This is a genomic window from Streptomyces sp. NPDC054770, from assembly GCF_053611985.1.
On record NZ_JBSHBL010000007.1, the window covers coordinates 1 to 113,129 of the forward strand.

At 70.3% G+C, this 113,129-nt stretch carries 106 protein-coding genes, 1 pseudogene and 1 riboswitch (1 of these 108 running past the window's edge); of the genes and pseudogenes, 36 read left to right on the forward strand and 71 right to left on the reverse strand.

Annotation, left to right across the window (positions count from 1 at the left end; all coding sequences use genetic code 11):
• Positions 1–54 precede the first annotated feature (54 nt).
• Entirely contained in the window at positions 55–339 is a 285-nt protein-coding gene (locus tag ACWGKQ_RS08970) for a GlsB/YeaQ/YmgE family stress response membrane protein (RefSeq protein WP_453291208.1), read from the reverse strand.
• Between the two features lie 181 nt (positions 340–520).
• On the opposite strand from ACWGKQ_RS08970, the gene ACWGKQ_RS08975 reads away from it, so the two are divergent.
• A complete protein-coding gene (locus ACWGKQ_RS08975; protein WP_453291209.1) occupies positions 521–1,786 on the forward strand; it encodes an APC family permease in 1,266 nt (421 codons plus the stop codon).
• A 79-nt stretch (positions 1,787–1,865) separates the two neighbouring features.
• On the opposite strand, the gene ACWGKQ_RS08980 is transcribed toward ACWGKQ_RS08975, so the two are convergent.
• Both ACWGKQ_RS08980 and ACWGKQ_RS08985 read right to left on the reverse strand, forming a co-directional pair.
• On the reverse strand, positions 1,866–2,435 hold the full coding sequence (locus ACWGKQ_RS08980) for an SMI1/KNR4 family protein (protein WP_453291210.1): 570 nt from the start codon (positions 2,433–2,435) through the stop codon (positions 1,866–1,868).
• 141 nt (positions 2,436–2,576) lie between these two features.
• Positions 2,577–2,710, reverse strand: a pseudogene (locus ACWGKQ_RS08985) (YccF domain-containing protein); the annotation flags it as partial.
• Between the two features lie 118 nt (positions 2,711–2,828).
• Here ACWGKQ_RS08985 and ACWGKQ_RS08990 point away from each other — a divergent pair.
• Positions 2,829–3,230 (forward strand): YccF domain-containing protein, encoded by a 402-nt coding sequence (locus ACWGKQ_RS08990; protein ID WP_453291211.1) that lies wholly within the window; start codon positions 2,829–2,831, stop codon positions 3,228–3,230.
• A 144-nt stretch (positions 3,231–3,374) separates the two neighbouring features.
• A complete protein-coding gene (locus tag ACWGKQ_RS08995) occupies positions 3,375–3,776 on the forward strand; it encodes a hypothetical protein (protein WP_453291212.1) in 402 nt (133 codons plus the stop codon).
• Positions 3,777–3,861: 85 nt separating this feature from the next.
• Here the strand turns inward: ACWGKQ_RS08995 and htpX are convergent, their stop codons facing one another.
• From htpX to ACWGKQ_RS09050, 11 genes are all read right to left on the reverse strand, one after another.
• Entirely contained in the window at positions 3,862–4,725 is an 864-nt protein-coding gene (gene htpX / locus ACWGKQ_RS09000; RefSeq protein ID WP_089099496.1) for a zinc metalloprotease HtpX, read from the reverse strand.
• Positions 4,726–4,987: 262 nt separating this feature from the next.
• On the reverse strand, positions 4,988–6,511 hold the full coding sequence (locus tag ACWGKQ_RS09005; RefSeq protein WP_453291213.1) for an NADH-quinone oxidoreductase subunit N: 1,524 nt from the start codon (positions 6,509–6,511) through the stop codon (positions 4,988–4,990).
• Positions 6,508–8,082, reverse strand: a complete 1,575-nt coding sequence (locus ACWGKQ_RS09010; RefSeq protein WP_453291214.1) for an NADH-quinone oxidoreductase subunit M — start codon at positions 8,080–8,082, stop codon at positions 6,508–6,510. Before ACWGKQ_RS09010 ends, ACWGKQ_RS09005 begins: the two co-directional genes overlap by 4 nt.
• Positions 8,083–8,088: 6 nt before the next feature.
• Positions 8,089–10,083, reverse strand: coding sequence for an NADH-quinone oxidoreductase subunit 5 family protein (locus tag ACWGKQ_RS09015; protein WP_453291215.1), 1,995 nt, complete (start codon positions 10,081–10,083; stop codon positions 8,089–8,091).
• Entirely contained in the window at positions 10,080–10,457 is a 378-nt protein-coding gene (gene nuoK / locus ACWGKQ_RS09020; RefSeq protein WP_453291216.1) for an NADH-quinone oxidoreductase subunit NuoK, read from the reverse strand. The genes ACWGKQ_RS09015 and nuoK (ACWGKQ_RS09020) overlap by 4 nt, the downstream gene beginning before the upstream one ends.
• Entirely contained in the window at positions 10,457–11,134 is a 678-nt protein-coding gene (locus ACWGKQ_RS09025) for an NADH-quinone oxidoreductase subunit J family protein (RefSeq protein ID WP_453291217.1), read from the reverse strand. The genes nuoK (ACWGKQ_RS09020) and ACWGKQ_RS09025 overlap by 1 nt, the downstream gene beginning before the upstream one ends.
• The gene (locus ACWGKQ_RS09030) at positions 11,131–11,712 is read right to left on the reverse strand and encodes a NuoI/complex I 23 kDa subunit family protein (RefSeq protein WP_453291218.1); all 582 of its coding nucleotides are present in this window, start codon (positions 11,710–11,712) and stop codon (positions 11,131–11,133) included. The genes ACWGKQ_RS09025 and ACWGKQ_RS09030 overlap by 4 nt, the downstream gene beginning before the upstream one ends.
• 2 nt (positions 11,713–11,714) lie before the next feature.
• Positions 11,715–12,683, reverse strand: a complete 969-nt coding sequence (locus ACWGKQ_RS09035) for a complex I subunit 1/NuoH family protein (protein ID WP_453291219.1) — start codon at positions 12,681–12,683, stop codon at positions 11,715–11,717.
• Positions 12,680–13,927, reverse strand: coding sequence for an NADH-quinone oxidoreductase subunit C (locus tag ACWGKQ_RS09040; RefSeq protein ID WP_453291220.1), 1,248 nt, complete (start codon positions 13,925–13,927; stop codon positions 12,680–12,682). Before ACWGKQ_RS09040 ends, ACWGKQ_RS09035 begins: the two co-directional genes overlap by 4 nt.
• Positions 13,924–14,532 (reverse strand): NADH-quinone oxidoreductase subunit B, encoded by a 609-nt coding sequence (locus ACWGKQ_RS09045; RefSeq protein WP_453291221.1) that lies wholly within the window; start codon positions 14,530–14,532, stop codon positions 13,924–13,926. The genes ACWGKQ_RS09040 and ACWGKQ_RS09045 overlap by 4 nt, the downstream gene beginning before the upstream one ends.
• The gene (locus ACWGKQ_RS09050; protein WP_453291222.1) at positions 14,523–14,933 is read right to left on the reverse strand and encodes an NADH-quinone oxidoreductase subunit A; all 411 of its coding nucleotides are present in this window, start codon (positions 14,931–14,933) and stop codon (positions 14,523–14,525) included. Before ACWGKQ_RS09050 ends, ACWGKQ_RS09045 begins: the two co-directional genes overlap by 10 nt.
• A 248-nt stretch (positions 14,934–15,181) precedes the next feature.
• On the opposite strand from ACWGKQ_RS09050, the gene ACWGKQ_RS09055 reads away from it, so the two are divergent.
• The 5 genes from ACWGKQ_RS09055 to ACWGKQ_RS09075 all read left to right on the forward strand — a co-directional run bounded on the left by ACWGKQ_RS09055 (position 15,182) and on the right by ACWGKQ_RS09075 (position 22,053).
• Positions 15,182–16,372, forward strand: coding sequence for a sensor histidine kinase (locus ACWGKQ_RS09055; protein WP_453291223.1), 1,191 nt, complete (start codon positions 15,182–15,184; stop codon positions 16,370–16,372).
• A 148-nt stretch (positions 16,373–16,520) separates the two neighbouring features.
• Positions 16,521–17,882: a sensor histidine kinase gene (locus tag ACWGKQ_RS09060; RefSeq protein ID WP_453291224.1), complete on the forward strand. Its 1,362-nt coding sequence runs from the start codon at positions 16,521–16,523 to the stop codon at positions 17,880–17,882.
• A 266-nt stretch (positions 17,883–18,148) separates the two neighbouring features.
• Positions 18,149–18,856, forward strand: a complete 708-nt coding sequence (locus ACWGKQ_RS09065; RefSeq protein WP_453291225.1) for a LuxR C-terminal-related transcriptional regulator — start codon at positions 18,149–18,151, stop codon at positions 18,854–18,856.
• Between the two features lie 202 nt (positions 18,857–19,058).
• Entirely contained in the window at positions 19,059–20,987 is a 1,929-nt protein-coding gene (locus ACWGKQ_RS09070; RefSeq protein WP_453291226.1) for a 2-oxoacid:acceptor oxidoreductase subunit alpha, read from the forward strand.
• Positions 20,988–20,991: 4 nt separating this feature from the next.
• Positions 20,992–22,053 carry a 2-oxoacid:ferredoxin oxidoreductase subunit beta gene (locus ACWGKQ_RS09075; RefSeq protein WP_453291388.1) on the forward strand — a complete coding sequence of 354 codons (1,062 nt, stop codon included), beginning with the start codon at positions 20,992–20,994 and terminating at the stop codon, positions 22,051–22,053.
• Positions 22,054–22,137: 84 nt separating this feature from the next.
• Here ACWGKQ_RS09075 and ACWGKQ_RS09080 read toward each other — a convergent pair whose 3' ends face one another.
• Positions 22,138–22,539 carry a winged helix-turn-helix transcriptional regulator gene (locus ACWGKQ_RS09080; protein WP_453291227.1) on the reverse strand — a complete coding sequence of 134 codons (402 nt, stop codon included), beginning with the start codon at positions 22,537–22,539 and terminating at the stop codon, positions 22,138–22,140.
• Between the two features lie 92 nt (positions 22,540–22,631).
• Here ACWGKQ_RS09080 and ACWGKQ_RS09085 point away from each other — a divergent pair, with 92 nt between their 5' ends.
• The 3 genes from ACWGKQ_RS09085 (at position 22,632) to ACWGKQ_RS09095 (ending at position 25,103) form a co-directional block, all read left to right on the forward strand.
• Complete coding sequence (locus ACWGKQ_RS09085) at positions 22,632–23,483, forward strand: SDR family oxidoreductase (RefSeq protein ID WP_453291228.1); 852 nt, start codon at positions 22,632–22,634, stop codon at positions 23,481–23,483.
• A gap of 158 nt (positions 23,484–23,641) precedes the next feature.
• On the forward strand, positions 23,642–24,607 hold the full coding sequence (gene rarD, locus ACWGKQ_RS09090) for an EamA family transporter RarD (protein ID WP_453291229.1): 966 nt from the start codon (positions 23,642–23,644) through the stop codon (positions 24,605–24,607).
• A gap of 31 nt (positions 24,608–24,638) precedes the next feature.
• Positions 24,639–25,103 carry a VOC family protein gene (locus ACWGKQ_RS09095; RefSeq protein WP_453291230.1) on the forward strand — a complete coding sequence of 155 codons (465 nt, stop codon included), beginning with the start codon at positions 24,639–24,641 and terminating at the stop codon, positions 25,101–25,103.
• A gap of 25 nt (positions 25,104–25,128) precedes the next feature.
• On the opposite strand, the gene ACWGKQ_RS09100 is transcribed toward ACWGKQ_RS09095, so the two are convergent.
• The 6 genes from ACWGKQ_RS09100 to ACWGKQ_RS09125 all read right to left on the reverse strand — a co-directional run bounded on the left by ACWGKQ_RS09100 (position 25,129) and on the right by ACWGKQ_RS09125 (position 32,092).
• Positions 25,129–26,280, reverse strand: a complete 1,152-nt coding sequence (locus tag ACWGKQ_RS09100) for a tetratricopeptide repeat protein (protein WP_453291231.1) — start codon at positions 26,278–26,280, stop codon at positions 25,129–25,131.
• A 125-nt stretch (positions 26,281–26,405) separates the two neighbouring features.
• Complete coding sequence (locus ACWGKQ_RS09105) at positions 26,406–27,293, reverse strand: ABC transporter permease (RefSeq protein ID WP_453291232.1); 888 nt, start codon at positions 27,291–27,293, stop codon at positions 26,406–26,408.
• Positions 27,280–28,314, reverse strand: a complete 1,035-nt coding sequence (locus ACWGKQ_RS09110) for an ATP-binding cassette domain-containing protein (RefSeq protein WP_453291233.1) — start codon at positions 28,312–28,314, stop codon at positions 27,280–27,282. The genes ACWGKQ_RS09105 and ACWGKQ_RS09110 overlap by 14 nt, the downstream gene beginning before the upstream one ends.
• A gap of 88 nt (positions 28,315–28,402) precedes the next feature.
• The gene (locus tag ACWGKQ_RS09115) at positions 28,403–29,665 is read right to left on the reverse strand and encodes a LolA family protein (RefSeq protein ID WP_453291234.1); all 1,263 of its coding nucleotides are present in this window, start codon (positions 29,663–29,665) and stop codon (positions 28,403–28,405) included.
• A 324-nt stretch (positions 29,666–29,989) separates the two neighbouring features.
• Positions 29,990–30,949 carry a CHRD domain-containing protein gene (locus ACWGKQ_RS09120; protein WP_453291235.1) on the reverse strand — a complete coding sequence of 320 codons (960 nt, stop codon included), beginning with the start codon at positions 30,947–30,949 and terminating at the stop codon, positions 29,990–29,992.
• A gap of 132 nt (positions 30,950–31,081) precedes the next feature.
• The gene (locus ACWGKQ_RS09125) at positions 31,082–32,092 is read right to left on the reverse strand and encodes a polyprenyl synthetase family protein (RefSeq protein WP_453291236.1); all 1,011 of its coding nucleotides are present in this window, start codon (positions 32,090–32,092) and stop codon (positions 31,082–31,084) included.
• A 1,189-nt stretch (positions 32,093–33,281) separates the two neighbouring features.
• Positions 33,282–33,479, forward strand: a riboswitch (cyclic di-AMP (ydaO/yuaA leader).
• 3 nt (positions 33,480–33,482) lie between these two features.
• Between ACWGKQ_RS09125 and ACWGKQ_RS09130 the strand changes: the two genes are divergently transcribed.
• Positions 33,483–33,971 carry a transglycosylase SLT domain-containing protein gene (locus ACWGKQ_RS09130; protein ID WP_453291237.1) on the forward strand — a complete coding sequence of 163 codons (489 nt, stop codon included), beginning with the start codon at positions 33,483–33,485 and terminating at the stop codon, positions 33,969–33,971.
• Between the two features lie 13 nt (positions 33,972–33,984).
• Here the strand turns inward: ACWGKQ_RS09130 and ACWGKQ_RS09135 are convergent, their stop codons facing one another.
• Positions 33,985–34,791: an HAD family hydrolase gene (locus ACWGKQ_RS09135; protein WP_453291238.1), complete on the reverse strand. Its 807-nt coding sequence runs from the start codon at positions 34,789–34,791 to the stop codon at positions 33,985–33,987.
• 149 nt (positions 34,792–34,940) lie between these two features.
• On the opposite strand from ACWGKQ_RS09135, the gene ACWGKQ_RS09140 reads away from it, so the two are divergent.
• The gene (locus ACWGKQ_RS09140; RefSeq protein ID WP_453291239.1) at positions 34,941–35,531 is read left to right on the forward strand and encodes a hypothetical protein; all 591 of its coding nucleotides are present in this window, start codon (positions 34,941–34,943) and stop codon (positions 35,529–35,531) included.
• Positions 35,532–35,566: 35 nt separating this feature from the next.
• Here ACWGKQ_RS09140 and ACWGKQ_RS09145 read toward each other — a convergent pair whose 3' ends face one another.
• On the reverse strand, positions 35,567–36,787 hold the full coding sequence (locus ACWGKQ_RS09145; protein ID WP_453291240.1) for an FAD-dependent oxidoreductase: 1,221 nt from the start codon (positions 36,785–36,787) through the stop codon (positions 35,567–35,569).
• A gap of 31 nt (positions 36,788–36,818) precedes the next feature.
• Positions 36,819–38,063 (reverse strand): carboxylate--amine ligase, encoded by a 1,245-nt coding sequence (locus ACWGKQ_RS09150; protein WP_453291389.1) that lies wholly within the window; start codon positions 38,061–38,063, stop codon positions 36,819–36,821.
• 277 nt (positions 38,064–38,340) lie between these two features.
• Between ACWGKQ_RS09150 and fahA the strand changes: the two genes are divergently transcribed.
• Positions 38,341–39,561 (forward strand): fumarylacetoacetase, encoded by a 1,221-nt coding sequence (gene fahA, locus ACWGKQ_RS09155; protein WP_453291241.1) that lies wholly within the window; start codon positions 38,341–38,343, stop codon positions 39,559–39,561.
• 362 nt (positions 39,562–39,923) lie between these two features.
• Positions 39,924–40,862: a M56 family metallopeptidase gene (locus tag ACWGKQ_RS09160; protein ID WP_453291242.1), complete on the forward strand. Its 939-nt coding sequence runs from the start codon at positions 39,924–39,926 to the stop codon at positions 40,860–40,862.
• Positions 40,863–41,093: 231 nt separating this feature from the next.
• On the opposite strand, the gene ACWGKQ_RS09165 is transcribed toward ACWGKQ_RS09160, so the two are convergent.
• Complete coding sequence (locus ACWGKQ_RS09165; protein WP_453291243.1) at positions 41,094–41,921, reverse strand: class I SAM-dependent methyltransferase; 828 nt, start codon at positions 41,919–41,921, stop codon at positions 41,094–41,096.
• 71 nt (positions 41,922–41,992) lie between these two features.
• On the opposite strand from ACWGKQ_RS09165, the gene ACWGKQ_RS09170 reads away from it, so the two are divergent.
• The 7 genes from ACWGKQ_RS09170 to ACWGKQ_RS09200 all read left to right on the forward strand — a co-directional run bounded on the left by ACWGKQ_RS09170 (position 41,993) and on the right by ACWGKQ_RS09200 (position 49,688).
• Entirely contained in the window at positions 41,993–42,595 is a 603-nt protein-coding gene (locus ACWGKQ_RS09170; protein WP_453291244.1) for a TetR/AcrR family transcriptional regulator, read from the forward strand.
• A gap of 219 nt (positions 42,596–42,814) precedes the next feature.
• Entirely contained in the window at positions 42,815–43,606 is a 792-nt protein-coding gene (locus ACWGKQ_RS09175) for a GntR family transcriptional regulator (protein WP_453291245.1), read from the forward strand.
• A 31-nt stretch (positions 43,607–43,637) separates the two neighbouring features.
• Positions 43,638–43,865: a 4Fe-4S dicluster domain-containing protein gene (locus ACWGKQ_RS09180; RefSeq protein ID WP_010986276.1), complete on the forward strand. Its 228-nt coding sequence runs from the start codon at positions 43,638–43,640 to the stop codon at positions 43,863–43,865.
• Between the two features lie 16 nt (positions 43,866–43,881).
• Positions 43,882–45,228 (forward strand): ABC transporter substrate-binding protein, encoded by a 1,347-nt coding sequence (locus tag ACWGKQ_RS09185; RefSeq protein WP_453291246.1) that lies wholly within the window; start codon positions 43,882–43,884, stop codon positions 45,226–45,228.
• Positions 45,225–46,139: an ABC transporter permease gene (locus tag ACWGKQ_RS09190; RefSeq protein ID WP_453291247.1), complete on the forward strand. Its 915-nt coding sequence runs from the start codon at positions 45,225–45,227 to the stop codon at positions 46,137–46,139. Before ACWGKQ_RS09185 ends, ACWGKQ_RS09190 begins: the two co-directional genes overlap by 4 nt.
• Positions 46,123–46,893: an ABC transporter ATP-binding protein gene (locus ACWGKQ_RS09195; RefSeq protein WP_453291248.1), complete on the forward strand. Its 771-nt coding sequence runs from the start codon at positions 46,123–46,125 to the stop codon at positions 46,891–46,893. The genes ACWGKQ_RS09190 and ACWGKQ_RS09195 overlap by 17 nt, the downstream gene beginning before the upstream one ends.
• Before the next feature lie 11 nt (positions 46,894–46,904).
• Positions 46,905–49,688 carry a fumarate reductase/succinate dehydrogenase flavoprotein subunit gene (locus ACWGKQ_RS09200; protein WP_453291249.1) on the forward strand — a complete coding sequence of 928 codons (2,784 nt, stop codon included), beginning with the start codon at positions 46,905–46,907 and terminating at the stop codon, positions 49,686–49,688.
• Positions 49,689–49,722: 34 nt separating this feature from the next.
• Here ACWGKQ_RS09200 and recQ read toward each other — a convergent pair whose 3' ends face one another.
• A complete protein-coding gene (gene recQ / locus ACWGKQ_RS09205; protein WP_453291250.1) occupies positions 49,723–51,726 on the reverse strand; it encodes a DNA helicase RecQ in 2,004 nt (667 codons plus the stop codon).
• Between the two features lie 305 nt (positions 51,727–52,031).
• Here recQ and ACWGKQ_RS09210 point away from each other — a divergent pair, with 305 nt between their 5' ends.
• On the forward strand, positions 52,032–52,556 hold the full coding sequence (locus ACWGKQ_RS09210) for a hypothetical protein (protein WP_453291251.1): 525 nt from the start codon (positions 52,032–52,034) through the stop codon (positions 52,554–52,556).
• Positions 52,557–52,643: 87 nt separating this feature from the next.
• On the opposite strand, the gene nuoN is transcribed toward ACWGKQ_RS09210, so the two are convergent.
• The 14 genes from nuoN to ACWGKQ_RS09280 are packed head-to-tail and all read right to left on the reverse strand — an operon-like array spanning position 52,644 to position 68,579.
• A complete protein-coding gene (nuoN, locus tag ACWGKQ_RS09215; protein ID WP_453291252.1) occupies positions 52,644–54,293 on the reverse strand; it encodes an NADH-quinone oxidoreductase subunit NuoN in 1,650 nt (549 codons plus the stop codon).
• Complete coding sequence (locus ACWGKQ_RS09220) at positions 54,290–55,861, reverse strand: NADH-quinone oxidoreductase subunit M (protein WP_453291253.1); 1,572 nt, start codon at positions 55,859–55,861, stop codon at positions 54,290–54,292. The genes nuoN and ACWGKQ_RS09220 overlap by 4 nt, the downstream gene beginning before the upstream one ends.
• Before the next feature lie 5 nt (positions 55,862–55,866).
• On the reverse strand, positions 55,867–57,762 hold the full coding sequence (gene nuoL, locus ACWGKQ_RS09225) for an NADH-quinone oxidoreductase subunit L (protein ID WP_453291254.1): 1,896 nt from the start codon (positions 57,760–57,762) through the stop codon (positions 55,867–55,869).
• A gap of 14 nt (positions 57,763–57,776) precedes the next feature.
• Entirely contained in the window at positions 57,777–58,076 is a 300-nt protein-coding gene (nuoK, locus tag ACWGKQ_RS09230; RefSeq protein WP_046726439.1) for an NADH-quinone oxidoreductase subunit NuoK, read from the reverse strand.
• Complete coding sequence (locus tag ACWGKQ_RS09235) at positions 58,073–58,915, reverse strand: NADH-quinone oxidoreductase subunit J (protein WP_453291255.1); 843 nt, start codon at positions 58,913–58,915, stop codon at positions 58,073–58,075. The genes nuoK (ACWGKQ_RS09230) and ACWGKQ_RS09235 overlap by 4 nt, the downstream gene beginning before the upstream one ends.
• On the reverse strand, positions 58,912–59,520 hold the full coding sequence (gene nuoI / locus ACWGKQ_RS09240; protein ID WP_453291256.1) for an NADH-quinone oxidoreductase subunit NuoI: 609 nt from the start codon (positions 59,518–59,520) through the stop codon (positions 58,912–58,914). Before nuoI ends, ACWGKQ_RS09235 begins: the two co-directional genes overlap by 4 nt.
• Positions 59,513–60,883, reverse strand: coding sequence for an NADH-quinone oxidoreductase subunit NuoH (gene nuoH / locus ACWGKQ_RS09245; RefSeq protein ID WP_453291257.1), 1,371 nt, complete (start codon positions 60,881–60,883; stop codon positions 59,513–59,515). The genes nuoI and nuoH overlap by 8 nt, the downstream gene beginning before the upstream one ends.
• Entirely contained in the window at positions 60,880–63,384 is a 2,505-nt protein-coding gene (locus tag ACWGKQ_RS09250; protein ID WP_453291258.1) for an NADH-quinone oxidoreductase subunit G, read from the reverse strand. The genes nuoH and ACWGKQ_RS09250 overlap by 4 nt, the downstream gene beginning before the upstream one ends.
• The gene (nuoF, locus tag ACWGKQ_RS09255) at positions 63,381–64,727 is read right to left on the reverse strand and encodes an NADH-quinone oxidoreductase subunit NuoF (RefSeq protein ID WP_453291259.1); all 1,347 of its coding nucleotides are present in this window, start codon (positions 64,725–64,727) and stop codon (positions 63,381–63,383) included. Before nuoF ends, ACWGKQ_RS09250 begins: the two co-directional genes overlap by 4 nt.
• A complete protein-coding gene (gene nuoE / locus ACWGKQ_RS09260; protein ID WP_453291260.1) occupies positions 64,727–65,596 on the reverse strand; it encodes an NADH-quinone oxidoreductase subunit NuoE in 870 nt (289 codons plus the stop codon). Before nuoE ends, nuoF begins: the two co-directional genes overlap by 1 nt.
• Positions 65,593–66,915, reverse strand: a complete 1,323-nt coding sequence (locus ACWGKQ_RS09265) for an NADH-quinone oxidoreductase subunit D (protein WP_453291261.1) — start codon at positions 66,913–66,915, stop codon at positions 65,593–65,595. The genes nuoE and ACWGKQ_RS09265 overlap by 4 nt, the downstream gene beginning before the upstream one ends.
• Complete coding sequence (locus ACWGKQ_RS09270) at positions 66,912–67,655, reverse strand: NADH-quinone oxidoreductase subunit C (RefSeq protein WP_453291262.1); 744 nt, start codon at positions 67,653–67,655, stop codon at positions 66,912–66,914. The genes ACWGKQ_RS09265 and ACWGKQ_RS09270 overlap by 4 nt, the downstream gene beginning before the upstream one ends.
• Positions 67,652–68,206: a NuoB/complex I 20 kDa subunit family protein gene (locus tag ACWGKQ_RS09275; RefSeq protein ID WP_152885510.1), complete on the reverse strand. Its 555-nt coding sequence runs from the start codon at positions 68,204–68,206 to the stop codon at positions 67,652–67,654. The genes ACWGKQ_RS09270 and ACWGKQ_RS09275 overlap by 4 nt, the downstream gene beginning before the upstream one ends.
• A 13-nt stretch (positions 68,207–68,219) precedes the next feature.
• Complete coding sequence (locus tag ACWGKQ_RS09280) at positions 68,220–68,579, reverse strand: NADH-quinone oxidoreductase subunit A (protein WP_007383963.1); 360 nt, start codon at positions 68,577–68,579, stop codon at positions 68,220–68,222.
• A 745-nt stretch (positions 68,580–69,324) separates the two neighbouring features.
• On the opposite strand from ACWGKQ_RS09280, the gene ACWGKQ_RS09285 reads away from it, so the two are divergent.
• On the forward strand, positions 69,325–70,131 hold the full coding sequence (locus tag ACWGKQ_RS09285; protein WP_453291263.1) for a C40 family peptidase: 807 nt from the start codon (positions 69,325–69,327) through the stop codon (positions 70,129–70,131).
• A 324-nt stretch (positions 70,132–70,455) separates the two neighbouring features.
• The gene (gene def / locus ACWGKQ_RS09290) at positions 70,456–71,082 is read left to right on the forward strand and encodes a peptide deformylase (protein ID WP_453291264.1); all 627 of its coding nucleotides are present in this window, start codon (positions 70,456–70,458) and stop codon (positions 71,080–71,082) included.
• A 6-nt stretch (positions 71,083–71,088) separates the two neighbouring features.
• Here def and ACWGKQ_RS09295 read toward each other — a convergent pair whose 3' ends face one another.
• Complete coding sequence (locus ACWGKQ_RS09295; RefSeq protein ID WP_453291265.1) at positions 71,089–72,372, reverse strand: geranylgeranyl reductase family protein; 1,284 nt, start codon at positions 72,370–72,372, stop codon at positions 71,089–71,091.
• A gap of 98 nt (positions 72,373–72,470) precedes the next feature.
• Between ACWGKQ_RS09295 and ACWGKQ_RS09300 the strand changes: the two genes are divergently transcribed.
• On the forward strand, positions 72,471–73,007 hold the full coding sequence (locus ACWGKQ_RS09300; RefSeq protein WP_453291266.1) for a GNAT family N-acetyltransferase: 537 nt from the start codon (positions 72,471–72,473) through the stop codon (positions 73,005–73,007).
• A gap of 110 nt (positions 73,008–73,117) precedes the next feature.
• Positions 73,118–73,426 carry a PASTA domain-containing protein gene (locus ACWGKQ_RS09305; protein WP_453291267.1) on the forward strand — a complete coding sequence of 103 codons (309 nt, stop codon included), beginning with the start codon at positions 73,118–73,120 and terminating at the stop codon, positions 73,424–73,426.
• A 15-nt stretch (positions 73,427–73,441) separates the two neighbouring features.
• Here ACWGKQ_RS09305 and ACWGKQ_RS09310 read toward each other — a convergent pair whose 3' ends face one another.
• Genes ACWGKQ_RS09310 through ACWGKQ_RS09325 form a run of 4 tightly spaced genes read right to left on the reverse strand, consistent with a single transcriptional unit; the run spans position 73,442 to position 78,382 of the window.
• On the reverse strand, positions 73,442–74,137 hold the full coding sequence (locus ACWGKQ_RS09310; protein WP_351487518.1) for a demethylmenaquinone methyltransferase: 696 nt from the start codon (positions 74,135–74,137) through the stop codon (positions 73,442–73,444).
• Positions 74,138–74,161: 24 nt separating this feature from the next.
• A complete protein-coding gene (locus ACWGKQ_RS09315; RefSeq protein WP_453291268.1) occupies positions 74,162–75,568 on the reverse strand; it encodes an acyltransferase family protein in 1,407 nt (468 codons plus the stop codon).
• Positions 75,568–77,982, reverse strand: a complete 2,415-nt coding sequence (locus ACWGKQ_RS09320) for a bifunctional polysaccharide deacetylase/glycosyltransferase family 2 protein (RefSeq protein ID WP_453291269.1) — start codon at positions 77,980–77,982, stop codon at positions 75,568–75,570. The genes ACWGKQ_RS09315 and ACWGKQ_RS09320 overlap by 1 nt, the downstream gene beginning before the upstream one ends.
• A gap of 22 nt (positions 77,983–78,004) precedes the next feature.
• Positions 78,005–78,382 (reverse strand): hypothetical protein, encoded by a 378-nt coding sequence (locus ACWGKQ_RS09325; RefSeq protein WP_453291270.1) that lies wholly within the window; start codon positions 78,380–78,382, stop codon positions 78,005–78,007.
• A gap of 305 nt (positions 78,383–78,687) precedes the next feature.
• Here ACWGKQ_RS09325 and ACWGKQ_RS09330 point away from each other — a divergent pair, with 305 nt between their 5' ends.
• Positions 78,688–79,746 (forward strand): chitinase, encoded by a 1,059-nt coding sequence (locus ACWGKQ_RS09330; RefSeq protein ID WP_453291271.1) that lies wholly within the window; start codon positions 78,688–78,690, stop codon positions 79,744–79,746.
• 87 nt (positions 79,747–79,833) lie between these two features.
• Here the strand turns inward: ACWGKQ_RS09330 and ACWGKQ_RS09335 are convergent, their stop codons facing one another.
• The 6 genes from ACWGKQ_RS09335 to ACWGKQ_RS09360 all read right to left on the reverse strand — a co-directional run bounded on the left by ACWGKQ_RS09335 (position 79,834) and on the right by ACWGKQ_RS09360 (position 91,845).
• Positions 79,834–80,283, reverse strand: a complete 450-nt coding sequence (locus ACWGKQ_RS09335) for an imidazolonepropionase-like domain-containing protein (protein ID WP_453291272.1) — start codon at positions 80,281–80,283, stop codon at positions 79,834–79,836.
• Positions 80,284–80,290: 7 nt separating this feature from the next.
• Positions 80,291–81,490, reverse strand: coding sequence for a cyclic dehypoxanthinyl futalosine synthase (gene mqnC, locus ACWGKQ_RS09340; protein WP_390043245.1), 1,200 nt, complete (start codon positions 81,488–81,490; stop codon positions 80,291–80,293).
• A 43-nt stretch (positions 81,491–81,533) separates the two neighbouring features.
• Positions 81,534–87,260, reverse strand: coding sequence for a WD40 repeat domain-containing protein (locus ACWGKQ_RS09345; protein ID WP_453291273.1), 5,727 nt, complete (start codon positions 87,258–87,260; stop codon positions 81,534–81,536).
• Between the two features lie 145 nt (positions 87,261–87,405).
• Positions 87,406–88,308 (reverse strand): prepilin peptidase, encoded by a 903-nt coding sequence (locus ACWGKQ_RS09350; protein WP_453291274.1) that lies wholly within the window; start codon positions 88,306–88,308, stop codon positions 87,406–87,408.
• Positions 88,305–91,274, reverse strand: a complete 2,970-nt coding sequence (locus ACWGKQ_RS09355; protein ID WP_453291275.1) for a hypothetical protein — start codon at positions 91,272–91,274, stop codon at positions 88,305–88,307. The genes ACWGKQ_RS09350 and ACWGKQ_RS09355 overlap by 4 nt, the downstream gene beginning before the upstream one ends.
• A gap of 220 nt (positions 91,275–91,494) precedes the next feature.
• A complete protein-coding gene (locus ACWGKQ_RS09360) occupies positions 91,495–91,845 on the reverse strand; it encodes an SsgA family sporulation/cell division regulator (protein ID WP_453291276.1) in 351 nt (116 codons plus the stop codon).
• Between the two features lie 202 nt (positions 91,846–92,047).
• Between ACWGKQ_RS09360 and ACWGKQ_RS09365 the strand changes: the two genes are divergently transcribed.
• Positions 92,048–93,667, forward strand: a complete 1,620-nt coding sequence (locus tag ACWGKQ_RS09365) for a sigma-70 family RNA polymerase sigma factor (RefSeq protein WP_453291277.1) — start codon at positions 92,048–92,050, stop codon at positions 93,665–93,667.
• Here the strand turns inward: ACWGKQ_RS09365 and ACWGKQ_RS09370 are convergent.
• From ACWGKQ_RS09370 to ACWGKQ_RS09410, 9 genes are all read right to left on the reverse strand, one after another.
• On the reverse strand, positions 93,664–94,125 hold the full coding sequence (locus ACWGKQ_RS09370; RefSeq protein WP_453291278.1) for a TadE/TadG family type IV pilus assembly protein: 462 nt from the start codon (positions 94,123–94,125) through the stop codon (positions 93,664–93,666). The genes ACWGKQ_RS09365 and ACWGKQ_RS09370 overlap by 4 nt on opposite strands.
• A complete protein-coding gene (locus tag ACWGKQ_RS09375) occupies positions 94,122–94,550 on the reverse strand; it encodes a TadE/TadG family type IV pilus assembly protein (protein ID WP_453291279.1) in 429 nt (142 codons plus the stop codon). Before ACWGKQ_RS09375 ends, ACWGKQ_RS09370 begins: the two co-directional genes overlap by 4 nt.
• On the reverse strand, positions 94,551–94,928 hold the full coding sequence (locus ACWGKQ_RS09380; RefSeq protein ID WP_453291390.1) for a TadE family protein: 378 nt from the start codon (positions 94,926–94,928) through the stop codon (positions 94,551–94,553).
• 106 nt (positions 94,929–95,034) lie between these two features.
• Complete coding sequence (locus ACWGKQ_RS09385; RefSeq protein WP_453291280.1) at positions 95,035–95,286, reverse strand: hypothetical protein; 252 nt, start codon at positions 95,284–95,286, stop codon at positions 95,035–95,037.
• Positions 95,287–95,356: 70 nt separating this feature from the next.
• Positions 95,357–96,277, reverse strand: a complete 921-nt coding sequence (locus ACWGKQ_RS09390; RefSeq protein WP_453291281.1) for a type II secretion system F family protein — start codon at positions 96,275–96,277, stop codon at positions 95,357–95,359.
• The gene (locus tag ACWGKQ_RS09395; protein WP_453291391.1) at positions 96,274–97,236 is read right to left on the reverse strand and encodes a type II secretion system F family protein; all 963 of its coding nucleotides are present in this window, start codon (positions 97,234–97,236) and stop codon (positions 96,274–96,276) included. The genes ACWGKQ_RS09390 and ACWGKQ_RS09395 overlap by 4 nt, the downstream gene beginning before the upstream one ends.
• A 30-nt stretch (positions 97,237–97,266) precedes the next feature.
• Positions 97,267–98,574 carry a CpaF family protein gene (locus tag ACWGKQ_RS09400; RefSeq protein ID WP_453291282.1) on the reverse strand — a complete coding sequence of 436 codons (1,308 nt, stop codon included), beginning with the start codon at positions 98,572–98,574 and terminating at the stop codon, positions 97,267–97,269.
• Complete coding sequence (locus tag ACWGKQ_RS09405; RefSeq protein ID WP_453291283.1) at positions 98,571–99,410, reverse strand: hypothetical protein; 840 nt, start codon at positions 99,408–99,410, stop codon at positions 98,571–98,573. Before ACWGKQ_RS09405 ends, ACWGKQ_RS09400 begins: the two co-directional genes overlap by 4 nt.
• A gap of 17 nt (positions 99,411–99,427) precedes the next feature.
• Positions 99,428–100,159 (reverse strand): hypothetical protein, encoded by a 732-nt coding sequence (locus ACWGKQ_RS09410; protein WP_453291284.1) that lies wholly within the window; start codon positions 100,157–100,159, stop codon positions 99,428–99,430.
• A 536-nt stretch (positions 100,160–100,695) separates the two neighbouring features.
• On the opposite strand from ACWGKQ_RS09410, the gene ACWGKQ_RS09415 reads away from it, so the two are divergent.
• Positions 100,696–101,367, forward strand: a complete 672-nt coding sequence (locus ACWGKQ_RS09415; protein ID WP_453291285.1) for a hypothetical protein — start codon at positions 100,696–100,698, stop codon at positions 101,365–101,367.
• Here ACWGKQ_RS09415 and ACWGKQ_RS09420 read toward each other — a convergent pair.
• The 6 genes from ACWGKQ_RS09420 to ACWGKQ_RS09445 all read right to left on the reverse strand — a co-directional run bounded on the left by ACWGKQ_RS09420 (position 101,349) and on the right by ACWGKQ_RS09445 (position 105,572).
• On the reverse strand, positions 101,349–101,987 hold the full coding sequence (locus ACWGKQ_RS09420) for a hypothetical protein (RefSeq protein WP_453291286.1): 639 nt from the start codon (positions 101,985–101,987) through the stop codon (positions 101,349–101,351). The genes ACWGKQ_RS09415 and ACWGKQ_RS09420 overlap by 19 nt on opposite strands.
• Complete coding sequence (locus ACWGKQ_RS09425; protein ID WP_453291287.1) at positions 101,987–102,652, reverse strand: hypothetical protein; 666 nt, start codon at positions 102,650–102,652, stop codon at positions 101,987–101,989. The genes ACWGKQ_RS09420 and ACWGKQ_RS09425 overlap by 1 nt, the downstream gene beginning before the upstream one ends.
• On the reverse strand, positions 102,649–103,494 hold the full coding sequence (locus tag ACWGKQ_RS09430) for a hypothetical protein (RefSeq protein WP_453291288.1): 846 nt from the start codon (positions 103,492–103,494) through the stop codon (positions 102,649–102,651). Before ACWGKQ_RS09430 ends, ACWGKQ_RS09425 begins: the two co-directional genes overlap by 4 nt.
• Positions 103,495–103,529: 35 nt before the next feature.
• A complete protein-coding gene (locus tag ACWGKQ_RS09435) occupies positions 103,530–104,933 on the reverse strand; it encodes a hypothetical protein (RefSeq protein ID WP_453291289.1) in 1,404 nt (467 codons plus the stop codon).
• Complete coding sequence (locus tag ACWGKQ_RS09440; protein ID WP_453291290.1) at positions 104,930–105,232, reverse strand: hypothetical protein; 303 nt, start codon at positions 105,230–105,232, stop codon at positions 104,930–104,932. Before ACWGKQ_RS09440 ends, ACWGKQ_RS09435 begins: the two co-directional genes overlap by 4 nt.
• A 154-nt stretch (positions 105,233–105,386) precedes the next feature.
• Positions 105,387–105,572 (reverse strand): hypothetical protein, encoded by a 186-nt coding sequence (locus ACWGKQ_RS09445; protein ID WP_453291291.1) that lies wholly within the window; start codon positions 105,570–105,572, stop codon positions 105,387–105,389.
• 19 nt (positions 105,573–105,591) lie between these two features.
• Here ACWGKQ_RS09445 and ACWGKQ_RS09450 point away from each other — a divergent pair, with 19 nt between their 5' ends.
• Positions 105,592–106,257 (forward strand): hypothetical protein, encoded by a 666-nt coding sequence (locus ACWGKQ_RS09450; protein ID WP_453291292.1) that lies wholly within the window; start codon positions 105,592–105,594, stop codon positions 106,255–106,257.
• 53 nt (positions 106,258–106,310) lie between these two features.
• On the forward strand, positions 106,311–107,288 hold the full coding sequence (locus tag ACWGKQ_RS09455; protein WP_453291293.1) for a hypothetical protein: 978 nt from the start codon (positions 106,311–106,313) through the stop codon (positions 107,286–107,288).
• A gap of 128 nt (positions 107,289–107,416) precedes the next feature.
• On the opposite strand, the gene ACWGKQ_RS09460 is transcribed toward ACWGKQ_RS09455, so the two are convergent.
• Positions 107,417–107,707 (reverse strand): GntR family transcriptional regulator, encoded by a 291-nt coding sequence (locus ACWGKQ_RS09460; protein WP_453291294.1) that lies wholly within the window; start codon positions 107,705–107,707, stop codon positions 107,417–107,419.
• A gap of 169 nt (positions 107,708–107,876) precedes the next feature.
• Between ACWGKQ_RS09460 and ACWGKQ_RS09465 the strand changes: the two genes are divergently transcribed.
• The 4 genes from ACWGKQ_RS09465 (at position 107,877) to ACWGKQ_RS09480 (ending at position 110,639) form a co-directional block, all read left to right on the forward strand.
• Positions 107,877–108,224: a hypothetical protein gene (locus ACWGKQ_RS09465; RefSeq protein WP_453291295.1), complete on the forward strand. Its 348-nt coding sequence runs from the start codon at positions 107,877–107,879 to the stop codon at positions 108,222–108,224.
• On the forward strand, positions 108,224–108,577 hold the full coding sequence (locus tag ACWGKQ_RS09470) for a hypothetical protein (protein WP_453291296.1): 354 nt from the start codon (positions 108,224–108,226) through the stop codon (positions 108,575–108,577). The genes ACWGKQ_RS09465 and ACWGKQ_RS09470 overlap by 1 nt, the downstream gene beginning before the upstream one ends.
• Before the next feature lie 380 nt (positions 108,578–108,957).
• Positions 108,958–109,608, forward strand: a complete 651-nt coding sequence (locus tag ACWGKQ_RS09475; RefSeq protein ID WP_453291297.1) for a hypothetical protein — start codon at positions 108,958–108,960, stop codon at positions 109,606–109,608.
• Positions 109,596–110,639 carry a hypothetical protein gene (locus ACWGKQ_RS09480; protein WP_453291298.1) on the forward strand — a complete coding sequence of 348 codons (1,044 nt, stop codon included), beginning with the start codon at positions 109,596–109,598 and terminating at the stop codon, positions 110,637–110,639. Before ACWGKQ_RS09475 ends, ACWGKQ_RS09480 begins: the two co-directional genes overlap by 13 nt.
• A gap of 123 nt (positions 110,640–110,762) precedes the next feature.
• Here ACWGKQ_RS09480 and ACWGKQ_RS09485 read toward each other — a convergent pair whose 3' ends face one another.
• The 4 genes in view from ACWGKQ_RS09485 to ACWGKQ_RS09500 are tightly spaced (at most 50 nt apart) and all read right to left on the reverse strand, a layout consistent with a single transcriptional unit that may run on beyond the window.
• Entirely contained in the window at positions 110,763–111,326 is a 564-nt protein-coding gene (locus ACWGKQ_RS09485) for a hypothetical protein (RefSeq protein ID WP_453291299.1), read from the reverse strand.
• Entirely contained in the window at positions 111,323–111,991 is a 669-nt protein-coding gene (locus ACWGKQ_RS09490; RefSeq protein ID WP_453291300.1) for a hypothetical protein, read from the reverse strand. The genes ACWGKQ_RS09485 and ACWGKQ_RS09490 overlap by 4 nt, the downstream gene beginning before the upstream one ends.
• Positions 111,988–112,566 (reverse strand): hypothetical protein, encoded by a 579-nt coding sequence (locus tag ACWGKQ_RS09495; RefSeq protein ID WP_453291301.1) that lies wholly within the window; start codon positions 112,564–112,566, stop codon positions 111,988–111,990. The genes ACWGKQ_RS09490 and ACWGKQ_RS09495 overlap by 4 nt, the downstream gene beginning before the upstream one ends.
• A 50-nt stretch (positions 112,567–112,616) precedes the next feature.
• Positions 112,617–113,129 carry the end of a putative T7SS-secreted protein gene (locus tag ACWGKQ_RS09500; RefSeq protein ID WP_453291302.1) on the reverse strand. The gene runs 765 nt beyond the window's last position, so the window shows 513 of its 1,278 coding nt (coding positions 766–1,278); its start codon lies beyond the right edge, outside the window; it ends in the stop codon at positions 112,617–112,619.

Consider the following 113,129-nt stretch of genomic DNA (forward strand, 5'->3'; position numbering starts at 1 on the left):
GGCGGGCACCGCGCGGTGCCCGCCCTCCCGTACGCCGGTTCCGGACGAGGTTGCTCAGTCGCGTGAGTTGCGTGAGTTGCGTGAGTTGCCGAACACGATGCGGTAGGCGATCAGCAGGACCAGCGAGCCGCCGATCGCCGCCACCCAGGTCGCGCCGTCGTAGAAGTTCTTGGCGACCGGATGGTCCAGCCAGCGGGCCGATATCCAGCCGCCGAGGAACGCACCCACGATGCCGATGAGAGTCGTGCCGATGAAGCCGCCCGGGTCGCGTCCCGGCAGCAGGAACTTGGCGATGGCGCCGGCCAACAGTCCCAGGATGATCCAACTGACGATGCCCATAACCTGAACCTGCCCTTCCGCGCCGTTTTCGCACTGTCCCGGCCCTGTGATTTCGGTCCGGGCCGACTGTGCCGGACAGGTGGTGCCGGACACTCCGTCCGAGCCGTCCGCATCTGTCCGTCGCGCGTATGTTCGTGCCTTGTCGATGACGAGGACGCCTGGGCGATACCGCACGGTTGCGGTGATCAGTAGGGTGCGGCGCGTGATTTCCTCCCCTGCCGGTCTGCGGCGCACGCTGGGCGTCCGGGACGCCGTGGTCGTCGGACTCGGCTCGATGATCGGGGCCGGCGTGTTCTCCGCCCTGGGCCCTGCGGCCCGCGCGGCCGGGTCGGGGCTGCTGCCGGGGCTGGCCGTCGCCGCCGTGGTCGCCTACTGCAACGCCATGTCCTCGGCGCGCCTCGCCGCCCGGTACCCGCAGTCGGGCGGCACCTACGTGTACGGGCGGGAGCGGCTCGGCGCCTTCTGGGGGTATCTCGCGGGCTGGGCGTTCGTGGTCGGCAAGACGGCGTCCTGCGCCGCGATGGCGCTCACCGTGGGCGCGTACGTCTGGCCGGGGCAGGCGCACGCGGTGGCGGTCGCGGCCGTGGTGGTGCTGACCGCGGTGAACTACGGCGGCATCCAGAAGTCGGCCTGGCTGACCCGGGTGATCGTGGCCGTGGTGCTGGCGGTCCTCGCTTCCGTGGTGGTCGTGTGCCTGACGTCCGGGGTGGCGGACGCGGGGCGGCTGGACATCGGGCTGTCGTCGGGCGTGGGCGGGGTGCTTCAGGCGGCCGGCCTGCTGTTCTTCGCGTTCGCCGGGTACGCGCGGATCGCGACCCTCGGCGAGGAGGTACGGGATCCGGCGCGCACCATCCCGCGTGCGATCCCACTGGCCCTGGGGATCACGCTGGTGGTGTACGCGTGCGTGGCGGTGGCCACGCTCTCGGTACTGGGCACGGACGGGCTCGGGCGGGCGGCCGCGCCGCTGGCCGACGCGGTGCGGGCGGCCGGGGTGCCGGGGCTGGTGCCCGTGGTGCGGGTGGGGGCCGCGGTGGCCGCGCTCGGCTCGCTGCTGGCCCTGATCCTGGGGGTGTCGCGGACGACGCTGGCCATGGCCCGCGACGGTCATCTGCCTCCGGCGCTGGCCGCCGTGCACCCGCGTTTCCAGGTCCCGCACCGTGCGGAACTGGCCGTCGGCGCGGTGGTGGCCGTGGTGGCGGCGACCGTGGACGTCCGGGGTGCCATCGGTTTCTCCTCCTTCGGTGTGCTGGCGTACTACGCGGTGGCCAACGCCTCGGCGTGGACGCTGGATCAGGCACCGCGGGCGCGGCTGGTTCCGGTGGTGGGACTGCTCGGGTGCGTGATCCTCGCGTTCGCGCTGCCGATGACGTCGGTGGCCGCGGGGGCGGCCGTACTGGCGGTGGGTGCGGCGGCGTACGCCGTACGGCGGTGGGCGGCGGCCCGGTAGACACAGTGCCGCGACTGCCACCGCTACCGCTGCCTGCGGCGCAGGACGGTGGCGGCTGCGCTCGGGAGGCCCCCCTCTCTCAGGATGCCTGCTCTTGGTGGGCCATGCGGGTCCGGAAGTCGGCCCAGGGCGCCAGATCCGTGCCCTCGTCGGTCTCCTCGTACCAGCCCGTGCCCTCCAGCCAGGTGCACAGCCAGTCGGAGAGGCTGGGCGCGTCCACGAACCAGGCACCGTCCGTGTCGTCGGCGTTCGGCTCGTAGAGCAGGACCGTGGCCTGCGGGGTCCGGCAGTCCACGCACGCGTACATGCCGCAGCCCCAGTGAGATATCGGCAGGACACCCTCGGGCCACGGCCAGTCCGGGTTCTTGCGGCCGTACTCACGGTTGGTGAGGTACTGGGCGACGGCGGCCGGCTCACCCGAGGGTGCCGCGTCGAGCAGGGGAAGCAACCCGTACGACGGGCCGAAGCCTCCGTCGCCCACCCGCTCGTAGAGCGCGGCGAGGAGGGGTGGCAGGGCGAAGCCCAGGGTCTGACCGGCGCGGTCGAGTGTGGCGGCGTCGACGGGCGCGGGAAGCGAAGGCCAGCCCCACGGGCGGGAGTTGCGGGCCTGTGCGGTCACCCGTGTCAGCAACTGCTCGATCTCGGTCATGGCTTCATGATGCAGGCCGCCACTGACAATCGGGCCGGCCTGTGGACAACCTCCCGGCGACGCTCTGACCTGTGGACAACTCGTGGGCCGGAAGCGTCGGATGAGGTCGGACGAGGAGCGGTCAGCGGGCCGCGAACGGCCACCGGTGACGATGCGGGCGAGGGCCGGCACCAGCCCGCGAGAACCTGCCACAGGCCGTTGCCGACGCAGGAGGGGGCACCCTCGTCGCGCCGCTCCACGTTGCCGATACAGAACGGCGCTATGCCGATCGGGATCGTCTCGAGACGTTCCCAATCACGCTACAAGGCCGCTGCGCTTCCGCCTGGACGCCTGACCGGCTGATACTTGTGGCAGCAGGCATGCCGACGGAGTGACCTGGAGAGGGTACCGACCATGAAGGTGTTCAACCTGCTGCTCAACATCCTGTGGCTCGTCTTCTGCGGCTTCTGGATGGCGCTCGGCTACCTGATCGCGGCGCTGATCTGCTTCGTCTTGATCATCACCATCCCGTTCGGCATCGCGTCCCTGCGTATCGCCGGCTACGTCCTGTGGCCGTTCGGACGGACCACGGTGGAACGGCCGGACGCCGGCGCCGGGTCCTTCATCGGAAACGTGATCTGGGTGATCTTCGCGGGGTGGTGGCTGGCTCTGGCCCACCTGATCACGAGCATCCCGCTGTTCCTGTCGATCATCGGGATCCCGTTCGGGTGGGCCAACCTGAAGCTCATCCCGATCTCCCTCATGCCTTTGGGCCGCGAAGTGGTAGCAACGGACCAGGGTTTTGGCGGCCGCTGAGTCGCCACCGAGATGGGATTCAGGGGTTCTAGCGCCGCATCAGGCAACGCTCGCCTCTTGGGGCGTCGACTGATGGCTGGCCAGACGCACGCACCGGTCGCAGGAAGGGACCTGGGACGGCCGGGTCCCAAGTAGGGTGCTCGGATGTTCAATCGGCTTGAGGTCGGTGCGTTGCCACCGGGTCCCCGTTGGGCTGCCCAGTTGCGGTTGCGGATCAACGGCGAGGAAGTGGTGGCGGAGGCGGTTGGAGAGGGAGGCCACGGCCCGTTCGCGGAGCAGTCGCTGCCCGCCGACGGTCACGGTGCCCTCTGGGCGACCGGTCGGGGGCGACGGGTAGTGCTCGGCGAGCCTGAGTGCACGGGCGGATGTTGTGGCTACCTGTCCGTGTTCGTGCAGCGGCACGGCGGTGTTGTGGAGTGGTCCGACTGGCAGGTGCCCATGAACACGGTGCGGCCCCCGGCGTTCTGTTTTGACGCCGATCAGTACGACACGGTACTGACCCGAGCGCTGAGAGACCCGCGGTGGCAAGTCTCCAGGAGTGATTGACGCACCGCCGGTCCCGTCCCGGGTGGCGCGTGACCGTCAGGCCAGGAGCCGCTCAGGACGACCCGAATGATGTTCAGGGCGGTCTTCACTGCGGACGACCGGCCATCTTCTCCAGTCTGGCGATTCGTTCCGCCATGGGCGGGTGCGTCGAGAACATCTTGGACAGTCCCTGGCCCGGACGGAAGGGGTTCGCGATCATCATGTGGCTCGCGGTCTCGATCCGGGGCTCGGGGGGCAGCGGGAGCTGCTTGGTGCCGGCGTCCAGCTTGCGCAGGGCGCTGGCGAGGGCGAGCGGGTCACCGGTGAGCTGGGCGCCGGAGGCGTCCGCCTCGTACTCCCGGGAGCGGCTGATGGCGAGCTGGATGAGAGAGGCGGCGAGCGGGCCCAGGATCATGATCAGCAGCAGGCCGAGGAAGCCGGGGCCGTCGTCGTCGTCCGAACGGCCGACCGGGATCAGCCAGGCGAAGTTGACCAGGAACATGATCACCGAGGCGAGGGCGCCGGCGACCGACGAGATGAGGATGTCGCGGTTGTAGACGTGGCTGAGTTCGTGGCCGATGACGCCCCGTAGTTCGCGCTCGTCGAGGATGCGCAGGATGCCCTCCGTGCAGCACACGGCGGCGTTGCGCGGATTGCGGCCCGTGGCGAAGGCGTTCGGTGCCTCCGTCGGCGAGATGTACAGGCGGGGCATGGGCTGGCGGGCCTGGGTGGAGAGATCGCGGACCATCCGGTACAGGGCCGGGGCCTCGAACTCGCTGACCGGGCGCGCGCGCATCGCGCGTAGCGCCAGTTTGTCGCTGTTCCAGTACGCGTACGCGTTCGTGCCGAGGGCGACGAGGACCGCGACGATCAGACCCGTTCGGCCGAAGAAGCTGCCGATGACGATGATGAGTGCCGACAGTCCCCCGAGGAGAACTGCGGTCCTGAGCCCGTTGTGCCGGCGGTGCACGGTACGCCCTCCAAGTCGTGCGGCAGGGGAACCCTTTGCCTGCGGTGCTGCCTTCCGATCTGCGATGCCACCGGTGTCGTGGTGTCACATCCAGTGGACCCTTTCGCACTGGTCAACGCCAGGCGACGGCCACTAGTTCCCTTGTGTCCGCTGTGCGCCGCGTGAGCCGTCCGGGTGAGAGCCGCACCGGGCGGTGGTTTCGCACGTGTGACGGTCCGCACGCGCGCGTGCAGGGGTGTCCTCCACGCGCGCGTGCAGGGCGTCAGAACAGGCCGGAGGTGGCGAAGCGGAGCACCAGCTGCGGCGCCCCGGAGAGGACGACGCCGAGGCTGCCGGTGAGGGCGAGCGCGGCCGTGAGGGGGGCCGGGAGGCGGTGCCTGGCGGGCTCGCCCTCGGGGGCGCGGAACAGCAGGGCCGTCCACTGGAGGTAGTAGTAGAGGGCGATCACGACGTTGACGGCCATGACGACGGCGAGCCAGCCGAGGCCGGCGTCGACGGCCGCCGAGAAGACGGTGACCTTGGCGAACAGGCCGATGATGCCGGGCGGGAGTCCGGCGAGGCACAGCAGGAAGAACGCGAGGAGCAGCGCGGTGAGCGGGTTCCTGGCGTACAGGCCGCGGTAGTCGGCGATCCTGTTGAGCCGCGCGGTACGGGCGACGGCGGCGGCCACCGCGAAGGCCCCGAGGTTCACTGCCGCGTACATGAGGGCGTAGGCGACGGTGGAGCCGACGGCCTTCTGGGCGTCCTTGGTGTATCCGGCGGCGGCGATCGGCACCAGCAGGTAGCCGGCCTGGCCGACCGACGACCAGGCGAGCAGCCGTACCGCGCTGTACGCGCGCGTGGCCTGCTGGCGCAGGGCGGCCACGTTGCCGACGGTCATGGTGAGTGCGGCCAGGGCGGCGAGCGCGGGTCCCCAGACGTCGGCGTACGACGGGAAGGCGACGACGGTGACCAGGATCAGGCCCGAGAAGCCGACGGCCTTGCCGACGACCGACAGATAGGCGGCGATCGGGAGCGGAGCGCCGATGTAGGTGTCGGGTACCCAGAAGTGGAAGGGGACGGCGGCCGTCTTGAACGCGAAACCCACCAGGGTGAGGACGACACCCGTCTGGGCGAGCGTGTGCAGTTGTCCGTCGACGTGCTGGATCCGGTCGGCGACCTGGGTGAGGTAGAGGCTGCCGGTGGTGGCGTACACGAAGCTGACGCCCATGAGGCTGACGGCGGTCGCGGTCACCGAGGACAGGAAGAACTTCAGGGCCGCTTCAGAGGACCTCTTGTCGCCGTGCCGGATGCCGACGAGGGCGAAGGCGGGCAGGGAGGCGACCTCCAGGGCGACGATCAGGGTGGCGAGGTCGCGGGAGGCGGGCAGCAGGGCGGCGCCGGCCGCCGAGGAGAGCAGCAGGAACCAGAACTCGCCCTGGGGGTAACGGCGGTTGCCGTCCTTGAGGGTGGTGACGGACAGCAGGGCCGTGAGCAGGGCACCGCCGAGGACGAGGAACTGCACGACCAGCGTGAACCGGTCGGCTGTGTAGCTGCACGCGCGCGTGGTGCCGGTCAGGCAGAAGGTGCTGCGGTCGTGGCCGAGGAGCGGGAGCAGCAGGAGGGCGGCCGCGGCGAGTCCGGCGACCGAGATCCAGCCGAGGAGCGGCTTCCTGGCTTCGGGTACGAACAGGTCGGCGACCAGGACGACCAGGCCGACGACCGCGGTGAGGGTGGGCGGGGCGATGGCGAGCCAGTCGACGGACTGGACGAGGTTCGCCGCCAGTGGCTGGGCCAGGGCGCTCATCGGGTGCCTCCTGCGAGGAGCTGCTGCACGGCCGGGTCGGTCAGGCCGAGCAGGGCCTTCGGCCACAGCCCGGCGACGACGGTGAGGGCGACGAGCGGAGTCCAGGCCGCGAACTCGTAGGTGCGGACGTCGGCGAGTTCCGGCATGCCCTGCGGTACGGCGCCCATGCAGACGCGGCGGACCACGGCCAGCATGTACGCGGCCGTCAGCAGGGTGCCGAACGCGGCGATCGCCATGAAGGTCAGGAAGGCCGGGCGGCTGAGGCCGGCGGCGGGCTTGAACGCGCCGAACAGGGCCAGCATCTCGCCCCAGAACCCGGCGAGGCCGGGCAGCCCGAGCGAGGCGACGGCGGCGAACGCGAGCAGTCCGCCGAGGCGCGGTGCCTTGCCGTACAGCGCGGCGCCCGTCTCCTCGGCCAGCGCGTCCAGGTCGGTCGTGCCGGTGCGGTCCTTCAGACCGCCGACCAGGAAGAACAGCAGGCCGGTGATGAGGCCGTGGGCGATGTTGGCGAACAGGGCGCCGTTGACGCCGGTCGGGGTCATGGTGGCGATGCCGAGCAGGACGAAGCCCATGTGGCCGACGGAGGAGTAGGCGATCAGCCGCTTGAGGTCGCCCTTCGCGCCCCGCTTGGCCAGGTTCAGGCAGGCCAGGGACCCGTAGATGATCCCGACGACGGCGAAGGCGGCGAGGTACGGCGCGAAGGTGCGGAAGCCGTCCGGCGCAACCGGCAGCAGGATCCGGACGAACCCGTACGTGCCCATCTTGAGCATGACACCGGCCAGCAGGACCGAGCCGACGGTCGGCGCGGCGGTGTGGGCGTCCGGCAGCCAGCTGTGCAGGGGCCACATCGGGGTCTTGACCGCGAGCCCGATCCCGATCGCCAGAACGGCGATGACCTGCACGGACGAGGTCAGCGACCGGCCGTTGTCAGTGGCGAGTGCCACCATGTCGAAGGTGCCCGCCTTGATTCCGATCAGGAGCAGGCCGAGCAGCATGACGACGGACCCAAGCAGGGTGAAGAGGATGAACTTCCAGGCGGCCCGGGTCCGCCCCGCGCCGCCCCAGCGGGCGATGAGGAAGTACATCGGGATGAGCACCGTCTCGAACGCGAGGAAGAACAGCAGCAGGTCGAGGACGGCGAAGCTGGCGAGGGTGCCGGACTCCAGGACGAGGATCAGGGCGACGAAGGCCTTCGGGGACGGGCCCGCGGGCGGGTTGAAGTACGAGTAGAGCGCGCAGAGGAAGGTCAGCAGCGCGGTCAGGACGACGAGGGGGAGGGAGATGCCGTCGATGCCGAGGTGGATGCGCACGTCGAGTGCGGGGATCCAGCTGATGTCGGTCGTGGCCTGCATCCTCGACGGATGGTCCTGGTCGAAGCCCAGCGCCAGGACGATCGCGGCGACCAGGATCGCGCCGGTCACGGTCACGCCGTGGCGGAGCACGGCCTGCTCGGGCGACTTCCCCTTCAGCCCGGGCGGGGCGGGCAGCAGGGCGGCGACGGCGCCGAGGAGCGGGCCGCCGACGATCAATGCCAGAAGGAACTGCATCACGGATTCGCTGATATCGATCACGCCTGCTCACGCTCCCGTGGCGACGAGGAGGACGGCGACCGCCAGGACGACGGTGCCGGCGAGCAGCGCGCTCACATAGGTCTGGACGTTGCCGGTCTGGGCCCGCCGTGCGGCGGCGCCGAGCAGGCGGGGCAGAGCGCCCGCCCCGCGTACGTAGGTGTCGACGACCTCGCGGTCGAGGAACTGGACGAGGCTCGCGGCGGCCAGCACCGGGCGGACGAACAGCACGTCGTAGACGGCGTCCAGGTGGAAGCCCTCGGCCGCGTGCCGGTGCAGCGGGCCGAGCAGCAGCCGGCCGGGGTCCGCCGGGTCGGGTGCGTAGGCCACGTCGCCGAAGGCGGGCTCGTGGGCGGCGATGGCCTCGGCCTCGACCAGTCCGGCGTCCCCCTCCGGGTGGGCGGCGACGGCACCCAGCGGGGCGCGCGCGGCCAGAGTTCTGGTGCGCTGCCAGGCGCCGTAGGTGACGAGTCCGCCGACGAGCGCGAGGCCAGTGCCGAGGACCGACGTGGTGAGGGTCGGGGTGAGGGCGCGGCCGTCGAACCAGCCGGGCAGCGAGCGGTAGGCGAACCCGCCGAAGGCGAGGGACGGGACGGCCAGGACCCACAGCACCGCGGTCATGGACAGCGGCTGCCGCCCGTGGTCCGCGGCCTCGGCTCCCCGGCCCCGGAAGGTCAGCAGCCACAGCCGGGTCGCGTAGGCGGCGGTGAGCAGGGCGGTGGCCAGGCCCGCGACCAGGACGGTCCAGCCGGCGCTGCCGGGGGCGTGCTCGGTGTGGCCGGTGGCGACGTGTTCGGCTGCGCCGAGGACGGACTCCTTGGAGAAGAAGCCGCTGAAGGGAGGGATCGCGGCGAGCGCGAGCAGGGCCACGGTCATCGTCCAGTAGGCGTCCGGGACGCGGTCGCGCAGGCCGGAGGTGCGGGACATGACGGCCAGCGAGTTGGTGCCGGCGGCGTGGATGATCACGCCGGCCGCGAGGAACAGCAGTGCCTTGAAGGCGCCGTGGGACAGGAGGTGGAAGACGGCGGCACCGCGGTCACCGACGGCGAGGGCACCGGTCATGTAGCCGAGCTGGCCGATCGTCGAGTAGGCGAGGACGCGCTTGATGTCGTCCTGGGCGAGCGCGGCGAGGGCCGAGCCGACCATCGTGACGGCGGCCATGACGGCGAGGACGACCATCACGGCCGCGCTGGCCTCGAAGACCGGGAGGAGACGGGCGACGAAGTAGACACCGGCGGCGACCATCGTCGCGGCGTGGATCAGCGCGGAGACGGGGGTCGGGCCGGCCATGGCGTCGGGGAGCCAGGTGTGCAGCGGGAACTGTGCGGACTTGCCGGCCACGCCGCACAGGAGCAGCAGGCCGACCAGGGTGGGATGGTGCAGCCCGCCGTTCGCGACGGTGCCGAGGACCGTGGTGATGCGGAACGACCCGGCGTCGGTGGCCAGCGCGAACAGGCCGATCAGGAACGGTACGTCGCCGAGCTTGGTGACCAGGAAGGCCTTGACGGAGGCGGCGCGGGCCTCGGGGGTCTCCCAGTAGTGGCCGACCAGGAAGTAGGAGCAGATGCCCATGACTTCCCAGCCGACCAGCAGCACGATCAGGTCGCCGGAGTAGACGACCAGCAGCATCGCGGAGGTGAACAGGGAGACGAGGGCGGCGTACGAGGGGTAGCGCGGGTCGTTGCGCAGGTAGCCGGTGGAGTAGATCTGCACGCAGGTCGCGACGAAGGCGACCAGGACGGCGACGAGGGCGGCGAAGCCGTCGATGTGCAGGGCGAGTTCGATGGGGACCGAGCCGGTCGGGGTGAGCTCGGTGTGGGCGTCCACGGCCTGGCCGCCGCCCTGGTCGGCGGCGACCGTGCAGGCGAGGGCCAGTGCGGCGAGCGTCGGCAGGACCGCGAGCGGGCGCACGAATCCGGGGGCGGTGCGCCCCAGGAGCAGACCGGCGGCGGCGCCGAGGAAGGGCAGGAGCGGGACGAGGACGGCGAGGGTGGTCGTGGTCACGCGGTGGCCTCAGCCTTCTCGTCGGCCGCCTCGTCGGTGGGCGTGCCGTCCTCGTGGCCCTCGGCGGTGTCGCGGAGCCGGTCGATGTCGGAGGTGCCGCGGTTGCGGTAGACGGCGAGGACGATCGCCAGGCCGATGCCGATCTCGGCGGCGGCGATGGCGATGGTGAACAGGGTCAGAGCCTGGCCGGAGTGCAGGGTGTCCCGGGCGGTCTTGCTCAGCCAGACGTCGAAGGCGACGAGGTTGAGGTTGACGGCGTTGAGCATCAGCTCGACCGACATCAGGACCAGGATCGCGTTGCGGCGGGCGAGGACGCCGTACAGGCCGGTGCAGAAGAGGAGAGCGGAGAGCACGGCGGGATAGGCGAGGTGCATCAGCGGGCGCCTTCCTGCTCGGGCTTCTGCTCGGGTTCCGGCTCGGGGTTTTGCTCGATCGGGTGAATCCCGGAATCCGTGACCGAGGGGGAACTCTGCGTGACGGGCCGGCCGTTCACAGGGGGCGGGGCCGATTCCGCCTTCGCCTTCCGGGACAGGACGATCGCTCCGACCAGGGCCGCGAGGAGGAGGACGGAGAGGGCCTCGAAGGGCAGGACCCAGTTCTGGAAGAGGCTCGCGCCGGTGACCTTCGTCGAGCCGGCTGCGGCGCCGTCCAGGTCGATCCAGGTGGTGCGGAAGGCGTCCACGACCACCCAGACCAGGGCGGCCGCGGCGGCCGCGGCGACGGCCAGCGCGACCCAGCGGTTCCCGGAGTCGGCGTCCGGGGAGCGGCCGATCGGGGCCTTGGTGAGCATCAGACCGAAGAGGAGGAGGACGACGACGGAACCCACATAGATGAGGACCTGCACCCAGGCGATGAACTCGGCGGTGAGCAGCAGGTATTCGACAGCGATTCCGCCGAGGGCGACCACCAGCCACAGGGCGGCGTGCACCAGCTGGCGGGTGGTGACCGTGACGAGGGCGGCGCCGAAGGTGACCAGGCCGACGAGGAGGAAGGCGATCTCCACGCCGGTCGGGGACAGGAAGCCGTGCGGCGCCTGGGCGAGCGGGCTCACGACTCCTCCTCCCCCGGCTCAGCCGGTTCGGCGACCGGCGTGACCGGCGCGGCCTGGGCGGCCGCGAGCTTCTCGGCGGTCTTGCGGGCGGCGGCGATCTCCTTCGGTTCCTCCGCGCCGGGGTCGAGTGCGGGCGGGGCAGGGACCGTCCACATCCACTCGCGGAGCTTGTCGCGCTCATGGGTGAGTTCGTGGATGTCGGTCTCGGCGTACTCGAACTCGGGGGACCAGAACAACGCGTCGAAAGGACAGACCTCGATGCAGATACCGCAGTACATGCACAGGGAGAAGTCGATGGCGAAGCGGTCCAGGACGTTGCGGCTGCGTTCGCGGCCGCCCGGGGTCGCCGCCGGGACGGTCTCCTTGTGGGAGTCGATGTAGATGCACCAGTCGGGGCACTCACGGGCGCAGAGCATGCAGACCGTGCAGTTCTCCTCGAACAGCCCGATCACACCCCGGGTGCGGGGCGGGAGGTCGGGAAGGGCGTCCGGGTACTGCTCGGTGACCGACTTCCGGGTCATCGTGCGCAGGGTGACGGCCAGGCCCTTGGCGAGGCCACTTCCGGGAATGGGAGCCACGGTTAGGAGATCACCACCTTGACGATGCCGGTGAGGGCGATCTGGGCGAGAGAGAGGGGGACGAGGAGGGTCCAGGAGAACTTCTGCAACTGGTCCTCGCGCAGCCGGGGGTAGGTCACGCGGAGCCAGATCACGACGAAGGCGAGGAGCGCCGTCTTCAGGAGGGTCCACAGCCAGCCGAGGCCGTCGGCTCCCCACGGGCCGTGCCAGCCGCCCAGGAACAGGACGGTGGTCAGGCCGCACAGGACGACGATCCCGGCGTACTCGGCGAGCAGGAACAGGGCGAAACGCAGGCCCGTGTACTCGGTGTAGGCGCCGAAGATGATCTCCGAGTCGGCGACTGGCATGTCGAACGGGGGCCGCTGGAGTTCCGCGAGGCCGGCGATGAAGAAGACCAGGCCGCCGGTGATCTGCCAGGGCAGCCACCACCAGTGGAAGGAGCCGACGATGCCCGGCAGGGAGACGGTGCCGGCCGCCATCGCCACGGAGGCGGCGGCGAGCAGCATCGGGAGTTCGTAGGCGAGGAGCTGGGCGGCGGTGCGCAGGCCGCCGAGGAGGGAGAACTTGTTGGCGCTGGCCCAGCCGGCCATGAGCGAGCCGAGGACGCCGACGCCCATCACGGCGAGCACGAAGAACACACCCGCGTCCAGGACCTGGCCGACCGCGCCCTCGCCGGGGCCGATCGGGATGGCGAGCAGCACGAGCAGATACGGGAGGAGAGCGACCGCGGGGGCCAGCTGGAAGACACGGCGGTCCGCGCCCGCCGGGACCACGTCCTCCTTCTGCGCGAACTTCACGCCGTCGGCGATCAGCTGGGCCCAGCCGTGGAAACCACCGGCGTACATCGGACCGAGGCGGCCCTGCATGTGGGCCATCACCTTGTGCTCGGTCTGACCGACGATCAGGGGGAAGGTGAGGAAGACGACGAACACGACGAGGAGTCGCAGGGCGACGTCCAGAGCGTCGTTCACTGCGGGCCTCCTGCGGGGTCGTCGTGGGGGGCGGGGCGTTCGGGGGCGGAATCCGCGGGTGCCTGGGGTGCCTCGGGCTCGGCGGGTTCCGGCTCGGGCTCCTCGGTGTTGGTCCTGGTCGCGGCTGTCTCCGTCGGGTCGGCCGATGTCCCGCGCGGCTTCCCGCCCTCCGGTTCCTCGAAGGCCGGACGAGCGTGGTGCCACGGCGCGTCCGAGCTGCGGGTGGTTGCGGGGCGGTCCGGGGTGGCCGGTGCCGCCGGCGTCTCCGTCTCCTGCGCACGCTGTGAAGCGGAGCCGCCCGAAGCAGTACGTGACCGGCGCGGCCCTCGAGAAGCAGCCGACGGCTCCGCGGCAGGAGCGGTCGCCTGCGCACCGGTGTCTTCCGCGGCGCTCTCCACGGCGGACACTTCCTCCGCAGCGGAGGCCGCCCGCTGCGTGGCGGATCCCTCGCCGGCACTACGTGCCCGGCGCGGAGCCGCCGAAGGCCCCGCCGCGCCCACCGAGCCCGTCTCCGTCGGCTCGGCCGTCCCGGCCGTCGCGGTGGCCTGGCTCGCCGAGCCCTCCGCGGCCGTGCGTGAGCGGCGTACCGGGCGGTCGCCGGCTGCGCGGGCCGGGCGTTCGCCGGGAGTGCGGCCGGCCGTGGCTCGGGCGGGGCGGGCCGGTGCGGGCGGGAGTTGGCCCTTGAGGGGGCCCCACTCGTTGGGGTCGGGGACGCCTGGGGGGAGCATCTGGCGGCGCTTGGGGCCGCCGTGGTCGGACTCGCCCGGTTCCTTGGCGCCGGGCCAGGCCTTGGCTACGCGGGCGGCGAGGACGAAGTCCTTGCGCAGGGGGTGGCCTTCGAAGGTCTCCGGGAGGAGGAGGTGGTCCAGGCCGGGGTGGCCAGTGAAGCGGACACCGAACATCTCGTGGGTCTCGCGTTCGTGCCAGCGGGCGCCCGCATAGACACCGACGGCGGAGGGGAGTTCGGGGGCGGTGTGCGGGACGGCCGTACGAAGGAGCAGGCGGCGGACCGGGGCGAGGGCGACGACGTGGGCACACACGCGAAAGCCGGTGCCGGGTTCGTCGACCGCGCTCAGCCAGTCGAAATAGGTGCAGGAGAGGACCGTACGGGCGGTCTCCAGGGCGGCGAGCCAGGAGGAGGGAGGGACGTCGACCGTCAGGACGTCGTAGGACTCGTCTGCTGTGGCGTCCGGGCCGAAGAGCTCCTCGACGGGGGCCGGCAGCCAGCCGGTCGGGGCCGTCATCGCGCGTCCCCTTCGCTCTCGTCCGCCGGGCGGGCCGGCGGCCGGACCAGGCCGCTCTGGAGGGCCGCGGCGGACGGGCGGGGGGTGGTGCCGTAGCGCTCGCCCAGGGACTCCGCCGCGATCTTCTCCTGGAGTTTGAGAATGCCCTGGAGGAGCGCCTCGGGGCGCGGCGGGCAGCCGGGGACGTAGACGTCGACGGGGATGATCTGGTCGACGCCCTTGGTGACGGAGTAGGAGTCCCAGTAGGGGCCGCCGCAGTTCGAGCAGGCGCCGAAGGAGATGACGTACTTCGGTTCGGGCATCTGCTCGTACAGGCGCTTGACCGCCGGGGCCATCTTGTCCGTGACCGTGCCCGAGACCACCATCAGGTCGGCCTGGCGGGGGCCCGGCGCGAAGGGGATCACGCCGAGGCGGATGAAGTCGTGGCGGGCCATCGACGCGGCGATGAACTCGATCGCGCAGCAGGCGAGACCGAAGTTGAAGACCCAGAGCGAGTAGCGGCGGCCCCAGTTGAGGACGACCTTCATCGGTTCGGGGGCGAGGCGGGCGAGCGCGCCCAGCCTCTTCGGCTCCGGCAGTGACACGGGCTCCGGCGTCACGTCCATGTCAGGACGCCCTTCTTGTATGCGTACAGCAGGCCGACGGCGAGGAAGCCGAGGAAGATGAACATCTCCACGAGCGTGGTCGCGCCGTAGCCGGGGGCGGCGAAGACCGTCGCCCAGGGGAACAGGAAGATCGAGTCGACGGCGAAGATGACGTAGAGGAAGGCGTAGACGTAGTAGCGGACCTGGGTGTGGGCCCAGCCCTCGCCGACGGGATCGACGCCGCACTCGTAGGTGAGGAGTTTCTCGGGGGTGGGGACCACCGGGCGCAGCAGCCGGCCGGCGCCGAAGGCGACGGCGACGAAGACCACGCCGACCAGCGTCAGCAGTCCCACGACCGAGTAGGACGCGAAGTAGTCCGCGGCGAGGACCGCGGTCGGTTCACCGCCCACCGTCTCCGGCATCGCCCGTCCCTCACTCCCTCGACAGACCACAGGCCCGACCGGCCCGGTGCCGTGACCTCAGTCAACTCTTGATTCGACGATCTGTACGCACGGGAGTCTAGGCCCTGATAAAGACACGGTAAGCGGGCCGTCACGCGGTGGGACAGGGTGGGACACGGGACCGGGGTCGCCTGGTGGGGTTTTCCCCAGGGCGGCCCGGGCGGTGAACTCCATGGCATCGCGCCGCGGCACACGGCACGCTGGCGCATATGACCGCACCAGCACCCCGATCCCGCAGCTTCGCCGACGGCGGAGAAGACCGCGAGCGGCTGCCGCCCGTGCGCTTCGCCTTCGACGGTCACACCTGGAAGGAGATCGCGCACCTCCTGCTGAACCTGCCGACGTCGCTGTTCGGCTTCGTCTATGTCGTCACGACGGGGTTGGTGAGCGGTGTACTGACGCTGACCGTGATCGGCATACCCCTGCTCGCCGCGACCCTGCTGGGCGCCCGGCAGCTGGGGAAGCTGGAACGGGCACGCGCGCGTGCGCTGCTCGGGGTGCGGGTGGAGGAGCCGACCCCGCTGCCGTGGGCCGGGCGCGGTGCGGGCACCCAGCGGCTGTGGATGACGTTGAAGGACCCGGTGGCCTGGCGGACGCTGCTGTACGACTTCATCCGGCTGCCGTGGGGCATCCTCACCTTCTGCACGACGCTGACCTCGCTGTTCGTGCTGTGGCCGGTGCTGCCGTTCATCGCGCGCGGGCTGACGAACGTGGACCGGGCGATGGTGCGCGGGCTGCTGTCGCCCTCCGACGAGCTGGAGCGCCGTATCGCCGAACTGGAGTCGGACCGGGGGGTGGTCGTCGACACGGCCGCCGCCGACCTGCGGCGCATCGAGCGGGATCTGCACGACGGGGCGCAGGCCCGGCTGGTCAATCTGGCGATGGGGCTCGGCCTGGCGAAGGAGAAACTGCTGGAGGATCCCGACGGGGCCGCCGCGATGGTCGAGGAGGCGCACGGCGAGGTGAAGCTGGCGCTCCAGGAGCTCAGGGATCTCGCCCGGGGCATCCATCCGGCGGTGCTGACCGACCGGGGGCTGGACGCGGCGCTGTCGTCGGTCGCCACGCGCTGCACGGTGCCGGTGCAGGTGACCGCCGACCTGCCGTCCAGACCGGCGGCCGCGATCGAGGGCATCGCCTACTTCACCGTCTCCGAGCTGCTGCAGAACATCAGCAAGCACAGCGGGGCGCGTTCCGCGTCGGTGGATGTGTGGCGGGCCGACGACCGGCTGCTGATCCAGGTGCAGGACGACGGGCACGGCGGGGCGAGCCTGGACGGCGGCTCCGGGATGCGCGGGCTCGCGGAGCGGCTCGGTGCGGTCGACGGCCTGTTCGTCGTGGATTCACCGGCCGGCGGTCCCACGACGGTCACCGCGGAGCTGCCCTGGCGCGACCGGGCCTAGCGAAGCGCGAGGGGGGAGGGTGGGGAAAACCCCCCGTTCAAGATGCCGACGGGCTCCATGGCCGGTGGACCTGCGGCACAGCAGGGTGGAGGCACGGCACGACAGGCCGATGAGGCAGGGCTGGACAGGACGGGACGGGACGGCGCCGATGGCCACGGAATACGGACACGGGTACGGGTACGGCTACGGGCAGGACGACGGGTACGGCTACGAGCCGTACGGGGGGCGTCGGCGTCGGGGGCCGGCCGTGCTGCGGGCGCCGTTCGAGGCGCGCAGCTGGCGCGAGTTCGGCTATGTCCTGCTGGGTCTTCCGGTCGGCGTCACGCTGTTCGTGTGGACCGTGACGATGCTGGCCCTCGGCGTCGGTCTGCTGGTGACCTTCATCGGGATCCCGCTGCTGGCGGTGGCCCTCGCCGGCTGCCGTGGCTTCGGGGCGCTGGAACGGGCACGCGCGCGTGGGCTGCTGAAGCTGGACGTGGCCGACCCGGAGCCGCTGCGGATGCGCAAGCCGGGGTTCTTCGCCTGGGTCGGCGCGGTACTGAAGAGCGGCACGTCCTGGCGTCATCTGCTGTACGCGGTCATCCAGTTCCCCTGGTCGATGTTCTCCTTCGTCGTCGCCCTCAACTTCTGGGCGTACGGCTGGGCCCTGTTGACGTATCCACTGTGGTTCTGGGTGTTCCCGGTGTGGGCCGGGCAGGGCGGGCTCCAGCTGTACGGAGACGCGCACCACAGCGTCTACCTCGACAACCCGTTCGAGATCACCGTGACCGCGCTGGTGGGGCTGCTGTTCACGCTGGCCACGCCGTGGATCGTCAGGGCGCTGACGCTGGTGGACCGGGTGATGGTGCACGGGCTGCTGGGGCCGTCGAAACTGGCGTCGCGGGTGGTGGAGCTGGAGTCCGACCGGGGGGTCGTCGTGGACACGGCCGCCGCCGATCTGCGGCGCATCGAGCGGGATCTGCACGACGGGGCGCAGGCCCGGCTGGTGGCTCTGGCCATGGATCTGGGGCTGGCGAAGGAGAAGCTGCGGGAGGATCCGCAGGTCGCTGCGCGGATGGTGGACGAGGCGCACGGCGAGGTGAAGACCGCGTTGCAGGAGTTGCGGGACCTGGCCCGGGGGATCCATCCGGCGGTGCTGACCGACCGGGGGCTGGACGCGGCGCTGTCCGCGGTGGCCTCGCGGTGCACGGTGCCGGTACGGGTGGAGGTCGACCTGGCGGAGCGGCCGGCGGCGGCGATCGAGGGGATCGCGTACTTCACGGTGTCGGAGTTGCTCCAGAACATCAGCAAGCATGCGCGGGCGAGTGGGGCGGCGGTGGATGTGTGGCGGAGCGAGGACCGGTTGATGCTGCAGGTCGCGGACGACGGGGTCGGGGGCGCGGACACGGCGGCGGGGTCGGGGCTGGCGGGGCTGGCCGAGCGGCTGGACGCGGTGGACGGGATTCTGGTGGTGGACTCGCCGGTGGGTGGGCCCACGCGGGTGACGGCGGAGCTGCCCTGGCGTGGCTGAGGGCGGGTTCTCTCGCCCCCGCCGCCCCTGCCCGTCCCGTCACTCCAGGGGGTGGGCCCCCTTCGACCCTCCGGTTCGACCGCCCGTTTCGGGGGCTGCCGCCCCCGGACCCCGATTCGGCCTGAACGGCCTCGTCCTCAAACACCGGACGGGCTGGGTCGTGGAGGGAGGCACGGCCCAGCGGCCTGATTTGGTTCGACTCCTCTCGTTACCCGCACGCGCTCCGATCCGAATGCTGGAATGCTGGTCTTTCGGACAGGGCAGGCATGTACGCCGTACGGGGTGTGGGGGGCCGGGAGATCGTGGAGGACAGGGTGCGGGTGGTCATCGCCGAGGATTCCGTGCTGCTCAGGGAGGGGCTGACCCGGCTGTTGACCGATCGGGGGCATGACGTCGTCGCGGGCGTCGGGGACGCGGAGGCGCTGGTCAAGACCATCGCCGAGCTGGACGCGCAGGACGCGCTGCCGGACGTCGTCGTCGCGGATGTGCGGATGCCGCCGACGCACACCGACGAGGGTGTGCGGGCGGCCGTACGGCTGCGGAAGGCGCATCCGGGGCTCGGGGTGCTGGTGCTATCGCAGTACGTGGAGGAGCGCTACGCCACCGAACTGCTGGCCGGTTCCAGCCGGGGTGTGGGCTATCTGCTGAAGGACCGGGTCGCCGAGGTACGGGAGTTCGTGGACGCCGTGGTGCGGGTCGCCGGGGGCGGTACGGCGTTGGACCCGGAGGTCGTCGCGCAGCTGCTCGGGCGGAGTCGTAAGCAGGACGTGCTCGCCGGCCTCACGCCGCGGGAGCGGGAGGTGCTGGGGCTGATGGCCGAGGGGCGGACGAACTCGGCGATCGCTCGGCAGCTGGTCGTGAGCGACGGAGCCGTCGAGAAGCACGTCAGCAACATCTTCCTCAAGCTCGGGCTCTCCCAGAGCGACGGTGACCACCGGCGCGTTCTGGCCGTTCTGACGTATCTGAACTCCTGACGGGCCGACGGCACCGTGTCGGCACCAGAAGGCGGCCAGGGGGAGGGAAAATCGTGACAAGTCAGGGCGACAGGTCGTCTCAGGACTCCGTCCAGCATGCGAGCTGGCACGGGAAGGCGACCCTAACCGACGTAGGGTTGATTACGGGATGGTCCGTGGGACGACCGCTCCCGGGCAGCCGCCTCGAAGGAGGTCCAGTTCAGTGACCAGCCAGGTCAGCAGGACAACGGAACAGGCCGACGGAACCGTCGTGGGAGAACAGCGCAAGCCGGGCGGCGTGAAGGCCGTCCGGCGCCTGGATCGGGTGATCATCCGGTTCGCGGGGGACTCGGGTGACGGTATGCAGCTCACCGGCGACCGGTTCACGTCGGAGACGGCGTCTTTCGGCAACGATCTGTCGACCCTTCCGAATTTCCCGGCCGAGATCCGGGCCCCCGCAGGCACCCTGCCGGGGGTTTCGTCGTTCCAGTTGCACTTCGCCGACCACGACATCCTCACCCCGGGCGACGCGCCGAACGTGCTGGTGGCCATGAACCCGGCCGCGCTGAAGGCGAACATCGGGGATCTGCCGCGCGGCGCGGAGATCATCGTGAACACGGACGAGTTCACCAAACGGGCGATGCAGAAGGTCGGCTACGACACCTCGCCCCTGGAGGACGGGTCACTCGACGGCTACAGCCTCCACCCGGTGCCGCTGACCACGCTGACCGTGGAGGCACTGAAGGAATTCGACCTGAGCCGCAAGGAGGCCGAGCGCAGCAAGAACATGTTCGCGCTCGGCCTCTTGTCATGGATGTACCACCGGCCGACCGACGGCACGGAGAGGTTCCTCCAGCAGAAGTTCGCGCGGAAGCCCGAGGTCATGAAGGCCAATCTGGCGGCCTTCCGCGCGGGCTGGAACTTCGGCGAGACCACCGAGGACTTCGCCGTCTCGTACGAGATCGCGCCGGCGACGACGGCGTTCCCGGTCGGCACGTACCGGAACATCTCCGGGAACCTGGCCCTGGCGTACGGCCTGGTCACCGCGGGGCGCCAGGCGGATCTGCCGCTGTTCCTCGGGTCGTACCCGATCACCCCGGCCTCCGACATCCTGCACGAGCTGTCCAAGCACAAGAACTTCGGTGTGCGGACCTTCCAGGCCGAGGACGAGATCGCCGGCATCGGTGCGGCGCTGGGGGCGGCGTTCGGCGGTTCGCTGGCGGTGACGACGACGTCCGGTCCGGGTGTCGCCCTGAAGGCGGAGACGGTCGGGCTCGCGGTCTCGCTGGAGCTGCCGCTGCTGGTCGTCGACATCCAGCGGGGCGGGCCGTCCACCGGGCTGCCGACCAAGACGGAGCAGGCCGACCTGCTCCAGGCGATGTACGGCCGCAACGGCGAGGCGCCGGTCCCGGTCGTCGCCCCGCGGACGCCGGCCGACTGTTTCGACGCGGCGCTGGAGGCGGCCCGGATCGCGCTGACCTACCGGACGCCCGTCATGCTGCTCTCCGACGGCTACCTGGCCAACGGCAGCGAGCCCTGGCGGATCCCGGAGCTGGAGGAGCTGCCCGACCTGCGGGTGCAGTTCGCGAGCGGCCCCAACCACACCCTCGACGACGGCACCGAGGTCTTCTGGCCGTACAAGCGCGATCCGCAGACCCTCGCCCGGCCGTGGGCGGTCCCCGGCACGCCCGGCCTGGAGCACCGCATCGGCGGCATCGAGAAGCAGGACGGCACCGGGAACATCTCCTACGACCCCGCCAACCACGACTTCATGGTCCGCACCCGGCAGGCCAAGATCGACGGCATCGACGTCCCCGACATCGAGGTGGACGACCCGGACGGGGCGCGCACCCTGGTGCTGGGCTGGGGGTCGACGTACGGGCCGATCACGGCGGCGGTACGGCGGCTGCGCGCGGCCGGCGAACCGATCGCACAGGCGCATCTGCGGCACCTCAACCCGTTCCCGAGGAATCTCGGCACCGTGTTGAGAGGTTACGACAAGGTGGTGATCCCCGAGATGAACCTCGGTCAGCTCGCCACCCTCATCCGGGCGAAGTATCTGGTGGACGCGCATTCGTACAACCAGGTCAACGGCATGCCGTTCAAGGCCGAGCAGCTCGCCACGGCGCTCAAGGAGGCCATCCATGACTGACGCCATGACCGACGCCACCGACGGACTGCTGCAGCTCGTCCCCAAGGCCGAGGCCAAGCAGTCCATGAAGGACTTCAAGTCCGACCAGGAGGTGCGCTGGTGCCCGGGCTGCGGTGACTACGCGATCCTGGCGGCCGTGCAGGGGTTCATGCCGGAGCTGGGGCTGGCGAAGGAGAACATCGTCTTCGTCTCGGGCATCGGCTGCTCGTCCCGTTTTCCGTATTACATGAACACCTATGGCATGCACTCCATCCACGGCCGGGCCCCGGCGATCGCCACCGGCCTGGCGACCAGCAGGCGGGACCTGTCGGTGTGGGTGGTGACCGGTGACGGTGACGCGCTGTCCATCGGCGGCAACCACCTCATCCACGCCCTGCGGCGCAACGTCAACCTGAAGATCCTCCTCTTCAACAACCGCATCTACGGGTTGACGAAGGGGCAGTACTCACCGACTTCCGAGGTCGGCAAAGTCACCAAGTCGACACCGATGGGTTCGCTGGACGCCCCGTTCAACCCGGTGTCGCTGGCGATCGGCGCGGAGGCGTCCTTCGTCGCCCGCACGATCGACTCCGACCGCAAGCACCTGACCGAGGTGCTGCGCGCTGCCGCCGCCCACCCGGGCACGGCACTGATCGAGATCTACCAGAACTGCAACATCTTCAACGACGGCGCCTTCGACGCCCTCAAGGACAAGCAGTCCTCGGAGGAGGCGGTGATCCGCCTGGAGCACGGGCAGCCCATCCGCTTCGGCGCGGACGGCGCGCGCGGTGTCGTACGGGACCGGCTCACCGGCGACCTGTCGGTGGTCGACGTGACCGCGGAGAACGAGTCCGAGGTTCTCGTCCACGACGCCCACTCGCCCTCCCCCACCACGGCCTTCGCGCTGTCCCGGCTGGCCGACCCCGACACCCTGCACCACACGCCCGTCGGCGTCTTCCGCTCGGTGGAACGGCCCGTCTACGACGTGCAGATGTCCGAGCAACTGGACACCGCGGTCGAACAGCACGGCAAGGGCGACCTGGCGGCGCTGCTGGCCGGCGGGGACACCTGGACGGTCGTGGGCTGACCCAGGGAAGCCGCGAGTCAGGAAAGGTGGGGCCCGGACAGCGTGTCCGGGCCCCACCCGTGTTCCCGGGAGGCCCTCGGGGTCTCAGGCGCGCTTCGCGTCGTCGTACGCCGTCCTGGCCCGCTCCACGTCCGCCATCCGCCGCTCGGTCCACAGCGCCAGGTCCCGCACCTGGTGGGCGGCCTCGCGGCCGATGTCGGTGAGGGAGTAGTCGACGCGGGGCGGGATGACGGGCTTGGCGTCCCGGTGGACCAGGCCGTCGCGTTCCAGGGTCTGGAGGGTCTGGGTGAGCATCTTCTCGCTGACCCGGCCGATCGCGCGGCGCAGTTCGCTGAAGCGGTGGGGGCGGTCGAGGAGCTCGATCAGGACCAGGACGCCCCAGCGGCTGGTGACGTGCTCCAGGACCAGGCGGTACGGGCACATCTCCGCGCCGACGACGTATTTTCCGGCCTTCGGCGGATCGGCTTCTGAGGCACTTACGGTCATGCCAGTACCTTACTTCAAAGTGGGTACTTTCCTTTGGTTAGCGCACCTCCTAGGGTTAGTGACATCGGAACCCCACAAGGAGATCGCACACCATGAGCATCGTTGTCACCGGAGCCACCGGACACCTCGGCCGTCACGTCGTGACGCAGCTGCTGGAGAAGGTCCCGGCCGAGCAGATCACCGCCGTCGTGCGCGACGAGGCCAAGGCCGCCGACTTCGCCGCCGAGGGCGTGAAGATCGCCGTCGCGGACTACAACACCCCCGAGACCTTCGACGGCCTCTTCGCCGCCGGCGACAAGGTGCTGCTGATCTCCGGCAACGAGTTCGACAAGGGCCGCCCCGCGCAGCACAAGGTCGTCATCGACGCCGCCAAGGCGGCCGGCGTGGCCCTGCTGGCGTACACCAGCGCCCCGGGCAGCCTGCACGCCTCGCTGGTGGACGACCACCGCGCCACCGAGGAAGCGCTGCTCGCCTCCGGCCTGCCCTACACCCTGCTGCGCAACGGCTGGTACCACGAGAACTACACCGAGAACCTCGCCCCGGTGCTGGCGCACGACGCCGTCGTCGCTGCGGCCGGCGAGGGCCGGGTCTCCTCGGCCTCCCGCGCCGACTACGCGGCCGCCGCGGTCGCCGTGCTGACCGGCGAGGGCCACGAGAACCGGACGTACGAGCTGGGCGGCGACGTCGCCTGGAGCTTCGCCGAGTACGCGGCCGAGCTCGCACGGCAGACCGGCAAGGAGATCGCCTACAACTCCGTGCCCGGCGAGGTGCTCCAGGGCATCCTGACGGGTGCCGGTGTGCCGGAGATGTTCGCCGCGATCCTCGTCGACGTCGACGCGTCGATCGCCAAGGGCGAGCTGGTCGTCGACTCCGGCGACCTCTCCCGCCTGGCCGGCCGCCCGACCTCCCCGATCTCCGAGGCGATCGCCGCCGCGCTCAAGTAAGCCCCGGTCAGCCCCGGTAAGCCCCCCCCTGGGGAACCTTCCAGGAGACGGTGACCCCGGTCTGTCACGACCGTATGCCGATACGGCCATGACAGACCGGGGTGCCCGGCGCTACCTTCGTCCCGGCGGTGTGCTGAAGCTGGGCGTGAGGAGGGCCGGTGGCCGACATATCGAAGGGTGAGCGACGGACAGGACTGGTGAACGGCTTCGCGGCCTACGGGATGTGGGGGCTGGTCCCCCTGTTCTGGCCGCTGCTGAAGCCCGCCGGGTCGGTGGAGATCCTGGCCCACCGCATGGTGTGGTCCCTCCTCTTCGTCGCCGTCGCACTCGTCTTCGTACGGCGCTGGGCCTGGGCCGGCGAGCTGCTGCGGCAGCCGCGCCGACTGGCCCTGGTGGCGGTCGCCGCCGCCGTGATCACCGTCAACTGGGGCGTCTACATCTGGGCCGTGAACGCCGGGCACGTGGTCGAGGCCTCCCTCGGCTACTTCATCAACCCCCTCGTCACCATCGCCATGGGCGTGCTGCTGCTGAAGGAACGGCTGCGGCCCGCGCAGTGGGCGGCGGTGGGCGTCGGCTTCACGGCCGTCGTCGTGCTGACCGTCGGCTACGGGCAGCCGCCGTGGATCTCCCTCGTCCTCGCGTTCTCCTTCGCCACGTACGGATTCGTCAAGAAGAAGGTCAACCTCGGCGGCGTCGAGTCACTCGCGGCCGAGACGGCGATCCAGTTCCTGCCCGCGCTCGGCTACCTGCTCTGGCTGTCCGGACACGGCGAGTCCAGCTTCGCCGACCACGGCGCCGGGCACGCGGCCCTGCTGGCCTCCACCGGCATCGTCACCGCCGTCCCACTGGTCTGCTTCGGCGCCGCCGCGATCCGCGTCCCGCTCTCCACGCTCGGCCTGCTGCAGTACCTGGCGCCGGTCTTCCAGTTCCTCTGCGGCATCCTCTACTTCCACGAGGCCATGCCCGCCGAGCGCTGGGCCGGCTTCGCCCTGGTCTGGCTCGCCCTCGCCCTGCTCACCTGGGACGCGCTGCGCACCGCCCGCCGGGGCGCACGGGCGCTCGCGGCGGCGCCCGTACCACGGCCGGCAGCCCCGGTCACGGAGACTCCCGCAAGCCAGGTGTGAGTGTCGGAGCCGTCGGCTATAAGTGGGCGACATGACGCAGACGCCCGCACCCCTGCACTGGAAGCTCGCCGTCGACGCCCGCGATCCGCACGCGCAGGCCGACTTCTGGGCCGCCGCGCTGCACTACGTGGCCGAGGACAACAGCGCGCTCGTCGAACAGCTCCTGGCGCTGGACGCGCTGCCCGGCGCGGCCGCCCTGGAGTACCACGGCCGTGCCGCCTTCCGTGACCTGATCGCCGTGCGGCACCCGGACGACCCGTACGACGAGCAGCGCGGGACGGGGCTGGGGCGGCGGGTGCTGTTCCAGCGAGTGCCGGAAACCAAGTCGGGCAAGAACCGGCTCCACATCGACCTGCACGCCGGGGACGGGAAGCGGGCGGACGAGGTGGCTCGCCTGGAGGCGCTGGGCGCGACCGTGGTGCGGCATGTCTCCGAGCCCTCCGGGGCGTGGACCGTCATGGCCGATCCGGAGGGCAACGAGTTCTGCGTGCTGTGACGACGGCGCCGAGGCGTGACGGCGCTCAGGCGTTCTGGGCGGCTCGGCGGGCGCGGTCCGTGAGGCGGGCCATCCGGACGCGAGCCGACTCCAGTTCCTCGATGTCGTCGGCCGCCGGGCCGTCCTCGGCGGTGAGCTGCGTCCACAGGTCGATCAGCTCGCGGCCGAGGCTCAGCCCGTGCTCGGGGTCGCGTACCGCGCGCCAGGCGGTCGCCGCGCTCCGCACGTTCCCGTACGCCGCCTCGCCGTCCCGTGCGAGCCGGCGCTGCCGGGCCAGGTCGAGGGAGAGGTGGAAGGCCCGCTCCGGGTCGCCCGCCAGGTAGGAGATGTACGCGGTCAGCTCGCCCAGGTGCAGCACCTCGGTGTGGTCGCCGCCGAGGACCGCGGCGGCCTCGGCGACGGTGCGCTCCGCGAGCTCGGCCGCGGCTTCGATACGGCCCGTCCGGACGGCGTCGTTGATCCGCGCCACCGGCTCGGTGAGCAGCGCGGCCCCTTCCGCCGTCAGGGTCACGGGCTCGTCCCCGAGCACCTCCTCGGCAACGGCGTCGAAACCACGGGCGGGGGTGGGGGTGGACCGGAGGTCGGGGTCCCGGCCGGCCGACGGCTCTTCGGGGGCGAGGACGACAACGGGGACGGGGGCGGGGGCAGGTGCGGGGGCGGTGGCGGTGGCGGTGGCGGTGGCGGTGGCGGGGGCCTTCTCAGGGGCCGGGGCAGGCGCCGGGACGGGTGTCGGGGCAGAGGTCGTGGCAGGGGTGCTCATCACGGGCGGCGGGCCGAAGACGCCGGTGGGCGGCTGGACGGTGCCCGGCGCGGGCGGCAGCGGCGGGTCCGGCAGTACGGGCGGTGCCGGCGGGGCGGGGTGTTCCTTCGGCTCGGCGGGCGCTGCGGCCAGCCGTACCGGGTCGCCGGTGAAGCTGCTGGAGCCGTCCAGGTTCACCTGGAGGGGGACGACGTAGCCGATGCGGGTGTCGTGGACGGTGGCGAGGACCGGGCGGCCGGTGGCCCGGGCGAGGCGCTGGAGGTGGTTGAGGACCGCCTGCTGGGGTTCCTCACCGGGGCCGGGGAGCAGCGGTACGCCGTCCACCGACGCGGTCGCGTCCGTCACCCGGACGTCGACCGGTGCCAGACGCTCCTCCTGCTGGACTTCCCGCTTCTCCTCGCGGCTGAGTCGGGACATCGGCCCTCATTCCCCCGGCGTCACCGTCCGGTCGTACTCCGGTCGTCCTCGTGCGTACGGTCCAGTCTCGCCGCTCGGCACGGCTCCCACGTCACCGCGACGTCACAGCCTCGCACCAGGAACCGCTAGGCGGTGATGTCCCTCGTCGTGAACCGCGCCCAGGCCGCCGATCCGAACACCGCCGTGTACAGGGCCTGCAACTCAAGGTTCTTGACCAGGTCGTCCCAGTAGACGGGGTCGCGCATCAGGTCGGCGAAGGACAGCCAGTAGTGGGAGAAGAAGTACGGCTGGAGCGTGTGCAGCTGGGGGATCTGGTCGAGGATCTGGACGGTGATGAGCAGGCCCACGGTGGTCGCCATCGCCGCGATGCCGCTGTTGGTCAGCGTGGACACGAACAGGCCGAGGGCGGCGATGCCGGCCAGGGACACGGCGACCACCAGGGCGATCAGCAGGGCGCGGCCCAAGCCGTCGGCGAAGGATATCCGGGTGCCGGATATCGTCGTCAGGTCGCCGAGCGGGAAGAGGATCGCGCCGACGGCGAGCGCGGAGGCGGCCACCACCAGGGTCGCGACCAGGCAGAAGGCCATCGTCGTGGCGTACTTGGCGAGCAGGAGGCGGGTCCGGCCCGCCGGGGCGACCAGCAGATAGCGCAGGGTGCCCGCGTCAGCCTCGCCCGCGACCGCGTCCCCGGCGACCACCCCGACGGCCATCGGCAGGAAGAACGGGAGGGTCGCGGCCAGCGCCGTGAACACCAGGAACAGTCCGTTGTTGGTGACCTGGGCGATGAACGCCGGGCCCTCGCCGCCGCCGCGGCCGACCTGCCCGCCGCCCCGGGTCTCGATCCTGACGGACACACCGACGAGGATCGGCACCGCCGCCAGTACGCCCAGCAGGGCGAGGGTGCGCCAGCGCCGGAACGTGGTGAGGAGTTCGCTGCGCAGCAGGCCGAGGCTCCACAGCGGGTTCGGCCGTACGGCCGCCGTGTCGACGACGGCCAGGTCAGCCTGCGACATCGAAGCCCTCCCCGGTCAGTGCCACGAACGCGTCCTCCAGCGAGGCCCGTTCCACGGTGAAGCCGCGGACCCGGACGCCCGCCGTGACGAGCGCCGCGTTCACCTCGGCGAGGTCGCGCTCGGGCGGCTCGCCGGTCACCCGGTCCTCGGCGGCGACGACGTCCGCGACGCCCTGTTCCTTGAGCACCCGGGCCGCCTCCCCGGGGTCCGGGGTGCTCACCACGAGCCGGCCGCGGGCCCCGGCCACCAGGTCGGCCACCGCGCCCTGGGCGATCAGCCGGCCCTGCGCCATCACGGCCGCATGGGTGCAGACCTGCTCGATCTCGTCGAGGAGGTGGGAGGAGAGGAACACGGTCGTGCCGTCCCCCGCCAGTTCCCGCACCAGGGCGCGGATCTCCCGCATGCCCTGCGGGTCGAGGCCGTTGGTCGGCTCGTCCAGGACCAGCAGCCTGCGGGGCTGGAGCAGCGCGGCGGCCAGCCCCAGGCGCTGCTTCATCCCCAGGGAGTAGGCCTTGGCCTTCTTCGCCGCGGCGGCGCCGAGACCCACCCGGTCCAGTGCGGCCTCGACACGGGCGCGCCGGGTGCGGGGGTCGGCGGCCGGGTCGGCGGCGTCGTACCGCAGGAGGTTGTCGCGGCCGGAGAGGAAGCCGTACAGCGCGGGGCCCTCGATGAGGGCCCCGACCTGGGGCAGTACCACGCGGGAGGCTCGCGGCATCGGGTGGCCCAGGACCCGGGCCGTGCCCGAGGTGGGCTCGATCAGGCCCATCAGCATGCGGATGGTGGTGGTCTTGCCGGAGCCGTTGGGGCCGAGGAAGCCGAAGACGCTGCCCGCCGGGACGGTCAGGTCGAGACCGTCCACGGCGAGCTGTCCGCCGCGGTAGCGCTTGGTGAGGCCGCGGGTGTCGATGACACTCGCGGCCGCCGGAACGTCGCCCGCCGGGTCCCCGGGATCCCCCGAGTCCTCCGGGTCCCCCGCGCTCTCCGGCTCCCGCTCCCGCTCCGTGGCGGACGGTCGGTCCATCAGCTCCCTCTGTTCGTCATGCAGCGTCGTCCGGCATCGTCCGGCATCGTCCGGCAAAGGGTGCTCACCGCACCCGTGCCACCCCGGACTAGCCCGCGTTCGCCGCCTTCACCAGCGCCGCCTTGTCCACGGCGCCGACGTACACCTTGCCGTTGTCCGTGATCAGGGCGTTGATCAGCCGGGTGGAGAAGACGGTGCCCTTGCCGAACTTGCCGGAGACGGGGTCGCCGAGCGAGCTCAGGAAGCCGCCCAGGTCGCCGCCTCCGGAGGCGGAGCCGGTGGGCAGTCCGCCCTTGCTGCCGGTGTCGAGGACGGCTATCGAGTTCCAGCCCTTGCCGAGGACGTCGACGCCGGACTTGTCGAGGCCCTTGGCGGAGCCGTGGCCGGGCGTCTCGGAGGCCTTGCCGCCCTGGTCCGTCCGGTCGCCCGCCCCGGTCCTGCCGGCCTTGCCCGCCTTGTCGCCCTCGGTGACCTTGGCGCCCTTGGGCGGGGTGAAGTCGAAGGTGGAGGCGGCCGGCTTCGCGAAGCTGACCTGGGTGTAGCCCGCGTCGACCACGGCCGCGCCGCCGCTCGACGGGGTGAGCGTGAACTTCAGCGGCGTACCGGTCTTGGCGTCCACCGCGATGCTGATCGCGCCGACCGTCGTACCGGATTGCTTGGGCTTGATGACGAGCCGGTAGGCGTCCCGGCCGGCCACCTGGACGGTGCCGTCGACCGTCACCGACGTGGTGTCGTCGACCGACTTGAGGGCTTCTTCGGCGAAGTCCTTGGGCGTGGCCGGGGTTTCGTGCTGCTCGGCCTTGCCGGAGTCGGCGACGGTGGAGTGGTAGACCTCGTTGGACTTGCTGTCGTAGCCCCACACGTTGGTGCCGTTGTGGATGAGGCTGTACTCGGCGCCGCTCTCCAGCACCGACACCTTCTGCTTCTCGGGGCCGTCGACGGCCACCCGCAGGGTGTGCGTGCCGGAGGCCAGCTCGGTGAGCTTGCTCGACGGGTCGGCGGACGAGCCGTCGCCGCCGCGCTGCGTCGCCCCGGACATCAGGCTGCTCTCCAGCCCGCCGAGGTCGGGCAGGCCGAGGTCGGTGCTGACCTTCACGGTGCCGGACAGCTGCTGCACGTCCGACTTGGCGATCTTGTCGATGAGCTCCTGCGCGGTGATCTTCGGCAGGTTGGGGTCGCCGGAGTCGGCGAGTGCCGGGACCAGGCCGATGGTGGCCGCGGCCACGCCTACCACCGCGACCGGTACGACGTACCGTGCGGCCTTGCGCCGCCGCTCGGCGCGGACCTCGGCGCGCAGTTCGTCGTCGGCCTGCGCGGTCCCCGTGCTGTCGTCGGATTCGTACGGTGCCATGTGTGCCTTACCTCCGTCGTCGGCGGCGGCCGTCCTCGCACGTGTCCCACCCTGAGCCGCCATTCTCACCCGAAACGGTGAGTGGTGGTGATTTCCGTGGTTTCCATCTCACCAAATCCACCGCGGCTAAGCGTCAGCCCACGGAGCCAACTCCGCGTACACCTGCGGTATGACACAAGGGTGGAGGCGCCTTCCCCGACCCGTAGGGGTCGTGCGGCGAAGGCGCCTCCTGTCACGTGCCGTGTCCGGTCACTTCACGTGCCGTGTTCGCTGCCGTGTTCACTGCAGTGTCCGGTGCCGTTGGCTCCGTGCTGCACGAATCGCTCAGTGCTGCACGAACACGTAGTCCGCCCGGTAGGGGACGCCGACGACGGCACCCGGGGTGCAGGAGCCTGCCGGGGCGACGCCGCCGACCGTGTTGAGGCGCAGGATCTCGCCGGTGTGGGCGAGCAGCCCGTGCTTCTTGCCGGACCGGGTGGCCGTGAGGTCCAGCTCGGGGATGTTGCCGGCGCCGTTCGCCGTCTTCGTCAGGACGGTTCCGGTGACCGCGCTGCCGTCGGGTGCGACCCACTGCGGGGTGCCGGAGTTCGGTGCGACGAAGGAGTGGCGGATGCCGCCGCCGAGCTTGGCGCTGACGTCGCGCTGGGCGAAGGCGTAGCCGCCGCCGTCGGCGGGCTTGCACTGGTAGATCTGCTTGCCGGTGACGACGGAGGCCTGGAAGCCGCCGCCCGAGAGGTCGGAGACGGTGGTGACGGCGTGCAGCTGGCCGCGGAGGGCTCCGCCGGGGAACTGGGCGGTGTGCAGGTTGGCGTAGAAGGCGCCGGGGTCGGTGGTGAGCTGCTTGAGCAGGGCCTTGTCGGTGACTTTGACGCTGCCGGTGACGCTGTGGGCCCTGGCCTTCTTCAGCAGCTTCCCGAAGTCGATCCGGACGCCGCCGTTCGTTCCCTTGGCGCCCTGGTGGATGTGCAGGTCGGTGGGCCTGCCGGTACCGCGCCAGGTCACGGCGACGGTCACCTTGTCCCCCTTGACCTGGATGAACTCCAGCGCGGCGCCGTCCTTGTCGCCGACGGCGGGCCCACCGGCGACGGGCACCTCGTTGGCACCGCGCAGACTGGCGGCCAGGACGACGGAGTCAGTGGAAGCGGTGGAGCCGTGGCCGGCGGCGACGGCGGAGCTGTGGCTGGTGGCGGCGGATGCCGGGACGGCGGCACCGCCGAGAGCGGTGACGGTGACGGTGATGGCAGCGGCGACGAGGCTCTTGCGGCGTGTTGCGTCGATGACCATGATTCCGTTTTCTCCCCCTGTGTCAGCCGACGCCCCCTGCGTCGGCTTCTGGGGAGGAGTACGGAACACGTCCTGGATTGGACTCAGTCCAATAAAGTGACCTGGGTCACATCGCAGCGGGCCCAACGGCTGCTACCCGGCCCGGTGCACCACCGCATCGCACAGCTCCATCAGCGCGTCCTTCGGGTCGCACTCCGGCAGCGGAGCCAGCGCGGCCCGCGCCTCCTCCGCGTACCGGACCGCATCCTTGCGGGCGAGGTCCAGCGCCGGGTGCGCCCGCAGCGCAGTCAGGGCCTCCGCGTGCCGCGCGTCGTCCGTGAGGTCGGAGTCCAGCAGCTCGCACAGGGCGATGTCCTCGGCCAGCCCCGACCGGGCCGCCAGCTCCCGCAGCCGCAGCACCGGGAGCGTGGGCACACCCTCCCGGAGGTCGGTTCCGGGAGTCTTCCCGGATTCGCGGGAGTCGGAGGCGATGTCCAGGACGTCATCGGCGAGCTGGAAGGCGACACCGAGCCGTTCGCCGTACTGGGTGAGGACGTCGACGACCGTCTCGTCGGCACCGGACAGCATCGCGCCGAAGCGGCAGGAGACGGCGACCAGCGAGCCGGTCTTGCCGCCGAGCACGTCGAGGTAGTGCTCGACCGGGTCACGGCCGTCCGACGGGCCCGCCGTCTCCAGGATCTGGCCGGTCACCAGCCGTTCGAAGGCGAGGGCCTGGACCCGGACCGCCTCGGGGCCCAGGTCGGCGAGGATCTGGGAGGCGCGGGCGAAGAGGAAGTCGCCGGTGAGGACGGCGAGCGAATTGCCCCAGCGGGTGTTGGCACTGTCGACGCCGCGCCGCACGGAGGCCTCGTCCATGACGTCGTCGTGGTACAGCGTGGCCAGATGGGTGAGTTCGACGACGACGGCCGACGGCACGACACCGGGCGCGTACGGGTCGCCGAACTGCGCGGCGAGCATCACCAGCAGCGGGCGGAACCGCTTGCCTCCGGCCCGTACGAGGTGCTGCGCGGCCTCCGTGATGAACGGGACCTCGCTCTTGGTGGCTTCTAGCAAGCCTTCCTCGACAGCCGTCAATCCGGCCTGGACATCGGCTTCCAGAGCCTGGTCCCGCACGCTCAGCCCGAACGGCCCGACGACGGTCACGAGGGGTCTCCTGTCTGCTGGTGTCTACTGGCGATTACGCGGTTTGTCGATAGGTCGCTGCCCTCACTCAAGTCAGCGTATCCGGTCAGGTTTCGATCACCGATAGCGCCCACGGTTACACCCCGGGCGCTATCAGATCACGACCGTTATGTTTTTGATCAGCCGATACGACCTGACATCTACTGACTTAACAGGAAGTGCGGACAGTTGTCCCGAACCTCGGCTCCGACCGTGTCCGGACGGCCGTCCGGCGGCGAGCCTCCCGGACGAACCTCCCGACTGACTACTGCCCGGAAACGGCCCCGCCTCTCCCGGCCGACGTCACCTGCCCGGGCGTACCCCCTCGGCCGCCCACCGAATCCGGCCGTGGCACCCGGTGCACGAACGGCGGCACCTCATACACAGGTGTACATCCTTCTTCCACCACGACCTCCGCGCCTCCTGACTTACACCCTCCGCGCCTCCTGACCCACCCCGCGGCCTTCCACGCCGGACCACGGGAGCATCGACACCCGAACCGCCCACGACCGCCGCCGCGGCCCGCTCCGCGGACGGCTGCCATGACAACGACGCGCACCACGGCGGAGGTTCCGCCTTCACGACGGACACGCACACCGGGAGATCCCGCCGTCCTGGCCGCCTTTCCCCCACCCCCCACGTGACGAGTTTCACGTGCGCACCCGGCAGCCCAACTTCCCGGCCACCCCCGGCCGGTGGCACGCGCGCGTAGCCGACGCTTCCGAAGTTGACGGGGGCCGCACCGGAGAGGCACCCGATCGAGCGAACAAGGCCGCCGCCGACAGACGTCCACCTCGCCACACCACCTCGACTTATCCGAAATTCACTATAATCCGACAATTCGGACTCATCATCGAAATGAAGACACCGGGACATTCCGTCGAACCAGGAAATAGAGGGATTCAACGAATCCCTCTTGTCTGATTTGCCGCTATTGCGGTTTCGTGAGGTAGGTCACGAAAGGCCAGGCGGGGCAGAGCCGGTAAGGCGACCCTTCCTTCCCTTTCCCTGCGGGCCAGTTGAGGGTTGGCAGCCGCAAAGGATCAAGTGCCTCATAGGCCTCACTCCAAGCTCAATCGGTGTGTTGTGCGCATCAGGTACTTGTTCCGGACATGTGCTCTCGCATACGTTCCGGCTCGCCGGGCGGACGCCGAATCCTGCCGCCGCCCGTCGTAACCCATCGACGAGTTCATTCGCACGGCAGGAGCGGGGGACCCAGGTAAGCCGCCGGACCGGGCGACCGACGTCACGGACAGACGTCGTTCCGGAACGGCTAGGGGTGAAGTCGCATCGCCTTCGGGCGGTACGACCGGGCACTCCCCGGGCCCGAACCCGACAGCTCACCTCGCAGGCGACGGAGAGGAACAACGCCATGCTTGTTGCCGCCCAGCACCGCACTCCCCGCCGTAACCGCATCATCCGCACGCTCGTCGTCGCCGGCACCGGCGCCGCCGTCCTTGCCCTCCCGCTCATCGGGGCGACCACCGCCTCCGCCGCCGGGTCCTCCACCTCGACCGCCTCGACGACCCTCGCCGGGTACCCGAACAACCTCGACGGCTGGATCCGCGAGTCGCTCGCGATCATGAGGGAGAAGAACATCCCGGGCAGCTACAACGGCATCTACCGCAACATCATGCGGGAGTCCTCCGGCAACCCGCGGGCCATCAACCTCTGGGACTCCAACGCGGCCAAGGGCATCCCGTCCAAGGGCCTGCTCCAGGTCATCGACCCGACGTTCAACGCCTACCACGTGGCCGGCACGTCGTTCGACATCTACGACCCGGTCGCGAACATCACCGCCGCCTGCAACTACGCCGCCGCGCGGTACGGCTCTATGGACAACGTCCACGGCGCGTACTGACCGACGCTCCGCGTCAGTTGAAGAGTCTTTCGAGGACGACGGCGATGCCGTCGTCCTCGTTCGACGCGGTGACCTCGTCGGCCCGCGCCTTCAGTTCGGGATGAGCGTTGGCCATGGCCACCCCGTAGGCCGCCCACTCGAACATCGGGATGTCGTTGGGCATGTCCCCGAAGGCGATGGCCTGTGCGGGGCGCAGCCCCAGATGGCCGGCGGCCAGCGCCAGGCCGGTCGCCTTGGTCACCCCGCACGGCTGGAGCTCGACGGTCCCCGGCCCCGACATGGTGACCGTCGCCAGCGACCCGACCACCGCGCGGGCGGTCGCCGCCAGTTCGTCGTCGGACAGGGTGTGGTGCCGCAGCAGCACCTTGCTGATGGGCGCGCACCACAGGTCGTCCCGCCGGGCGACGCGCAGCGCCGGCAGGGTGGGGTGGGGCATCAGGTAACCAGGCTCGATGAGCGTGAGCCCGTCAACGCCGTCCTGGTCGACCGCCGCGTACACCTGACCGACCTCGGCCTCGATCTTGCCGAGCGCGGTCTCCGCCAGCTCCCGGTCCAGGGTGACCGACCACAGCAGCCGGTCCGCGCCGGCGTCGTACACCTGCGCGCCCTGGCCGCAGACCGCGAGTCCCGTGCAGCCGAGGTCGTCGAGGAGCGGGCGCACTCTCGGTGCGGGACGGCCGGTGACCACGAGGTGCCGGGCACCGGCCCGGCCGGCCCGCGCGAGCGCGGCGAGCGACCGCTCCGAGAGGGTGTCGTCGGCACGCAGCAGCGTGCCGTCCAGGTCGGTGGCGATCAGTGAGTACGGGGAGGGTGCGACCATGATCAGAGAATACGGACAGCACGCCGCTGGGACTCACTGTGCGTTTCGGCCTCAAGTGACGCCCGCCTCCGCCGTGATGGGGCCGTTGTCAGTGGCGGGCGTTACGTTCTCGGTGAGTCGGTTTCGCTGATCTGACGGGGGCGCTGGTGATGGCTGACGGGCAGGGGGACTTCCGGGCATATCTGCTGGAGGCGGCGACCGGGGTGCTGGAGCGGTTCCCGCTGGAACTGCGGCCGGAGATCTACGCGCTGTCCTTCCGCATCTGGCGGGTCGACGACGACAACCGCAGACCCTTTGTGGCGATCGGCTACAACACGGAGATCCAGTACGAGGCCGAAAGACGCCCCGACGACCCGGGCGAGGCCCGCTGGAACTACGCGTGCTGGCTCCTCGACGGCTTCGAGACGCTCGGCAACTGCCCCGAGGACCCGGTCGGCGGTGCGCTGTACGTCGAGGAGGTCCGGCGGCTCGGAATCTGGTTCGACGGGGACGGCGACGCCGCCGAACTGGACGCCGCACGCGAGCTGTTGGCCCTGCACTTCGCCGACGCGTGTGTCCGGCTGGCCCGGGATCTGCACGACGGAGGCCGGATCGAGAAGGTCCTCGGGCGGCCGCTGCCGGTGGTGGTCTTCGACATGTACTGCCCGGGCTGGGAGGTCGAGGCCACGGAGGCGGCCAACCCGCCGGAGCTGATCGAGGAGTTCCTGGCCTGGCAGCGGGCGGCCGAGGAGGCGGCATAGCCTTCGGGGCCGGGTGACGATCCGGCCCCGGGGTGTCAGGCGTGGGCCGCCGCCAGGTGCCTGGCCAGGCGCGGTGAGGCGAACTCCGTGCCGCACACGAACCGCATCACCGGGCCGTACGACGCCGCCGCCGGGAGCCCCGTGAAGTACAGGCCGGGCACGGAGGAGACGTATCCGGCGCCGAGTCTCGGCGCGCCGCGGCTGACCGCGACCCGGGTGCGCAGTTCGGGGCCGAGGAAGTCCATCGCGGCGATGTCCACGCGGTAGCCGGTGGCGGCTATGACGTGGTCGGCGGTGAGGCGGTCGGTGCCGCCGTCGTGGCTGCGGACGGTGAGGACCGGGGCGCCGTCGGAGGTGTCGGCGCCGGTCACGGCGGCGACCTCACGGACCTGGACCTTGCCCTCGAAGCGGTCGCGCAGCCACCAGGCGCCGAGCGGACCGAGCACCCGGCGGACCAGGTAGTGGCGGGTCTGTGCCGGGAGGTAGCGGTAGGGGTGCGGGTAGTAGCTGAGCGCCCACAGTGACCAGGCCCGGCCGAACGGCGACTCGGGGCGCAGCTTCGGCTGGTCCCAGGGCGGGGCCCCGAAGGCGACCCTGCCGCGGCCTCGCGAGACCACCCGGACCTGGGCGCCCGCCTCGGCGGCGAGGGCCGCCGTCTCCAGCGCGGACTGCCCGGCACCGACGACGATCAGGTCCGTGCCGGAGAACCGGGTCAGGTCGTGGTGCTGGGAGCTGTGCGAGACCGGCCCCGCCGGTCCGTCCGCGCCCGCCCTGGCGAGCTCGGCGGGCAGGCGGGCCAGCCCGGACAGGCCGGTGGCGACGACGACCGCGCGGGCCGTGAACGACTCCCCCGAGTCCAGCTTCAGTTCGAAGCCCGCCGAGCCGTCCGCCTTGTGCCGGTCCGCCTTGTGCCGGTCCACGGAGACCACCCGCACCCGCTCCAGCTCGGGCACCAGTTTCTGCTGGAACCACTCGCCGTAGCCGATGAAGGTCTCCACCGGGATGATGTCCTCGTCGGTCACCAGCCGGCGGATGCCCGCCGCGTCGCAGTAGTCGGCGAGGGTGTGCCCGTGCTGCGGGCAGTCCAGGTCGGAGGCGGCCGGGGTGGACTTCAGGATCATCCCGGCCGGCATGTGGTCGCGCCAGCTGACCATGGGGTCGCCGAAGACCCGGACGGGGATGCCGCGCGCCCGCAGGTGGGCGGCCGTGGACAGGCCGAAGGGCCCGGCGCCGATGACTGCTACCGGTTCGATCACGAAGTCCCTCCCCAGGAACGTGGCGTGCTGCCTACTTCGTGGCGGGGCCGGAGCCGCGGCGGTTGGTGCGCCACAGCTGGTAGAGGTGCTTCGCGCCCGGACGCACGAAGCGGGCGAGCATCGTGACGAACGGCAGCGGGTCGTCACCCGCGAGCCAGGCCAGCTCGGTGCCGCTCGGCCGCTTCGGTGCGTGCGGCGTCGTGTAGCCGCTGCGCCGGTAGGCGAGGAGGGCGGGCAGGTCGATGTTCTCCACGACGTACCGGTGGCCGGCGCGCTGCTCCCCCTCCGGGACGCGGCGCCCGGTCAGGTCCAGATGCATGGCGCGGACGACGTCCACCCCCGACTCGCTCTCGAAGAGCCGGAACTGGGCGCCCATGCGCGGGTTGAAGTCGAGCAGCTTGTACTGCCCGTCGCGCCGGTCGAAGCGCAGGTCGAGATCGATGATGCCGGTGAAGCCGATCTGTTTGATGAAACGGGCGGCGAGGTCGGCGAGTTCCGGGTTGTCGACGACGTACGCGTTCGCGGTCATGCCGGCGTGCGGCGGCCAGGAGCGGACCTTGACGCCGGTGAACAGAGCGCGCGGATTGGAGTCGGCGTCGAAGTAGGCGTGCACGATCCAGTCCTCGGCCTCCTCCCTCGGGAGGTACTCCTGGAGGATGACACCCGGATGGGTGCCCCAGTCACGGGCGAGGGTGAGCAGTCCCTCCCGGGTGGCGATCCGCGTCGTCCCGTTGACGGCGGGCTGCTTGCGCCGGACGAACGCCTCACGGTTCTTGGCCACGATCGGGAAGCGGGCCTTCTCCGCGAAGTCGACGATCTCGTCGTACGAGTCCGGGAAGGCGGCCGCCGGGCTCGGGATGCCGTGTTCCACGCACAGTTCGTGCAGGCCCTGCTTGCTCGCCAGCCGGCGCGGCAGTTCCGGTTCCACCCGCGGGAAGAGGAAACGGTCGCCGAGCGCGTCCTGGTGCTCGGCGATCAGGACGGCGGCCTCCTCGTCGGTGGGGATCAGCACGGTCGGCCGGCCGATACGGCTGCCGATGCGCAGCAGTCCCTCGACGAGACGGTCCGGTTCCTCGGCGCCCGTCGTCGGCCACACGAACGCCCGTCTGAGATAACGGGAGGAGGCCGCCGGCGTATAGGCGTCCTCCGTGATCGCGTACATGGGAACGCCCAGGCGGCCCAGACTGCGAATCGCGCCGACCCCGCCGTGATGCAGCGGATAGTCGCCGAACTTGACGATCAGGCCCGGCACGTCGCGGTCCGCCTCGAACGGCACGCTGACGGCATTCCTGGCCACGGGTCCCCCCACGTGTCCCCCTCTACGGACCGGATCCACCCCGTCCGTGTCCCCCAAAGGACGCTAAGCCGGAATTGCCCCCTCCGACAAGGGCTATTAGGACATTGCGAACTCTTTAGACACTGCCACGACAGCCAACTCACCCGTAACGTGTGGCGCGACCACATGGAACGCCGTGCAACGCCATAGTGACGTCGCCACATGGGCGGCCCCCGCGCGGCACGGATGAGACGGATGAGAGCGAGGCAGCCACCCCATGCCCCCCTTCACCCCCTTCGAGGTCCCCGAGGGCGATCCCTTCGGCCCGCACAACCTTCCGTATGGCGTGTTCTCGACCTCCGGAAGCACGGAACGGAGGGTCGGCGTCCGCCTCGGCGACCACGTCCTCGACGCCGGTGCCGCGGCCCTCGCCCTCGGCTCCCCGTACGCCTCTCTGCTCGCCCGCCCGGCCCTCAACCCGCTGCTGGCTGCCGGCCGCACCGCCTGGTCGGACGTACGGCGCGCCCTGACCGCCTGGGTGACCGTGCCCGCGCACCGCGAGACACTCGCCCCCCTCCTGCATCCGCTGCCCGAGGTGACCCTGCACCTCCCCTTCGAGGTCGCCGACTACGTCGACTTCTACGCCTCCGAGAACCACGCCCGCAACGCGGGCCGTATCTTCCGCCCCGACGCCGCCGAACCGCTCACCCCCAACTGGAAGCACCTGCCGATCGGTTACCACGGCCGCGCGGGCACGGTCGTGGTGTCCGGGACGGACGTCGTACGCCCCTCGGGGCAGCGGAAGGCGCCGTCGGACCCGGCACCGGAGTTCGGCCCGTCGGTGCGGCTGGACATCGAGGCCGAGGTCGGCTTCGTCGTCGGCACGCCGTCGCAGCAGGGCAGGCCGGTGGCGCTGGGCGACTTCAGGGAGCACGTGTTCGGCCTGTGTCTGCTGAACGACTGGTCGGCGCGGGACATCCAGGCCTGGGAGTACGTCCCGCTCGGCCCGTTCCTCGGCAAGTCGTTCGCCACCTCGGTCTCGGCGTGGATCACCCCGCTGGACGCGCTGGAGGAGGCCCGGGTCGCCCCGCCGAGCCGGACGCACCCGCTGCTGCCGTACCTCGACGACGCCGCGGAGGAACCCGCCGGTTACGACCTGCGGATCTCGATCGCGATCAACGGGCACACGGTGTCCGAGCCGCCGTTCTCCACCATGTACTGGACCGCCGCGCAGCAACTCGCCCACCTGACGGTCAACGGCGCCTCACTGCGCACCGGCGACCTGTACGGCTCGGGCACGGTGAGCGGCGCGGAACCCGGGGAACGCGGGTCGCTGCTGGAGCTGACGTGGAACGGACGCGATCCGCTCGAACTCCCGGACGGAAAGCGGACGTACCTGGAGGACGGCGACGTGGTGACGCTGTCGGCATGGGCTCCGGGGCCGGGCGGCACCCGGCTGGGGCTCGGCGAGGTCCGCGGGCGGATCGTGGCGGGGTGAGGGCGGCGGCCGGCGCGGCCCGACTCGCCCGGCGGGCGGGGACTTCGTGACACGGGCGCGGGCGGTGGGACCCGTCGGCGAGGTGACACCGGAGGCGGCAGGGCAGGCGGCGCGGGAGCAGGGACGACCCGCGCGCCACCGGTCCGGGAAGCCGGACGCCCGGATCGTCGCCGACACCTGACTCGGGGCACCCGGCACCGTCATACTGACGGGACACGCACCATGCGATGCGCCCGCACGCGCACCATGCGAGGCGTCGGCGCACGCACATCGTGACGCGCCGGCGCACGCGCCATGCCACGCGACGGCGTATCACCCCGCACCACCCGCGCTCATCTCCGATCAGGAAACGGAGCCCCGGCATGACCGTCTGCCTGCTCCTGCTGACCGCCGTCGCCCTGACGGCCGCCGTACCCGCGCCGCGCGCCCTGGTGCGGTCCCTGTGGCCGGAGCGGGAACCGGTGGTCGCGCTGTGGGTGTGGCAGTGCCTGGTCGCCACCGTACTGATGTGCTGCCTGACCGCGCTGACACTGGGCGCGGCGGCCGTCTTCCACACCGTGCGCGACCGGGTGTTCGCGCCGGCGCCACCGGCGGTCACCGCCGCGTACGACCTCTCCGTCGCGCCCGTGTGGGCGGTCGCCCTCACGATGCTGCTGGCGTGCGGGGCCGCGTGGACGACGGCGATGCTCGCCCGCGAACTCGTCGAGGCACGGCGGCGGCGCGACCAGACCCGCGCGCACCTGCGCGAGCGGGCACCCGAACTGCCGGCGGGACTGCCCGCGGCACGCGGACCGATGCTGGTGCTTGAAGACGAGTACCCGGACGCCTGGTGGATGCCGGGCCATCCACCACAGCTGGTCGTGACGACGGGGGCACTGCACCGCCTCACCGACCACCAGCTCGACGCCGTACTCACCCACGAACGGGGCCACGCCCGCGCCCACCACGACTGGCTGCTCCACCTGTCCAGCGCCCTGGCCACGGGCTTTCCGCGTGTGCCGCTCTTCTCCCACTTCTGCGACCAGACCCACCGGCTCGTCGAACTCGCCGCCGACGACACGGCGTCCCGCCGCTGCGGCCACCTCACCACCGCGCTGGCCCTGATCGAACTGAACCAGCACCGCGGGGTCCTGTCCTGCGCGTCGAGCCGCCGACTGCTGGGCGAACGGGTCGACCGCCTGCTGGAACCGCCACCACGGCTGCTGCGCCACCAGCGGGCCCTCACGACGACGGTGGCCGCCCTGGTGCCCCTGCTGCCGCTCCTGATCACGTTCGCACCGGGGCTGACGGCACTCAGCTAGGGCGCTTCGGCTAGGACGCTTCGGCCTGATGAGCCGGATGAGTACGACCTCCGAGCACCCCGCCGAGCAGCTGACACCCCGGCACAGTCGTTGCGCTCAACGCCGTGAGGCGGCCTCGGTACACATGGCGGCCGGTCAATGGTCGCTCACATGGCCGACAGCACTCCGCCCACGGCAGAGCATCGAACGACTGAACGGATTCCCGGGTTGGCGTCGACTTGGCCGACGGACTCAGGAGGCGCCGTCGCGTACGGCGGTCGCAGCCAGGGTGGTGTAGCTCATCGTGAAGCGTCCTCCCAGGGAGTCGATGGCGCTACCGACCGCATCCAGCACCTCGGCCAGTTGATCGGGGCGGAGCTGGGTGAGGGCGCCGGTGGTGGGCAGCAGATCCAGCCATTGGTCGCGCGTGTAGGACAGCTCCCAGTCGAATCGCCACTGTTCGGGATCCTTGAACCGCGCGGTCTCCCGGATCTTGTCGGCGAACTTCGCGTATGCCGCCTGGTAGAGGTCGAGCGGGCGTCGGGCCGGTTGGCCGTTGAACGGGGAGTCGGGCGCCGCCCGCCGGAAGGCAGCCGCGAACGCTTCGGCCACCTCGGTCGGCGGCTCGTACACGTGCCCGAAGATCGCCAGCCGTCCCTCCGGACGCAGCACATGTGCCGCCTTCATGGCGCCGGCGACCGGATCCACCCAGTGCCAGGACTGGGCGGCTATGACCGCGTCGAATGTCCGGCCGACCGGCCGCCAGGCTTCGAAGGTCGCCACCTCGACCTGCAGGCCACGGGCGCGCGCGTAGTCGGCCATCCGCGCATCGGGCTCGATACCGAGCACGGTGCAGCCGACGGCCTGGAACTGGCGGGCCGCGATGCCGGTACCGCAGCCGACGTCGAGTACGTCAGATCCGGGGCTTCCGGCGAGGATCCGCCTCACCAGCGTATCGGGGTAGCCGGGCCGGGCCCGGTCGTAGCGTTGGACGTCCGCGCCGAACGACTCCGCTATTTGCCGGGCCTTATGCGGTTCCGCCGGGGAAGGTTCTGGTTGCTCTCGCGGTAAGGTGGGCATGCGCCCACCTTAGTGGGCGCATGCCCACTCGACAACGGATGCCAGCAGTTGATGCACGAAAGGACCTGCGAGTGCCGACTGGGGTGCACCTTCACGACGCCCGGCAGCAGCTGTTCGACGCTGCCGAACGCGTGCTTCTGCGGGACGGGCCGAACGGACTGACCAGCCGGGCCGTCACCGACGAGGCGGGCTGCGCCAAAGGCGTCCTGCACCGGCACTTCTCCGACTTCGACGCCTTCCTCACCGACCTCGTGCTCGACCGGGCCGCGCAGCTCGAGATACAGGCGAGTGCGCTGCGCGAGTCCGCCGGCACCGGCACCGTGGCCGACAACCTCACCAGCGCGCTGACCACCCTGTTCGGACCGATTCCGGTGGCAATCATCCCGCTCATCACCTTCCGGGACGAGCTGCGCGCACGGCTGCGGCAAGCCAGGCCCGGAGGCGGCATCGCGATCCTCGCCCAGGCCACAACGGCGGTCTCCGCCTATCTGGCCGACGAGCGTGAACTGGGCCGCATCGCGGCCGACGCCGACATCGACTCACTCACCCTCTCCCTGGTCGGTGGCGGGCATCTCCTGTTCGCAGACCGCGACCCCGGCCCGCCGACCACGGCAGCCGTCAACAAGCTCGTGACAGCGGTCATCGCCGACGCCGTGCAGCGACGACCGGCCTAGAGACCCCTGCGTGTCGACAGGCGATCGTGCGTCGACACTCGGGACGACCGGCTGTACTGCTGGGGTGCTGGAGCACGCCCCGCAGGGACCGCCACACTGGTGGCAGATCTTCCGCACGTCGCCGCAAAAGCCCAGCTCAACGGCGTACCGGAGAGACCCTCAAGTGGCGCAACATTTCCGCAACACCCCATTCCCTACCCCATCGGTATGGTTCCAGCCATGCCAGCCGCCGACCGCATCCGAGACCACTCCGGTCAGGGCGCCGCGACCACGGTCGCCGCCCACCGGACGCGTCGCCGCCTGCGTGCGGACCAGGCCCGGCAGCTCGCCGACCTCCTGCGTCACCAAATCCTCACCGGCGCCTTCCCGGGCGGCGGCCTCCCACACGAATCCACCCTCGCCGACGACTACCGCGCCACGCGCAACACCGTCCGCCAGGCCCTGGACCTGCTGCGGGCGGAGGGGCTGGTGGACCGGCTGCCTGGCGTGGGCACCGTGGTCGTCGCCCGCAAGTACCCGCACGGGCTCGACCGCCTGATGGGCCTCGCGGAAACCCTCCGCGAACACGGCCAGGTCACCAACGAGGTCCGCACCATGGGCCCCGCCCCGGCACCCACTCCCGTCGCCGAACGCCTCCGCGTCCCACCCGGCTCCGACGTCCTCTACATCGAACGCCTGCGCCGTCTGAACGGCCTCCCCCTCTCCCTCGACCTCACCTACATCCCCCTCGACATCGGCACCGCCCTCCTCGGCGCCGACCTGGAGAACAACGACGTCTTCAGGCTCCTGGAGTCGATCACCGGACAGCCCCTGGGCCACGCCGAGATCACCCTGGAGGCGGTGAACGCGGACGCACACTCCGCCGCCGTACTCCAGGCCCCGCGCGGAGCGGCCGTCCTGATGCTGGAACGGCTCACCCACCTCGCCGACGGCCGCCCCGTCGACCTGGAGTTCATCCGCTTTCGCGGCGACCGCATCACCATGAGCGGTCTCCTTCACCGCACCCTCTGACCCCCGCCTGACCCGTTTCCTGGAGACAGCCATGCCCTTGGCGCCCCAGCGGGCCGACGTGCCCGTGACCATCGACGAGTCGAAGTGCATCGACGGCTGCACCCTCTGCGTGGACATGTGCCCGCTGGACTCCCTCGCCATCGACGAGAGCAACGGCAAGGCCTACATGCACGTCGACGAGTGCTGGTACTGCGGCCCGTGTGCGGCCCGCTGTCCCACCGGAGCCGTCACGGTCAACATGCCCTATCTGCTCCGGTGAGAGGCCCAGAACTCCCATGAAGCGAAAAACGATCGCCGCATCCGCAGCCCTCCTCCTGCTGCCGCTCTCCGCATGCGGCGGCAGCGCCCAGGCCGGCGACGGCAACACGGTCACCATCACCGTCGGCTACCAGTCCAAGACCATCAACACCGTCACGGCAGGCACCCTGCTGCGCTCCCTCGGCTACTTCGAGCAGCAGCTCAACGCCCTCCACAACGGCCACACCTACAAGGTCGACTGGCAGGACTACGCCACGGGCGCCCCGATCACCGCCCAGATGACCGCCGGGAAGATCGACATCGGTTCGATGGGCGACTTCCCGCTGCTGCTCAACGCGGCCCGCGGCAAACAGCTCGGCCAGCCGACCCACCTGGTCTCCGTCACCGGCTACAACCTCCGCGGCGGCCTCAACACCGTGGTCACCGCGCCCGGCTCCAAACTGACGTCCTTGGCGGACCTGAAGGGCAAGAAGGTCTCGACGAGCATCGGGTCCGCCGCCGACGGCACCCTCGTCCGCGCCTTGCAGCGCGCCGGGATCGACCCGGACAAGGGCATCTCCAAACTCAACCAGCAGCCCGCGGTGGGAGCTTCGGCCCTGTCGGCGGGCAGCGTGGACGCGCTGTCGCAGTTCGTGGCCTGGCCGGGCCTGCTCGCCTACCAGGGCAAGGCGAAGGCGCTATACGACGGCGCGCAGCTGAACCTTCCCACCTTCCACGGCGTCACAGCCCGCGAGGACTTCGCCAAGCAGCGGCCCGCCGTCCTGGAGGCCTTCCTCAAGGCACAGGCGGAGGCAACCGACTACCTGAACGCCCATCCCGTGACCGCCGCCGAGAAGGTCGCCAAGGCCACCGGCCTGCCCGCGGAGGTCGTCTACCTCTACAACGGCGCCCACGGCATCGCCACCTTCGACCCGGCCGTCAAGCCCGCGCTGGTCTCCGCGCTGAAGCAGGACGTCTCGGTCCTCAAGGCCGCCAAACTGACCGGTGACGTCGACGTGGACTCGTTCGTCGACGACCAGTACGTGAAGAAGGCCCTGGGCAGCTCCGACTACGCCAAGCGGCTCACCGCCGCGCCGCCTGCGTCGGCGAGCGAGGTGTGGCCGAAGGGAACCGAGAAGACGACGAGCTTCGACTCCCCCAAGGAGCTACTGGCCTACGTCGCCAGGCACACCGGTGACATTCGCGCCGCCTACGTCCCCGACGCCACTACCCACACCCTCTGGTTCGCCGACAAGTCGGTGTGGGTGGCCGACGGTGAGCAGTTGCTGCCGTTCGTGACGCAGGCGACCGCGCAGGCGTACGTCGACGCGCACGGCGGCGCGCAGGTCGTCAGTTATGCCGACGCGCTGCGGCGGGCGTCGTGAGCCGGTATGTCCTGCGGGTGGCGTCGCTGGCCGCCGCCCTGGGGCTGTGGCAGTTGCTGACCAGCCTGAAGGTCGACCTGTGGCTGCGTTTCTCGCAGTTCCCGACGGTCACCGACATCGCCCGCGCCTTCGCCGACCGGGTCTCCGGCGGCGACTACTGGACGGACCTCACCGACAGCCTCACCCGCATCCTGACCGGTTTCGCACTGGCGGCCGTGCTGGGTGTGGCCACGGGCGTGCTCGTGGCCCGCTCGCGTCTCGCGGAGGATCTGCTCGGCCCCGTCCTGGAGGTGCTCCGTCCGATCCCGGCGATCGCCCTCGTGCCCGTCGCGATCCTGCTGTTCCCCTCCAACGAGCAGGGCATCGTCTTCATCACCTGCACCGCCGCCTTCTTCCCGGTGATGGTCTCCACCCGGCACTCGGTGCGCGCCCTCACCCCCGTGTGGGAGGAGGTGGTGCGCACGATGGGCGGCGGCCGGTGGCGGATCCTCGGTTCGGTCGTGCTGCCGGGTGCGTTGCCGGGCATCTTCGGCGGGCTGTCGGTCGGTATCGGTGTGTCGTGGATCTGTGTGATCTCCGCCGAGATGATCTCCGGCCAGTACGGCGTCGGATACCGCACCTGGCAGGACTACACGATCGTCAACTACCCGGGGGTGTTCGTGGGGATGGTGACGATCGGTGTGCTCGGCTGGATCACCTCCACGGCCGTGGAACTGCTCGGCCGGTGGCTGACCCGCTGGCTGCCCCGCACGTCGTACGTGCCCGGCGGTCGGCCCCGCACCGCGGTGGCCACCGTCGCCGCCGCTCCGGTCGCAGTGCAGGCCGACGGCGAGTCCCAGCAGCAGTCCGAGGCCCAGCAGCAGGGCCGCAGCGGTACCGGCCAGGAGGCGCGCGATGAGCACTTCGTCTGAGGTCGCCGCACCGGAGGCCGCACGCGGGGCCCGGCTGACGCTCGGTGCGGCCGTGGTCGGCCGTCCGGACGCCCCGGTGCTGCACGATGTGGCGCTGGATGTCCGGTCCGGGGAGATCCTCACCGTGGTCGGACCGTCGGGGTGCGGCAAGTCGACGTTGCTGCGGACGTTCGCGGGGCTGCTGTCCCCGCTGGCCGGAACGGTGTCGCAGGACGGCACGGTGTTGACCGGGCCGTCGGCCGACCGGGCGCTGGTCTTCCAGGAGGACGCGCTGCTGCCCTGGCGCACGCTGCGCGGCAATGTCGAACTGCCGCTCGCCATCAAGGGTGTCGCCCGGTCCGAGCGCCGTGCCCAGGCGGAGTCATGGCTGGGCCGGGTCGGACTGGCCGCGCAGGCCGGGCAGTTGCCGCACCGGGTGTCCGGCGGGCAGCGCCAGCGGGCGCAGTTGGCGCGGGCGCTGGCCGGCTCGCCGCGTGCCGTGCTCATGGACGAGCCGTTCGGAGCGCTGGACGCCCAGACCCGTTCCGGCATGCAGGACCTGCTGGTCGAGGTGCTGGCCGGCACGGGTGCGACCGTCGTCTTCGTCACCCATGACGTGGACGAGGCACTCTTCCTCGGTGACCGGGTGGCCCTGCTCGCCGCCGGCCGGGTGGCCTCGGTGCGTGATGTTCCGCGTCCGCGTGAGCGTGGCGCCCTCGACGACCCGGCCCGTGTGGCCCTGCGCCGTACCGTCCTCTCCTCGCTCGGCATCTGAAAGGCATCCCGGTGACCACCCCCGCGAACGCCCCCGCCCCTGCCCCCGCTCCCCTGGGGATTCCCGCCGTCTCCGACGCCGAGGAACTGACCTGTGACGTCCTTGTCGTCGGCGGTGGCACCGCCGGCACCATGGCCGCCCTGACCGCCGCCGAGCGCGGTGCGAACGTGCTGCTCCTGGAGAAGGCCCACGTCCGTCATTCCGGGGCGCTCGCCATGGGCATGGACGGCGTCAACAACGCGGTCGTCCCGGGCCGTGCCGAGCCCGACGACTACGTCGCCGAGATCACCCGCGCCAATGACGGCATCGTCGACCAGTCCACGGTCCGGCAGACGGCGACGCGTGGGTTCGCCATGGTCCAGCGCCTGGAGTCGTACGGGGTCAAGTTCGAGAAGGACGAGCATGGCGCGTACGCGGTCCGCCAGGTGCATCGCTCCGGTTCGTACGTACTGCCGATGCCGGAAGGCAAGGATGTCAAGAAGGTCCTGTACCGGCAGTTGCGGCGTCGTGAGATGCGGGAGCGGATCCGGATCGAGAACCGGGTGATGCCGGTGCGCGTGCTGACGGCGGACGGGCGCGCGGTGGGTGCGGCGGGGTTCAACACCCGTACGGGGGGCTTTGTCACCGTCCGCGCGGGTGCGGTGATTCTGGCGACCGGTGCGGCTGGACGGCTGGGGCTGCCCGCTTCCGGATACCTGTACGGGACGTACGAGAATCCGACCAATGCCGGTGACGGTTACGCCATGGCCTACCACGCGGGCGCGGAGCTGACCGGGATCGAGTGCTTCCAGATCAATCCCCTGATCAAGGACTACAACGGGCCTGCCTGCGCGTACGTCGCGAACCCGTTCGGGGGTTACCAGGTCAACCGGCACGGTGAGCGGTTCGTCGACTCCGACTACTGGTCGGGGCAGATGATGGCGGAGTTCGCCGCCGAGGTGGCTTCCGACCGTGGTCCGGTCTACCTGAAGCTGAGCCACCTTCCCGAGGAGTCGGTCTCCGCTCTGGAGTCCATCCTGCACTCCACCGAGCGGCCCACCCGTGGCACGTTCCACTCCGGGCGGGGTCACGACTACCGGACCCATGACGTCGAGATGCACATCTCCGAGATCGGTCTGTGCGGCGGGCATTCCGCCTCCGGGGTCCGGGTCGACGACCACGCCCGGACGACCGTCCCCCGGCTGTACGCGGCCGGTGACCTGGCCTGTGTCCCGCACAACTACATGATCGGCGCGTTCGTCTTCGGCGATCTGGCTGGTGCGGACGCCGCCCAGTACTCGCCGTACGAGGGGGAGCTGCCGGCCGGCCAGGTGCGTGAGGCGCACGAGTTGATCTACCGTCCGCTGCGCAATCCGGACGGCCCGCCGCAGCCCCAGGTCGAGTACAAGCTGCGCCGTTTCGTGAACGACTACGTGGCCCCGCCGAAGTCCGGCGCCCGGTTGTCCCTCGCTCTGGAGTCCTTCGAGCGGATGCGGGACGACATCGCCGCCATGGGTGCCCGTACCCCGCACGAACTGATGCGCTGTGCCGAGGTGAGTTTCATCCGCGACTGTGCGGAGATGGCCGCTCGTGCCTCCCTGGCCCGTACCGAGTCCCGCTGGGGTCTCTACCACGACCGGCTCGATCACCCCGAGCGTGACGACGTCTCCTGGTTCCATCATCTCGATCTGCACAAGTCCCCCTCTGGTGCGATGGAGTTCACGGCTCGTCCCGTGGCTCCGTATCTGGTGCCGGTCGAGGAGTTCACCCCGGTCGGCGGTCCGTCCCGGCACATCGGCGAGGTGCGTCCGCTGGACGTGGCCACGGCGGGTGCCCGGGACGTGCCGCCGGTGGCCGCGGGGCCGGGTCCGGTGGCGGCCGCTGCCGTGCGGCCGGTGGAGCCCGACCGGGCCGAGCAGGCCTCGCCCCGTCTGCTGGGGCTCCTCGCCCTCGCCGAGGAGGAGCCCGAACTCGCTTTTCTTGAGCCCTACTTGACCGACCTCGATGCCTCGGTGCGCCGTACCGCCGTGGCGGTGCTCACGGAGACGGCTCCGGCGGGGGTCGGGCTGGCGCTGGCCGGTGCGCTCGCGGATCCCGATGCCGGGGTCCGTTCGGTCGCCGCGGCCTCGCTGCGCGAGCTGGTCGAGACGCTTCCGTCCGAGCCGGCGCTGGGCGGGGCTCTCGTCGACGCGCTCGGTGTGACCGATTCGCTGGTCCGGGCGACCGCGCTCGACGTGCTGCGGGCGCTGCGCCTGGGCGACGCCGGTCTGTTCGCCGGTTTTCTGGCCGACGCGGATCCGGCGGTGCGGATCGAGGCGGTGCGGGCGCTGGTCTCGGTGGACGCCGCCGACGCCCTGGCGCGTGCCGTCGCCGACCCATCCCGTGAGGTACGGGTGACGGTGGCGAAGGCCCTCGGGACAGTGGGGGCCACCGGCGCCGCCTCCGAGGAGAACGGCGTTCTGGATGCTCTGACCGTGCTCGTCGGCGATGCCGATGTGCTGGTCCGGGGGGCGGCTTACGAAGCCCTCGTGGGCGTCGGCTGTCCGCCGCCCCTGGCCGAGGTCGCGGTAGCCGCGCTGACCGACCCGGCCTGGCAGGTTCGGGTCGGTGCCGCCAGGGCGCTGGGCGCCGCCGGTGCCGCGGTGGCGGTGCCGGCCCTCGCCAAGTCACTCGCCGACCGGAACGCCGACGTCCGCAAGGCTGCCGTGCTCGCCCTGACCCGGCACGCCGGGGTCGAGGAGGCCCGTGCGGCGCTGGCCACGGCCACGGCCGACCCGGACGCGGATGTCAGGGCGTATGCGGCGAGGGGGCTGTGAGCGGCTCCCCCCGCCGCCACCGCGGGCCGCCGCCCTATATCCAGTCCTCCGGTTCCGGCTCCGCGTCCATCTCGGGCCAGTGGTCCTCCTCCGGGCTCACCGGCGCCGTGGAAGCCGGGGCCGCGGGAGCCGGCGCGGGTGGCGCCTTCAGGGCGGCCAGCGCTCCGAGTACGCCCTCTCCGTAGGTCATGAGCTTCTTCTCGCCGACGCCGCCGATGGTGGCGAGTTCGGCGACGGACTCGGGCCACCGGCTGACGATCTCCCGCAGGGTGGCGTCGTGGAAGATCACGTAGGCGGGTACGCCCTGTTCGCGGGCCTGCTCGGCGCGCCAGGCGCGCAGGGCCTCGAAGGCGGGGAGCAGTTCCTCGGGCAGCTCTGCCACGGCTGCCTTCGCCTTGCTCTTGCCGGAGGAGGACCCGGAGCTCCCGGACGTCCGTGAGGCTGCCGGCTTCTTCGGTTCCTTGCGCAGCGGGACCTCCCGCTCGCGCCGCAGTACCGTCCCGCTGGCCTCGGTGAGCACGAGGGTGCCGTACTCGCCCTCGACCGCGAGCAGCCCCTGGGCGAGCAGCTGCCGTACGACGCCTCGCCATTCGCCTTCGTCGAGGTCGGTGCCGATGCCGAAGACGGACAGCTGGTCGTGGTCGAACTGTATGACCTTGGCGGTGCGCTTGCCGAGCAGGATGTCGATGATCTGGACGGCGCCGAATTTCTGTCCGCGTTCGCGCTGGAGCCGGACCACGGTGGAGAGGGCTTTCTGGGCGGCGACGGTGCCGTCCCAGGTCTCGGGCGGGGTGAGGCACGTGTCGCAGTTGCCGCAGCCTGCGGGGTCGGGGTCCTGGCCGAAGTAGTTCAGGAGCTGCCCGCGGCGGCACTGGGCGGTCTCGCACAGGGCGAGCATGGAGTCGAGGTGGGCCTGGGCGCGGCGGCGGAAGGCCTCGTCTCCCTCGCCGGACTGGATGAGTTTGCGCTGCTGTATGACGTCGTTGAGGCCGTAGGCCATCCAGGCGGTGGAGGGCAGGCTGTCGCGGCCGGCGCGGCCGGTTTCCTGGTAGTAGCCCTCGACGGATTTGGGCAGGTCGAGGTGGGCGACGAAGCGGACGTCGGGTTTGTCGATGCCCATGCCGAAGGCGATGGTGGCGACGACGACCAGGCCGTCCTCGCGCAGGAAGCGGGACTGGTGGGCGGCTCGGGTGCTCGCGTCGAGGCCTGCGTGGTAGGGGACGGCGTCGATGCCGTTGCGGTTCAGGAATTCGGCTGTTGCTTCGACGGACTTGCGGGAGAGGCAGTAGACGATGCCCGCGTCGCCCTCGTGTTCCTGGCGGAGGAAGGTGAGGAGCTGTTTCTTGGGGTCGGCCTTGGGGACGATCCGGTACTGGATGTTGGGCCGGTCGAAGCTGGCCACGAAGTGCCGGGCGTCCGGCATGTGCAGCCGCCCGGTGATCTCCTGGTGGGTGGCGTGGGTGGCGGTGGCCGTGAGCGCGATGCGCGGGACGTCGGGCCAGCGCTCGCCGAGGAGGGAGAGGGCGAGGTAGTCGGGGCGGAAGTCGTGGCCCCACTGGGAGACGCAGTGCGCCTCGTCGATGGCGAAGACGGAGATCTTGCCGCGGGTGAGCAGGTCGAGGGTGGAGTCCAGGCGGAGCCGCTCGGGGGCGAGGTAGAGCAGGTCGAGTTCGCCCGCGAGGAACTGGGCCTCGACCACGCGCCGCTCGTCGAAGTCCTGGGTGGAGTTGATGAACCCGGCGTTGACGCCGAGGGCGCGCAGGGCGTCCACCTGGTCCTGCATGAGGGCGATGAGTGGTGAGACCACGACGCCTGTACCGGGTCTGACCAGGGCGGGGATCTGGTAGCACAGTGATTTGCCGCCGCCGGTCGGCATGAGGACGACGGCGTCGCCGCCCGCCACCACATGTTCGATGATCGCTTGCTGCTCGCCCCGGAAGGCGTCGTACCCGAAGACCCGGTGCAGCGTGGCCAGTGCCTCGCTGTCCGCCGGTCCGGGCGTCTGTTGCGCCCCCGGGGTCTCGGTCGTCCCTGGCATCTCGTCGGTTCCGCCTGTCCCGCCCATCGTCGTGTCCCCCGTACGTCGTCCGTCGACCACTGCCACCACGATAGGGGTCCGGACCGACAGCGCCGGAGTTATCCACAGGCTGGTCGTCCGGGAGGGGGTGCGGGTGCGGGGTTCGTCCGTCCGGCGGTGTCCTCGGTCGGTCCTCAGCCCTTTGGCGGTCTTCGCGTGGCGGCCCGGAAGCGGCGCGGGCCATGCTGCACGGGCGGGACCGGGGAGGCCCGCGATGTACGGAGGCGCCGCGCTCGCGGGCCTCTTCCGCCCCAAGGAGCATCAGGATGTCTCTCAGGTCCCGCACTGCCGGCGCCGCTCTGGCGCTGGCCGTGCCGTTCGCTCTGGCCGCGGTGCCCGCCGACGCGGCTCCCGTCCCCGGTTCCGACATGTTCGTGTGGACGGATCTGACTCCGACATACACGGCGACGGCGGACTACCAGTACGAGCCGTTCGCGGTCACGGACGGGTACGCCCGGAATGACACCTGCGACAAGGACGCCCAGAGCGGCAAGGGAGGCGCGGGCCACCACTACGTCAAGGCCGCCGGTCTCGGCAGTCTGGACCCGGCCGAGCCCGCGGGTCTCCTCTACGAGACCGACGCCGACGGCCGCCGTGCCCTGGTCGCGGTCGAGTGGATCGTGCCGGCGGGCAGCGGCAGCACCGCGCCGACGCTGTTCGGACAGCAGTTCCAGGGGCCGACGACGGTTCCCGGTGTCAGGGGGTCCGTGTACACGCTGCGTGCGTGGATCTGGAAGGACAATCCGAGCGGTCTGTTCGCGCCGTGGAACCCCACGGTGACCTGCTCATAGCCCCGGCCCGTGGTCCCGGGCCGCGCACGCGCGCGTGGACCCCGGCTCCTCGGCGAGGAACCGGGGTCCACGGTCGTACCGGGCGGCTCAGCGCACGAACACTCCGGCCTGGCTCGCCAGGTTCAGGAAGTACTGCGGTGCGACGCCGAGCACCAGGGTGACGGCGACGCCGAGGCCGATCGCGGCCATGGTGAGCGGTGACGGCACGGCGACCGTCGGTCCGTCGGGCCTCGGCTCGCTGAAGAACATCAGCACGATCACACGGATGTAGAAGAACGCGGCGATCGCGGACGAGATCACACCGATCACGACCAGCGGGACCGCTCCGCCCTCTGCGGCCGCCTTGAACACGGCGAACTTCCCGGCGAAGCCGGAGGTCAGCGGGATGCCCGCGAAGGCCAGCAGGAACACGGCGAAGACGGCCGCGACCAGGGGTGAGCGGCGGCCGAGCCCCGCCCACTTGGACAGGTGGGTGGCCTCGCCGCCCGCGTCGCGTACGAGGGTGACGACGGCGAACGCGCCGATGGTCACGAAGGAGTACGCGGCCAGGTAGAAGAGGACCGACGACACGCCGTCCTTCGAGGTCGCGATGACACCGGCGAGAATGAATCCGGCGTGCGCGATCGACGAGTACGCGAGGAGCCGCTTGATGTCGGTCTGGGTGATCGCGACGATCGCGCCGCCCAGCATGGTGATGATCGCGACGCCCCACATGACGGGCCGCCAGTCCCAGCGCATGCCGGGCAGGACCACGTACAGCAGGCGGAGCAGTGCGCCGAAGGCGGCGACCTTGGTGGCGGCCGCCATGAAGCCGGTCACCGGGGTGGGGGCGCCCTGGTAGACGTCGGGGGTCCACATGTGGAAGGGGACGGCGCCGACCTTGAAGAGCAGGCCCATGACGACCATCGCGGCGCCGATCAGGAGCAGCGCGTCGTTGCCCATGGTGTTGGCGAGGGCGGGGTCGACGCTGGTGACGGAGCCGTCGACGACCTGGGCGATGGTGGCGTACGACACCGAGCCGGCGTAGCCGTAGAGCAGGGCGATGCCGAACAGGGTGAACGCGGAGGCGAAGGCGCCGAGCAGGAAGTACTTGACGGCGGCTTCCTGTGACATGAGGCGCTTGCGGCGGGCCAGCGCGCACAGCAGGTAGAGCGGGAGTGAGAAGACCTCCAGGGCCACGAAGAGCGTCAGCAGGTCGTTGGCCGAGGGGAACACCAGCATGCCGGCGACGGCGAAGAGCAGGAGCGGGAAGACCTCGGTGGTGGTGAAGCCGGCCTTCACCGCGGCCTGCTCGCTGTCGCTGCCGGGCACGGAGGCGGCCTGGGCGGCGAAGGAGTCGACGCGGTTGCCGTGGGTCTCGGGGTCGAGGCGGCGTTCGGCGAAGGTGAACAGGCCGACGAGGCCGGCCAGCAGGATCGTGCCCTGGAGGAACAGGGAGGGCCCGTCGACGGCGATGGCGCCCATGGCGGCGATGTGTGCCTTGGTGGTGCCGTATCCGTCGGCGGCCAGGGCGACGACTGCCGCGAAGGCAGCGCACAGGGCCACGGCGGAGACGAACACCTGGGCGTAGTAGCGGGACTTGCGCGGGATGAACGCCTCGACCAGCACCCCGACGATCGCCGCGCCGACGACGATCAGGGTGGGCGACAACTGCCCGTATTCGATCTTCGGCGCGTCGATCTTGGAGATCGGGTCGGCCGCGGTTGTCCACAGGCTGTGGACGGCTGCTGCGCTCACTTGGCCGCCTCCACTGCGGGCTTCGGGTCGGTCTTGTGTACGTCGGACATGGTCTGCTTGACCGCCGGGTTGACGATGTCCGTGACGGGCTTCGGATAGACGCCCAGGAAGATCAGCAGGACGATCAGCGGGGTGACCACGAGGAGTTCGCGTGGCTTCAGGTCGGGCATCTTGGCGACCGCCGGTTTCACCGGGCCCGTCATCGTCCGCTGGTAGAGGACGAGGGTGTAGAGCGCGGCGAGGACGATGCCGAAGGTGGCGATGATGCCGATCGCCGGGTAGCGCGTGAACGTGCCGACCAGGACCAGGAACTCGCTCACGAAGGGGGCGAGTCCGGGCAGGGACAGCGTGGCCAGGCCGCCGATCAGGAAGGTGCCGGCGAGTACCGGGGCGACCTTCTGCACACCGCCGTAGTCGGCGATGAGCCGGGAGCCGCGCCGGGAGATCAGGAAGCCGGCGACCAGCATCAGCGCGGCGGTGGAGATGCCGTGGTTGACCATGTAGAGGGTGGCGCCGGACTGGCCCTGGCTGGTCATCGCGAAGATGCCCAGGATGATGAACCCGAAGTGCGAGATGGACGCGTAGGCGACCAGGCGCTTGATGTCACGCTGCCCGACGGCGAGCAGTGCGCCGTAGATGATGCTGATCAGGGCGAGGACCAGGATGGTGGGCGTCGCCCACTTCGACGCCTCCGGGAAGAGCTGGAGGCAGAAGCGGAGCATCGCGAACGTGCCCACCTTGTCGACGACCGCGGTGATGAGGACGGCGACGGGGGCGGTGGACTCCTGCATGGCGTTGGGCAGCCAGGTGTGCAGCGGCCACAGCGGCGCCTTCACCGCGAAGGCGAAGAAGAAGCCGAGGAACAGCCAGCGTTCGGTGCTGGTGGCCATGTGCAGCGTGCCGTTGGCGCGGGCCTGCGCGATCTCGGCGAGGGAGAAGTTCCCGGAGACCGTGTAGAGGCCGATCACCGCGGCCAGCATGATCAGGCCGCCGACCAGGTTGTAGAGGAGGAACTTCACGGCGGCGTACGACCGTTGCGTCGACGCGGCCTCCTCGCCCTGTGCGTGGGCGCGGTCTCCGAAGCCGCCGATGAGGAAGTACATCGGGATGAGCATGGCTTCGAAGAAGATGTAGAAGAGGAAGACGTCGGTGGCCTCGAAGGAGATGATCACCATCGCCTCGACGGCCAGGATCAGGGCGAAGAAGCCCTGGGTGGGCCGCCACCGCTTGCTGCCGGTCTCCAGCGGGTCGGCGTCGTTCCAGCCGGCCAGGATGATGAACGGCATCAGCAGGGCGGTCAGGGCCAGCAGGGCGACCGCGATGCCGTCGACGCCCAGTTCGTAGCGGACGCCGAAGTCACTGATCCAGGCGTGGGATTCGGTGAGCTGGTAGCGGGCGCCGCCGGGGTCGAAGCGGACCATGACGACGATCGCCAGGGCGAGCGTGGCGAGCGAGACCAGCAGCGCGAGCCATTTGGCGGCGGTGCGCCGGGCGGCCGGTACGGCGGCCGTGGCGACCGCGCCGACGGCCGGGAGGACCGCCGTCGCTGTCAGCAGAGGAAAGGACATCGGTATCAGACCGCCCTCATCAGCAGGGTCGCGGCGACCAGGAGGGCAGCGCCGCCGAACATCGAGACCGCGTACGAGCGCGCGTAGCCGTTCTGGAGCTTGCGCAGTCGGCCGGAGAGTCCGCCGAAGCCCGCCGCCGTGCCGTTGACGACGCCGTCAACCAGGGTGTGGTCGACATATACAAGGGAGCGGGTGAGGTGTTCGCCGCCGCGGACCAGTACGACGTGGTTGAAGTCGTCCTGGAGGAGGTCGCGGCGGGCCGCGCGGGTGAGCAGCGAACCGCGCGGGGCGATGGCGGGGACGGGACGGCGTCCGTACTGGAGGTAGGCGATACCGACGCCGATGATCAGGCAGACCATGGTGGCGCCGGTGACGGTGCCCGCGCTGATCGGGGAGTTGCCCTCGCTGTGGCCGGTGATCGGCTCCAGCCAGTGCAGGAAGCGGTCGCCGATGCTGAAGAAGCCGCCGGCGAAGACCGAGCCGATCGCCAGGACGATCATCGGGATGGTCATGACCTTCGGGGACTCGTGCGGGTGCGGCTCGTGGCCGTGCTCGTCGGGCTGCCAGCGCTTCTCGCCGAAGAACGTCATCAGCATCACGCGCGTCATGTAGAAGGCGGTGATGGCCGCGCCGACGAGGGCGCAGGTGCCGAGGATCCAGCCCTCGGTGCCGCCCTTGGCGAACGCCGCCTCGATGATCTTGTCCTTGGAGAAGAAGCCGGACAGGCCCGGGAAGCCGATGATGGCGAGGTAGCCGAGGCCGAAGGTGATGAAGGTGACGGGCATGTACTTGCGGAGGCCGCCGTACTTGCGCATGTCGACCTCGTCGTTCATGCCGTGCATGACGGAACCGGCGCCGAGGAACAGGCCGGCCTTGAAGAAGCCGTGCGTCACCAGGTGCATGATCGCGAAGACGTAGCCGATCGGGCCGAGGCCGGCGGCGAGCACCATGTAGCCGATCTGCGACATGGTCGAGCCGGCGAGGGCCTTCTTGATGTCGTCCTTCGCGCAACCGACGATCGCACCGAAGAGGAGGGTGACGGCGCCGACGACGGTGACGACCAGCTGGGCGTCGGGGGCCGCGTTGAAGATCGCTCCGGAGCGGACGATGAGGTAGACGCCCGCGGTCACCATGGTCGCCGCGTGGATGAGGGCGGAGACCGGGGTGGGGCCTTCCATGGCGTCCCCGAGCCAGGACTGCAGCGGCACCTGGGCGGACTTGCCGCAGGCGGCGAGCAGCAGCATCAGGCCGATCGCGGTGAGCCTGCCCTGGGAGGCGTCGGTGGCGTGGCTGAGGACCGGGCCGAAGGCGAACGTGCCGAACGTCGTGAACATCAGCATGATCGCGATCGACAGGCCCATGTCGCCGACGCGGTTGACGAGGAAGGCCTTCTTGGCCGCGGTCGCCGCGCTGGGCTTGTGCTGCCAGAAGCCGATCAGCAGGTACGAGGCGAGACCGACGCCCTCCCAGCCGACGTACAGCAGCAGGTAGTTGTCGGCGAGGACGAGCAGCAGCATCGCCGCGAGGAACAGGTTGAGGTAGCCGAAGAAGCGGCGGCGGCGCTCGTCGTGCTCCATGTACCCGACCGAGTACAGGTGGATGAGCGAGCCGACGCCGGTGATCAGCAGGACGAACGTCATCGACAGCTGGTCGAGGCGGAAGGTGACGTCCGCCTGGAAGCCGGCCACCGGGACCCAGGTGTACAGGTGCTGCATCAGGGTGCGGTCGTCGGCGTTCCTGCCGAGCAGGTCGGCGAAGAGGATGACACCGAACACGAAGGACGTCGTCGACAGGAGTGTGCCGATCCAGTGTCCTACGGCGTCCAGCCGGCGGCCGCCGACCAGGAGGACGGCCGCTCCGAGCAGGGGCGCCGCGATCAGCAGCGCAATCAGGTTCTCCACGATTCAGCGACCCCTTACAGCTTCATCAGGCTGGCGTCGTCGACCGAGGCCGAGTGGCGGGTACGGAACAGCGACACGATGATCGCGAGCCCGACCACGACCTCCGCGGCGGCGACGACCATCGTGAAGAAGGCGATGATCTGGCCGTCGAGGTTGCCGTGCATCCGGGAGAAGACGACGAACGCGAGGTTGCAGGCGTTCAGCATCAGTTCGATGCACATGAAGACGACGATCGCGTTCCGTCTGATCAGCACACCGGTGGCGCCGATGGTGAACAACAGGGCGGCGAGGTAGAGGTAGTAGACGGGGTTCACTTCGACGCCTCCTCGCTGCGCTTGAAGTGCGCGGGCTCGACCGGGGTCCGCTCCAGGCGTTCCTCGGAGCGCTGTTCCAGGGCCCGCAGGTCGCCCAGTGCCTCCGCGGACACGTCACGCATCTGGCCGCGGTCGCGGAGCGTCTTGCTGACGGTGAGCTCGGACGGGGTGCCGTCGGGGAGCAGGCCGGCGATGTCCACGGCGTTGTGCCGGGCGTAGACGCCGGGGGCGGGCAGCGGCGGCAGGTGCTTGCCGTCGCGGACGCGCTGCTCGGACTGCTCGCGCTGGGTCTTGGGTCGCTCGGTGCGCTCCCGGTGGGTGAGCACCATGGCGCCGATGGCGGCGGTGATGAGCAGGGCGCCGGTGATTTCGAAGGCGAAGACGTACTTGGTGAAGATGAGGGCGGCGAGGCCCTGCACGTTGCCGTTGGCGTTGGCCTGGCCGGTGCCCGCGAAGTCCTTCAGGGAGGCGTTGGCGATGCCCGCGAGGAGCAGGACGCCGAAGCCGACCCCGCACAGCAGGGCCAGCCAGCGCTGGCCCTTGATGGTCTCCTTCAGGGAGTCGGCGGCGGTCACGCCGACCAGCATCACCACGAAGAGGAACAGCATCATGATCGCGCCGGTATAGACGACGATCTGCACGATGCCGAGGAAGTAGGCGCCGTTGGCGAGGTAGAACACCGCCAGGACGATCATGGTTCCGGCGAGCGACAGCGCGCTGTGCACGGCCCTCTTCATGAAGACGGTGGACAGGGCGCCGATCACCGCGACGGTGCCGAGGACCCAGAACTGGAAGGCCTCACCGGTGGAGGTGGCGTAGGCGGCGAGCTGCGGGCTCATGCGTCCACCCCCTGGTCCTGCTCCTCGGGCTTCTCACCCTTGGAGACGGCCACCTGGCGTACGGTCCCGGGCGCGGCCTCGGTGACCAGGCCCCGGTAGTAGTCCTGTTCGTCGGTCCCCGGGAAGATCGAGTGCGGGGTGTCGACCATGCCCTCTTCCAGACCGGCGAGCAGCTGCTCCTTGGTGTAGATGAGGTTCGCGCGGCTGCTGTCGGCCAGTTCGAACTCGTTGGTCATCGTCAGCGCGCGCGTGGGGCACGCCTCGATGCACAGGCCGCACAGGATGCAGCGGGCGTAGTTGATCTGGTAGACGCGGCCGTAGCGCTCGCCCGGCGAGTAACGCTCCTCGTCGGTGTTGTCGGCGCCCTCCACGTAGATGGCGTCGGCGGGGCAGGCCCAGGCGCACAGCTCGCAGCCGATGCACTTCTCCAGGCCGTCCGGATGGCGGTTGAGCTGGTGCCGTCCGTGGAACCGCGGAGCCGTGGTCTTCTTCTGCTCCGGGTACTGCTCGGTCAGCCGCTTCTTGAACATGGCCTTGAAGGTCACGCCGAAGCCGGCCACGGGGTTCTGGAAACCGGGCTTGGTCTCCTTGGGCTCCTCAGCCATCGGACGCCTCCTTTCCATCCGTAGGTCCGTCACTGACAGTGTCCGGTCCGCCACTGACAATCAGCTCCCGCTCCCGGCGGGGGCTGCGCCGGGGTACCGGCGGCAGTTCCTGTCCGGGCAGCGGCGGTACGGGGAAGCCGCCCGCCATCGGGTCGAACGCGGCCTCCTCGGCCGCGGGCTGCGGGGCTTCCCTGCCCTTGTCGCGGAAGATGTCGACGACGAAGGACAGGAGCAGCAGGGCGAGGACTCCGCCGCCGACGTAGAGGGCGATGTCGGCGAAGTCGTAGTTCTGGTTGCGCAGGGTCCGGACGGTCGCGACGAGCATCAGCCAGACGACGGAGACCGGGATGAGGACCTTCCAGCCGAGCTTCATCAGCTGGTCGTAGCGCACGCGCGGGAGTGTGCCGCGCACCCAGACGAAGCCGAACAGCAGCAGGACGACCTTGGCGATGAACCAGAGCATCGGCCACCAGCCGTGGTTGGCGCCCGCCCAGACGGTGCTGATCGGCCAGGGGGCCCGCCAGCCGCCGAGGAACAGGGTGGTCGACACGGCCGAGACGGTCACCATGTTGACGTACTCGGCGAGCATGAACATCGCGAACTTGATCGACGAGTACTCGGTGTTGAAGCCGCCGACCAGGTCGCCCTCGGACTCGGGCATGTCGAAGGGGGCGCGGTTGGTCTCGCCGATCATGGTGACGACGTACAGGATGAACGAGACCGGCAGCAGCAGGATGTACCAGCGGCCCTGCTGCTGGTCGACGATCGTGGACGTCGACATCGAGCCGGAGTACAGGAACACGGAGGCGAACGCGGCGCCCATGGCGATCTCGTACGAGATCATCTGGGCGCAGGAGCGCAGGCCGCCGAGGAGCGGGTAGGTGGAGCCGGAGCTCCAGCCGGCCAGGACGATGCCGTAGATGCCGACGGAGGCGACCGCGAGGATGTAGAGCATCGCGATCGGCAGGTCGGTGAGCTGCATCGTGGTGCGGTGGCCGAAGATGGAGATCTCGTTGTCGGCCGGGCCGAACGGGATGACCGCGATGGCCATGAACGCCGGGATCGCCGCGACGATCGGCGCGAGGATGTAGACGGCCTTGTCGGCGCGTTTGACGACGACGTCTTCCTTGAGCATCAGTTTGATGCCGTCGGCGAGCGACTGGAGCATGCCCCAGGGGCCGTGCCGGTTGGGGCCGACGCGCAGCTGCATCCAGGCGACGACCTTGCGCTCCATGACGATGGAGATCAGCACGGTCACCATCAGGAAGGCGAAGCAGAAGACCGCCTTGATGACGACCAGCCACCAGGGGTCGCGGCCGAACATGGAGAGGTCTTCAGCGGCGAGGTACGGGTACGGGCTCATGCCTCCACCTCCTTGGGGGCCTCGCCGGCGGTGGCCGCCGGGCCGATGCGGACGAGGGAGCCGGGCTGTGATCCGGTGTCGGAGGCGACGCCGCCGCCGACCGAGTTCAGCGGGAGCCAGACCACGCGGTCGGGCATCTCGGTGATCCGGAGCGGGAGTTCGACGGTGCCCGAGCCCCCGGTGACGGCGAGGAGGCCGCCGTTCTCGACACCTGCCTCGGCTGCGGTCGCCGCGGACACGCGCGCGTGGGCGGCGTGCCGGGTGCCGGCCAGTGCCTCGTCGCCGTCCTGGAGGACGCCCTGGTCGAGGAGGAGCCGGTGCCCGGCGAGCACGGCCTCGCCGGCCGCGGGCCTGGGCAGCGATACCGCCGTCTCCAGCGGGTCGGAGGCCTTGGTTCCGTCCCAGGCGCCGAGCCGGTCCAGCTCCGCCCGCGCGGTGCGCAGGTCGGGCAGGCCGAGGTGGACGTCCATGGCGTCGGCGAGCATCTGCAGCACGCGCGCGTCGGTGGGCGGGAGCCGCCGGGTCATCTGCTCGGGCTTGAGGGCGGCCTCGAAGAGGCGTGCCCTGCCTTCCCAGTTGAGGAAGGTGCCGGCCTTCTCGGCGACCGCGGCGACCGGCAGGACGACGTCGGCGTGCTCGGTGACCTCGCTGGGCCGCAGCTCCAGGGAGACCAGGAAGCCGACGGCTTCGAGTGCGGCACGCGCGCGCGTGGGGTCGGGCAGGTCGGCGACCTCGACGCCGGCGACCAGCAGGGCGGAGAGTTCGCCGCGGGCGGCGGCCTCGACGATCTGGCCGGTGTCGCGGCCGTAGCGGAGCGGGAGTTCGGAGCCGCCCCAGGCGGCGGCGACCTCCTCACGCGCGCGTGGGTCGGTGGCCGGACGGCCGCCGGGCAGCAGCGACGGCAGCGCGCCGGCCTCGACGGCGCCGCGCTCACCGGCCCGGCGCGGGATCCACACCAGCTGGGCGCCGGTGGCGGTGGCGGCCCGTACGGCGGCGGTGAGGCCGCCGGCGACCGACGCCAGCCGCTCGCCCACGACGATCACCGCGCCGTCGGTGCGCAGCGCCTCGGCGGCCCGGGAGCCGGGCTCCTCCAGGCCGACGCCGCTCGCGAGGGCGTCCAGCCACTCGGTCTCGGTGCCGGGAGCGGCCGGCAGCAGGATGCCGCCGGCCTTCTCCAGCCCGCGCGTGGGGTACGTGGCGAGGGAGAACAGCTGCTGCTTGCGCTTGCGCCACGCCTTGCGCAGCCGCAGGAAGACGCCGGGCGCCTCCTCCTCGGACTCGAACCCGACCAGCAGGACGGCGGGCGCCTTCTCCAGGGAGGTGTAGGTGACGCCCGTACCGTCGAGGTCGCGGCCTCGCCCGGCGACCCGGGCGGCCAGGAAGTCGGCTTCCTCGCCGCTGTGCACGCGCGCGCGGAAGTCGATGTCGTTGGTGTCGAGGGCCACGCGCGCGAACTTGCTGTACGCGTAGGCGTCCTCGACGGTGAGCCGGCCGCCGGTGAGGACGCCGGCCCGGGAGCGGGCGGCGGCCAGGCCCTGTGCGGCCGCTTCGAGGGCCTCCGGCCAGGAGGCGGGTTCGAGCACGCCCAGGGAGTTGCGGACCAGCGGTGTCTCCAGGCGGTCCTTCTGCTGCGTGTACCGGAACGCGAAGCGTCCCTTGTCGCAGATCCACTCCTCGTTGACCTCGGGGTCGTCGGCGGCAAGCCGCCGCATGACCTTGCCGCGCCGGTGGTCGGTGCGGGTGGCGCAGCCGCCGGAGCAGTGCTCGCACACGGACGGCGAGGAGATCAGGTCGAAGGGCCGGGAGCGGAAGCGATATGCCGCCGAGGTCAGCGCGCCCACCGGGCAGATCTGGATGGTGTTCCCGGAGAAGTACGACTCGAACGGGTCGCCTTCGCCGGTGCCGACCTGCTGGAGCGCGCCGCGTTCCAGAAGCTCGATCATCGGGTCGCCGGCGACCTGGTTGGAGAAGCGGGTGCAGCGGGCGCACAGCACGCACCGCTCGCGATCGAGGAGCACCTGGGTGGAGATCGGGACGGGCTTCTCGTAGGTGCGCTTGCGGCCGTCGAAGCGGGACTCGGCGTTGCCGTGCGACATCGCCTGGTTCTGCAGCGGGCACTCACCGCCCTTGTCGCAGACCGGGCAGTCCAGCGGGTGGTTGATGAGCAGCAGCTCCATCACCCCGTGCTGGGCCTTCTCGGCCACGGGCGAGGTGAGGTGAGTCTTCACCACCATCCCGTCCGTACAGGTGATCGTGCAGGAGGCCATGGGCTTGCGCTGGCCCTCGACCTCGACGATGCACTGGCGGCAGGCGCCGGCCGGATCCAGCAGGGGGTGGTCGCAGAAGCGCGGGATCTCGATGCCGAGCTGTTCGGCGGCGCGGATGACCAGGGTGCCCTTGGGCACGCTGATCTCGATGCCGTCGATCGTCAGCGTGACGAGGTCCTGCGGCGGGACCGCCGCCGTTCCCCCCGAGGAGGGGGAACTCGTGGTCACGGTCATGCGTTCACCTCCGGGCGGTCCGCCCAGGCCGTCGACTTGGCCGGGTCGAAGGGGCAGCCCCGGCCCGTGATGTGCTGTTCGTACTCCTCGCGGAAGTACTTCAGCGAGGAGAAGATCGGGGATGCCGCGCCGTCGCCGAGGGCGCAGAAGGACTTGCCGTTGATGTTGTCGGCGATGTCGTTCAGCTTGTCGAGGTCGGACATCACGCCCTTGCCGGCCTCGATGTCGCGCAGCAGTTGCACCAGCCAGTAGGTGCCTTCACGGCAGGGGGTGCACTTGCCGCAGGACTCGTGGGCGTAGAACTCGGTCCAGCGGGTGACGGCTCGGACGACGCAGGTGGTCTCGTCGAAGCACTGGAGTGCTTTGGTGCCGAGCATGGAACCCGCGGCGCCCACTCCTTCGTAGTCGAGAGGGACGTCGAGGTGCTCGTCGGTGAACATCGGCGTCGAGGAGCCGCCCGGGGTCCAGAACTTCAGGCGGTGGCCGGGGCGCATCCCGCCGCTCATGTCGAGGAGCTGGCGCAGGGTGATGCCGAGGGGTGCCTCGTACTGGCCGGGGCTGGTGACATGGCCGCTGAGGGAGTAGAGCGTGAAGCCGGGTGACTTCTCGCTCCCCATCGACCTGAACCATTCCTTGCCCTTGTGGAGGATGGCGGGAACCGAGGCGATGGACTCGACGTTGTTCACAACAGTCGGGCAGGCATAGAGCCCTTCGACAGCCGGGAAGGGGGGACGCAGCCGCGGTTGACCGCGGCGGCCTTCGAGCGAGTCGAGCAGTGCGGTCTCCTCACCGCAGATGTACGCGCCGGCGCCGGCGTGCACGGTGAGTTGGAGGTCGAGTCCGCTGCCGAGGATGTTCTCGCCGAGGTAGCCGGCCGCGTAGGCCTCGCGCACGGCCTCGTGCAACCGCCGCAGGACGGGGACGACTTCACCACGCAGATAGATGAAGGCATGCGACGACCGGATGGCATAGCAGGCGATCACGATGCCCTCGATGAGGCTGTGCGGGTTCGCGAAGAGGAGCGGGATGTCCTTGCAGGTCCCGGGCTCCGATTCGTCGGCGTTGACAACTAGATAGTGCGGTTTGCCGTCTCCCTGCGGAATGAACTGCCACTTCATCCCGGTGGGGAATCCCGCGCCGCCGCGGCCGCGCAGTCCGGACTCCTTGACGTAGGCGATCAGGTCGTCCGGTGACATGGCGAGGGCCTTGCGGAGCCCCTCGTATCCTTCGTGCCTTCGGTAGACGTCGAGCGTCCAGGACCGGTCCTCGTCCCAGAAGGCCGACAGCACGGGTGCGAGCAGCTTCTCGGGGCTGGTGTCCTTCAGGTCGGGTGCCACCGTCATCACTCCCCCTCCTCTGCGGCAGGCCCTGCCGGGTGCGACGGGTCGGATGCCGAGGTCTCCTGCGGTGCGTCATGGGAACTGAGGTGCTCGGCCGGCGACGGCTCGTGCGCCGACCGGTCCGGCGGTGCCCCTTGCGGGCCTCCGCGCGGATGGACCACGCGCGCGGGTGCGGCCTCGCCCCTGGCCAGGTGCAGGCCCACCAGTGACGCGGGTCCCGCACTGCCGCCCTCCTCGACGGCCCCGGGCCGCTCGTCGGGGAAGCCGGCCAGGATCCGTGCGGTCTCCTTGAAGGTGCACAGCCGGGCGCCGCGCGTGGGCTCGACGTCCCGGCCCGCGCGCAGGTCGTCGACCAGGCGTTTGGCGCTGGCCGGGGTCTGGTTGTCGAAGAACTCCCAGTTGACCATCACGACCGGTGCGAAGTCGCAGGCCGCGTTGCACTCGATGTGCTCCAGGGTGACCTTGCCGTCGCCGGTGGTCTCGCCGTTGCCGACGCCCAGGTGCTCCTGGAGGGTCTCGAAGATCGCGTCGCCGCCCATCACCGCGCACAGCGTGTTGGTGCACACGCCCACCTGGTAGTCGCCGGAGGGCCGGCGCCGGTACATGGTGTAGAAGGTGGCGACGGCGGTGACCTCGGCCGTGGTCAGCTCCAGGACGTCCGCGCAGAACTGCATCCCGGTGCGCGTGACATGGCCCTCCTCGGCCTGCACGAGATGCAGCAGCGGCAGCAGGGCGGACCGGGAGTCGGGGTAGCGGGCGATGATGTCGCGCGCGTCCGTCTCCAGGCGGGCCCGGACGTCGTCCGGGTAGGCGGGCGCGGGCAGCTCGGGCATGCCCAGGCTGATACCGCGCTCCGAAGAAGAGGTGGTCACCGGTCGACGCCTCCCATCACGGGGTCGATGGACGCGACGGCGACGATGACGTCGGCGACCTGGCCGCCCTCGCACATCGCCGCCATGGCCTGCAGGTTGGTGAAGGACGGGTCGCGGAAGTGGACCCGGTAGGGGCGGGTGCCGCCGTCGGACACGGCGTGCACACCGAGTTCGCCCTTGGGTGACTCGACGGCCACGTAGGCCTGCCCGGGCGGGACCCGGAAGCCCTCGGTGACCAGCTTGAAGTGGTGGATCAGGGCCTCCATGGAGGTGCCCATGATCTTCTTGATGTGGTCGAGGGAGTTGCCGAGTCCGTCCGGCCCGAGAGCGAGCTGGGCGGGCCAGGCGATCTTCTTGTCGGCGACCATGACCGGCCCGGGCTGGAGCCGGTCCAGGCACTGCTCGACGATCCCGAGCGACTGGCGCATCTCCTCCAGGCGGACCAGGAAGCGGCCGTAGGCGTCGCAGGTGTCGGCGGTCGGGATCTCGAAGTCGTACGTCTCGTAGTCGCAGTACGGCTGCGCCTTGCGCAGGTCGTGCGGCAGGCCGGCGGAGCGCAGGATCGGGCCGGTGGCGCCGAGTGCCATGCAGCCGGCCAGGTCGAGGTAGCCGATGTCCTGCATGCGGGCCTTGAAGATGGGGTTCCCGGTGGCGAGCTTGTCGTACTCCGGGAGGTTCTTGCGCATCTTCTTCACGAACTCGCGGATCTGGTCGACCGCGCCGGGCGGCAGGTCCTGGGCGAGGCCGCCGGGGCGGATGTAGGCGTGGTTCATCCGCAGGCCGGTGATGAGTTCGTAGAGATCGAGAATCATTTCACGATCACGGAAGCCGTAGATCATGATCGTGGTGGCGCCGAGTTCCATGCCGCCGGTGGCGATGCACACCAGGTGGGAGGAGAGCCGGTTCAGCTCCATCAGGAGCACCCGGATGATCTTCGCGCGCTCGCTGATCTGGTCCTCGATGCCGAGGAGTTTCTCGACGGCGAGACAGTAGGCGGTCTCGTTGAAGAAGGACGTCAGGTAATCCATGCGCGTCACGAACGTGGTGCCCTGCGTCCACGTGCGGAACTCGAGGTTCTTCTCGATGCCGGTGTGCAGGTAGCCGATGCCGCAGCGGGCCTCGGTGACCGTCTCGCCGTCGATCTCCAGGATGAGGCGGAGCACTCCATGGGTGGACGGGTGCTGGGGACCCATGTTGACGACGATGCGTTCGTCGTCGGCGCGGGCCGCGGACTGGACGATCTCGTCCCAGTCACCGCCGGTGACCGTATATACGGTGCCCTCGGTGGTCTCCCGCGGAGTTGCGTGCTGCGTGCTCATGAGTACGACCTCCGCTGGTCCGGAGCCGGGATCTGGGCGCCCTTGTACTCGACGGCGATGCCGCCGAGGGGGTAGTCCTTGCGCTGCGGATGGCCCTGCCAGTCGTCCGGCATCATGATCCGCGTCAGGGCCGGGTGGCCGTCGAAGACGATCCCGAAGAAGTCGTAGGTCTCGCGCTCGTGCCAGTCGTTGGTCGGATAGACCGAGACCAGGGACGGGATGTGCGGGTCGGCGTCCGGGGCGCTGACCTCCAGGCGGATCAGCCGGTTGTGGGTGATCGAGCGCAGGTGGTAGACGGCGTGCAGCTCGCGGCCCTTGTCGTGCAGGTAGTGGACGCCACTGACGCCGGTGCACAGCTCGAAGCGCAGGGCCGGGTCGTCGCGCAGGGTGCGGGCGACGCGCGGCAGGTGCTCGCGTTCGATGTGGAAGGTGAGCTCGCCACGGTCGACGACCGTCTTCTCGATGGCGTTCTCGGGGAGGAGGCCCTGTTCCTCCAGGGCGCCCTCCAGCTCGTCGGCGACCTCGTCGAACCAGCCGCCGTAGGGGCGGGTGGCCGGTCCCGGAAGCCGGACCGAGCGGACCAGGCCGCCGTAGCCGGAGGTGTCGCCGCCGTTGTTCGCGCCGAACATGCCGCGCTGGACGCGGATCTCCTCACCGCCCTGGCCGCGCCGGCCCGGAAGGTTGTCGGCGGCCAGGTCCTTCTCGGGGTTGACCCCGTTGTGGCCGTTCACGTCGCTCACCGCAGCAGCCCCTTCATCTCGATCGTGGGCAGGGCCTTGAGCGCCGCCTCCTCCGCCTCCCGGGCCGCTTCCCTCGCGTTGACGCCGAGCTTGGAGGTCTGGATCTTCTGGTGGAGCTTGAGGATCGCGTCCATCAGCATCTCGGGGCGCGGCGGGCAGCCGGGCAGGTAGATGTCCACGGGGACGATGTGGTCGACGCCCTGGACGATCGCGTAGTTGTTGAACATGCCGCCCGAGGACGCACACACCCCCATGGAGATCACCCACTTGGGGTTGGGCATCTGGTCGTAGACCTGCCTGAGCACCGGCGCCATCTTCTGGCTGACCCGGCCGGCGACGATCATGAGGTCGGCCTGGCGGGGTGAGCCGCGGAAGACCTCCATGCCGAAGCGGGCCAGGTCGTAGCGGCCGGCGCCGGTGGTCATCATCTCGATGGCACAGCACGCGAGGCCGAAGGTGGCGGGGAAGACGGACGCCTTGCGCACCCAGCCCGCGGCCTGCTCGACGGTGGTCAGCAGGAATCCGCTCGGCAGCTTTTCTTCGAGTCCCATGTCTAAAGGCCCCTCAGTCCCATTCCAGGCCGCCGCGCCGCCAGACGTACGCGTAGGCGACGAAGACGGTGAGCACGAAGAGCAGCATCTCCACGAGCCCGAAAACACCCAGGGCGTCGAAGGTGACGGCCCAGGGGTAGAGGAAGACGATCTCGATGTCGAAGACGATGAAGAGCATCGCCGTCAGGTAGTACTTGATCGGGAAACGCCCGCCGCCGGCCGGCGTGGGGGTCGGCTCGATTCCGCACTCGTAGGCTTCGAGCTTGGCGCGGTTGTACCGCTTCGGACCGATCAGCGTGGCCATGACCACGGAGAAGATCGCAAAGCCTGCCCCGAGGGCTCCCAGTACGAGGATGGGCGCATAGGCGTTCACCGCTCCTCGCTCCTCTCAGTCGGCACTGACTGGTGGCGGTTCGGATCGGGCTCCCCACCTGCCTCATCCGTCACGCGAACCCCGCGCGTCCCGGGCGAAGATCGCGAACATGTGAAGCAGGTCACAAGCCCAACTGCCTCGCATCTTATGCCCGCCACTCTGTGATCTGCGACACGGGGTATTACACAAGCTTTGTGATCTCCACCACCTGACGATCGATCATGAAGTCGGATGAGTAGTGATCTTCACACGCGAAGCGTTCAGGCGATCACCAGAGGTGACATTTTCGATCGTCGGCGCAGACGGGAGGGGGTCCCGGGCGGGCGTCTCTATATCAAGAGGGTTCTCCTGCATGCAAATTCGCGATGGACCGGACGCCTTGATAGTGAGCCGCATTCACACATCAGAGGGACGTCCGGGCGGCGATGTGGACGCGTGCACGCGTTCACGAACCCGGACGCGCGAGACGCACCCCTCCCGGTGACCGTTCCGTGACCTCCGCCACATCCATGAGAGGCGCCTGAGAACCGGGCTTGGCCAACCATCGCGACCGGTGGTAGGTCGCGGGCAATTCGGACGTAACAGCGATAGAGCGTGATCACGGGCTTGATCGCGAGCGTCCGCAATGTCCGTTACGGCGTCAATAAAGAAAGACACGCGAGGGATTCGCGGTCTCGATTGAGCAACTGTGGCACAGCACACGTTTCTTGTAGATATGAAGGAGCCCCTGATACCGGTTGTTCCCATGTCCCACACCGCTCACATACGCAGCCACCGGAAACCCCGCCGGAGCGCCACGACAAGCATCGCCGTGCGCGCCGGAGTTGCCAGTGGCGTCCTCGGCATGGCAGCGGCGGGCGCGGCCTCGGCGAGTGCCGCCGAACCCGTGACGCAGACGCTCGAACTGCCCACCCTGACGGCCGATCTGGCCACCCAGGTGGCCCAGTCCGCCGACGCCACGCAGCAGGCCGCGGCGAACTACACCCTCCAGGCCGAGCGCGACGCGGCTGCCTCAAATGCCGCGAAGCAGGCCAAGGCGGACCTCGCCCAGGCGAAGCAGAAGGCCGAGGCCAAGAAGAAGGCCGAGGCGGCCCGCAAGGCCGCCGCGGAGCGCGCCGCATCGCGCAGCGCCGAGCGCACCACCCTCAGCGCCACCACCACGAGCTCCAGCAGCTCCACGAGCACGTCCACGGCTACCGGTTCGGCCGCCGCCGTGGTCGCCTTCGTGAAGGCGCAGATCGGCGACGCCTACGTCTCCGGCGGCACGGGCCCCAACTCGTGGGACTGCTCGGGTCTCGTCCAGGCCGCCTTCAAGTCCGTCGGCGTCAGCCTGCCGCGCGTCTCCCAGGACCAGTCGACGCAGGGCACCCAGGTCTCGCTGAGCAACCTCCAGGCCGGCGACATCCTCTACTGGGGCAGTGCGGGCAGCGCGTACCACGTGGCGGTGTACGTGGGCGACGGCATGTTCGTCGGCGCGCAGAACCCCTCCAGCGGCGTCGGTGAGCACCCGCTGTCGTACGACCCGCCGACCGGCGCGGTGCGGGTGCTCTGACAAGACGGGCAAGATAGACAACTCGGGCATCGCACAAGCACGGTAGGGCCGCAGCCGCTCGGGGGCAGCGGCCCTTCCGGCGTACCCGCCCCGCCTCGGATCACCCCCGCGCCGACGACCCTCCTCCCGGACGCCGGCGGCTCTTCCCCGGACTCCGCTGGCTCTTTCCGGGACTCCGGGGGCCCTTCTCCCGGTTGTCCACAGGCCGCAGGCCCTCGCGAGGGTTTTCCACAGGCCCGCCCGTGATCCGGTGACTCCTGGGATGCTCGATGCAGGCCGCTCGCACGGAGCGGCGGCCCGAGAATCCGCGAAGGAGACACCGCGATGCCACGCGTCTTCGTCCAGGGAAACCCCGTGGACCACTACCCCCGGCACGCCCCCGAGGCCCGGCACGGCTCGGTGCGCCGGATCACCGAGACCGGTGAGGGCGTCCTGCACAGGCCGTGCCGGGACGTCACCGAGTTCGGCCCCGACCTCGCCGCGCTCATCGACGACATGTTCCTCACCATGTACATCGCCGAGGGAGCCGGCCTCGCCGCCAACCAGGTCGGGGTCGACCTGCGGCTGTTCGTGTACGACTGCCCCGACGACGACGGTGTCCGACATGTCGGACACATCGTCAACCCCGTACTGGAGGCACCGGACCCGGCCGGGCGGCGGCTGCTCGACGAGGGCGAGGGGTGCCTGTCGGTGCCGGGTGCCGTGATGGACGTGCCGCGGCCGGACCGGGCGGTCGTGCACGGGCAGGACAAGGACGGCAATCCGCTCACCGTCGAGGGAACGGGTTATTTCGCCCGCTGCCTGGCGCACGAGACCGACCATGTGAACGGACGCGTGTATCTCGACCGGCTCTCCAAGCGGGAGCGGAAGGAAGCGCTGCGGCAGGTGGCGGCCCGGCGGGAGGACGTCTTCGCCCGCCGGGCCGCCAACATCGAGGCGATCGGCTCCTAGGAGCGGTCAGGCCTTCGGGGCCGCCTTGCTCAGGCCGTTGATGATGCGGTCCATCGCGTCGCCGCCGGTCGGGTCGGTGAGGTTCGCCAGGAGCTTCAGGGTGAACTTCATCAGCACCGGGTGGGTCAGGCCGCGCTGGGCGGCGATCTGCATGACCTTCGGGTTGCCGATGAGCTTCACGAAGGCGCGGCCCAGCGTGTAGTAGCCGCCATAGGTGTCCTTGAGGACGCGCGGGTAGCGCTGGAGGGCGAGTTCCCGCCCGCTGGGCGTGGCCCGCGCGTGGGCCTGGACGATGACGTCGGCGGCGATCTGGCCGGACTCCATGGCGTAGGCGATGCCCTCGCCGTTGAAGGGGTTCACCAGGCCGCCGGCGTCGCCGACGAGGAGCAGGCCGCGCGTGTAGTGGGGCTGGCGGTTGAAGGCCATGGGCAGGGCGGCGCCGCGGATCGGGCCGGTCATGTTCTCGGGGGTGTAGCCCCAGTCCTCGGGCATGGAGGCGCACCAGGCCTTGAGGACCTCGCGCCAGTCCAGTTCCTTGAAGGAGTCGGAGGTGTTCAGGACGCCCAGGCCGACGTTGGAGGTGCCGTCGCCCATGCCGAAGATCCAGCCGTAGCCGGGCAGCAGGCGGTCCTGGGGGCCGCGGCGGTCCCAGAGTTCCAGCCAGGACTCCAGGTAGTCGTCCTCGTGACGGGGGGAGGTGAAGTAGGTCCGGACGGCCACGCCCATCGGGCGGTCCTCGCGGCGGTGCAGGCCCATCGCGAGGGAGAGCCGGGTGGAGTTGCCGTCGGCGGCCACGACCAGGGGGGCGTGGAAGGTGACTTCGCGCTTCTCCTCGCCGAGCTTGGCGTGCACGCCGGTGATCCGGCCGGTGCGCTCGTCGACGATCGGGGCGCCGACGTTGCAGCGCTCGAAGAGGCGGGCGCCCGCCTTCTGCGCCTGGCGGGCGAGCTGTTCGTCGAAATCGTCGCGTTTGCGGACCAGGCCGTAGTCGGGGAAGGAGGCGAGATCCGGCCAGTCCAGCTGGAGGCGGCTGCCGCCGCCGATGATGCGCAGCCCCTTGTTGCGCAGCCAGCCGGCCTCCTCGGAGATGTCGACGCCCATGGCGACCAGCTGCTTCACCGCCCGGGGGGTGAGTCCGTCGCCGCACACCTTCTCGCGCGGGAACTCCGTCTTCTCCAGCAGGAGTACGTCCAGACCGGACTTGGCGAGGTGGTACGCCGTCGTGGAGCCGGCTGGCCCCGCGCCGACGACGATGACATCGGCGGTGTTTTCGGAGAGGGGCTCGGTCACGGCAGGGTCTCCCCAAGGCTCGAAATCGCGTGCCGACCGGCACTGGACATGGGCAGTCTATTCAGCGGTACTGATCACCCTGCTGAAGGGCTGCCCCTGTGAACCGAGCTCTCCCCGCGGTACGGCTGCGTGTACCCACGCACGAGGACGCGTTCGCCTGGCATCGGGTCTTCGACGACCCGGAGGTCATGGAGTTCCACGGCGGCAGGTCCGCCGAGCTGTCCGTCTACGAGGAGCTCACCGCCCGCCAGCGCCGGCACGACGCGGAGCTCGGCTTCTGCCTGTGGACGATGACCGACGAGGCCGGGCAGGTCATCGGCTTCACCGGTGCCCAGCCGTGGGCGCCGGACTGGGGGCCGCGGGGCGAGATCGAGATCGGCTGGCGGCTCGGGCGGGCCCACTGGGGCAAGGGGTACGTGACGGCGGCGGCCCACATGACGCTGGGGCGGCTGCGCGCGGCGGGCGTGCCGGAGGTGGTGGCGATGGTCCGGCCGGGGAACGAGCGGTCCGTCGCGGTCACCCGGCGCCTCGGGATGGAACTGACGGAGACGTTCCCGCACCCGAGGCTCCCGGAGGAGGCGCTCTGCTTCCGGCTCGGCCTGCGGGACGGAACCATGAGTAGTTACAGAGAGTGACGATCTGTTACAGAAAGACACCTGGCGCTTCCGGCTGCCGTATGCCGGGGGTTACCCTTCCAGTACCGCTGGGGGTGACATCTGTGCATATAACACCCAAAACACCCGAAGTGCGTGTGCCACGGCTGGTCGGGCTGATGGCCGTGGACGCGCGCGAGACCGCCCGGGCGAGGGGCCTGCTCCTCAACGCGCCGGACCGGCCGGAGTTCCATCTCACGGTCGTCGACTACGTCGTACGCCAGTTCCCGCAGCCCGGTGCCGAGGTGCCGCGGGACTCCATGGTGTACGTGTGGTTCGACTTCGGTGAGGGCGAGGGCGGCGGGGGCGTGCGCGAGCCCCGCATCCCACGGCCACCGACGGGCGGGCTGCAACGGGAGCTGGACCGGCCCGGGGACGCCTTCGAGGTGAGCAGCCTGTGAGTCCCCGGACGGGGCTCAGGCCTCCTTGAAGCCCCGGTGCAGGGCGACGATCCCGCCGGTGAGGTTGCGCCAGGCCACCTTCGACCAGCCCGCCTCGCGCAGCCGTCCGGCCAGCGCGGGCTGGTCGGGCCAGGCGCGGATGGACTCGGCGAGGTAGACGTAGGCATCCGGGTTGGAGGAGACCGCGCGGGCGACGGGCGGCAGTGCGCGCATCAGGTACTCCGTGTAGACGGTCCGGAAGGGCGCCCAGGTCGGGTGCGAGAACTCGCAGATCACGACCCGGCCGCCGGGCCGCGTCACCCGGTACATCTCGCGCAGGGCCGCGTCGGTGTCCTGGACGTTGCGCAGCCCGAAGGAGATCGTCACGGCGTCGAAGGTGTCGTCCCCGAACGGCAGCCGGGTGGCGTCCCCCGCGGTGAACGGCATCCAGGCGTTGCGCCGCTTGCCCACCTGGAGCATGCCCAGGGAGAAGTCGCAGGGCACGACGTAGGCGCCGGCCCGGACGAACGGCTGGGAGGAGGTGCCCGTGCCGGCCGCCAGGTCCAGGATCTTCTGCGCGGGGCGCGCGTCGACCGCCTTGGCGACCTCCTTCCGCCACTGCCGGTCCTGGCCGAGCGACAGCACGTCGTTGGTCAGGTCGTACCGTTCCGCCACGTCGTCGAACATCGAGGCGACTTCGTGCGGCTGCTTGTTCAGGGAAGCGCGGGTCACGCTCGCCATTCTTGCAGCACGTCCTCAGGGGAGAAGCTTCGGCTTCTTCTTCGCGGCCACGTCCTCCACCCAGCCGCACGCCACGATGAACACCGCGATCAGGATCCAGCCGACGCCGAACATGAACCACTGGCTGTCCAGCGGGAGCCACTTCTCGAACGCGGGCACGTTCCACATCTGGTCGATCAGCGGGACCGCGAGGACCAGGGCGATCTCGTGCCAGAGGTAGATCGTCACCGCGCGGGCGTTGAAGATCGTGACCGTCCGGTCGAGCTTCCTGTACCGGGTCAGCCAGGCAAAGTCGATCTTGAAGTAGGCCTTGGCCCACATCAGCAGCATCACGAACCCGGCCGACCAGAAGGCCTGCGCGAGGGGGTTCTCGTCCAGGTCGTAGGTGCCGAAGTCGGCCTGGTGCGAGAAGGCGTACCAGCCGCCGTAGCCGACGGCGGCGAGTGAGCCGACGACCACCAGGGCCGGCTTCATCCGCTGGAGCACGCCGTCGCGGTGCGCGAAGCCGAGGATCCAGCAGAAGAGGTACGTCGACAGGTCCCACAGGGCGCTGCCGAAGCGGTTGTCGGGGCCGGACCAGACGAAGTTCAGGACCAGGATCGGGGCCAGCGACCCCAGGAGCACCGGGACCGGGGCCTTGCGGAAGATCCACAGCAGGGCCGGGGAGAGGAGCACGAACCAGAGGTAGGTGCGCAGGTACCAGAGGATCTCCCAGGCCTGGGTGCCCCAGCTGTTGCCGGGCGGGTCGCCGAGCGGCACGACCCAGTAGACGATCTGCCAGCCCGGCATCCAGTCGTGGATCAGCATCGCCAGGACGACGAAGAAGCCCCAGAACCAGAAGGGCGGGAGGAGGCGGCGCAGGCGGCTCTTGACCACCTTGAGCGCGGGGCGCTCCAGGGACTTCGCCATGAGGGTGCCGGCGAGGCCGAACATGATGCCCATGGAGGGGAACACCATGCCGCACCAGGCCCAGCCGAAGGTGTGGTAGGTGACGACCCTTATGAGGGCGACGGCACGAAGAGTGTCGAAGTAGCGGTCACGTGCCGGTTTCTTGGGCTGCGGGTTCGGGTCGGGCTCCCGGGCGTCGGCTGTTTCGGTGCCCGGAGCTGTCGGCTGTGCCCACCCTCCCCCACTCTCGGCTTCGCTCGAGCGGGGGGACCCCCATCGCCCTGCGGAACGATTGCCCACAGCGGTGGCGGTGACAGCAGTCGGCTCCGACTGCGGCTCTGGTTCGAGCACCGGTTCCGGGTCCGGTTCCACCAGGGGCAGTGGGGCCGTCTGGTCCGGCGCCGGGGTGTAAGTGTAGTCGGGGTACTGCTGCTGTTGCGGGTACGGCTGCTGGGCGTACTGCTGCTGGCCGTAGGGGCCGTAGTCGTAGCCGTTGTGGCCCTGCTGGTACGGGTTCTGCTGGTCCCAGGTCATCAGCCGCTCACTCCCGCCGGGGTGCCGACCTCGCCCGTGCGCTTGAGTTTCTGCCAGCGCAGGCGGCCGCCGGTGAGGGCGGTGATGCAGGAGTGGATGAGGACGAGGTACATCATCTGACGGTAGGCCAGCTGTTGCAGCGGCATCATCGCGAGGTAGCGGTACTTCTCCTTGTCCAGGCGGAACGCGTAGGCCGCGCAGGCCAGTTGGATGCCGAGCACCGCGAGCCAGGCCAGCAGGGCCGCCTCGAAGTCGACGAAGATCATGGAGTAGACCGTGAAGACGTCGATCAGGGGGGCGAAGACCGGGGTGACGATCTGGAAGAGGACGACCAGGGGCATGCCGACGCGGCCGAAGCGGCCCGAAGGGCCCTTGTCCGTGAGGGACTTGCGGTGCTTCCACAGGGCCTGCATGGTGCCGTAGGACCAGCGGTAGCGCTGCGACCACAGCTGCTTCAGCGAACCGGGCGCCTCCGTCCAGGCCTTGGCGTGCTCCTGGTAGACGACCCGCCAGCCCGCGCGGTGCATGGCGATGGTGATGTCGGTGTCCTCGGCGAGGGTGTCCTCGCTCATGCCGCCGACCCCCAGGACCGCCTCGCGGCGGAAGGCGCCGATCGCGCCGGGGATGGTCGGCATGCAGCGCAGCAGGTCGTACATGCGCCGGTCGAGGTTGAAGCCCATCACGTACTCGATGTGCTGCCAGGCGCCGATGATCGTGTTGCGGTTGCCGACCTTGGCGTTGCCGGCCACCGCGCCGACCTCGGGGTCGGCGAACGGCTGCACGAGGTGCCCCACCGTCTCGGGCTCGAAGACCGTGTCGCCGTCCATCATCACGACGATGTCGTAACTGGCGTTGCGCACACCGTTGTTGAGGGCGGCCGGCTTGCCCGCGTTCTCCTGGCGGATGACCCGGACGTTGGGCATGCCGAGCTTGTCGGCGGCGGCGCGGGCGATCTCCGAGGTGCCGTCCGTGGAACCGTCGTCGACGACGATGACCTCGATCGGGTGGGTGCTCTGCGCCAGCGACTCCAGGGTGTTGGCGATGCACTCCTTCTCGTTGTACGCCGGGACGATCACGCTCACCGGCCGGGTGACCGTCGGGCCCCAGGTGAAGCGGCGTTTGTTGCGCTGTCTGTAGTGGCGGCGGGCGATGAGCAGCATCATCCCGAAGCGGCCCATCACCGCGACGCCGACGACGAACAGCAGGCCGGAGAGGACCGGGAGGGCCCACTCGGCTATCGCGACCGCCACGATGAGCGCCTTGCCCTCGTAGAGGGTCATGCCGGTGGCCGTGCGATGGGCGGCCTGGAGGCGGGAGACGGTGGTGGTGCGGGTGCCGGTCCCGCTTCCGGATCCGGTTCCGCCATTGGGGGCGGTGCCGCCCTCACCGTTGGGGGCGGTGCCGGTGCCGGGCTGGGAGCCGGTGCCGGTGCCCGTACCGGTTCCGGTCACGCCGGCCTCGGTGAGGCCGGTGGTGGTGCTGGTCTGGCTGTTCGAGGCGGTGCTCGCGGCGGCGGCCTGCCGGTTGGCGGTGCTCCGCTTCTGGATGACGCCGCTGACGGTGGTGAAGGTGTAGCCCTTCGCCTTCATCTTCTTGATGTACGTCGGCAGCGCCTTGATCGTCTGCGAGCGCTCGCCGCCGGCGTCGTGGAAGAGGACGGCCGCACCCTTGGTGCCGCTCGGCGTGGCCCACTTGACGATCTTCGAGACGCCCGGCTTCTTCCAGTCGTCGCTGTCGGTGTCGACGAACACGCTGGTGTAGCCCTCGTCACCGAGCTTCTTGTAGACCGGCCAGCTGTAGTTGTCGATGGCGTCCGTCTCGGAGGAGTACGGCGCGCGGAAGAGGGTCGTGGTGATACCTGCCGCACCCGCCAGCGCGAGCTGCGTCTGCTGCATCTCGCGGTTGATCCGGGCGTCGCTCTGGTACGACAGGTCCACGTGCGTGAACGTGTGGATGCCGACCTCGTTGCCCTGCTGGACCATCGTCTTCACGATGCTCGGGTAGCGCGACACCATCGAGCCGACCAGGAAGAACGTGGCAGGCACGTCGTACTGCTGGAGGATCTTGAGGACCTGCGGGGTGTAGGTCGGGTTCGGGCCGTCGTCGAAGGTGAGGGCGATGGTCTTGGAGGGGACGGAGACCGTGGTCGCCTGGCCGCCCCGGAAGGTGAGGATCGGGCCGCCGTCGAGGACCTTGTCCGGCACCTTGCTGGAGCTCGCGCCGGTGCGGACCCGCTGGTCGCCGCCGACCTCTGCGCGCAGATAGCCGTCGAGCAGCATCACGCAGGTCAGCGCCAGCAGAAGCAGCAGGGCGAGGATGACACGTGGTTTCTGCAACGCCGCGGCCCGGCCCGCCGCCCGCTCGATGCGGGTGGGGGCGCGCCTGCGGCCGCGTGAGGACGTCGGAGTAGTCATGGGGAGAGGCCTGCGTTTCCGGTCAGTCGGCGGTGGCGGATGCGGAGGCGGACGGGGTGGCGGCGGTCGAGGGCGGCGCCGAGGGGCGGCCGCTGGGCAGACCGGCCTGACGGCCGATGCCGCCCTGCGGGCGCTCACCGCCCGGGACGTTGCCGGCGCGCGCGAAGTCGGGGATCAGGGAGTCCGGGGTGAGCGAGGTCCCCCAGCCCATGAAGGCGGCGCCGAGCACTCCCGTGTAGGCGAGGCAGACGACGCCGAGGAGGAGGCCGACGCGCCGCAGCACCTTGGACCGGCGTCCGGAGGAGTCGACGAAAACGGGCCCCTCGGCAGACCCGTTGCCTTGTTTGCGGCGGCGACCGCGCCCGGCGGCGCGGCTTTCGATGACAGGCTCGGATTGCATTCCCCGGATATTAGAGAGTCTTTATGTGATCGTCTTCGCAGTTCTTGTGAAGTGCCCATGAGAAACCCCTTAACCTGTCTTTTTGCTGAGAGATTCTGTGAACACCTGCGGCGACCGCCGAGGAGGGGAAACTACCTGAACACCCCTTTTACGCTGTACCTTTGGCGAGCTTCACGCCCTTCATTCCATGAGGTTTCTATGTATTGACCGAACCGTTGAACGCGATGACCGTGTGAGACGTTTTCATTTGGAATCAGGCTTTGTTTCGAGCCTGAGACACAAATCACGAGAGCGGGTGCATCTTAATGCGGAGTTTCCTCAGGCCGGCTGCTGGGCTTACCTGCCTGTTTGCCATGGCAGTCTCGGGGTGCTCCACGGGCTCCGACGGCACGTCGGACGCGGCGCCCGCACCGTCGAAGAAGGCGTCGGCCTCGGCGAGCGAGGCCGACGGCTCGGACGGAGGGTCCGACAGCTCGGACGGGACCGGCACGGCCTACGCGCCCTACGTCAGCGCGACGGAGGCCGCCGACACGGACGACGCCGGGTCACCCTCGACATACAACCTGGCCTTCGTGATCGCCGACGGCAGCAGCTGCACACCGGCCTGGAACGGGACGGAGGCGATCGGCAGTTCGACCGTGAAGTCGCGGATCTCCAAGCTGAAGGTGGACGGTGCGACGGTCCGGGTGTCCTTCGGCGGGGCCTCCGGGAAGGAGCTGGCGACGACGTGCTCCAGCGCGTCGAAACTCGCCGCCGCGTACGGCGCCGCGCTGGACGCCGCGGGCTCCACGCAGGCCGACTTCGACATCGAGGGCGACACACTGACCGACTCCGACTCGGTCGCGCTGCGGTCGGAGGCGATAGCGCTGCTCCAGAAGGAACGGCCGGACCTGGAGGTCTCCTTCACGCTGCCCGTGATGCCGTCGGGGCTCGACTCCGACGGCCTCGCGCTGCTGGAGTCCGCGAACAAGTACGACGTGCAGGTCTCGACGGTCGACATCATGACCATGAACTACGGCGAGTCGTACGACGGGGACATGGGCGGCTACGCGGTCACCTCGGCGAAGGCCACGCACACGCAGCTGAAGAAGGTGTTCGGGCTGTCGGACGCGGGGGCGTGGGGCGGGATGGCGCTGACGTCGATGATCGGGGTGAACGACGTCGACGGGGAGACGTTCTCGCTGTCCGACGCGAAGGACGTGCGGGCGTTCGCGGAGGAGGAGGGGGTCGCCTGGGTGTCCATGTGGTCGACGTTCAGGGATGTGCAGTGTGAGAGCGGGGCTGCTTCGCAGGATGACGCGGCGACCGATTGCAGTGGGGTGACTCAGAGTTCGGGGGCGTTCGGGGAGGCGTTCGCCGGTTGAGTGTTGTCTGCGGGTGGGTGGGGGTTGATCGCGCCCACGCGGCGGAGCCGCATATTGATACAGCCCCGCGCCCCTGTCGGGGCGCTCCTACTTGCGCCTGTGGACAAGGCGCCCCGCGCACACCGTGGCGATGCACTCCCCCGCCGCATCGAACACCGCCAGGTCGGCCCGGCCGGACTGCACGATCGCCGACTTTGAGGGCATGCCCGGAACAACCACCACGTCGTTGCGGTCCGCCGCCGACCTCAGCTCGGGTGAGTCCACGTACCGTTCCAGGACCGCGGTCGCTCCCTGCTTCAGCACCGCGTGCACACGCTCCCGTGGGCTGGGGGCGTCCGGGAGAGGGCCGTCGTGGATGCGGGCGGGGCCCAGCGCACCCGGCCAGGTGCGGACCCGCGCTCGCGGGAAGCGCTCACGCAGGTCCTCGTACGGGCCGACGGCGGCGATCCGGTCCTGTACGACGGCCACCGCACCGTTCTCGACCGGCTCGGAGTCCCAGCTGACGCAGATCCGGTCCGCGGTGTGAATCGTCTCCACGAAGGCGTCAGTTGGAGGCGAGGAGCTTCAGCTCGGGGTGGGCCGTGCCGCCCTCGATCGCCGTCGAGGAGATGTGGGACATCACCCGCTCGTCGACCGGGTCGTTCGCCGGGTCGTCGTGGACGACGAGGTGCTCGTACGTCGTGGCGCGCTGGGCCGGGACGCGGCCCGCCTTGCGGATCAGGTCGATGATCTCCAGGCGGTTGGAACGGTGCTTGGCACCGGCCGACGAGACGACGTTCTCCTCCAGCATGATCGAGCCGAGGTCGTCCGCGCCGTAGTGCAGCGAGAGCTGGCCGACCTCCTTGCCCGTGGTCAGCCAGGAGCCCTGGATGTGGGCGACGTTGTCCATGAAGAGGCGGGCGATGGCGATCATCCGCAGGTACTCGAAGAGCGTGGCCTGGGTGCGGCCCTTCAGGTGGTTGTTCTCGGGCTGGTAGGTGTACGGGATGAAGGCGCGGAAGCCGCCCGTACGGTCCTGGACGTCCCGGATCATGCGCAGGTGCTCGATGCGCTCGGCGTTGGTCTCGCCGGTGCCCATGAGCATCGTCGACGTGGACTCCACGCCCAGCTTGTGCGCGGTCTCCATGATCTCCAGCCAGCGCTCGCCGCTCTCCTTGAGGGGCGCGATGGCCTTGCGGGGGCGCTCGGGGAGCAGCTCCGCGCCGGCGCCGGCGAAGGAGTCCAGGCCGGCCTCGTGGATGCGCGTGATGGCCTCCTCGACGGAGACGCCGGAGATCCGGGCCATGTGCTCGACCTCGGAGGCGCCCAGGGAGTGGATCACCAGCTGCGGGAACGCGTCCTTGATCGCCTTGAAGTGCTTCTCGTAGTACTCGACGCCGTAGTCCGGGTGGTGGCCGCCCTGGAACATGATCTGCGTGCCGCCCAGTTCGACCGTCTCCGCGCAGCGGCGCAGGATGTCGTCGAGGTCGCGGGTCCAGCCCTTGGCGGTGTCCTTGGGGGCCGCGTAGAAGGCGCAGAACTTGCACGCCGTGACGCACACGTTCGTGTAGTTGATGTTCCGCTCGATGATGTACGTCGCGATGTGCTCGGTGCCGGCGTACCGGCGGCGGCGTACGGCGTCGGCGGCGGCGCCCAGCGCGTGCAGCGGGGCGTCGCGGTAGAGGTCGAGCGCCTCCTCGGGCGTGATGCGTCCGCCCGCCGCGGCACGGTCGAGGACAGACTGGAGGTCGGCCTTCTCGGTCACCAGGGCTTCCCTTCGGCAGGGGTCGTGGACGGACCCTGTCAGCCTACGCCAGCCTCTCCGGCAGGTCGGCCTCGGTCCGGCCGAGGACGATCTGGTCGAAGAGGGCGCCGCCGCCGTCCGTGCGCACGCCGAGCTGGGTGATCTTCTTCAGCCTGCCGGTGCTCGCCGCCCACAGGTCCACGCGGACGGTCCGCCAGCCGTCGGCCGGGAACTCGTCGGCCGGGACCGTCAGCTGGGTCAGCACGGTGTCGGGGGACCCCCACTTCGAGATCCCGGCGTTCACCCCGAAGTACTGATCGTCGCCGTCCGCCTCCGGGCTGCCGCCGGGCCCCAGCCGCAGGCCGATCCCGGTGGTGTCGGCGCCGAGCGCCTTCCAGGCGAACTGGAGGTACCGGTACTGGGCCGGGGCGCTCGGGTGCTCCACGATCTCGAAGTTCCAGTCGTGCATCGTGTCCAGGAAGAAGAGGCCGTGCCGGATGGGGTACTGGGCGTCCGGCAGCGCCACGGGCACCCGCAGGCACCTGTTGCCGGCGTACGCGCCGCCCTCCTGGATGTCGACGACGTGCGGGCCGTCGAGCAGAAGGTCCTCCACGTCGTCCACGCGGTCGTCGAAGAGGACGGCGAGGGCGTTGTTCTCCACCACGTCCCGGTGGGAGGGACCGAGGACCCTGCCGTGGAAGACCAGTTCACCGAGCCGGAGATTGCCCGCCGGCCAGGTGGAGCCGCCGGTCGTGACGAACCGGAAGCGTCCCGAGTGCAGCGGCGGCTCGATGGCGTGGCTGTGCAGGGCCTGGTCGGAGAGGAGCATCGGACCGTCCCGCCAGGCGCCGGCCCGGGCGTCCCACCACTGGAGCAGGACGTCCCGCATCCAGGACTCGGGGTGCGCGGGGTCCTCGGCGATCGTGACGCCGGTCAGCTCCAGCTGGTAGCGGAAGGTGTCCACCGTGAAGAGGAAGCGGTGGTCCGAGCCGGTGGCTCCCATGCCGTTCAGGAGCGTCCGGTTCAGCCACGGTTCGGCCGGCGGATCGGCGCTGCCGTCGGTGAGGAGGGTGAAGACCTCGTTCGGGTCCTGGGTCATGCCACGATCCGGATCGACCGTCTTCATGCCGAGATAGGCGTGCGTCCGAACCAGGAGGTTGGGCGTCAGCGGGTAGGCCTCGGACCGCGCGTTGCCCCAGTCCGCCCGCACCACCGGCACCGGGTCCGGGGCCCGCAGCTTCGACCGGATGTCCTTCTCCTCGGGGATCAGCCGGGTCCGCCAGCGCTCGTCGAGGTCGGCGTCGTAGCGGATCACCGTGCCCATCCAGGTGGCCACCAGCAGATCGCCGTCCGGCAGCCAGGCCGGAACCGGGAGGGCGCGCAGGTCGGTCGCGGCCAGCAGGGCCCCGTCGCGGTCGAGTACGGACAGGGTGCCCAGCTCGCTGCCCACGGCGATCCGGGTGCCGTCGGGCGAGACGCGCGGGCGGCGCAGGAAGTCGTCCCCGGTGTACGTCCACAGCAGCCCGCCCCCGGTGTCGAAGGCGCGGAGCTGGTTACCCGTGGTGACCACGAGGAAGGAGCCGTCGGCGGAGAGGGACAGCTCGCTCGCCGAGGTGGGGAGGGTGTGGGCCAGGGCGCCGTCACGGATCACGAACACCCGGCCGCCTTCGGCCTCGGACGCGATCACGGCCGTACGTCGGTCACCGCTGACGGTCGCGGCGCCGAAGGCCCCGCCGAGGCTCCCGCTCTCGGTGGTGGCGAACGTCCACAGGGTGCTGCCGTCCGTCGCCGAGAGGCCGGTGACGGTGTCGTCGGCAAAGGTGATCAGGGTGTCGTCGTCGAGGGCGAGGAGGCGCAGCGGGGTGCGGCGGTGCTGCGCCCACCAGGGGTGCGTCCACTTCTCGTGCCCCGCGTCGTCCCACACCGCGAGGCCCAGGTCACCACAGGAGGCGGTCCACGAACCGCCGGGCGCCACCGCGAAGTTGTTCAGACCGTAGTCGTAACCCCACTCGCTCTTGGACCAGTCGGTGGCCTTCTTGGGCAGGCCGAACAGGGCGTACCGGCGCTGTGCCCGTCCGGCCGAGTCCAGCTGGTAGAGGTGGTAGCCCTCGGCGGAGTCGAGGTCGAAGCCCTGGGCGGCGAAGCCGTCGGGGCGGGCGACGGGGGCGTAGGCGAAGTGGTGGCCGACCCGCTGCCGCCAGCGGGTGCGGCCGGTGGCGAGGTCGAGGCCGTAGAGGTTGTGGTCCCAGTCGAAGGTGTTGAGGGCGGCGGTGCGGCCGTCCGCGGAGACGGCGATGTCCCGGACGTGCGGGCCGAATCCGTCCTCGGAGGCGGTCGGCAGCGGGTCGTGCAGCAGCGGGACGATCGCGTAGAGCCGGGCCGGTACGGTCCGCAGATCCGCCGTGAAGGCGCCGTCGAGCAGCGAGACCGGTGTGCCGGTGAGCACGTCGACGACCTGGTGCAGCGCGGGCAGCCGTACCTTCAACCGCGCCTGCACGGGCAGCCGTTGGGCGCAGAGCAGCCCCAACCGCCAGGCGGTCTCCGGCTCCCAGTCGGGCATGGTGTTGTTGACGGCCCAGAGGTACGTGATGTCCCCGGCCGTCCATTCGCTGAGCAGCACCTCGGGGTTGTCGCACTGGGCGACCGGCGTGACGGCGGCCAGCGCTTCGGCGACGGCGGCGCCCTGCGCGAGGAAGGCGCGGCGCAGGCGGTAGTAGGAGGTGTCGTCGCCCTGCCAGGCCGGTTCCCGCTTGAGATCGACCTGGTCGAACCCGAAGCCGAGCGGGCGGAAGGCGGTGCGGTACTTGGTGTGGCAGGTGTCGTCGGCGTACACGGTCGCCCGCACCGCCCGCAGCGCGTCGTCCAGTTGCGGATCCAGGTCGACCTTCTGGCCCACGAGCAGTACGGCCTGGTAGCCGCGCAGTGCGTCGGCGGTGACGTCCTCGGTGAAGACGAAGGACGCGGGGCGGTGGGCGTGGAGGCAGGCGTTGTAGGCGTCGTAGAGGCGGGCGAAGTAGAGGCTGGCGAACCAGCCGCCTTCGTCGGTCTCCAGGCGCAGCATCCGGGTGGAGACGACGATCGCGATCCGGTTGGCGGTGCGGGCGCCCGCGACGGTCGGGGCGAGGCGGGCGATCAGGTCGAACGCGGCGCGCTGGACCGAGGTCTTGCCCGCTCCTCCGGAGCGCGGTTCGCCGCGTTTCCAGCCGCTGCCGCCGGTGCGTTCCGCGTAGGCGGTGACCGGTTCGACCTGGCGGACGCCCTCGTCGGGGACCAGGCCGGTGCCGTTCGGGCCGCGCAGCACCTGCTGGAACAGCGTCGGCAGGATCATCCCGCCGGTGCCGTCGTCGTTGGACAACTCCGGGTGGCCCCAGGCCGGTTTGCCCGGTCGCCGGTAGAAGTCGACCATGTGGGCGGTGGCCAGCATCACCTGGATCTGCTCGCCCTGGTAGTGCAGGTCGACCTCGTCGGCCTGGGCGAACAGCAGCGGGGGCACGGTCTGGGGCTGCCGGTAGGGCGGGGTCAGGGCGGTGGTCAGGCTGGGGGCCGCGCTGTCGAGCGCCTTGCGGAACTCCTCCGCCGCGGTCGGCTTCAGCGTGATCGAGCGGTCGGTGACGGTGTCGAGCACGGGCGCCCAGGTGGGATCGCCGGCGGCGATGGCCTGCAGGCGGTCGTTGTACTCCGTGCGCTCCGCGTCGCTCTCCGCGGCGACCACGCCCACCGGGCCGTTCCACCAGTTGGCGGCCCAGGTCCAGCCGCGGAAGGCGGTGTACGTGGCGAGCCGGTCGGTGGCCGTCGTGAGATCGTTCACCAGGGTGGGCAGGTCGCGGCTCTCGTAGTTCTTCGGCCAGTTCAACGGCAGGAAGGCGTCGTTGAAGAGGAGGACCGCCTGTTCCTCGATGCCGTACGCGCCGTAGCCCGCGATGGTCCGGCGGCCCACGTCCTCGAAGACGGCCTTCCGCCAGTGGACCGAGGCCGGTGACTTCTGCAGCCTGGCGACGATCTCCCCGTCGGCGTCGTAGTCGGCGGTGAAGGTGCGGCCCCAGTTCACGCCGAGCCGATCGACGGCGAGGTTGAGACCGAGCGCCCGCACCCTGGCCAGGTGGGCCTGGACCAGTTCCGGCAGGTCCGCGAAGCGCGGCAGCCTGGCGGTGGCCGGATCCTTGACGGCCTCGCGGGGGTCGATGGGGAAGCAGGCGTGGTTGGGGGCGTAGATGTCGGAGTACAGGGTGAGATGGAAGTCCGGCCTGCCTGCCAGTCCCGGCCCGATCTCCAGGTACTGCGGGGCGACGGTGAAACCGGCCGGCGCATCGGCGTCGACGACGTACCGTCCGGGCTCCAGGTCCGCGGTGATCTCGGGGCCGATGTCCAGCCGGCCGGCGCCCGTGGCGTCCAGGGGGACGTGGTCCCAGTCCCGGACCTCGGACCCCGCTCGCGTCAGCACGACCCGTACCGCGGTCGGCAGCGGCACCCCGGAGGCCGCCCGGGCCGCGATCGCGACGGTGACGGCCTCGCCGCGGCCGTAGTGGAGGCGGTTGAGGTTGACCGGCGGCCTGTCGGCGCCGCTCCGGTCCTTGTCGACACGGCAGCTCATCAGGGACAGCGAGCCCTGCCCGGCGCCTTCCGGGCGGATCTCGACGATGCCGTCCAGGACGTACTCGGACAGGCGTCCGCCGACGTCCGGCGACACCCGCACCTGGTACAGCCCGCGGGCGTCGGCGGGCGGGGTCACCGCGCCGCCGGACAGCGGGAGTTCGGTGAACTCCGGCAGGCCGAGCGGGCGCAGCCAGACCCGGAAGCGCGGCCGGTCGGCCCAACTGCCCGGGGTGTGGGTGACGGTCAGGGGCACCGGCCTGCCGGCGGTCCACACGTCGGCGTCGTACTCCACGCTCAACCGCTCGACATCGGCGGGCACCTGGCCGAGCGCGGTGCCCTTCGCGGCGTCGTACACCTCGACCAGGCAGAGCGGGTCGTTCCGCTTGACGTGGTACTTCTCGTCGTGGAGCCGCAGGTGCTGCACCTCGTAACCGTCACCGGGCAGCGCGATGGTGCCCGCTGTGTACTTCTTCTGCCCCCTGCTCCCGGGCGTGTAGATCCGCAGTTCCTGCTTGCCCTGGCCCTTGACGATCACGTGGAGGTCGCCGTTCGCCTTCGCGTCGAAACCGCCGTAGAGCCCGCCCGAGACCTTGACCTCGTCGTACCAGAGGAGCTGCCCCTGGAGATCGGTGGCACAGAGGATGCCGGACGCGCCGTTCCCCGCCTTGGACCACGCGGTGTAGATGCGGTCGGCGTTCTCCGCCACGCGCAGGCCGACCGCCGTCTTGTTCGAGACGGCGTCGGCCGGCAGTCCGGTGAGGTGGATCTCCTGGTTCAGGGTGGCGTCGGGGTTCAGCCTGAGCACGCGTCGCCGGTGCTGGTCGAGGGCGTAGAAGGCGCCGGACTCGGCCGCCTCGAGGCCCGAGGGCGAGGTGTAGCCGAGGGTGTCGTCGGCGGCGAAGTCGTCGTAGTGGCCGAGTTCGGTGAAGTCGGCGTCGTAGAAGACGATCCGGTGCTGGAAGTGGTGCTCCGCGATCGCGATCACCCCGGCCCCGTTGGCCGTGACGGCCAGTGCGGCGGCACCGACCCGGACGAAGCGCCGGGTACCGTCCGAGCCCAGCCGCAGCAGCCGGCCGTCGGGGGTGCCGCCGGTGACCAGATAGCGGTTCCCGTCCCGGCCGTACCCCAGTTTCAGGTTCGGCACGTCGAAGACGGGATGGTACCGGGATACGACCTGCTCGATCTTCCTTGCGCCCACTGCGGCTCTCCCCCGCTCGCGCCGATCGCGGCTCACCCGCGGTTCATGATTGGCGCGGGCATGCCTCAGCATCGCCACGTCCGCAGGACCAGCACAATCACCACACCGGGCGAGCTGTCGAACTCCCTTGCGGGCGACCGGAGTTCTACGCCGTGTACGCCCCCACCAGCAGTCCCGCGAACGCGCCGGCGATCAGGAACGGCCCGAACGCGATCGCCGTCTTGCGCCCCGCCCGCCGTACGACGACCAGCGCACCGCCGTACAGGGCGCCGAGCAGGAATCCGGCGAAGGTGCCGAGCAGCACCGTGGGCCAGCCGTACCAGCCGAGGGCGGCGCCGGTACCGAGGGCCAGCTTCACGTCGCCGAAGCCCATACCGCCGGGGTTGACGAGGAAGAGGACGAGGTAGGCGCCGCCGAGGGTGAGGGCCGCGTAGAGCGAGGTGAGCCAGTCGCCGGCGTGTTCGGGGAGCAGCGCGGCCACCCCGAGGAGGGCGAGGGTGGCGGCCGCGAGGGGGAGCGTGAGGGGGTCGGGCAGCCGCTGCACCCGGAAGTCCACCACCGTGAGCAGTACGGCGACGGGGGCCAGGAGCAGCCAGACGGCGAGTTCGGGGCGGGTGCCGGTGGCCAGGGCGAGGGCTGCGCAGACCACGGCGGTGGCCAGGGCGAGGGCGAGGGGGGCAGGTGCGGGGTGGTGGGTGGTTGCGGTTCTGGTGTTCCCACCCGCACCACCCGTGCGACTTTCGTCGTCGGGTGCGGGTGGCCCCTGTGGGGCGTTCTCGCCGTCGGCGGCCGCGGGTTCGTCGCCGGGGGTGGGTGCGGAAGCCTCCGGCGGTGCGGGTACGGATGCACGGGTCGGGGAGCCGGTCGCACAGTCGCCGCAGTGCGTACGGCCCAGCCAGCCCCTGATGGGGTGGCCCGCGGGGCATGCCGTGCGCCACTCCTCGCCCGCCGGGACCGAGAAGCGGTACGCGGCGCGGGGCAGCAGGGCGCCGGCCGTCGCGCCCCAGAGGGCGGCGACGGCCGGGAAGGCGAGGTCCAGGGCGGTCATCCGGTCGCGGCGGCGCCGTCGCGCCAGGTCGGCAGGAGTTCGTCCAGGAGGGCCTCGGTGCGCGGGGGCAGGCCGCGCGCGCCGCTGCGGGCGACGAGGTCGGCGGCGAGGGCGCGCAGCCGGTCCGGGTCGCCGGTGGCGTGCGTGGCACGCAGCAGCTCGTTCCAGAGGCGCTCGTCCGCCGCAGCGGTCTTCAGCGCCGCGCCGAGCGCCTCGATCGCCTTCTCCGCGCGGTCCTTCTCCAGGTGGAACGCGGACAGCGCGAGGCCGATGTCGGCGACGAGCAGCGGCAGCTGGGCGTCGATGATCTCGTGGGTGAGCCAGCGGTAGCGGCCCTCCGCGCGGTCGGCGAGCAGCGGGCCGCGCACCAGGACGAGCGCGTCGGTCAGGAGGCGGCCGCGGACCGCCCGGCTCTCGACACCCTTGCCCTGGGTGGCCTCGTGGTAGAGGGAGCGCAGGACATCCAGGTCGGAGACGACCGACTTGGCGAGCGTGAGACGGCCGGCCGCGTCGGCGCGCAGCCGGGCGCTGCCGTCGGGGTCGGTGCCGAGCCAGCCGCGCAGCCGCTCCAGGAGGGCGTCGCGGACGTCCTCGGTCACGCCCCGCGGCCACAGCGCGGACGACAGCACGCGCGGGTGCACGCCCTCGCGGTGCAGGAGGAGGAGAGCGAGGGCCTCGTGGAGGAGGGGACTGCGCTCGCCGTCGGGGGTGTCCAGGCCGATGATCTCGTACGGTCCGACGAGCCGCGCGTACACCGCGGGACGGCCCTGTTCGCTGATGTCGACGAGGAACGGCGGGGTGGTGGTGGGCCCGTCCGGGTCGCGCTCGGGGTCGGCCTCGACGAAGAGTTCGACGACCGCGCGCTGCTGGACGGCGGGCAGCAGCTGGGCCTGGAGTTCGAGGCCGAGGAGCGGGGCGAGGAGCCGGCCGTCCGGGGTGATCTCCATCGCCCAGGCGGCGCCCGGCAGGTCGTCGCTCTCGGAGCCGACCAGGTAGCCGATGCCCAGCCGGGCGGCGTCGGCGGCGAGTTCGGCCAGGCGCAGGGCGTCCTCGGCGGACGGCTGGGTGGCGAGCAGCACCAGGTTCGGCGCCCAGCGGGTGTGCTGGGCGGGCCCGGTCCGGCCGGTGAGGACCGAGTGGTGGTCGGCGGCGCCCAGCGCGCCGCGCCGCTGCCGGGTCTCCGCCTCCATCGTCTCGAACAGCGCCTCCACGTCGTCGAGATGGCGCAGCCGGTTGGGGGCGAGCGGGGTGAGGTCCGCGCCGAAGCCGACGAGGGTGATGGTCATGCGGTCCGACCAGCCGTTGGTGGCGAGTTCGGCGGCGACGGAGGAGAACACGGCGGCCCGGTCGGCCTCGCGGCCGCTCAGCGAGACGATGCCGGGCACGGCCTCCAGGTTGAGCAGCAGCCGCGAGTCGTCCATGGTGCCGAGGCTGACGAGCCCCGGGTACGGGGCGGCCGCGTCGGTGTCCTCGTAGTGCTCGGCGTCCGCGCGGGCCAGCGTCCAGAACGTCTGGTCCTGGCCGAGCTGCCAGGGCGCCGGGGGTTTGCCGGCCGGCTGGGCGAGCTGCAGATGCAGGTCGCCGTGGCTGAGCCAGGCCGCGTAGACGACGGGCAGCGAGCGGGATTCGGCGGTGAGGGCGGCGGCGAGTCCGCGCAGCGACCGGTCGAGCAGGCGTACGCCCTCCGGGTCGGCGCCGACCAGCAGCGCGTCCTGCACGTCCTGGGCGTCGCCGGTGGGGATCGGCGGTTCCATGCCGCGGCGGCCGCCGACGGCACCGAGCGCCGACTGCCACAGGGCCTGCCGGCGCCGGCGGCCGAGGGCGGCGAGCAGGCCCGCGGCCAGGAGGGGGGCGCCGAGGAGGGCCTCGGGCAGACCGAAGGAATGGGCCGAGGAGTGCGCGGAGGTCTCGTGCGCGGCGGGGGCGCCGGTGTCGCCGCTCTGTCGCGGGCTGGGCACGGTGATCTGGGCGGTGGCCCCGTCCTGGTCCGCGTGCTGCCCGCCGCCCTGCTGCTGGTGCTGCTGGTGCTGGGCGTGGTCGCCGGTCTTCGCGTAGTCGCCGATCTGCTGCTGGACCTCCGGCGAGGCGTGCGCGTCGGGGTTCTCGACGAGTTCGCCGCCGTGCGCGTCGCCGGGCATCTCCATGATCCAGCCGGGGCGGATCAGGCTGGCCTCGGAGAGCCGGGAGCCGTCGGGCTGGACGCGGTCCTTGTTGAGCTCGTAGATCTCCTTGTACCGGCGGCCGTCGCCGAGGTGGCGTTGCGCTATCTCCCACAGGGAGTCGTGGTGGCGGCCCTCGGGCGGCTGGATCCGGTAGTACTTCGTCGCGCCGTGGGTGGCGGTGGAGCCGTGCTCGGCCTGGGCGGAGACGTGACCGGCCTGTTCGGCGAGGGCGGCGGCGGTGCTCTTCGCCTGCTCCTGCTGCTGGGCGAGGATGCCGGGGGTCGCCTGGGCGGTGGCCACCGTACCCTTCTGGTTGCCCTCCAGGCTGTGGCCGAGCTGGGAGAGGCCCGGGGTGAAGCTGGCGGCGGTGGCGCCGACGAGCAGCAGCGCGGCCACGAGCTGGCGGGCGAGCAGCTGGCTGGGGCCGGAGCCGGGGACCCGGCCGGGCAGGCCGACACCGGAGACGGCGGCCTTGACCTCGACCAGCACGCAGGCCGTGAACTGGGCCCAGGCCAGCCACACGATGACCGTCAGGGTGTTCAGGAACACGTCGACGCCGATCGGCTGCGACAGCCAGTCCATGCTGGGCGCGCTGTGCGGCAGCGGCCAGCCGACGGTCACGGCGAGGGCGCCGGGGACACCGACCACCAGGACGAGCAGGACGACGAAGGCGAGGAACGCCTTGACGACGTCCCCGAAGGTGCGCCGACGCATCCGCACCGGCTGCGGGGTGCGGTTGCGCGGACCCGACGGAGCGGTCCCCGTCGCTCTTCCCGTCGAGCCTGATGTGCTGCGTCGCGCCATGGCGGGTGTCCCGGGGTCGTGTGCGGAAGGAGTGGGCCGGGGGTACGACGAGCCTGCCGAGGTCCCCTTGACGATCCTATTGACTGGCACCGACAGCGTCGAAGGGGTAGAACGACGAACGACCGCCCGAATTACCCCTTTTCGTCAACCGGTTCCCCATTGGCCGGAGTTACCGTCACCCGACCTGCACACACCCCCTCCACGCACCCCACACAGTCCGTCAGCCGCCGACCCGCAGCGAGGACAGCAGGAAGCGGGTGAGGGCGGAGGTCGGGAAGCTGATCGCCGCCACGCCCTCCTCCGCACGGAGTTCGACGACCGTGCGGGAGTCGCCGTACGGGCGTACGTGCACGTTGCCGAGCACGGCCGGCCCTTCCAGGCCCTCCTCCAGCAGGGCCCGCGCGAAGGTCCAGGTGACCTCCTCGCCGTCCAGGGAGATCCACGGCGGGAAGACGAAGTGCACGGCCTGCGGGTCGGCGGAGGTGTAGCGGAGCGTCGCGGGGACCGCCACCTCCTGTTCGTCGGCGGTGAGCAGGCGGGCGCCGGTGGGCTGCTCGAGCGTGATGGGCACGGGTGGTCTCCGGGGGTGCGGTGCGGTGGTGGGCCGTCGTACAAGTGAGAGCGCTTGGCGACGGGTTCATTACGCCGGAAACACAAGCGACTTGAGTGACATGTGTCACTTTCCGTTGGGCTTGAAACTTTGCTTGAAAGTTTCGTCATCTACTCTGACAAACCTTCTCCCGCCCCTGCGCCGGCAACTGGAGCGTTCCGCCATGCACGACGGTTCCTCTGCAGTGATCAGCACCACCGCCTACGCCCGGATCTACGAGGAACAGCAGCCGCGTCTCGTCGCGTACGCCCGCTCCCTCACCCGGAACGCCTGGGCGGCCGAAGACCTCGTCGCCGAGGCGCACTTCAGGGTCTGGCGGCGGCTGGCCGAGGGGCACGAGATCGACAACGTGTCGGCGTACCTGACGACGACCGTCCGGCACCTCGCGTACGCCGCGAGCAGCACCGCGCGCGAGATGCCCCGCGACCCGCACGACGACGAGCAGGCCGAGCCCGGCCGTCACGGCGACGACCCCGCCGAGCACGTCTCCTCCGTCGATCTGCTGGTGCGCGTACTGGCCCAGTTGCCCGAACGCTGGGTCAAGGCCCTCTGGCTGGCCGAGGCGGAGGGCCAGCCGCTGGCGCAGATCGGGCCGCAGCTGGGCACCAAGGAGGGCGCCACCGCGGTCCTGCTGCACCGCGCCCGGGAGGGGATGCGGCAGGCCTTCCTGCGCACCCAGACCGGGGCCCCCGACGACCCCGCCTGCCAGGTCCACTGGAGCCGGATGCCCGCATACGTGCGCGGCGCCGCGACGGAACGTCAGTCCGACCGGCTGCTCGGCCATGTGGACACCTGTGCGGACTGCCGGGCCCGGCTCGCCGCCCTGATGAGCGCCAACGACCGGCTCCCCGCCCTGGTCGGGCCGGCCCTGCTGGTGTTCGCGGTGGGCGGCACGGCCGGCAAGTTCCTGCTGGCCCTGACCGCCGCCGGGGCCTCGGCGGGCGGTCACGCGGGCGGGGGCGCGAACGGGCTGCTGCACGGCGTACGGCAGGCCACCGGTGTCGGCGGTGCGAAGGCGCCGTTGGCGGTCGCGGCGGGAGCGATGGCGGCCGGTGCGACGGCGCTGGTGCTGATACTCGGCCCCGGCCAGTCCGCCTCCGTCCCCGCCCTGCGGACACCGGTCGCCGACGCGCCGGTGACACAGATGCCGGTCGCCGAACAGCCGGTGGTCCCCGAGGACGCCCCCGCCACCGGCCCGACGGCGACACCCGGACAGGGCGAGGGGCAGCCGGTCCCGCAGCGGAACGCGGACGGCGGCGGTACCGACGCGGTCGCCGGGTCCCCGTCCGAGCCCGTGACACAGCCGCCGGCGTCGAGCGGCGGCAGTGGCGGTCGCGGTGACGGCGGCGACGGCTCGACGGCGGATCCCGGCGGGAACACCCCGGGGGACGGCGGGAACGGCGACGGGAACGGAGGCGGCACTCCGCCCGTGACCACCGAGCCGACACCGCCCGCCACGCCCACGGACCCGGCACCCACTCCCCCGACCCAGCCGACCGAGCCGACACCGCCCGCCGATCCCCCGACCGACCCGGTGTACCCGGCTCCCGTGGACCCCCCGCCCGCCACGGACCCCGCCCCGGCGCCGGCCGACCCGGATCCGGTCACCCCGCCCGACGACAACTGCCCACCCCGGCACGGCCATGGCAACGGGGGCGGCAACGGGAACGGCAACGGGGGCGGCCGTGGCAACGGGAACGGGAACGGGGACGGGGGCGGCAACGGGTACGGCGACGGCCATACTCACGGCGGCAAGGACCGCACCGCCCCCGGAAGCGCCTAGCCGACCTCGTTCTCGGCCGTCGCCTCGCCGTGCACCACGATCGCGCCGCCGTAGAACATGCCCGTGAAGACCGGTTCGTACGTCAACTGGACCTCGACCTGCACCTGTTGGGCGTCGGCGAAGATGCAGTGGGTGCCCGCGATGTCCGCGGTGGACATGTCCATCTCGCGGGCGAAGGTCTTCACCCGGGCGTCGCAGTCCTGGAAGTTGATCGGCGCATCGCCCTGGTTCTCGTACAGCTTGCCCAGGTCGATGTCCTGGGCCGCGTAACGGGCCGCCTGTTCCGCGATGTCGGCGGCCCGCTCGCGCTTGGAGATGGACAGGCCGCCGTCGATGACGAACGCGGACAGGGCGAGGAAGACCAGGGCGAAGATGATGACCGCACCCGCTCCCGAGCCCCGGTCGTCGAGACGGAGCCGGCGCGCGGTCCACCAACTGCGCAGCACCGCAAGGCTCATGCTGCCCTCCGGAACGGGTCCAGCGGTGACGAGAAGCTCGCGGTGAGTGTCGTCGGGATGTCCAGGCCGAGCATGGCCAGGCCCCGCACCTCGCAGCTCACCTCGACCGTGAAGATGGAGTCGGGCGCGAAGCCCGCGCTGGTCTGGACGACGGAGACCGGGCCGGAGCAGACGTCCGACAGGTCGGCCTCGGCGGCCTTCTTCGCCTCCGACATGGCCGTGGCGTGGTCCTTCTGGATGGACCCGGCACGGGCCGCGTCCCGCGCGGCGCCGTCGACCGCCCCACGCCCGTCGACGAGTTGGCCGAAGGCGACCAGCACGAGAATGAACAGGATCATGACCGGGGCGAGGATGACCACCTCGACGGTGGACAGCCCCCGGTCGTCGTCCCGGGCTCTTTTCGACACGTCCGTTGCAGAGGGCATCTAGTTCTTGTCCTCCACGAACCGCTCCACGGGCCCCGCGGACCGCGCGTGCACCTTCAGGTCAAGACCCGGGAACACCGTCGGGATGCGGGCCGTGATCTCGACGCCGACCGTGGTCTGCTCCGGCTGGAGCATCTTCACGTCGGGCGACAGCACCAGCTGCGGCCCGAGCTGGCTGATGTAGGAGTCGACCACGTCCTGGGCCTCGCCGCGCCAGGCGCCGGGCTCCGCGTCCGCGGTGGCGCGGGCCTTGCGGGCGCCGGCCTGGGCCGCGGCCTGGGCCACATGGTCGGCGAAGAAGTACAGCGCGAACTGCACCGTCGCGAAGATCATGAAGAACAGGACGGGGGTGAGGAACACGAACTCGATCGCCGTCATGCCCGAGTCACCGCGCGCGGCGGCGGCACGGCGGCGCAGCCATCCGTTCACATCCACACAGACCCCCGTCATCCCCGTTGCGTCTCTTCGTGCGCCTGCCGCCTGCTCAGCAGGTCTTGCTGTCGCTGGCACCCTGGATGCAGTTGCCGACCTTGGTGGCACCGCTCTGCAGCGCGTTGCTGATGATGGCGGCCACGACGCCGACGATCGCCACGACGACCGCGGAGATGATGACCCACTCGACGGCGGAGGCACCGCGGTCGAGTTCGCCGGAGCGGGCGCGCTGCACCCGGCCCTGGAAGAAGGTGACCAGGAAGTCCACCGCCGGGATCCCGGTGCTGAAGTTCCGTGTGTTCATGATGACTTGTCCTCTCGAAACAGCAGTTGGCGAAGGTTCTCGAACCGGCTCACATCAGCTCACACTCAGCTCACACCTGGAACACCCGCATCGCCGCCGGGAAGATCAGGAAAACCAGGAAGCCGGCGCACAGCAGCAGCTGGGCGACGAGCATCGACTGGGACTTCTCGCCCGCGCTGCCCTCGATCTCGGCGAGTTCGCGGTGCCGCATGGTCTCGGCGCGGGAGGCGAGGGACTCGCGGACCTTGGCGCCGTCGTCCGCGACCAGGGCGAGCGAGGCGGAGAGGTCCTTGAGCTCCTCCACGCCGAGTTCCTCGCCGAGCGCGCCCAGCGCCTGCCACTGGCTGACGCCGGTGATCCGGGCGTCGGCGAGAGCGTTGCGGATGCGCTGGTTGGCCCAGCCGTCGGAGATCTCGGCGGCCGCCATCAGGGCCTCGGGCAGGCCGCGGCCACCGGCCAGGCTCATCGACACCAGGTCGAGGTAGGCCCCGATGACCCGCCTGAGGTCCCGGCGCCGGTCGGCCGCGTCCCGTCGTACCTCCAGGTCGGGCAGGAAGAAGAACAGGGCCGCGCAGGCCAGGGCCAGCCAGACCGGGATGACCGGGTTGTGGCCGAAGCCCATCGTGTAGACGACGGCGAACAGGAACGGCCCGAAGACCAGGCCGCCGGCCGCGAGCAGCACCTTGGTCGCCAGGAACTTCTCCCAGCCGCGGTCCAGCACGGCGAGGTCGGCGCGGAGCGAGCGCTGTTCCCAGCCCTGCTGCCGGTAGAACTCGGCGACGCGCTCGCCGACTTCGGCGCGCAGCGAGCCGAACCGGCCGGTGTCCTGGGTCTGCCGCGCCGACTCGTAGGCCGCGCCGCGTGCCCGCATGGCGTCGATCCGGGCGACCTGCGCGACCGCGCTGCGCTGGGACGGCATCAGGGCGCGGATCAGGGCGTAGACGCCCAGTCCCAGGATCACGCCGACGATGATCGGCATGGTCAGGCTCATCGGCGTACTCCTTCCTCGTTGGGCAGCGGCTGCTGGCCGCCGGTGGGCTGCCCGGGGGCGGTGCGGGGCGGTCGTACGAACTGCACGGAGGACTGGTCGCGGACCAGGAAGCGCTCCGGGGTCTCGATGGTGGAGAGCTTGCGCAGCCACCAGAAGCCGAGCGCGAACAGCCCGCAGACCAGGGCGAGGACCAGCTGGCCGACGGCGGTGCCGTACGGCGCTACGAAGTCGCGGTTGAAGACGGCGAGGCCGAGGACGAACGCGACCGACACGGCGACGACGATCTGCACCGACCGCCGGGTGGAGGCGCGTTGGGCCATCACGCGCTGGCGCATGTCGACCTCCTCGCGCGATGACTTGGCCAGGGCGCCCAGTACCTGGCGCAGACCGGGGCCGCGCAGGCGGGCGTTGAGGATGAGCGCCGCCACGATGATGTCGGCGGACGCGTCGTCGATCTCGTCGGCGAGGTGCTGGAGCGCGTCGGGCAGCGGGGTCCGGGCCCGCAGCCGGTCGACGAGGGCGTCGAGATGCGGCCGCAGGATGGGGGCCGCGGCCCGCGCGGAGGCCGGGATGGCCTGCTCCAGGCCGACCGCGCCGGCGATGGTGTCGCGCAGTGACTCGGTCCAGGAAGCGAGGGCCTCCACGCGCTTCATCGCGGCCCGCTCCTCGCCGGCGCCGCCGAACAGCTTGTCCCAGAAGAAGACCAGGACACCGGCGGCGACACCGGCCACCGCCCAGCGGGTCAGCAGCAGGACGGCTAGGCCGATGATGGCCGCGAGGGAACCGCGCTGGCCGGCGAACCGGACGAGTTCGGCGGCCCGTTCGTTGGCCCTCTGCTTCTCGTGGTCGGGCTTGGCGGGCAGCCCGCGGACGGCCAGGACCAGCAGCGCGAGTCCGCCGCCGACGGCGACTCCGCAGCCGAGGGAGTAGAGGACCGAGGTGGAGAAGAGGCCGCCCATGGAGCCCAGGGAATCGAGGTTCATGTCACGTCACCCCCACGCCCCGTGCGGCTGGTAGCCGTAGGCCATCAGGTCCTCCAGGCAGGCTATGGGCGCATGCGGGACGATCCGGCCGTCGGGGGCCTCCGCGAACACCTCGCTGGACAGCACCCTGCCGTCCACGCCGTTGACCTCACGGACCGAGGTGACCATGCGCTGGAGGCGGCCGCCGGTCTGGTAGTCGTTGCGCCGCTGGATGAAGACGACGAAGTTCACCGCGCCCGCGATCAGCATCTGGCTGGCCTCGATGGGCAGTCGCTCGGAGGCCTGGAGCGCGTACGTCGAGATGCGGTTGAAGACTTCGCTGGAGCTGTTCGCGTGAATGGTGGACAGCGACCCGTCGTTGCCCTGCGACATCGCGTTGAGCATGGTGACGATCTCGTCGCCGAGGACCTCGCCGACGATGACCCGGGACGGGTTCATACGCAGCGAACGGCGGACCAGTTCGGCCATCGAAATGCTGCCCTGTCCCTCGGAGTTGGGCAGCCTTTCCTCGAACGCGACGACGTTGGGGTGCAGGTCGTGGAAGGTGTCGAGGCCGAGCTCCAGCGCGCGTTCGACGGTGATGAGCCGTTCGTGCGGGGGGATTTCATTGGCGAGGGCGCGCAGCAGGGTCGTCTTGCCGGCGTTGGTGGCCCCCGCGATCATGATGTTCTTGCGGGCGCGGACCGCGCAGGCCATGAAGTGCGCGACCTCGGGGGTCAGCGTGCCGTTGCCGACCAGGTCCGAGATGAAGACCTTGCCCATGCGGGCCCGGCGGATGGACAGCGCGGGCCGCCGGGTGACGTCCATGACGGCGGAGAGCCGGGAGCCGTCGGGCAGGCGCAGGTCGAGCTGCGGGTTGGCGGAGTCGAACGGACGGGACGACAGCCCGGAGTACGCGCCGAGCACCTGGATCAGCTCGATGAGCTCCTCGTCCGTCTCCGCGACGGGATCCCCGATGGCCTCCCGCCCGTCGCTGTACCCGACGAAGACCTGGTCGTACCCGTTGATGTCGATGTTCTCGACGTCCGGGTCGTCCAGCAGCGGCTGGAGCCGCCCCACGCCGAACAGCGCCGCGTGCACGGCGGCCGCGTACTGCTCCTCGGTCTCCGCGTCCAGCGGGGTGCGTCCGGCGTTGATCTCCGCGCGGGCGTACTCCTCCAGGATCTGGGCTATGACCGCGCGGGCGTAGTGGCGTTCGTCCTCGGTGGACATCGGAGTGACGCCGGACGCCTGGTCCTGGCGGCGCTGTTCGGCGATACGGTCGCCGGCGTCCTGCCGGAACCGCTTGACCAACTGGTGGTCGACAGCGGTCATCGGCCGGCCCCCGCGTGGGGCGCCTGCGTCGGTACGGACCAGGTGGCGCCGTACTGCTGGTGGAGGTCGGCGGTGACCTTGCGGGCCGAGCGGATGAGCAGGGACTTGTCCAGTCGCCCGCGCTTGCGGCCGGCCAACTGGTCGGCGCCGGCCGGGTCGTCGGCGATGGTGCCGACCACGCGGGCACCGGTCTGGGCGTGTACGAGCATGTCGTTGACCTGGTTGACCAGCTTGCCGGCACCGGCCGGGTCGGCGACCAGGACGACCCCGATCAGCGGGGTGGCGAGGGCGGCGGCACCGCGCGGGCCGCCGTGCAGCTTCTGCGAGAGGGCGGCGGCCCGGTCCCGGACCCGGGCGAGCGCCTCGGGCTCGGTGCGCGAGACCAGCAGCACGAGCGCCGCGTGCGGGAACATCTCCACGGCCGGGGTGTCGCCGCTGATCCGTCCGCAGTCGGCGATGACGTCGGCCGGGGCGTTCGGGGAGTCGGCGAGGGCGGCGAAGGCGTGGCCGAGGGTGGGCCACAGCCCGGCGAGCCCGGCGGCGTGCTCGGCTATACCGAGCCCGACGAGCACCTCCAGGCCGCCGCTCAACGGCTGCACGTGATCCCAGAGTTGATCCGGTACGAGCCCTCGTCGCGCCGTGGCGGCGATGGACAGCATGCCGGTGTTGGGGTTGAGCGGTCCGCCGTGCGCGGCGGCACTGCGGTAGACGAGGTCGCCGCCGGCCGGGTCGGCCTCGGCGAGCAGGACCCGGCGCGGCCAGACCGCGGCCAGTGCGACGGCCGTGGTGGTGACGCCGGGGGAACCCTTGTCGGCGGCGATTGCGATGAGCGCCATGGGGTGTGGGCCGCCTTCTAGTTGCCGGTGCCGGGCACGAGGACGAGGGCGACCTCGCCGTTGGACGCGGCCTCGGCCAGTTCGGCGGCCTTGTCGCTGTCGACGGTGAGCGTGATGGCGTAGCTGGTGCTGCTGACGAGATCCGAGCTGCTCTTGTCGTCCGGTACGGCGCTGACCTTGGCGTTGCCCGTGATCTGCGAGCCGCTGTCGTTTGAGGAGGGCGAACCGCCGGACGACGAACCGCCGGAGGACGAGGAGGCGCTGACGTGATAGGCGGCTACGGTGTCGCCGACCTCGATACCGCTCGGGTACTGACCCTCCTTGAGGGCCAGGCCGACGGTGGACTTGCCGGCGGGAAGCTTGCTGCTGTCGCCGAACATCTCACCGACGGCGACGGCACCGGCCGGGATGGTGCTGATGGCCTTCAGCTTCTTCAGGCTCGCCAGCTGGGACCACCTGACGTAGTGGATGCTGGAGTCGTCGGCGACCATGACGGAGGTCACGTTGCTGCCGCTCACGGACGAGCCGGCCGGAATGTCCTGCGTGATCTTTATGACCTCGATGCGCTTGCCGGCCTGGAGCACGAGCGTCGTCGCGCCCAGCGCACCCAGCAGGATCAGCAGCACCGCGAGCGCGGCCAGCGCGGGCTTGCGCTCACGGGGCGCGGTGGGAAGCCGGTCACCGACCGAAGGCTGAGCCGGACCCGCGGAACGACCGGCGCCCGCCCCCGTACGCTCTTGGATCTTCACGCAACCGCTCCCCGTTACAGCCAAGACATTCTCTGTCAAGAACCCTGAAAACCTGTCAACGCCCCTCGCCAGGCCTGCCGGCCAGCGAAAGCGGACACTCCACACGAATCACCCCGACTCGGCCGATTACTCCGCCGCGGGGTGAGTGTCAAGCGATCGCACCGTATCAGCCGCACATAAGCCCCTCAAGGCGCGCCCGGACTCCTTGACCTCACTGAAATCGTCGTTGCGATCTGCAACGACGGTGACCTGTGCGGCGGTTGAGAATACGGGGACTCGGCGGCGGGCCGAACTGTGCGCCGGCGAATCCAGAACACCCGGCTCACGCACGGCCCACGCCCGCGACCGTCACCACGCACCCATGAGGCCTGCACGAATTGCTCACGCGGGGCGGGCGGATTCGGACGCCGGCTGAGTAGGATCACCCGGCCGGGCGAGTGGTTCACCACCGTGAACGCCCGTGCCGACCGCCCGTGATGACCGCCCGTACGACCGCCCATGCCCACCGCCCCTGATGACCGCGAGGATGGCAGACCGTGACCGTGCCGCAGCGCCGATCCTGGCAGCCCCCGGCGGGTGAGGAGCTCGTGGCGCGCGCCCCGGTGTCCTTCGCGACCGGCTCGGCGCACCGGGTCAGGGGCCGGCGCTGGTTCCGGGACACGGAACGGCGCGACATACAGGGCGAGTTGCCGGATTGGCCGCCGGGCCCGGCATACCGGCTCAGATCGAGGACCGGCCCCGTGGTGTGGGCCGTGCTGACGGCCGCGTTCCTTCTCGGGGTGCTCGTCCTGGCCGTGCTCTCCGGGGGCAACGTGCCGCCGGGCAGCGGCCCGCGCGGTTCCGGCCCGCCGGGCAGGAGCGAGGAACCTGAGAACGAGGAGACGGACTTCCCGGTGCTGTGGGCGGCCCCCGGCACGATCGCCCGTACCCTCCCCTGGGAACTCGACCCGGCCCGCCGCCCCGACACGGACACCACGCACCTGGTCCTGACCGACCGCCGGCTACTGGTCCTGGGCGGACTTCAGGACCCCAGGGAACCCTGGGAGGAAGTCCTCTGGGAGACGGACCTGAGCGCTGTCGCCACGGTCGAGCGAAGGCCGTTCAGCGTCGGCGGACGGGACTTCAGGATCACCTTCACGGACGGCTCCTGGTGCCGCCTGACGTCGTTGGAGGGCGAGCCCCTCGTCCGTCACCTGACGGCGGCCTGACCGCTCCCCGCTCCCCGCTCCACCTGGTCCGTGACCCGGACGGTTCGTGCCAGTTCGTCGGTCAGCTCGCACAGGGCGTCCGTGTAGGCCAACTCCTTCCAGGACGTGAGCAGCACCAGCCCCCACGTCTCGTCGGCGCGGATGCCGTACGCGCACGTCTCCATCACCGTCCCCAGCCCGTCCCGGCCGACGTCCCGGACGTACGCGTGCCGGACGCGCACCGCAGGCCCGGCGGGCAGGGTACGAAGCTCGGCCTCGGGCGGACGGTAGGAGTCCGGAGTGGGGGCGGCGAGGAAGCGCTGGAGGAGTTCGACGGTCAGGACCGGGTGGGTGTCATCGGCGACCAGCGCCGACAGCTCGATCCGGGCGAGTTCCCCGAGACGCGGCTCCGGGACGTACGACAGCGCGGTGACCGGACCACGCTCACGGGAGTCGGCGGCGGCCTCGCGGAGTTCGGCGGCGAGGGCGCCGAGCAGCTTCGGCTCGTCGTCGTCCGGGCCGACGAGCCGCCGGGCGGCCTCCGCAGCCCACGCACGCAGCTCGACGGAGGACCGCACGGGCAGCGCGACGGCGTCCTCCGGTGTCCGCATACGAACGGTTGCGGCGGCGAACTCGGGCATCAGGCCATCCATTGCAGGGTGCGGGCGACGGAGTCGAACAGCGTGACCAGGGCCTCCACCAACGGCTCCAACGGCGGTGCCGTCGGCGTGGAGAAGGAGAGCAGCAGCCGCTGGCCGCTGTGCGGGACGGCGAGGTAGACGTCCAGGTGGGCGACGGCGAGCTTGTTGCCGTCGGGGTCGTCGGCGGCGGGCCGGCGGAGGTAGCGGTGGCGTACGGCGGGGCCGGCGGGGAGGTCGACGAGGGTGACGTCGTCGACACCGGCGGGACCGGCATCGCCGGCATCGGCCCGGAGGGCGAGGGAGCGGGCGATGTCGCCGAGGTCGCCGGGTTCGGTGCCGGGCGAGGGCCGCAGAACCGTCACGACCAGACCGGCGGAGACGGGTACCTGACCGAGGACCTGCTGGACGACGTACATCTCCACGCCACCGTTGGCCTGCGCAGCCTCGGCCTGCGCCCGCATCCGCTCCGCGAGCGCGGCCTCCAGCTGCGGGGTGGCCTCCGTCCGCCGCAGCCCCCGCTTCACCAGCTTGTCGATGCGATGGGTCCAGCGCTCGGGACTGTCCAGCACGATCCGCTCCCAGCCCTCGGGGACGGCGAGGCGGTAGTCGGAGGGGGGTGGGACGGGGGTGTCGGTGACGGCGCGGGTTTCGGTGTCGTCGGTCATGCGCCCGCCGTACCCGTCGCCCGGCCACCGCGTTTGCCCCGCTTCTCGTTCGCCCGGCTCATGACCGCGGCGGTCAGGGGGGCGAGGACGAGGACGGCAGCGGCACCGAGGCAGACGTAGCCGGCGGCGGTGCCGCCGATGTCGGACTTGTGACCCAGGAACGGCCGGTAGTGGCCCGAGGGATCGATCACCGCCGTCCGCTTGGTACCGACCATGACCTCGTCCGTACACCACTTGTCGTTCGAGAACGCCTGGCGTACAGACCCGTCGGGCAGCTTGACCCGGCAGGCCAGCGTGGTGACCCCGTGGGATCCCACATTCTCCGGTTTCTCATAGGTGACCGTAGCCACCTGCCCGCGCAAGTGCAGATACCACTCGTCGGCCGTATAGGAACCCACCCAGATCAGAACAAGGTACGCGGCCCCGATCAGGCCGCAGGCCACGAATCCACCACGCGACCATCGGGTCCTGAACGCGGCCCAGGCCACCGGGACGACGAGGGCCCCACCCACGAACAGCGCCTGGCCGTTGATCCAGTAGGTGGAGAGCAGGCACAGGGCGACGCTCGCCACAGCCACCAGGAGCAGCCGCAGCCACGGCCACACAGGCCCGCGGCGCCGTCCGTCGATGTCACCGCCGTACTCCCACCACCCGATGGGGTCCGAAGCAGACGGCGCGAACTCCGACAGGATGAGGCGCACGCGCTGCTCGCCACCCTCCTCCGACGCCAGCCGCCGCAGTTGGGGCAGTCCGAGCCCGTTCTCCTCAAGTGCGGTCTGCGCCGTCGGCGGGAGCCGGGCGAACTGTTCATCGACGGTGTCACCGTCGCCTTGTCGTGCCACGTGCCGTGTCCTCGTTCTCTCGTCAGCCCCGGGCGTCAGCCCTGGACGGTCAAATGCCCGTTGTAAAAGGGGATTCCGTTGGCGCCAAGGCCCGGCACACCCTTCTTGACACTGCTGAACAGGTCGGCCTCGGCGTACTTCTCCAAGCGTGTCGCGGGCGACAGATTCAGGACGCCGGCGACCGTCGGCCCGACCTGGCTCGCCCAGTAGAGGCGGTTGGCGGAACGGGCCATACCCTTGAACTCGGAGTCGGAGAGCATACGCAGTTTGGGCAGCTTGCCGTCGCGGACGATGCCCTTGCCGATGTCCTCGTTCTTGCCGATGGCGCGGAAGTACGACTTGATGTCGAAGGACTCCTTGACGACCGACCGCATCCTTGGCAGCAGACTCGTCGGCCCTTTTGCCAGCGCCTCCCCGATCTTGCCCGGTTTGACTCCCGACAGCGTCTCGGCGATCTCGGCCGCGAACTCCTTGCTCGCGCCCAGCTCACGGGCGGCCAGGACGTCCTTCGCCGCCGACGAACCGCGCGCCGCGAGGGCCGCCTCCTTGGCCGTCGTCCCCAGGATCCGCCCGGCCCCGAACGACAGTACGCCGACCACGTCGATGGCGACGTCCAACCATGTGCCCTTGCCGTCCAGGGCGGAGACGGTGTCGCAGACGAGAGCGACCACGGAGGCGACCAGGGCCACCGCGACGATCAAAGGGCCGATGATGGGAATCCAGCCGATGACGAGAGACAGCAGGCACAACGCACCGGCGACCACACCCGCCCAGTGACCGATGGTGGCGACCCAGTCCTTCCAGTTGTCCCACCAGTGGTGCTTGGGATCCTTCAGCCCGTCGTGGTCGATGGCGTCCCGTATCGCCTTGGCGGCGTACCCGGCCTGCGTGTCCCGGTAGTCGAGCGCGGCCCGGAGCTCCCGCTTCGCGGCGTCGAGCTCCCCGTCCGAGGCCTCTTTCTGCCGCTTGAGCTTCTGCTTGTCCGGGTGGTTGTCGTCACTCGACGGATGCTGATCGATCTGCTTCTGGTAGTTGGTGCTGTCGGTATCGGCCGCCGCAGCCTTCTTCAGCGCCGCGCGCACCCGGTTCTGGGCATGGTTGAGAGCGGTGGCCCAGTTCTCCCGCACCTGGTCGGCGATGGGCTCGTACGGCACAGAGGACCCGAGGGCCGCCCCGGCCGCCGCGTACCGCTGATGCGACTGACCGAGCAGCTTGACGGTGTCGCCGGTCTTCTTGGTGAACTCCCTCCCCGCATCGGAGTCCCACCCGTTCCCGTCGACCAGGTTGTTCAGCTTGCCGGCCTGCTCCTCGATCAGCTTGGCGGTGTCGGAGATCCGCTTGCCGAGCCGGGCGACTTCATACGGATCACCGGGAGCGAACTCCTTGTCGTCGTACCGGGCCGTCTGCCAGTCCACCCCGGAGAAGTCGTGATCGCTCACTTGTCCCCCGACTGGGCCTTGAGAAGCGCGTCGGCGAGATGCTGATCGACACCGTCGTAGGCCTTCGCCGCCTCGCCCGCGGTCTTCCCGAGGAACTCCAGCCCGTCACAGAGCTGTTTGCGCTTCTTCTTCCAGTCGTCCGCGAAGTCACCGAGCGCGCCGGCCACTTCACCAGACCCGATCTCGGACCCGTACGAGTCGACGAGATCCTTCGCATGTTCAAAGTTGGACTTCAACTTCGCGACAGACCGGCTGATCTCCCGCAACTCGCTCGTGGACACTTTGACGTGATCCGCCACCACTACCCCCGTGAACACCTACCTGCCCGGCCGCCCCGCGAGACGCAGGGGGCCAGGGTCACTGTGTGTCGAGGGTTTTCGGGGCTACAACCAACAGACTGCAAAGGGAGCCCAAAGGAGGAGGGCGGCACAGCAGGCCACACAGGCGTCCACGTCATGCCCGCGCAATCTTCACAATGCCCATGCGGCTGCCCCAGGGCAGGGAGCCAGCACGCCACCACCACAGGGCCATCGCCTGCGGGACACCTCGATTGTCCTCAATCATCACGTTTACAGCGATGTTCGCGGTGGCGAAACCCTGGATCCCACAGATACCGTTTGCAGTCTTGCCGAACTTCATTCTCACGGGGGAGTCCACAGTGAAGCGCCGCACCATGCCCGTTGCCGCCGCGCTCGCCGCGACCGCAGCTCTGCTACTGACGGCGTGCGGAGGCGGGGGCGACAGCTCCAAGGGCAACGACAAGATCGCCGGGGCCGGTGCCGGAGAGTCGGGCTCTCCGTCGCCTTCGGCCTCTGCTTCCGCATCGACCGACAAGAACGCACCGAGCTTCGACTTTCCGTCGGACATCAAGACGACCGTGGAGCGCCAGCCAACCGGGGACGCCGCGAAGGACGCCATTGCGCGGGACGTGGCGTACTCGGCCCAGGCCCGGCTGGAGGCCTTCGCCAAGGGTGAGGGCCAGACGGCCAACATGAGCCGCTACTTCGCCGCATCGGCCTTCACGTACTGGACTCAGCGAGTTGCGACGATCAGAAAGCAAGGTTTCACCGTCACCGGCGATTACCGCTTCTTCAACTTCGACGTCACGGACGTAGCGAACGCCAAGACGGCTGCCGTCCGTTACTGCGAGGACCAGAGCAAGGGCTACAGCAAAGAGATCAAATCCGGCAAGGTGCTACGCACCAAGCCAAGCGCCGATGACTTCATCCTCTACACGCTCCAGGCCGCGAAGGACTCCCGCGGCGATTGGCAAGTGACACAGCAGAACTGGAAGAAGGCGGACACGTCGTGCGTGCAGGGCTGAGGCCAGCAACCGCCCGTCCGGCTCTCGGGACGTTCGTCGCAACAGTTCTCGTCGTGGCCGTCGGGTCCCTGTCCCCCGCTTACGCAGGGGACATCCAGGTCGGCGGCAAGCAGGGCGGTACCAAGACCGATCAGCAGCCCAGCGGTTCCGGCGCGGACTCGGGTGCCGACTCCGGCGCCGGCACCATCGGCGCCCACATCCGTATCAAACAGAAAACGACCGGCTCATCCACCTCCACGGCGACTGCCACGTCCTCGAACGCCAACTGGAAGCCCCCCGTCTGCTGGTACGAACCGATGTACACGCCCGACGAGTACGAGGAGTTCATCAAGTCCTCGTACAAGGGCGCCCAGGAACCGGCCGCGAGCTACGCCAAGAAGCGCGCCGACGAGGACTACCACAAGGGCGACAAGGGCCTGTGGTGGCAGGTGCAGTTCCGCCACGACGACTACACCGACGCCTGTCCCGTGACCCCGGCCAACTGGGAGATCTGGGTCCCGCCCGCCCAGCCGAAGGCGGATCCGAACCAGCTGACTCCGAAGACCCTCTCCGAACTCGCGTACAACTCCACCAAGTTGCCCACCCCGCCCGTGGTCCTGAGCCCGAGCCCCGACCGGCTCAAGGTGAACCTCGGCACGCGCGTGAAGCTGGACGGCGACTTCGACCGCGTCTGGACGACCGCCAGCATCAACTACAAGGGCGTCGAGATGGCCGCGACGACCGTGGCGACCCCTGTGGCCCTCAAGGTCGACGCCGGTACCGCGGACGCCGACCCGCAGACGTGCACGTACGACCTGGTGAAGGGCGACAACGGGTACACGGTCGACAGCAAGGACGCGGCCTGCAACGTCACGTACCAGCGATCCTCCGGAAGCGGCACCTACCCCTTCAAGGCGTCGATCACCTGGAAGGTCACGTGGACGGACTCGGCCGACCCGGACGGGCCCGCCCAGCAGCCGGCTCTGCCGGACGGCCTGTCGACGTACGAGCAGGACGTGACCGTGAAGGAAATCCAGGCGGTCAACCGCTGATGAGATTGGGGCGGTCAGCGGGGTTCCCGCTACCGGCGGCCCCGGGAGTCCCGAAGAGAAACGGGGCCGGCGAGTAGCCCGAAGGACGCCCAGGGAGCAGAAGGAGCCGCGCACAACGCGCGGCTCCTTCATGTGTTCGGTCCGCTGTCTTCGGCCGGCTTGCTGGACGGCTCCTGGGCCTGCACGAACGTGCCCTTGATAGGCACAGTGATGACAAGACCCTGATCCCGAAGCTCGCGCACGGCCCGACGGGCAGTGTTGATGGCAACCGCGTACTGCTCGGCGAGATCACGTTCAGCCGGAAGCCGTGCGCCCACCGGCAGGCGTCCGGTGCGGATCTGCTCTGCGATGTGGTGTGCGACTTGCAGATACACGTAGACGGGACTTGTCGGGTCGGGCGTCCACCGATCGTTAGCCATAGCCGCACGCTAAGGCGGCTTGAAGCAAGGCACCACATGAGGGAACGTCCACATGCAACCTAATGCTTCCGGTTGCTACCTATCGCGTCCTAGGGCAAAGTGGTCAACAAAGACCCCGGCGAGGCGGCTACCTCCCGGGGCATGGCCAACGCTTACAAGGAGCGTCGACATGCACGACCTTATCCCCCGCGCCCTCCAATGGCTGCGCCTCCTCTTCGCCCCCGGCACCGGGAAACGGCGCCGCCGTGCTCACCGGCCTTCATTCCCCCACCTGCACCTCACCCTCGCACGCTGCCCCCTCAGCGCCGAGCCCTCGCCCCTCCCCAGCCACCGGTCGCCCTACGGCCTGGTCACCTTCCTCGACGGCACCGACTCCGCCCTGGTCCGCCCCTACCTCACCGCCTGCGAGGGCGAGGCCGCCCTCCAGCAGCGCCGCCGGCTCGCTCTCGTACTCGCCGCCGACTTCGGAATCGATCTCGACCAGCACGTGATCGGCACGCCAGAGGTGGCTGTGTGATGGAGCAGGGAAACAGCAACGCACACGCTCTGGCCTCCCGGCGTCTCCTCCCCTGGTCCACGCCCGAAGGCAAGCCCTGCTACCTGGACACGGACAACAACGGCGGCTATCTCTCCCGCCTAGCCGACAACCTGGAGGCCGCCCAACTCGCAACCGGCACCGATGTGCTTCGCCATGCCCGCCAGGTGCTGGACGATCCCATGTCGCCATATACCGAGGTCCGCTACGCCGGTATCCGTCTCGCCGAGTGCCTCACCGACGCGCTACGAGTCGCCGAGTCCCGGGGCGGGCGCCTGGTCGTACCGGACGACACAGAGGACCGCGAAGACACCGACCGAGTTCACCGGCCGTGACCGTCCAAGCCCCCGAACCGACACCGGCCGTCAGCCCCTGACCGACACGCTCTCCGCCTCCTCTACTGCACCGGCCAACGGTCCAGCCTCACCCTGCGCGTCTGCAAGCTCGGCACGCAGGGTGAGGACCTGTGGCACATCGGCACACCCGCCACGTGCCTGACCGAGATGCAAGGCACCTCGACAGCGGAACTGAACTCGTACCTCACGGCACTCCCACTTCGGACGCAGCACACGAACGTGCCTGAGGCCGTGGGCCGTTCAGGCACGATCAGGACACAGGTCACACCTGCACAGGAAAGTTCGCGCTGGCGAAACCGAGAACCTCCCCGATACCGTCAGATCTCTTGAACGGACTTTTGTCTCACGGGGAGTTCACTGTGAAGCGCCGTACTTTGCCCGCCGCTGCCGCGCTCGTCGCCTCCGCAGCCCTGCTCCTGACGGCTTGCGGCGGCGGGGACGCGGGTTCGAAAGCAAACGACAAGATCGCCGGGGCCGACAGCGGCAGTACGAAAGCGTCGGCTTCGCCGACCGAAAGTGCCGCCGCCGGCAGGCCCAAGATCACACTGCCAGGCGACCTGACCGACACCTTCGAAAGCTGGAAGACCGGCGACACGACCAAGGACGCGGTCCTCGGGGACGTGGCCCATCGGATCGATGCGACCAACTACGCCATCACGCAGGGCGATCCCGAACTGCCCGCGCTCAACTTCTACTACAGCGGTGGCGCACTGGCAGACGCCAAGGACTGGGTGGAGTCCATCGCGAAGGACGGTTACTCGATCACAGGCGTCAACCGCTACTACAACGCCAAGATCGACGTTTTCGACTCTACGTCGGCTGGAGTTGTGTACTGCGAGGACCAGAGCAAGGCCTTCGCGAAGGTCCGCAAGTCGGGCAAGGTCGTCAAGACCGCGGTGAACGATGACTCGTACGTCGTCTACACGACTCGTCTCGAAAAGAACAAGCAAGGCGTATGGCAGACGACGAAGCTCACTTCGCAGAGGGGCAGTAAGTCATGCACGCCGTGACGTCCAGCAGCCGATTCGCCTTGGCGGGGCTGCTCTCGGGGGCTCTTGTTCTCACCGCCGCAGGAACGGCGTCCGCGACCTGGCCGCCGAGCGAGGGCTCCCAGGGCAACACCAAGCAGAGCGGCAGCTCCAACGCCGGCACACTCGTTTCCAGAGTGACTTATTCCGGTTCGGTGCGCTCAAGGGGCAGCGGTACCGCCGTGCAGCCGGTCACGGACTGGACCCCGCCGGCGTGCTGGTACGAACCCCGTTCGGTGGCGGAGTTCAAGGACTACGTCGAGACGATGTACACGGACACGATCAACACTCCCGGCCAGGCCAACTACGCCAAGGCCGCAGTCGGTCAGTTCCGTGACATCTACAAGGATGGCAAGTACAAGAACTACAACGAGGACGAGGCCGACAAGGGGAACTGGTGGGTCGCGGTCCAGAACCCCGACCGCATGGACGACCCCGCCAGCTGGGAATGCAGCGACCTTCCCTTCTGGGTGGCGAACAACGACGACCCGGGAGTTCCGCAGGCCGTCACCCCGAAGATCCTGGCCGAAGCCGCCTACGACGCGATTCAGCTCCCCGACACCAAGGTGACCCTCGCCCCGGCGGACATCACCAAGGTCAACCTCGCCACCTGGGCGTGGCTGGACAAGGCCGAGTTCAAGCCGGTGTCGGTCACCGCGTCGCTCAACGCCGGCGGCCTCAACATCCAGGCGACGACCACCGCCAAGCCCGTCTCACTGAAACTCGAGCCGGGCACCGATGACGCCGAGACCTATCCGGCTTCCGGTGTGTGCACCCTGAACTCCGACGGCTCGATCGGCGAGCAGTACGCCAAGGGCAAAGCTCATCTGACCCCACCCTGCGGCATCAAGTACCTGCGCTCGTCGAGCGGCGGTGCTTACCACCTGAAGGCGACCATCACCTGGCAGATCGGCTGGTCGGGAACCGGGGGCGTGCGCGGCGACCTGCCGGACGGCACCTTCGGCACGACCCAGGACATCAAGGTCCAGGAAGCCCAAGCCGTGAACCGCTGACGGGAGGCATGTGCCCCGCAGAGCTTCCCTCCGCCGGTTCCGCGGAGCGCGCGCTGCGGGGTCAGCTCACCGTCCACAAGGCGAAATGCTCGTGTTCTTCACCCGCGCCCGGACGAGTGATCCTCACACGATCCACCGCAACGACTCCGCGATCGAGTCGCAGAGCCTGCGCATGGGACCGGTCGCTCCGCTGAGCGGCACCGCGAACGCCAGGGCCAGATAGCCGACGCCACCGGGCATCTGCACGTACAGGTCCAGCGTCGTCGGGCCGACGACTCGTACCGTCTCCCCTGCGGGAAGGGCGACGACCGAGAACTCCGCGAGGGAGGCGTTCTGCCTCTGCTTCGCTTCGAGCGTCGTCTGGAGGTCCCGGGGAGTCAGTCCACCGGTCCGGGGAATCAACGAGACGACCAGCGAAGCGGGCAGGATGCCGCCGCCTTCCAGCTCCGGCCTCAGGAAGAACTCCAGCGCACCGGTCCTGACCCCGGCCTCGGCGGTGTTGCGGAGGGTCGCCCAGGTCTCCCGCTTGGTCTCGGCCGGAACGTTCTTGCCTTCGGCCTGGTGGTCCACGAACGTCTTCAGCTGGGCACGCCAGCGGTCCTGGGTCAGGTCGATGCGGAACCAGTCCCGGGGAACCAGGAGCCGGTAGTCCTTGGGCGGTGCCATGGCGTCGGGCTTCGTGGTCATCCGGGCATCACCATCGGCTTGCCGGACTCGTTGAACAGGCGGACGCTCTTCACGACGCCCGCGAACATCGCCGAGAAGACGTCCCAGGCCTGGGGCGTGGGCGTGCCCATCTCCAGGACCAGAGCCGTCCCGTTGCTCAGCGGTATCTGGACCTGGATGAAGGAGGTCACCACCGGCTCATCGGCTCCGGACGCGGTGAGGCCGCCGGGCAGACTCCCCTTCCTGGTCCCGATGCAGGACACAGCCGGGCCGCACGGCAGCGCGACCTCGCTGACCTGTCCCAGGTTGAGATGACGCATCGTCGAGCCCAGGAACCCGACGGGATGGAGGCCGGCCCTCTCGTCCAGATCGATCATGCTGACGGTGACCGTCGCCGTACACCGCTCCCCGTCCACCTCCGTCATGACGAAGCCGGAGTACTGGATCCCGGCCTCGACAAAGGAGTCGTAGTGCGCGGCGACCATGACCGCCCACTCCAGCTGTACCTCGAAGGTGGCCTCCGGCATCACGGCACGGGCCAGTTCGACGAGTTGCTCGGCGGTCTCGTCCAGGCTCTCCGCATCCATCGGGATCTCGAAGAACCCCTCCGGCATGATCCAGCGGACCTCGATGCCCGGGCCGCCTATGGAGCCCTGGACGTTCTCCTCTGCTGTTACGGCGCTCACGACAGGCCTTCTCCATCGGTGGTTTCTGCCCGGTCCGCTTCGGGGCGGAAGGTGGCCGCGAACGGGTAGGGGCCGTAGTGGGGATAGTGAGGGGGAATGTCCGCCCCTTCCTTGCGTGCGAGATGCGCCAGTTCGCGGTATCCCCTGGCGCGGGCCCGGAGGTTCTGGCGAACGGGGTCGCCCCAGTGCACCGCGGCAGTGCGCGCGTAGACGGCAAGCAGGGTCAGTACGACGACGACGGCCGAGCCCGCAAAAGCGAGACGTGCCGCCTCCGACTCCCAGTACTGGACCACGCCGCCCCAGTACACGGCCGCGCCGAACCCGATGAGCGCCAGGGGAACACCGGTTCTGAACCCCGCGTTGAACATCGCCACCTCGTCCTGATGCCGGCGCCGGAGCATCCGCAGAACCGCCCGGTCGTCCAGAAAGTCGAAGCGGAGTTCCTCTCCCAGCCGCTCGGCTTCCGTCCTGGCCCTGGGGATCGCGGAGATCACCTCAGCGGGGACCATGCGCACCGGCTCTGTGCCCCGGCGGCCCACGAATTCCCATTCACCGAGGTCGGTCGTGTCATCCACCTGCGCCACCCTCCTTTCCCGCGGTCTCCGTCGCAGTCACAGCGCTGCGGCTACGCAGCCAGAGCCGCGTGGAACGGCTTCGGCGAGGGCTGAGGCGACGGGGCCGGAGTCTGGGTCTGGGTCGGCTCGGACGTTTCCGGCTCCTGGTAACCCGTGGTCCCACCGTTCTCACCGCTGAACATCCGGTGGAGGGCGCTGGCGAGGCCGTTCCCCTTGATGACCGCGGTGATCTGCTTTCCGCCGATGGGGGCGAACCGCTCCGGAAGACCGGCGACGTTGAGCCTCTGTCCGAGTTTGAGACCTTGGGAGAGGACCTTGTTCGTCAAGCCCACGCTCATGCCGTTGAGGAAGTTGTGCCCGATTCCGTCGAGTCCTCGAAGGCTTGCCTCTCCCCAGGTGCCGGCCTTGGAGAGGGCCCTGAGCTTGGCCAGTCCACTGAGCTTGCTCACGGCCTTGAAACCCTTGAGCGCACCGAGCCCGGGAAGAACTCCCAGAAAGTCCGTACCCAGCTTCAGCCAGTTGACCTTCCCGCCGCGCACCGACATGTCGTAGGCGTGGCCTGC

Coding starts and splice junctions, on each gene's coding strand:
- ACWGKQ_RS09425 (WP_453291287.1), bottom strand. CDS start 102,652: ATGACCGACGACACCGAAACCCGCGCCGTCACCGACACCCCCGTCCCA.
- ACWGKQ_RS09315 (WP_453291268.1), bottom strand. CDS start 75,568: ATGACCTGGGACCAGCAGAACCCGTACCAGCAGGGCCACAACGGCTAC.
- ACWGKQ_RS08990 (WP_453291211.1), top strand. CDS start 2,829: ATGAAGGTGTTCAACCTGCTGCTCAACATCCTGTGGCTCGTCTTCTGC.
- ACWGKQ_RS09165 (WP_453291243.1), bottom strand. CDS start 41,921: ATGCCCACCTTACCGCGAGAGCAACCAGAACCTTCCCCGGCGGAACCG.
- ACWGKQ_RS09095 (WP_453291230.1), top strand. CDS start 24,639: ATGACGCAGACGCCCGCACCCCTGCACTGGAAGCTCGCCGTCGACGCC.
- ACWGKQ_RS09100 (WP_453291231.1), bottom strand. CDS start 26,280: ATGTCCCGACTCAGCCGCGAGGAGAAGCGGGAAGTCCAGCAGGAGGAG.
- ACWGKQ_RS09120 (WP_453291235.1), bottom strand. CDS start 30,949: ATGGTCATCGACGCAACACGCCGCAAGAGCCTCGTCGCCGCTGCCATC.
- ACWGKQ_RS09195 (WP_453291248.1), top strand. CDS start 46,123: ATGAGCACTTCGTCTGAGGTCGCCGCACCGGAGGCCGCACGCGGGGCC.
- ACWGKQ_RS09180 (WP_010986276.1), top strand. CDS start 43,638: ATGCCCTTGGCGCCCCAGCGGGCCGACGTGCCCGTGACCATCGACGAG.
- ACWGKQ_RS09080 (WP_453291227.1), bottom strand. CDS start 22,539: ATGACCGTAAGTGCCTCAGAAGCCGATCCGCCGAAGGCCGGAAAATAC.
- ACWGKQ_RS09065 (WP_453291225.1), top strand. CDS start 18,149: ATGTACGCCGTACGGGGTGTGGGGGGCCGGGAGATCGTGGAGGACAGG.
- ACWGKQ_RS09140 (WP_453291239.1), top strand. CDS start 34,941: ATGGCTGACGGGCAGGGGGACTTCCGGGCATATCTGCTGGAGGCGGCG.
- ACWGKQ_RS09355 (WP_453291275.1), bottom strand. CDS start 91,274: ATGGCGCGACGCAGCACATCAGGCTCGACGGGAAGAGCGACGGGGACC.
- ACWGKQ_RS09135 (WP_453291238.1), bottom strand. CDS start 34,791: ATGGTCGCACCCTCCCCGTACTCACTGATCGCCACCGACCTGGACGGC.
- ACWGKQ_RS09265 (WP_453291261.1), bottom strand. CDS start 66,915: ATGAGCACGCAGCACGCAACTCCGCGGGAGACCACCGAGGGCACCGTA.
- ACWGKQ_RS09395 (WP_453291391.1), bottom strand. CDS start 97,236: ATGGGCGGCCTCTTCTCCACCTCGGTCCTCTACTCCCTCGGCTGCGGA.
- ACWGKQ_RS09285 (WP_453291263.1), top strand. CDS start 69,325: ATGTCCCACACCGCTCACATACGCAGCCACCGGAAACCCCGCCGGAGC.
- ACWGKQ_RS08995 (WP_453291212.1), top strand. CDS start 3,375: ATGTTCAATCGGCTTGAGGTCGGTGCGTTGCCACCGGGTCCCCGTTGG.
- ACWGKQ_RS09320 (WP_453291269.1), bottom strand. CDS start 77,982: ATGACTACTCCGACGTCCTCACGCGGCCGCAGGCGCGCCCCCACCCGC.
- ACWGKQ_RS09470 (WP_453291296.1), top strand. CDS start 108,224: ATGGAGCAGGGAAACAGCAACGCACACGCTCTGGCCTCCCGGCGTCTC.
- ACWGKQ_RS09380 (WP_453291390.1), bottom strand. CDS start 94,928: ATGACGGCGATCGAGTTCGTGTTCCTCACCCCCGTCCTGTTCTTCATG.
- ACWGKQ_RS09325 (WP_453291270.1), bottom strand. CDS start 78,382: ATGCAATCCGAGCCTGTCATCGAAAGCCGCGCCGCCGGGCGCGGTCGC.
- def (WP_453291264.1), top strand. CDS start 70,456: ATGCCACGCGTCTTCGTCCAGGGAAACCCCGTGGACCACTACCCCCGG.
- ACWGKQ_RS09210 (WP_453291251.1), top strand. CDS start 52,032: ATGTCTCTCAGGTCCCGCACTGCCGGCGCCGCTCTGGCGCTGGCCGTG.
- ACWGKQ_RS09350 (WP_453291274.1), bottom strand. CDS start 88,308: ATGACCGCCCTGGACCTCGCCTTCCCGGCCGTCGCCGCCCTCTGGGGC.
- recQ (WP_453291250.1), bottom strand. CDS start 51,726: ATGCCAGGGACGACCGAGACCCCGGGGGCGCAACAGACGCCCGGACCG.
- ACWGKQ_RS09375 (WP_453291279.1), bottom strand. CDS start 94,550: ATGCCCTCTGCAACGGACGTGTCGAAAAGAGCCCGGGACGACGACCGG.
- ACWGKQ_RS09130 (WP_453291237.1), top strand. CDS start 33,483: ATGCTTGTTGCCGCCCAGCACCGCACTCCCCGCCGTAACCGCATCATC.
- nuoH (WP_453291257.1), bottom strand. CDS start 60,883: ATGAGCCCGTACCCGTACCTCGCCGCTGAAGACCTCTCCATGTTCGGC.
- ACWGKQ_RS09420 (WP_453291286.1), bottom strand. CDS start 101,987: ATGCCCGAGTTCGCCGCCGCAACCGTTCGTATGCGGACACCGGAGGAC.
- nuoI (WP_453291256.1), bottom strand. CDS start 59,520: ATGGCTGAGGAGCCCAAGGAGACCAAGCCCGGTTTCCAGAACCCCGTG.
- ACWGKQ_RS09045 (WP_453291221.1), bottom strand. CDS start 14,532: ATGGACGTGACGCCGGAGCCCGTGTCACTGCCGGAGCCGAAGAGGCTG.
- ACWGKQ_RS09075 (WP_453291388.1), top strand. CDS start 20,992: ATGACCGACGCCACCGACGGACTGCTGCAGCTCGTCCCCAAGGCCGAG.
- ACWGKQ_RS08970 (WP_453291208.1), bottom strand. CDS start 339: ATGGGCATCGTCAGTTGGATCATCCTGGGACTGTTGGCCGGCGCCATC.
- ACWGKQ_RS09485 (WP_453291299.1), bottom strand. CDS start 111,326: ATGACCACGAAGCCCGACGCCATGGCACCGCCCAAGGACTACCGGCTC.
- ACWGKQ_RS09175 (WP_453291245.1), top strand. CDS start 42,815: ATGCCAGCCGCCGACCGCATCCGAGACCACTCCGGTCAGGGCGCCGCG.
- ACWGKQ_RS09460 (WP_453291294.1), bottom strand. CDS start 107,707: ATGGCTAACGATCGGTGGACGCCCGACCCGACAAGTCCCGTCTACGTG.
- fahA (WP_453291241.1), top strand. CDS start 38,341: ATGCCCCCCTTCACCCCCTTCGAGGTCCCCGAGGGCGATCCCTTCGGC.
- ACWGKQ_RS09040 (WP_453291220.1), bottom strand. CDS start 13,927: ATGACGGCCCCGACCGGCTGGCTGCCGGCCCCCGTCGAGGAGCTCTTC.
- ACWGKQ_RS09055 (WP_453291223.1), top strand. CDS start 15,182: ATGACCGCACCAGCACCCCGATCCCGCAGCTTCGCCGACGGCGGAGAA.
- ACWGKQ_RS09220 (WP_453291253.1), bottom strand. CDS start 55,861: ATGTCCTTTCCTCTGCTGACAGCGACGGCGGTCCTCCCGGCCGTCGGC.
- ACWGKQ_RS09085 (WP_453291228.1), top strand. CDS start 22,632: ATGAGCATCGTTGTCACCGGAGCCACCGGACACCTCGGCCGTCACGTC.
- ACWGKQ_RS09445 (WP_453291291.1), bottom strand. CDS start 105,572: ATGAAGTTCGGCAAGACTGCAAACGGTATCTGTGGGATCCAGGGTTTC.
- ACWGKQ_RS09160 (WP_453291242.1), top strand. CDS start 39,924: ATGACCGTCTGCCTGCTCCTGCTGACCGCCGTCGCCCTGACGGCCGCC.
- ACWGKQ_RS09400 (WP_453291282.1), bottom strand. CDS start 98,574: ATGACCGCTGTCGACCACCAGTTGGTCAAGCGGTTCCGGCAGGACGCC.
- ACWGKQ_RS09385 (WP_453291280.1), bottom strand. CDS start 95,286: ATGAACACACGGAACTTCAGCACCGGGATCCCGGCGGTGGACTTCCTG.
- ACWGKQ_RS09110 (WP_453291233.1), bottom strand. CDS start 28,314: ATGGACCGACCGTCCGCCACGGAGCGGGAGCGGGAGCCGGAGAGCGCG.
- ACWGKQ_RS09370 (WP_453291278.1), bottom strand. CDS start 94,125: ATGAGCCTTGCGGTGCTGCGCAGTTGGTGGACCGCGCGCCGGCTCCGT.
- ACWGKQ_RS09405 (WP_453291283.1), bottom strand. CDS start 99,410: ATGGCGCTCATCGCAATCGCCGCCGACAAGGGTTCCCCCGGCGTCACC.
- ACWGKQ_RS09105 (WP_453291232.1), bottom strand. CDS start 27,293: ATGTCGCAGGCTGACCTGGCCGTCGTCGACACGGCGGCCGTACGGCCG.
- ACWGKQ_RS09060 (WP_453291224.1), top strand. CDS start 16,521: ATGGCCACGGAATACGGACACGGGTACGGGTACGGCTACGGGCAGGAC.
- ACWGKQ_RS09330 (WP_453291271.1), top strand. CDS start 78,688: ATGCGGAGTTTCCTCAGGCCGGCTGCTGGGCTTACCTGCCTGTTTGCC.
- ACWGKQ_RS09465 (WP_453291295.1), top strand. CDS start 107,877: ATGCACGACCTTATCCCCCGCGCCCTCCAATGGCTGCGCCTCCTCTTC.
- ACWGKQ_RS09250 (WP_453291258.1), bottom strand. CDS start 63,384: ATGACCGTGACCACGAGTTCCCCCTCCTCGGGGGGAACGGCGGCGGTC.
- ACWGKQ_RS09365 (WP_453291277.1), top strand. CDS start 92,048: ATGCACGACGGTTCCTCTGCAGTGATCAGCACCACCGCCTACGCCCGG.
- ACWGKQ_RS09390 (WP_453291281.1), bottom strand. CDS start 96,277: ATGAGCCTGACCATGCCGATCATCGTCGGCGTGATCCTGGGACTGGGC.
- nuoK (WP_453291216.1), bottom strand. CDS start 10,457: ATGCACCTCGCCTATCCCGCCGTGCTCTCCGCTCTCCTCTTCTGCACC.
- ACWGKQ_RS09050 (WP_453291222.1), bottom strand. CDS start 14,933: ATGCCGGAGACGGTGGGCGGTGAACCGACCGCGGTCCTCGCCGCGGAC.
- ACWGKQ_RS09275 (WP_152885510.1), bottom strand. CDS start 68,206: ATGGGACTCGAAGAAAAGCTGCCGAGCGGATTCCTGCTGACCACCGTC.
- ACWGKQ_RS09115 (WP_453291234.1), bottom strand. CDS start 29,665: ATGGCACCGTACGAATCCGACGACAGCACGGGGACCGCGCAGGCCGAC.
- nuoF (WP_453291259.1), bottom strand. CDS start 64,727: ATGACGGTGGCACCCGACCTGAAGGACACCAGCCCCGAGAAGCTGCTC.
- ACWGKQ_RS08980 (WP_453291210.1), bottom strand. CDS start 2,435: ATGACCGAGATCGAGCAGTTGCTGACACGGGTGACCGCACAGGCCCGC.
- ACWGKQ_RS09235 (WP_453291255.1), bottom strand. CDS start 58,915: ATGAGCCCGCAGCTCGCCGCCTACGCCACCTCCACCGGTGAGGCCTTC.
- ACWGKQ_RS09005 (WP_453291213.1), bottom strand. CDS start 6,511: ATGAGCGCCCTGGCCCAGCCACTGGCGGCGAACCTCGTCCAGTCCGTC.
- ACWGKQ_RS09185 (WP_453291246.1), top strand. CDS start 43,882: ATGAAGCGAAAAACGATCGCCGCATCCGCAGCCCTCCTCCTGCTGCCG.
- ACWGKQ_RS09480 (WP_453291298.1), top strand. CDS start 109,596: ATGCACGCCGTGACGTCCAGCAGCCGATTCGCCTTGGCGGGGCTGCTC.